Genomic DNA, 115343 nt, shown 5'->3' with positions numbered 1-115343 from the left:
TAGGACCCGACCTGACTCAGTTTCTTGCTTTTATCTTTTACGTAGTTTGGCAGACCTTCTGGCTCTTTCTTTACAAGTTTTATCGGAAAAGATGGGATAATAAGTGGGTCTTCTATCTGCACGTTTTCTTGGCAACTTTGCCCTTAACGATTGTGAAAGTCACACCAGCTATTCAAGATCACCATCAGTCCTTGCTAGGTTTTCTAGGGATCTCCTATCTGACCTTCCGCTCTGTTGGTATGATGATGGAGCTACGAGATGGGGCTCTGACAGACTTTAGTCTTTGGGAGTTTTTGCGCTTCATGCTCTTTATGCCCACCTTCTCTAGTGGGCCGATTGATCGCTTCAAACGTTTTAATGAAGATTATGTTCAGATTCCTGATCGAGAAGAACTTCTTAATATGCTTGAGAAAGCCGTGCACTATATCATGCTAGGTTTCTTGTATAAGTTTGTTCTAGCTCATATCTTTGGCCATTTGCTTTTGGGGCATGTCAAGACTTATGCACTTTACACTGGTGGTTTCTTTAATCTAGGAACTTTGGGTGTTATGTATGTCTTTGGTTTGGATCTCTTTTTCGACTTTGCAGGCTATTCTATGTTTGCGGTAGCCATTTCCTATCTGATGGGGATTAAGAGTCCGATTAACTTTGACAAACCATTTCTCTCTCGGGATTTAAAGGAATTTTGGAATCGTTGGCATATGAGTCTGTCCTTCTGGTTCCGTGACTTCGTCTTTATGCGAATAGTCATGGTCCTGATGCGCAATAAGGTCTTTAAAAACCGAAACGTTACCTCGGGAGTGGCTTATTTGATCAACATGACCATCATGGGCTTTTGGCATGGTGTAACCTGGTATTATGTGGCTTATGGAGTTTTCCATGGTTTTGGTCTGATTATTAATGATGCTTGGATTCGCAAGAAAAAGACCATCAATAAAGAACGAAAGGCCAAAGGCTTAGCACCTTTACCAGATAACAAATGGACTCAAGCACTTGGTATGGTAATTACCTTCCATGTTGTTATGCTGTCATTCTTAATCTTCTCAGGATTTTTGAATGATCTTTGGTTTAAAAAATAAAAATAAATGAGGAAAATACAATGGATGTAAAAGCAGAAGTAATCGAAATTATAGATGAATTATTTATGGAAGATGTCTCTGACATGATGGATGAAGATTTGTTCGATGCAGGTGTCCTAGATAGCATGGGAACAGTTGAATTGATTGTAGAATTGGAAAATCGTTTTGATATTCGTGTACCTGTTTCTGAATTTGGTCGCGATGACTGGAATACGGCCAATAAAATCGTTGAAGGTGTAACGGAGCTTCGTAATGCTTAAACGATTATGGCTGATTTTGGGGCCAGTTTTTTGCGCGCTACTGATGGTAGTTGCCTTGCTATTTTTCTATCCGATTAACTACAATCATAATTATGAGAGTGAAAAGCGTTCAGCCGTCACTTTAACGGCAGAAAATTTCAAAAATCGAACCCAAAAGAGTAAGGCTTTGACTGATGAAGAACATCGCTTTGTCCCTTTCTTTGGTTCGAGTGAATGGCTACGCTTTGACAGTCTGCACCCGGCTGTTTTAGCAGAAAAATATGACCGTTCTTACCGACCTTATTTCCTAGGTCAGCGTGGCGCGGCCTCTCTCAATCAGTACTTTGGTATGCAGCAGATTCTGCCACAACTGGAAAATAAAACAGCTGTCTATGTGGTATCCCCCCAGTGGTTTACCAAGAAGGGATATGATGCTTCGGCTTTCCAGCAATACTTTAATAGTGATCAGCTGACCAGCTTTTTGAGGCAACAGAGCGGGGATCGTGCCGCCCAATACGCAGCGCAGCGTCTACTGCAGCTTTATCCCAACATTGCTATGAAAGACAATGTTCAAAAATTGGCTAATCGGCAAAAATTGACGAGCTTTGATCGTTCTTTTATCCGTTTTATGGCACGGATCAATCGGCGAGAAGATGCTTTTTTCAGCAATTTTGTCGCAGCTAATAACGACAATTATGAAAAATTTGTATTGTCTAAGCTGAAGAATCTGCCAGACAAATTTTCTTATGATGCCTTGGAAGAGGTCGGAACAGAAGAAGCTAAGAAAAACACTAGTAGCAATGATCTTGGAATTGAAAACAAATTCTATAAGAATCGTCTAAAAAGAGCCTTGAAACGCCTCAAGGGTTCTCAGCGGAATCTATCCTATGTGCAATCTCCTGAATACAATGATTTGCAATTGGCTCTGGATCAGTTTGCTAAATCGAAGACTAATGTTCTCTTTGTTATTCCTCCGGTCAATGCCAAATGGATGGAATATACGGGGCTGAGTCAAGAAAAGTATCAGCAGGCTGTTGAGAAAATCAAATATCAGCTGACTGAACAAGGTTTTAATAACATTGCTGATTTTTCGAAGGATGGCGATAAGTCTTACTTTATGCAGGACACCATCCATATGGGTTGGCTAGGTTGGCTTGCTTTTGATAAGGTCGTGGATCCATTTGTGGCAAATCCACAGCCTGCGCCGACTTACAAGCTCAATGACCGTTTCTTTAGCCAGGAATGGGCCCAGTATACTGGTGAACCAGAAGAATTTAAATAGTATTCTTTCAAGATGGGGGCTGGGACAAGAATGTTTCAGCCTCCTTTCTTATAATGTAATGATTGGAAAGGATCAAGAAGCTAGCTATTATCCGGTAAAGGAGGAAAAGATGAAGGTACGTCTATCCAAAGAAGAAGATCTAAAAGCTATCATGGAGATCTATGCTCTGGCTCGTAAGTTTATGAGAGAGCAAGGAAATCCGACTCAGTGGGGAGAGGATTATCCTAGCAAACTTTTAATAGAAGCAGACATAAGCTCTCGTCAGTCCTTTGTTGTAGAGGAGGATGGAAAGATAGTCGGGACTTTCGCTTTTATCATAGGAGAGGATCCAACCTATCAAGTCATTGAAAAGGGAGCCTGGCGTTCGACAGAGCCTTATGGAACGATCCATCGTATCGCTTCAAACGGCCAAGTCAAAGGTCTGGCACGTCAGGTTTTTGATTTTTGCTATCAGGAGATTCCCCATCTACGGATCGATACTCATGCAGATAATAAGCCCATGCAAGCAGCTATCTTGTCTTATGGCTTTACTGAGTGTGGCATCATTTATGTTGCAGACGGAAGTCCTCGGTTAGCTTATGATTACTATCGGTAAATGAAGGCATCTGCTGAGGAGCAGATGTTTTTTTCAAGAAAAGGAATTGGTGATATTACTAGCCCTCTGTCTCTCAAATTTTTTCATACCGGTTTTTGGGTGCTCTTTCGTCTTACCTATTTAAAAAATTTGCCGACTTATTTGAAGATAGGGTGAGAAAATGATGTCATTTTAAGAAAGAAAATAGGAAAAAAGGTAGAAAAAATTCGGAAATAATACGGATGAAAAGTATATTTTCAAAAAAAATGTATAAAATTCACAGAAAAATGTTGCAACGAAATATTTCTTATGATAGAATATACAAAACAAATAAAAAGGAGAACGTTATGGCTCGGATTAAATTAACTCCAGAAGAATTGCGTGCTTCAGCGCAACGTTACACAGATGGTGCAGAAAATGTGAATCAAGTTCTTTCATCTCTTACGAATGAACAAGCGATCATTTCTGAAAACTGGGAAGGTTCAGCCTTCCAAAGCTTTGAAGAACAATTCAATGAACTGTCTCCAAAGATTAAAGAATTTGCACAATTGCTTCAAGACATTAACGCTCAGTTAGTGAAAGTTGCTGATATCGTGGAACAAACTGACCAAGATATTGCAGCACAAATTCATTAATTTTGAATAAGTGGCTTTAGTAGGAAGGCGAGGGCCTTCCTCTTTTTAGTATCAGAAAGAAAATTAAAAAGCGAAAGAATGAAGAATAAAAAAATCTTTAAATATATCGGCAATAGTCTCTTAGTGGTTTTGCTGTTTACAATCGTTACAATTTTAAATATATCTGTACAGAATAATACGACGAGCAGCGGTAAAACAAAACAAAAAACAAGTCAACAAACTAAATTAAACGTAGCCATTGTTAATGAAGACCAAGCTGTACGTGTGGATAAGAAAGAGTACAATCTTGGGGCTAGCTATGTAAAAAATATTGAGCGAGATAATTCCCAAAATTGGTTTGTCGTGACACGCGGGGCAGCTGATGCAGGTTTGGAAAAAGGGACTTATCAGCTAGTCTTGACCATTCCGAGCGATTTTTCAGAAAAAGTACTGGATGTGAACAGTATTAATGCGGATAAGACAACCGTGACCTACAAGGTTAATGCGGCTGGAAATCTGCAGGTGGAAAATGAGGCAAACAAGCTAGCGAAAGATATTGTGGCAGATTTGAACAGCCAGTTGGTTGATATGTATATGGCCAGCATTTTAAGTAACCTTTATACTGCCCAGAAAAATGTTCAAGCAAGTTCACAAGTTCAAGCGACCAATATTGGCAAGTATAAGACCAATCTATTGGATACAGCTATTAATTCAAAAAATATTTTTCCGACACTTTACAGCATGACCAGTTCATCAGTAGATGCTAATAACATGCTGAAATCAAATTTGGAGAATTTTACACAGTCATTTGATACTCTTGGAACGTCCCAGACAGCTTATGACAATAATTTTAGTAGCTTGCTCAAGCAAAGAGGTGAAGATCAGATTAGCTATGCGGCCTTTATGGACCAGCTGATGTCTATGAGCCGTGATTCATTGAGCTCAGAAACAAAGAAACTTTATGATGACTTGCAAAAGCAACAGGAAACACTTGGTAAGCAGATTGGCTCGTCAGAGAGCAAGGATGCAACAGATGCAAAAACTTATACAGGTCTGGCAACAAGTGTTTCTCAGAAAATTGAAGATTTAGAAAAAGATCTCAAAGCTGAACGTGATAAATTCAAAGAACACCAAGATAACATAAAGGACTTTATCACGAAAAAATTGGCGAGCTACTATGGGGTTGAATCTGGGGACAAAGTCACTCTAAATCAAGTCTTCGAAAAAGGGGGCTTAAAGGATTTAGAGAACTCTGAGAGCTCAATCAAGGCTGAACTAGCCAATGCTATCGCTGCTTTGCCAGCAGAAGATTTCAGTGGAAAGACATTTAATGCTTTTGGCTTGTCTATTACTGTGCCAAGTATTAACTATGCTGAGCTTAAGGAGTACGGGACTCCTAGTGACGGGACAAGTTCTGACACTCTCAACCAATTGGCAGCTAAGGCAGTGACAAGCACTGACGCAGTTGATGGCGCTGTAGCCAAGGCTAAGGTTTCTTGGCAAGCGCCAGATGGTGTGACAGTAGATTCAGTGTCCTACAATGGTAGCACTGTAACAGATGGCCAAGAAATTAATCTTGTAGAAAACGCTAAGTTTGATATTCGTTATAGCGTCAAAAGTGCATCATCTGATACAAGTGATAGCGATGCCACTTCTGCGACAAATACTCAGATCTCAATCACCCTCAATGGTGTACAGTCGGCTACTGCAGCAATTGATATTCAAGGAGTTCAGCAGGCGGCGGCTAGTTATGGTATGCAGTCTCAGAGAATTGCCTCAGCCTATCAGCAGGTAGATTCTCTTCTTAAGGTTTATTCTACAATAGAACAATTGAAAAAAGGGGACATGGCAGATGCCTTGACTCAACTTCTATCAGAAGCGATCAATGCTAACTTGAAAGATTACAACGATAGTCTTTCTCAAGCGAACAGTTCCTCAGATGACAAGGATCATAAAGAAACAGGTGTTCGTCAAAAATTAGACGAGACCTTGAAAGATTTGAAAGAAACAGCTCCTGAATTGAAGGAAAACCTAGAAAAAATTGCACTTAGCAATAAGGAATTAGGAACAGCCATCGATGGTCAGCTAAAACAATATGAAAAGCTAAGAGAAAGCTTGTCTGAAATTGCTACATCTCAGACTGCTAGTACAGCAGCTTTGGCCAAAACGGACTCTGAACTGTCTTCACTTAATTCTGAATTCAGATCTTTGTTAAGTACGACTTCAGGCGTTAAGGCTTCATCTCAAAGCAATGTTCAGGCGGCTGAATCTGCGAATCAGATTTTCAGTAATTTCCATCGGGAATTGGCGAATGCTCAGGGTAACACAGAAAAATTGTCTAGCGATGCAGAAACTTTGATGGCAGAGTTTAATGAAGAATTAGCAGCGAATGGGAACTTTGTAGAATCCTTTATCAAGGTACTCAATAACGCTTATGAAAATGGCGTGCCAAATGAGGTTCTTCTTAAATTCTTATCTAGTCCAGTAGCGCAACGTTCTTCATCAGTGAAAGCAACAGTCAATGTCTATCGTCCATTCACTTGGATATTGCTCCTAGAAATTGTGAGTCTCTTTACAGCTTATCTTTTTGCGACACAGAATATCGTTCGCAAAGTCAAAGACAAGTTCAAGCTAGACAAATTGCACGATACAGATATTACGACAGTTGGTGTCCTATCCAGCTTAGCCTTGACCATTGGTTTAGCAATTGGGATTATCTCAAGCATTCAGCTCTCAGTTGGTCGTGAATATGTGCCATCTTGGGTACTCTTGCTAGTATTTGCCAGTCAAATTCTTGTCCAAGGGCAGTATTTCTTATTGAAACATCTCCGTGTTGTCGGTATGGGTCTTGCCTTCTTTATGATGATTAGTTTTGTTTATCTATCCAATGCTATTGGAACAACGGCTAGTCTGACAGGCTTCCCAGCCTTCATCAAGGACTTGAATGCACTGTCTGTTTTGGAAAATCTACTCTCAGCTTACTTTGACGGGCAAGCAGCAGGCTTCTTTGTCTTCTTTGCTCTCTTAATTGTTTTGGGCTTATTAGCAGCAGCTAATATCTTTGTCAAACCCAGAAGTTTTCAAGGAACAATCAGTCAAACCCAGAAAGTATAATAGGATATGAAAAAATTAATTCTCTTGCTTTTTACCGTAGGGGTGTGTGCAGCAGTCTCAGTGGCTGCTGCGGACGACCTCCAAGATAATAGTTTGCAAATCGATAACTCCAGACTTGAGAGAGAAGAGGAGTTACATTTTGGTGCGCAGTCGGAACGGATTAAGGCGCTTTTTAATGCCGCAGATCAAAAGAAACTGCAGGAGATACAGCATGATCAGAATAAACAGTTGGCCACAGAAGGGGGACAACTGTTTTCTGCTATACAGGGGCCAGTTAAGGAAGCCAAAGAAAAGCAGTTATTTCAGTCAAATAGCCAAGCAGTTTCAAAGCTAGAAATTAGCCAGAGAGAAGATGGAACCACTAGCTGGGGAGATTTTTTGCCAGGAGTTTTCTATATTGGCTTAGTCGTCCTGTTAGTTGGGATTACAGCCTTTATCAGTTACAAGGTAGCTACGGACTGAGTTTCATAAGTGGATCTTTAAAAAGTAAAATTCATGACCAGATATGAAATTGTAAATTAGGAGAATTGAGAGAATGAAGCAACATATCAATATAACCCTACGCCTATCAGATAGGGATGTCGATATTCGAATTCCTCGACGAATTGAAGTACGTCGGCTGATTCGAGAAATAGATAGCATTTTTGGGCCAGAAGTAAAAAGGCCAAAATACCAGTTAAGAATTATTAATAAAGGCTTGCTACTTGATGAGGGCAAGTACCTATCAGATTATCCAATTACAACAGGAGATTTAGTAGAGATAGAGGAGGCATCAGGTGACTGAGGAAAAATTTGTATACGGAGAACAAACCTTTACCTATGAGAAAAGTGACAAGGAATGGAAATTAAGTTTACGCCGTTCAGATGTGGCTACGCAAGACTTACGAGAGTTACTGATTTTGGATTTACACCATCCGCTCTTTTTGGAGCAGACCATGGATGCGGATGAAGATGGCTTAACTTTTACCTACCAGCTAGAGCCACATAGTCTCAGCTATGAAGAGGTTAAATCTCGTCCAATCTCAGAAAGAATCCGCTTGGCTCTCAATGTCTTTGCTCTTGAAGCTGCTTTGGAGCTACCAGTGACTTTTCTTCTTCATCCGAGCAACCTCATGATTACCAAGGATGCTCAGGCTAAGATTGCCTATCGTGCGGTTCCAGGTATTATGACACCGGAGGCACTGACTGCTGAGGATTTCTTGCGCCAGGCCAAGTGTTTTGCTGCGACCTTGTTTGCGGATGTGGACTTTATGGAACTCTACAATGGTTCTTTGGAGTTGGAAACCTTACCAGACTTTTTGGTTGAACTCCGTGAAGCAGAAGACCAGGCCGCTGCAGTGGCTGTTCTAGAAAAGGCTTATCTAGATAAGACCAAGGAAGAAAAAGCGACTCTGATTCAGGTGTCTAGTCGATGGCATCGGGTTTTCAAGTTGGCATCTATCTGGCTGTCAGTAGCTGTTGTTCTTTTGATCATTCCCTTGATTTATCTCATTTTCCTGCAAAATCCTTTTAAAGAAAAGCTTCTGCAGGCGGATACTGCCTTTATCAAGGTCGATTATAGTGGTGTTATCAATGAGTTAGAAGGGATTACACCTTCTAGTCTTCCAACGACTCAAAAGTACGAATTGGCTTACTCTTATATTCAAGGGTTAGAATTCTCATCTGATCAAAAGAAGGTCATCTTGAATAATGTGAGCCTTAAATCAGATGAGCTCTACCTGATTTACTGGATCCAAATCGGGCGCAACACCTTTGAGGATGCATTGGATACAGCCAAGCGGATTAATGATAATGACCTCATCCTTTATGCTTTGGCACAGGAAATCAAACAAGTACGAGAAGATGACAAGCTATCAGGTAAGGATCGAGAAAGCAAGCTTAGCTCGCTGGAAGGTGAATACAAGAAGTACTGGGATAGTCGGAGCGAACTACTGACAAGTGATTCAAGCTCAAGCGACTCCAGTGAAAAGGAGGGTTCATCTACTGAAGCTTCAAGTTCAACTGAAACCAGTGCATCTAGCAGTCACTAAGCAGGTCAAGGAGTAAAAAATGACAAAACAAGTAATTTTCTATACCCAGGGCCTGCGTTATGAGGTTGAACCCACAGAAGGACGCCAGCTTCTTCTTGGGGCCAGCGAAAAGGCTCAGGTCTATCTGCCTCAGCAGGAGGAGGAAATTCGACTCAAGGCTGATGGAGACGAGATTTTCTACCAGTTTGGGGAGGAGACAGGCCTCTTGACAGATGGACTGGTACTGAATCAAATCCGTTTTTGCCTTAGAGATAAAACTCCGACAGTTTATGATCTTTTGGACCAACAAGAGCTACGGATCGGTGCTCAGAGTGGCTCTAGCCTTCAAGTCTCTGATGATTTAGAATTGCTCTTGCAGAAAAACGGAGAAAACTGGCATTTAACCAAGTTCAAAGGAACCTTTTATCGAAATAACATTTTAGAAAAACAAGACCAGTTGCAGCTTTCTTTTGGTGATGAACTAAGCTTTGGTGCTGTAACGATCAAAATCTATCCAGATGAAGTCTGGCTGAGTGGTCCCGTCCAAGCAGCCAAGGTTCTATCTCTGCGAGGGGCATCTCGCTACGGCTTTTATCCAGACTATCCAGACTATCATCGTTCGCCACGGATTATCTATCGTGGATCTGAGGATAAGATGGTCATAAATCCTCCAGGTAAAGAGCCTGGCAAACCAAACGATGAATTGCTTAAGCTCATTGTACCGCCCTTGCTGATGATTGGGGTTGTAATCCTGATTACCCTTATCCAGCCTCGGGGGATCTATATCCTGGCGACTATGGCCATGTCTGCAGCTAGTATCGTCTTTTCTGTCAGGACCTTCTTTAAAAATCGGAAGAAATACAAGGCAGACAAGAAAGAGCGCGTGGACCTTTACCGTCTCTATCTAAAAGACAAGGCTATTGAGCTGACTGACTTGGAACGCAAACAGCGTCAGGGCATGCTCTATCACTTCCCTAAGGTGGAAGAGCTGACTGAGTTAACTCAAGGTTACAGTCACCGTATCTATGAAAAAACACCGCTCCACTTTGACTTTTTGACTTATCGTCTAGGCTTGGGGCAGGTTCCGACTTCTTATCAGTTGACCTATGGACAGCAGGAGAGAAGTGGGAAGAAAGATGCGCTTGAAGAGGAGGGCTTTGCTCTTTATACCCAGCATAAAAAAATCCCTGATTTACCGATTGTAGCAAATCTTAGCCATGGGCCAGTTGGTTATGTCGGACCGCGCAATCTAGTCCTTGAACAGCTCCAGCTCTTGGTTATGCAGTTGAGTGTCTTTCACTCTTATCATGATGTGCAGTTTATCACCATCATGCCAGAGGAAGAGCGGGACCAATGGAATTGGATGCGTTGGTTACCACATGCAAGCCTGCAGGAAATGAATGTGCGAGGCTTCGTATACAATCAGCGTACTCGTGACCAAGTGCTTAACAGTCTCAATCAGATCTTGAAACTCCGTAAGACTCAAAGGGATGAGGCAAGTCGCCAAGAGACGACTCTCTTCAGCCCTCACTATGTGGTCTTAATCACTGATGAAAAGTTGATTTTGGATCATGTCATCATGGAGTTTTTCACAGAAGACCCGACAGAACTAGGCTGCTCCCTCCTCTTCGTCGAAGATGTGATGAGCTCCCTATCTGAAAATGTCAAAACCGTCATCAATATCAAGGACCGCAATATCGGACAGTTGGTTATGGAGGAAGGGATTCTCAAGGAGACCAACTTCCGCTTGGATCACTTCCCAGAAGGCTATGATAAGGAACAAATTGCACGGACCTTGGCACCGCTCAACCACTTGCAAAATCTCAAGTCTTCTATCCCTGATACAGTTACCTTTATGGAGATGTACGGAGCTGAAAGCTTTGCGGACTTGAAGGTCTTAGACAGATGGAAGAGCCATGCTCCTTACAAGAGCTTAGCTGTGCCAATCGGCCTTCGAGGCAAGGATGACCTAGTACAACTCAACCTCCACGAGAAGGCTCATGGACCGCACGGTTTGATTGCGGGGACGACTGGTTCTGGTAAGTCTGAAACTATCCAGTCTTATATCCTGAGTCTAGCCGTCAATTTCCACCCACATGATGTGGCTTTTCTGCTCATCGACTATAAGGGTGGGGGAATGGCCCATCTCTTTAAGAAACTGCCTCACCTGCTAGGAACTATTACCAACCTAGATGGGGCACAGTCTATGCGGGCCTTGGTTTCGATCAATGCGGAGCTAAAACGCAGACAGCGTCTCTTTAATCGCTATGAAGTAAACCACATTAACCAATACCAGAAAAAATTCAAAAATGGTGAAGCCAAAGAACCTCTGCCCCACCTTTTCCTTATCTCAGATGAATTTGCGGAGCTTAAGGTCAATCAGCCAGACTTTATGAAAGAGCTGGTTTCTACGGCTCGGGTCGGACGTTCCCTCGGTGTTCACTTGATCCTTGCCACTCAAAAACCATCTGGGGTCGTGGATGACCAGATCTGGTCCAACTCCCGCTTCAAGCTAGCTCTCAAGGTGGCAGACCGAAGTGACTCCATGGAAATGCTCCATACACCAGATGCAGCAGAAATCACACAGGCTGGTCGTGCTTACCTGCAAGTCGGCAACAACGAAGTCTATGAACTCTTCCAATCAGCCTGGTCAGGAGCAGATTACCAGCCGGACAAGGATGAACTGGGAATCGAAGATCACACAATCTATCGTATCAACGACCTAGGTCAGTATGAAGTCCTCAATCAAGACCTCTCTGGACTGGATCTGGCCGATGAAATCAAGGAAGTACCGACAGAGCTTGATGCTATCGTCGAAAATATCCAGCTCTTGGCAGAGAACCAAGAGATTGCTCCCCTACCACAGCCGTGGTTACCACCGCTCCGAGAGCGCATGACATTAAATGAGCTTGAAGCGGTTGATTTCCATAAGGAATGGAATAAAAAGCCAAGTGATCTCGAACTTCTCATCGGGATGGCAGATATCCCACAAGCACAAAAGCAAGAGCCGGTTACGATCAATCTATCTAAGGATGGAAACATCCTCTTGTATGGTAGTCCAGGGACAGGGAAGACGACCTTCCTGCAAAGTACAGCGATGGATCTGGCTAGAAAGTACAGTCCCAAAGATGTCACACTTTACTTAATGGACTTTGGTACGAATGGGCTGGCGCCTTTGAGCCATCTACCTCACGTAGCAGATACCCTACTTTTAGACCAGACGGAGAAAGTGGCTAAGTTTGTTCGGATCATGGAGCGAGAGCTCAATCGGAGGAAGAAACTCTTATCTGACTACGGTGTGGGGACCATAGACCTCTACCGTCAGGCTAGTGGCCAAGAAGAGCCGACAATTGTCATTCTCTTGGATAGCTATGAAGCGATGAAGGAAGAGCCATTTGAAGCAGAGCTCTTCAAGATCTTGATGCGGATATCTCGCGAAGGTCTCAGCATTGGTGTCCACCTAATCATGACAGCTGGTCGTCAGTCCAACCTGAGAGCTACGCTCTATGCCAACTTCAAGCATCAGATGACTCTTAAGCAAAATGATGTTGGTGAAGTCCGGACCATTCTAGGGAGCACACCGCTTGCGGCGACCATGGAAGATATCAAGGGACGTATCCTCATGAAACGGGATGAAGTTGATGTCGTCCAGCTTGCCTTGCCAGTCGCAGGTATCAGTGATGCACAAGTCATCAACAACCTACGTACAGAAGTTGCTCGAATCCAAGAAGCCTGGACAGGTGAAACACCACAAGCTATCCCAATGGTACCTGAGGAGTTGACAGAGAAAGATTTCTATAGACGAGAAAGTGTACAAGAACAATTAAAACAAGACAAAATACCGTTAGGACTTGATTTAGAAGAGGTGCTTCCTATAAGTTGGGATCCTAGCCTTTCAAACTTACTTTATTTAACTAATAAAGAGAGTAATATGATTGATTTACTTAAACAAGTCTCTTATGCATCTAAAAAACAAAATCAGAAATTGATTGTTTTTGCTCCGGAACAAAATCTTTTACCGACAATAGATGGTATTGAAGTTCTGAGTGAGAAAGAAGAAGTTATCAATATGATTGGAGGTTTAGCACTGAAAGTGTTTGAACGTCTCAATAAACGATTGACAAATCAGATTGTAAAGATTGTCTTCTTCGATTTCTCTCACTTTATAGAGAGTATAGAAGTTACAAGTCAATCTAAGCTAGCGAGTGTTCTAGAAAAAGGTTATCGTGTTGGCTATAGTAGCATGATTATTAGTGATCTAGGCATTACGACTCGTTACGATAATGTATCTAAAGAGGTGAAAAAATCTTCTCAAGTTTTGATGGGGTTACGTTATAGTGATCAAACGGTTATAACTGCAGTCAACAAGCCAATTAGAGAAGGCCAATTAGGTCTTCAGGAACATTATTACATTAAGCAAGGCAAATTAACAAAAGCTAAGGTATTAGTAGATTAGGAGGGGAAAATGAATAGAGCAGCAATTAATCAAAAAATAACGATAGTTGGTGAACAACTAACATTAGTTAATGGAAAGTTAGCTAAACTGCAGGCGGCGAAAGCACAGGTGGAAGGAGTAAAGGTTGATTTTAAATATCTCCCCCAAGATACAGAAAACATAAAGCAGACCTATCAATTATCTGGTAAACCTTACGAAACAATGACAACAGAGGAGGAAGGGATAGTTACTCAAGCTAAAACTAAGTTAGAAGAAAAAAAAGATATTGTTTTAAGTGATTTAGAATCAGCTATTCAAACAGAGTCAAGCAATGCTGGTAGCTTGAATTTACAGTTATATGGACTAACGTTGGATCTTGCAAGTGCAAAGGATTGAGGTATAGAATATGGCGAATATAAAAATCAAAAGTCGTTGGGATTTAGGCTCTTATGGAACAAATATCAAAAACTTTTCTGATGCCTATACGGTTGAAACAAATTCTTTGTATCGTAATTTTACAGATAAGGCGGGAAGTGATAGTAAGGGTGAGGCAGTAAATGCTTACTTTAAAAAGCTAAATGTCCTACAGGATCAGGTGTTCGCTCAGCTTCCATCAGCTATCAAAGATTATGGTAACGTAGTCATTACTTATGCAGAAACTATTGAAGATGCGGGTTTTCAAGATGAGTGTTTTAGTAGTGATAGTGGAGCAAGCTCTTTAGAGGAATTACTTAAAGGTGAACAAGTCAAGCAAATTTCTGATGTATCTGAAGCATTGAATCAAGCCTTTAAGCAAGCATCTGAGGCTATGGGAACTTCAGCTGAAGATACAAGTAAAATCTGTGAGACGGCTACTTCAGATCTAACTGATGCAGGTGCAAAACGAGTTAAGAAAGATAAGGAAGTTCAAGATGCTTATTCTACTTTTACAAGTAAACTAACAACAGCTACCACTAATATATCGAACTTTCAGAACGTATTAAATAATGCATTATATTTGGCAGAGATTCCTAGCTCAACAATCTTTCGAGCCATTGCAAACGGAAATCTTACAGCAGAGCAAATGTACTATTTAGACGTTCCTAGGACCAAGGAAGATGCTCAGGCACTGAAAGCTATTATCAGTGACAAACCTGGTGATGTGCTGAAAGTAGATCCAAATAAAATTTCTGAACAAATGTACGCGGTCATTGCTAGCGAACAAAATGACTGGACAATGACCAATAATAATAAAATGTGGCAACACTTTGTCAATGCTTTGGGAGAGTACTCAGTTGAACGAAATGGCATTTTCACAAATGGTATTTTAAAGGCAGAGGATGCTCTTGCACAAATATTAATGAGCCAAATGTATCAACTGTATGAGAATAAGCCAACTCCTGATCTAGAGGAATATGAAGAACTGATGAAGCAGTATCAAATGATGTATGATTCCTATCAATCGGAGTTGAATGCAATCAATAGTAATACAGGTTTGATGTACTCTCTACAAGTTTTAGAAATAGGCACTTCTAAAGTATCTAAAGTTATAGAAAGTGAAAGAACAATGGAGCAGTACCGCTATAAAAAGGTGGCCAGTGTTGAATTAAAAAATGGACAGTTTGAAATTAAAACAGATAAGGGAGAACATAAGTCAAAAGTAAATAGCGTGCAGTCTTATTATAAAGATAAAGACCTTAAATTGATAGATAAAGACTATAATTGGAACGAGCACAAAGAGTATACAGCAACTACAGAGTTTTCAGATTTTGGAATGCAAGCTTCAAAATATAGCGAACGTTTGAAGAAACTTCAGGAAGAAAGGCAGGAAGCGCACGATAAATTTAGCGAAAGTATCCTAAGTGCAATTGCTGAAACAGGAATATCCTTTATTCCGTTTGGCTCGACTGCTTTATCGGTCGTCAAGACTTTGGGTGCAGTGAGTGATGGATTTAAAGGTAATGAGTTTCAGTCTAACGGTACGTCTGCAATTAAGTCGGCAAGAGATGATTATAAGAGTTTCTATAAGAAAACTACAGGTCAGGATATCCCTGATACAAAATTTGATAAATACTGGGGGCATTGGAGTAAGTTGAGCTCAGGAATATCTGATGGAGTCAAAGCTCTAAACACATATAATTCTGCTATTAGTAGGATTGATAATGAAACTTCAGAAGCTAAAGATGACATGATGCAAAAAATTCTGGACCATGGGGGATGGGACTTGTCAGAAAATGGGAAATCTACTATAGCAAATGGAAGAGTTGGCCAGTACTATGATTTTAATGCAATCCTGAGAGTGGAGGAATTAAATAGTTCAGGTCTAAAGGGTTACATTAATAATGCGACAAACCTTACTGAGAATGATTTAGATGCTGCAATCAATAAGACATTTACAGAAGAAAAAGACAAACAAACCTATTCGGCTGTCATTGCCTATGTGAGAGGCGAAAAACCAGATTTGAAATTAGAAGATATGAAAGCAGACCAATTGGAAAAATTCACTACTATTGTTAAGAATCTCGGAAGAGATGGTATGTCTGGCTTAGGAGACTATTTTGATAAAGAATACCAAATGGAAGAGGTGAAGCCGTATGGTGCCAAATAGTAAAAACAATAATAGTATATTTACCTCTTCTCGATTATTATTAGGAACTATCTTTATTTTTCTTCTTTTTGGCTGTTCAAAACATTTGGAGGATGACCAAAAAAAATCTAGCAGTTCAGATAGAAATGAATATTTCAGTGTTTATAACCTCAATGCGGATATTCACAAATTTGAATTTATTCATGATAAAAACGGTATTATTGTTGAGTGGGATTTTGAAAATAACAAGGTGGCGAAAGCTATTAATTCCTCTGATTGGATTAGAGTAAATCCAAATTTTCTTGTTAGAGAACGCCAAAAATTAAGACGAGCGACTGCTAGTAAAGAAATGAAGTCAGATGAATTCGCGTATTTGGATATCTTTGATTTAACTAATAAAGAAGCCCCTAAAAAAGAAATAGATGTTTGGAAATTAATGGTAAATTATTTGAAAAATGATCAGATAGAGTTTCATGGGACCTTGCCAATTCTTAGAAAAATAGGTAACAATGATTATGTTGTCCTTTCGATAACCGAACAGAAAAAATATCGATACTTTTTACTAAATCTTAGAACTCTAAAAATAGACGCAGAGAAAACAGAGCAGGAGCTTAACGTGACAAATCAGATTGACATCAGGTTGTTCACAGATGAAAAAAACAGATCGGGTGTTGAGCCTTTTGATAACGGATTTTGGAAATCACAAAATTATAACGGAGACATCAATTTAAAACATTCCGATCCATCAGCATTTAATCTTTTTTCTAAAAAGAATAGCTTCGCTTATAAAGTAATTAATGAGGAAAATGGGACTATTAAAAATGGTAGGGAACTCATCAATCTTGAGACAGAATTCCTGAAAACTGGAGTATCTGCTTATGATGGTTTGTACTTGCCGGGTAAGTGGAGTACTGAAGGGCAGGATACAAAAATCACGAGTTACGAAGATATTCAAAAATATTATAATGGCAAGTTGGTGTCAGAGTAGTTCGTCGAGAATAGTAAATATGTATAATTATTAAATGAAAGGAATAAACTTATGGGAATGGATTCTACAATTAGTATTGATGCGGAGCATATTCATAATATTCAGGTTGCTGCAAAGGATCTTGGCGATAAGATTACAGATGGTGCGTCTGCAGTAGAGGATGAATCAGGAGAATTAATTACATCTGGGACGGACGCTATTAAATCTACAGTAGAAAATGTTGCACGAGTCGTAAGTAGTTTAAATAACTATTTGAATCAGGTTGCGACATCGTTTCACCATGCCGATGCTTCTATATCTGAATTAATCTCAAAAGGTAGAGTTGTTACATCGTATGGAAATCCAAATTACTCTGATCCAAATTCACCAGCACCAGCAACTGATGGAGAAAAGGAAGCAGCAAGTAACCTACCTGGTTAATCAAATACCCCAGTCACATTGGGGTGTTTCTACTTTAATTTTATATAAAATAATTATCTGACAAAAATAAATGATATAAAAGCTTTCGTAAATACTTTATTGAAAAATAATTCAGTAGAAGATGTTCAAAGTTATATGGATAAATTAATGGAAGCAGGAGATCGATTTGGCATATCATTAACAGCTGTTGGTGTAAGTAAGATGCCTGGTTTTCCTAAAAGAAAGGAGAACGAATCAGATGCCTCTTATCAAAAACGGATAGATGATTTTATAGCGACTCAGGAAAAAATGACGCCTGAATTAAGAAAAATACAAAAGGATGTTGAAAAAGCGAATGCTTTGACAAATCTGTATTCGGCAATCTATGTCAGAAAGATGGGACATGTTCCTCATAAGATGCCGCATGGGGGGACTTATGAAGAAAAAAGTTCCATTGATAATCTAAAAATGGGGAATGGAAATATCACTTTTGATGAAATTAAGAAAAGCCAAACAGAATGGAGAACATTTCCTGATAAGCGTGAAACAGTTACTGTAGGGGTCTTTGATACTTATGGAGAAGGTGAAGGACGTAAAATGGCTGCCGAATTGGAGAAAATAGAAGAGAAACGTCTAAAAGCCAATCTGAAATTTGTTAGTGATGTAATAAAGACAGGTGGATACTTAGGTGGACCTGAGACTGTAGCGGTTACTCAAGCTATAGGGGTAGTGTTAGATACCGCTGCAAACTCTGATGGCCCTTCTAATGCTAGAGATGCTGCAGCTGCTTCTACTGGTTTATTACCTAAAAAATATCAAGCTCCAGTTCGTTCTGGTGCAGGTCTTGTCAAGGCATTTGCTACCTATCATTCTGCTTTAGAACAAATTGACGAAGATAAGAAAAATTCCGAACAAAAAGCATTTAATTCGTTTAACGACGTTGGAGGAGGAAGTGTGTCAACTGGACTTGAAGGAAACCAAAAGGTAATCTCGACACGTTTTTCTTCAGCTTTTGATTTGCAGTCTGCTCTATCTTATGCAGACTATCAAGAAAATGGCTTGCGAAACATCGTTTATCAACAGGCTTTGGCTGAAACGGGTAATAAGAAACAAGCACTAGACAGTTTAAAAGCCTTTGATGAAAAGATGAAAGACGCCAAAATTTATAATAGTACAGTGACAAACTTTATTAAAGGAGAGAACATTATTACACCTAAGCCGTCTGAGCTTTTAAATGCGTTTAGTCAAATTCAAGATGAACAGATTATTCCTTCGAAAGAATATTGGAATGAGTATCAGGAATTAAATTTAAAGGGTAAAACTAATGATAAAATAAAGTACCGTACAGGAGAGGATATCCGAATCCAACATAATCAGCTGTTTGATCGTTTAGTTGGTTCAGGAGGACAATAAATGAATAAAAGAAAACAATTTATTTTAGTGATAGCTGTCTTATTAGTAGCTTTCTGTAGCTTTGTTTATCTAAAAAAACAATTCTTTTCTCCTTCCAAGCCAAAGGAAGAGTCCAGAAAGGAAACGCTTGTATTTGATTCTTCGCTGAAAGATATTACTCTAACAAAAGATGGGCGCTATGTCTTAGTTAGTCCTAATACTTCAAAGTGGCATTCTAATAATTTAAGAATTAGTCGGAACTACGTAGTCTCAACATTTATAACTTATGAGCACTTTTATGCAAAAAAGAATACTTTACCATCCGGTAAACTCAAAAAATTTGATATTATCACTTATGATTTACGTAAAAAAAATTTCGTTGAAAAGCGCATAGACCTCAAAAAGGCCGTAGAAGAATACGATTCAGATTACGGCTTGAGAGATAATGGGGCCATCCAAGAAGTTGGTTTTAGTTTCTATTTTGAGGGTAAAGATTATGTACGGATTTATGTATCAAAAAGAAAAAATTTGGAAGAAACAAAAGGCTTAGTGCTAAATCTGGAAAATGGGAAATTGACAGAGCTTAGTGAAGCGATGGAAGAGGTGATTCTCGCACAAAATAGTTTCCCTTCCCTATCCAGAACCAATCTCGATGATATTCTATATTTTAATGGATTTTCAGCTTCAAACAATTTAGGTTATATTAATGATAAAAAGGAGAACAAGATTGGGCAGGATATTAACTTTAGCCATGAGTTTCCTGACTTGGTCAAGCGTTTAAAGAAAAATAGAGTTACAAAAATTCTGTATCGAAGAGGCTTGGTTTCTCCTGCAGATTACTATGAAGATCTTCGCCATTGGTTTGCGCCAGTTGGTCAGGATAAGCTAGATATAGTCGCAAAGGATTATGAAACGAACGAAGAAACTCCTTTAAATAATTACCAAGAATTCATTGATTGGTCCAAAGCGGAAGCTAAAAAAGCACAGGAAAGGATAAAAGCAAATGGGAAAAAAGAGACAGATTAATACAGATCAAATTTACGAAACATCAGTTCGCTTAGATGCGGCAGTAGCGTCAGGAGGTCAAAATGATGCTTCAGAGTGGGTTGATGATGAGTCTACAGAATTATTTGCAGACTGCAATACCTTATTGGATGAGGCTTCAGCAGATATTCATACTACGGTAGAGAATCTTAATAACTATTTAAATTCTGTAGCAGCAGAATTTGAGAAAGCTGATTCAAAAATGGCAAAATTAATTTCTGCAAATAATGGATTGGAATCTATCCCAATGGAAGATAAAAATATTGCAGAAAAGAATAAAATTCGCTCGAATGATTATTATAATCAATTGAAAAAGAGCAAGTAATCGTTATATTTTTATCCTATTTTATCTTTCATATCGTAATAGGATACAGGAATGATTTCTCTTAGGCTGAGCGATTCTTCTCTAGCGCTTATTGGCTGTGCAGTCAGCCATTCTTCACGAGATGCATACAATGGAAAAAGATAGTCTATCGAAGAAATAGTATGCCTGGGGCTTTTTGTTCAGGCCTATTTCTATTTGAAGTTGCTATTCCACCTGAACATCAATTCAGGTGGTTTTCTTTTACCTACCATATCTCAGTCTCTATCTAGCACCTATTTTTCATATAGTATCATAAAGAAAGTTTTAGGTGATATACTAAATCTAAAACAAAAAACAAGCTAAAAGGACTTAGTCCTAGCCAATGTAGAACTAAATCCTTAATTCAAATTATTTTGCTGATTTTTAAGGTTGGGGTATCTGAGCCATTTCGCAAACTCATCCGAGGACATATTCTTTGATGGCTTCTGCGACTCCGTGCTCATTGTTGCTTTTAGTGACGGCATTGGCCTCAGTTTTGACTGTTTCAGGGGCATTGCCCATAGCGACGCCAAGTCCAGCCAGGCGGAGCATAGGAAGGTCATTGAAGTTGTCTCCGATTGTCATGACCTCTTCTAGTGGCACTTGGTAGTGCTGGGCAATTTCGTGTAAGGCTTGCTCCTTGGAGACATGCTTGGCCGTGACTTCCATGTAGTTGTCCTTAGAGAGATAGAAGGCTGTCTTGGAGAAGTCTAAGGTCTGTAGGTAGTCATGGAGTTTCTGGATGACAGGCGCTTCATCGATAAGAAGTAGCTTATGGATAGGGATTAGCACATCCAGCACTGGCAGAAGAATATTCTGAATCACTGGTTGCTCACCTGTAATAGCTGCCTCTATCTGCACCCACTTATCCAGACGATCAGCAATCCAATCCTTGCCAGAGTAGAGATTGATGGACACACTAGGAAATTCAGCTTTGACTAGTTCCAGAAAAGTGCGGATCTCTTTCTTGTCTAGAGGGTGCTCGATAATGGTCTCGTAAGCTTGCGGGTCACCCTTGATGACCAGAGCACCGTTGTAGCAGGCCAGCGGATTATCTCCCAGCCCCAGCTCACGGGCAATGGGCTCCATACCCAGAGGTGAGCGGGCAGAAGCCAGTACGAAAGGGATTTGTTCTTGGTTTAGCAGGGGAATGATGTCTTTGAGGTCAGGATCTACTTGGTGCTGGTTGTCTAAAATGGTACCGTCAATGTCGCTGATAATCAGGCGAATCGCTTGTTTTGTCATGGGGCGTCCTCCTATGTGTCTAATGGATCGATTTAATAAATTATTTTAACCTTGTCTCCTAGCTTTTCTTGGACTTCAGGGCTGGGCTCTTGGTCCGTGATCCAGTAGTCAAAGTCGCTGACAGGACCCAGGATGTACTTGGACTCTTTCTGCCACTTGTCTTGCTCAGCCAGCAGAATCTTAGTTTTGGCGTGTTTCAAAGCCAGTCTTTTCAGGTGAGCATCAGCCTCGTCTTCAAAGCTAACCAGACCATCAGAGACACTAGCTGCCCCGATAAAGGCAATGTCAAAGGAAACTTGCTCTAGCAGCTCTGCTTCATTGAGCGCGTAGTAGAAGCGGTTTTTGGGATAAAATTTGCCACCTAAGAGGTGAAAGTCCACTTTGTCCTGACTACTCAGCATGATTGCATTATCCAGCGAGTGGGAATAGATTGTCACAGGCTCCTTGATGCGCTGTGCCAGATGGAGAACGATGGTTGAGACATCAAAGAAAGCAATCTGCCCCGGCTTGAGAAAGTCGTGCGCTTTTCGAGCTATAGCCTTTTTTTCTTGGCTCAGCTGTTTGAGACGGTCGTTAAAGGAAGGGATTTGCCGGTTAGTGTCCAGGGGGATAATACCTCCGTGAGTGCGCTGCACAAGCTTACGCTCGCTCAAAATCGAAAAATCTCTTCGAATGGTATCTTTAGAAACCTGAAAATGCTCAATCATATCCTTGGCTGATAGCTGTTTTTTCTCAGCCAAGAGCTCTAAGATTTCAGCCAAGCGTTGTTCTTGGTACATACTAGTCCCTCCCTGTTTGTCTAAAAAGAGTATAGCACAGAGATTAAGTGTTTTCAAGTTTTTTTAATGCTTTGTAAGTATTTTGGCTCGGAGTATAAAATGAACAATCAAAAAAACCAAGCAGTGCTTGGCTTTTTTGATATTATAATGTTCGAAATAGCTTTATGATTATGGAGTTTGGACGTTAACTGTTCCGTCGCTTCCAACTTTAACATCGACACCGCCACCTTGTACATGAACGCCGTCTTCGTTTACGTTAACATTTCCATTGCTATTAGCATTTTCATTGCCAGCTTCAACAGTAGCTGAGCCATCGCCGTCAGCTTCTACTTTAGCGTCATCAGTTTCTACGTTAACGCTGCCACCGTTTTGGCCTCCGTTAACCTTAACTTTAGCTTTGCCGCTTTCAGAGGATGCTGAGCTTTCTTCTTTGCTTGAAGAGCTGGCCTTAGATGAAGAAGATACGCTTGAGCTTGAGCTTTCTTTTGTATCCTTGTCTGCAGAATTTCCGCAGGCAGCCAAAAAGAAGAGTGAAACTAGTGTAATTAGAGATAAATAAATTGTTGATTTTTTCATCATATCCCTCCTTCTACTTACATAGTATATGATTCAAGCTTTTGACGCAATAAAAAAATGGATATGACATTGAATTATCATACCCGCTTAATAGTTTCGTTACATAAAATACATAGGAAAAACAGAGAAAAGACATCGCTATCAAGGGTTTGGTTTGTTTGCTCTTTGTTTGTCTATGTAATGTTTTTGTAACAGATATAAATATTTATCAGGGTGCAAAAGAGTTGTTTGGAGCGTTGAGAGATAAGTGTTGGCTGGTAACTTAGTCTACAAATTGTAAAACCGCCTAGGTTAACTAAGCGGTTTTAGATGTTACAAAATCTTATCGAATTTCTCAATATAGAAAAGAGAAGCAGTCATAATCAACGTTAGAATCAAAAGACCGATAATGGCAGGTGTCCAAGATTGGAAGAGGTCAAAGCTGAAACCGAAAAGGCTAGGTCCTAATGCTGCAAGGATATAACCACCTGTTTGAGCCAAACCAGATAATTGAGCTGTTTGTTCAGGAGTGCTGGTCTTAAGAGAGAAGGTTACCATAAGGTAAGGGAATAGGGCGCTGACTGCAGCTCCAAGAAGGAGATTGAGGATCAACCAGTAAAAGAAATTGCTGGTCGGAATTAGCAACATAGAGACACCAATGAGTCCAGAAGCTGCAACGCAAGATATCATGATGAGGCGTCCACGAGCAGATAAACGAGCTGTGAGACTTGGAATTGTCATAGAAAATGGCAGGCTAATCAAAGAGAAGATCGAAGCGAGGATACCCGTTGCATCTTTTGATAGACCAGCTTGCAAGGCCAAAGTTGGTAACCAGGTCACTGCTGTGTAAAAGAGTAGGGACTGCAAGCCACAAAATACGATGAGGGCTAAGACCTTTTTATTTTTCAGCAGGGCGCCGATTGGATGATTTTTGCCTTTTCTTGCTAGGAAGTGATTGTGTTTAGTATTAGGGAGCCATACCAGGAGTGCCAAGAGACAAATGGCAGTTAAGGCCAAAATCAACCCTTGCCAAGAGGTGGCACTAACGATAGGAACAACCAGAGCAGAAGCTACTGTAATCGATAGGCTCATAGCGGAGATGTAAAAGGTCGTTAAAAGACCGATGCGTTCGGGCTGATTGGCTTGAATGATGCTAGGCAGCAGAACATTTAGTAAAGCAATGGCTGCCCCTAGGATAATAGTTCCTACATAAAGGAAGGGGAGATTAATGATCCGGATAAGAGATCCGATTGTCAAGATGATTAGGACCATTGTAAAGAGTTTTTCAAGCCCAAATTTTTGTGCCAAGCGAGGGGAGAAAGAGGAACAAAGGGCAAACATGACTAGAGGTAAACTGGTCAAGAGCCCGAGTGAGCTGAGTGAAACGTGGAGGCCATCAGCGATATCCGATAGGACAATCGGCAAAACGGCAAAAGGTGTCCGTAATACAAGCCCAACCATGATAATGCCTGGGACAAAAAATGCAGAATGTTTTTTCATAAAATTCTCCTCAAACGATAGTTTTCTAAGTGTTTAATACAAAGTTTTTACTTCATCAAGTCTAAAAAATATTGGCTGATGGTGGCCTCATCGATGGGATTTCTTTGTTGCAGCCACCAGGATACAGTTTCAACAAAGGTAGCTGTTACGTGATTTTTCAAAAAATCTTGTGGCAGACGGGCCTTGTTCATCAAGCCTTTTTCCTGAATTAGAGGGAAGAGGTAATGTTCCAGCTCAATTTTCAGACGATTGATAAAGTAGGTGTTTTTTGCTAAAAGCAGTGTAGCGATACGATCCTGATTTTTCCGAAAATGATAGAAAATATGGGCAGTCGCTTCAAATAGGTCCTTTCCATCAGGACGCTCAAGAAAGGTGTGCTGGAATAGCTCTTGACAGAGCTCCTCTAGCAGGGCTTCTTTGGTCTCAAAATGAGCATAAAAAGTCGACCGTCCCACATCGGCCAGGTCGATAATTTCTTGAACAGTGATGGCTTCATAGCTCTTACGATGCAAGAGGCTGAGAAAGGCTTGGTAAATGGCTGCGCGTGATTTTTTTACTCGTCTGTCCATAGTATTTCCGAACAAAATCAGTCTTTTGTCTCTTATCTGACAAAGCTAGTGATTTGCTTCTTGTTTCCTTTTCTAAAAAGATGGATAATAGAATCGAACAAAGTGTTTGCTTTTGAATACATTATACTATAAAAATGTCAGATGTAACAGGGGGTTGCCATGAAATCAAGTCAAAAAATGATGATTGCTTTTCTTTTGAATTCGTCCTTCGCCATTATTGAAGTTTTTTTCGGTTTGGCCTTCAATTCCAGTGCTGTCTTGGCTGACGCCGTCCATGATACAGGGGATGCATTGGCAATTGGCCTGTCAACGCTTTTAGAAAAGATTTCCAATAAAAAAGAAGACAGCCGTTATACATTGGGCTACAAGCGTTACAGTTTGCTGGGAGCCATTCTGACTTCCATTATTTTGATTACAGGTTCGCTCTTGGTCCTCTGGGAAAATGTTCCCAAGATCTTCGCCCCAGAACCTGTCGATTATAACGGGATGCTGGTCCTAGGAATTGTGGCTATTTTGGTTAACTTGGCAGCCAGCAAGGTGGTCAGCCACGGCCATAGTCACAATGAGTCTATTCTCAGTCTGCATTTTCTAGAGGATATTCTGGGTTGGCTAGCGGTTATTTTAGTGTCTATCGTCTTACGATTTACGGATTGGTATTTCCTAGATCCCTTGCTATCTCTTTTGATTGCTGTCTTTATCCTCAGTCAGGCCCTTCCTAAGTTTTGGGATAATATCAAGATCTTTCTGGACCATGTTCCAAGCGATATTGATCTGGGTCAGCTCTATCAAGAACTGGGGAGTCTAGACAATGTTCAAGCTGTTGCTCAACTCAACGTTTGGACGACGGACGGTATTGACAAATACGCCATGATTCATATTTGTCTAAAAGAAACCGAGAAAAGCCAAGAGACCAGACAGGCAGTTCACCAGCTGGTCAAGTCTTTTGGCATCGTTCGAGCCACTATTGAGTGCGATGAAAGCATGGATGAACATCAGAAACATGGAGATCTTTAGTCTGTCTTTGGCCGAATAAGAAATTCCTTATCCTAGCATTTTAAGAAGGAAGTCCGTCATTTGTTGCGGGCTTTCTTTTTTTCCTCTTGCAATCCACATTTGCACGACACCAAACAAGGCGTTGGTCAGATATACGGAATTGTATTCTTTTTCAATCTGACTGAATTCCTTATTGTTGAAGCGTTCTTGCAACTCTTGGTGAAGCATCATTTGAAACTTGTGTCTTAAAAAGGTTTGGATTTCCTTTGTTCCATTTTCCGACAGGAGGGCTGAGAAAAGAGGTTCGCTTTCCAGGAAGTCGAGGACCTTTAAGATGGCTTGCTGTCGGTCATTGTAGTATTCCTCAAAAATCGTTTCAAGTTTTTGAAAGAGCCCTTGCTGATAACGTTCGATCAAGTCGTACTTATCCTTATAATGAGTATAAAAACTGCTCCGGCTGATACCTGCAGTTTTGGCAAGCTCAACAGTTGAAATATATTCAAAGCTTTTTTCTTTCAGTAGTTGGACCATAGCTTGTTCAATGGTCATCTTGGTTTTCTTTCTTTTATTACTTTCCATTTTTTCATCCTTTCGAACAAATTTGTACAGTCTGTCTAATTTTCGAATTCTTTAGCTTGTAATAATTTTGGATTGGTGTATAATCTAGTATATCAAAATTTAGACAGTATGTATAATTTTTTGGAGGTAAATATGTTAAAAGAGTGGAAAGCTATTTTAAAAAAACCAAGCTTTATCATTGTAATGTTAGGTGTTTCTCTGATTCCAGCCTTGTACAATGTAATTTTCTTAAGCTCTATGTGGGATCCTTACGGACAGGTAGAGAACTTGCCAGTGGCAGTTGTTAATCAGGATAAGGCTGTGACAAGTTCAGGGAAGACCCTAGCGATTGGTGATGACCTTGTTTCCAGCCTCAAGGAGAATAAAAATCTGGACTTCCACTTTGTTAGTAAAGAGGATGCCCAAAATGGCTTGAAGAAGGGTAACTACTATATGGTGGTCACTCTGCCGAGTGATTTGTCAGAGCGGGCGGCCAGTGTCCTAAGTGGCGAACCTAAGCAAATGAAAATCGACTATCAGATCTCGAGTGGTCGGAGTTTCATTGCTGGTAAGATGAGTGACTCAGCCATGACTTCTTTAAAGCAGACGGTAGCGCAAAACGTGACCAATACTTATACAAGTGCTTTATTTAAAAATATGGGAGAGCTAAAGACGGGAATGAATAAGGCCTCAGATGGAGCCCAGCAATTAGCTTCGGGTAGCCAGCAGTTGGGTGCGGGTAGCCAGACCATTACGGATAACTTAAAAACTCTGAATCAGGCCACAAGCAGTTTGGCAGATGGAGCAGTTCAATTAAACTCAGGTTTAGAAACCTATACAGGAGCCGTTGCACAAGTATCAGCAGGACTGAATCGCTTCTCAGAAGGGTTAACAACTTATGCAAATGGGGTAGCCACTATTGCATCGGGTGCCAATCAGCTATCGGATCGTTCAGCTGATCTAGTAGGAGGTGTCCAACAACTCACTCAATCAAGTGCTGGTGTCCAAGCTTTGGCTAGCGGAGCGTCCAAGCTCAATACTGGTTTAACTGCTCTGAAGGAATCGGTAGATATGAGTCTTACTAGCAATCAGGAAAATGTCAGCAATTTGACAGCTGCTCTGAACCAGTTAAATGCAAGCATTCAGGCGTCTCTCTCAGGAACTTCAGCTTCAACAGAAAATATTGAGGCATCCTTGACGAATATAGCAGCGTCTGCTCAAAACATCATCAATGACAATCAAGCTGTTAAAATAGCTGCCCTAGCCAATGTCCAAGGAACAAGTGCATATCAGAGTCTTTCTGAAGAGGCCAAGGCGGAGATTGATGCGGCGGTTAGTGGTAGCCAAGCGGGTAGTGATCAATCTGCTCAGACCATTTTATCAGAAGTGATGACCATGAAGACCAGTCTGGAAGCAGGAAAGACTGCCAGCCAAACACAGTTGGCTCAGCTGGGGGCTGTCTCTAATCAGGTATTGCCACAAGCAGCCAACATGATCAATGGTCTCTATGGTGGCTTGTCAACGGTTAGCGCTGGGCTTGAAACAGCTAGTGGAGGAGCCGGTCAAATTGCTTCTGGTGTAGATAGCTTAAATGAAAAATTATCAAGTGGCGCCGGTCAATTAGCTCAAGGAGTGACGGATTATACAAATGCTGTCAATAAACTTTCGGAAGGAGCTAGTGGTTTAGCGGCTAATAATTCTAGCTTACTAACAAACTCAGCAACTCTATCAGCTGGAGCAAGCCAATTGGCCTCTAAATCACCTGAACTGACAGCTAATTTCGGGAAATTAGTAGATGGTGCAAGCCAATTGGCTAATGGATCAGGAAAACTGGTCGATGGTAGCAGTCTGTTGACGAATAAACTATCATCCTTAACCAGTGGGAGCGAGAGCTTGGCTAGTGGTCTGACAGAAGCAGGTGATAAGCTATCAACAGTCACAACTAAGGAGGATAATGCCAAGATCCTAGCAGATCCACTCAGCCTTCACAAGACAGACCGAGATAAGGTTGAGAAAAACGGAATAGGGATGGCTCCTTATATGATTTCTGTAGCCCTCTTTGTAGCTGCTATTTCAACCAATATCATCTTTAGCACACTTCCTTCAGGAAAAGAACCAAAGACCAAATGGGAATGGTTCAAAGCACGCCTAGAAGTAAATGGTGTAATTTCAGTTGTAGCTGGGGTGTTGGTTTACGCTGCTGTCCATTTGATAGGATTATCTGCCAACCATGAATTGGCAACTCTTGGTTTGATTATCTTAACCAGCATGACCTTCATGGCTCTTGTGACGGCCTTAGTAACATGGGATAGCAAACTCGGAGCCTTTGCTTCTCTGATTCTCTTGCTCTTGCAGCTGGCTTCTAGTGCAGGGACCTATCCGCTTGAGCTGACCAATAAGATCTTCCAAGCCATCAATCCTTGGCTACCGATGAGTTACTCGGTATCTGGTCTTCGTCAAACTATTTCTATGGGGGGACAGATTGGGGGACAAGTCGGCTTCCTGATGATAGTCTTAGTGCTATTTATGGTTGCTGGAGTCTTGGTCTATCAAACAGATAACAAAGAAAGAGTCTAGTCTTTTGACGGAATCTTAAGAGGAAAAGAGAGATCTATCTTTCTTTTCCTTTTTATCTAAGCAACATCTCCTGAAAAGGGAGATGTTTTGTTTTCTTTAAGTTTTTTTTAGATTTCTTTTAAGCTTTGCTACTTAAAATAACCAAGTAAATAATCAAGCAGCGAGAAAGGGAGATGTCCTATGGCTAAAAAAACATTTAAAGATAAATTCCAGCGATTTGAAACAAAATACGTTATTTCAAAGGAGGTTCTAGCAAATTTGCTGACGGAGTTTGAGGAACACATGGTAGAAGACGACCATGCATATTCAACCATCAGCAATCTTTACTACGATACTCCTACCTTCCAAATGATTCGTGAATCTCTAGAAAAACCTTATTTTAAAGAAAAATTGCGGGTACGGACTTACGATGAAACACCATCAGAAGACAGCCAGGTTTTCTTGGAAATCAAAAAGAAAGTGCGAAAAATCGTCTATAAGCGCCGGATTTCAACAGACTTGCTGGCGGCGGAGTCCTATCTAGCGGGTAATCGAGGTCAGACAGATGATTCACAGATCCGCGAGGAGATTGACTGGCTCATGGCTCGTTATCAAAAGGTTCAGCCCATGATGTATATCTACTATAATCGTTATTCCATGAAGGGGATAGAAGATCCAAATGTTCGGATTACCATTGACTATGATTTGACTTATCGATCAGAGGATTTAAGTTTATTAGATGGCAAGCATGGGGACAAGCTCTTACCAGAAGGCTATGTCATCATGGAAATCAAGGTTCCAGGAGCTTATCCACTCTGGCTGAGTGAGATTTTGGACCATCATCAGGTCTTTCCAAAATCCTTCTCTAAATATGGCGTAGCCTATAAAAAACCACAGACTACAAAGGAGTTGTAAACCATGCTAAATCAATTATTTAATGACGTTTTTACCAGTACGGCTGTAAAGCCATTGACCATGCTAGAAGCCATTGGAATTGCCTTAGTCTTGGGTTTGGTCGTGGCTAAGGTCTACCAGTATAAAACGGTCTACAGCAAGTCCTTTGTTATGAGCCTAGCCCTATTGCCGGCCTTGATTGCCGTTGTCATCTTCTTGGTAAATGGTAGTCTGGGTGCTGGGGTTGCCGTCATGGGGGCCTTCAGTTTGATTCGCTTCCGTTCGGCTCCAGGTGGTGCCAAGGAGTTGGTATCTATATTCCTAGCTATGACGATCGGGATTGCGATTGGTATGGGCTACCTGGTCTTTGCAGGAGCCTTTACCCTAATCATGTCTGTAGCGATTGTCCTTCTTGAAACCATCAACTTTGGACAAATGAAACACTCTATCCGCCAGCTGACCATCGTCATCCCTGAAAGTTTAGATTATGAGTCTATATTTGATGATATCTTTGACAAAGCAACCAATCATCTGGAATTGGCCTCAGTGAAAACATCAGACATGGGTAGCCTGTTTAAACTCAAGTATATCATCCAGCTCAATGGCAAAATGACAGAGAAAGAGTTGATGGATGCTCTGCGGACCCGCAATGGAAATCTAGAGATTGCTATCAGTCGATTCATCACAAAAGAAAATGAATTATAAAAGAAATAGAAAGAGGCCTATCATGAAAACAAGTAAAAAAACAATATTTCGAAAAGTAAAGCTGATGGTCCCACTGGTTCTGTTGACAGCCAGCTTGGGAGCCTGTAGCTTGATTAGTAAGTCCAGCGCTGCTAGCACTAGCACAACTACTAGTTCAACCACTAGTAAAACGTCCTCAAGCAAAGCCTCAACAGCTTCAACGAGTTATTTCACTGATCGGGACCAAGACGCCTCATATGACGAATCTAGTGCTACAAAGGTAAGTCTAAGTGGCTCAACAGCTAAGGTGTCTGGAGACGGTGCGAAAGTATCTGGGTCAACTGTAACAATCACAGCTGCTGGTACCTATGTCCTGTCTGGAAGTAGCGAAAATGTCCAAATCGTGGTGAAAGCAGGAGACCAAGACAAGGTCCAAATCGTCTTGAATGGTGTGACCATGAAAGGGACTGACGCAGCGATTGTTGTTGAAAGTGCGGATAAGACCTTTATCACCCTTGCGGAAGGAAGTAAGAATAGTATTGCCGACTCTGCCAACCACACCAATACAGACTATGATGCAGCCATATACAGTAAGGATGACCTGACTTTCAATGGTTCTGGTAGTTTGACGATTGAAGGAAATTATGGCAATGCAGTCGAGTCGAATGATGATTTGCGTATTACTGGCGGAACCTATACAGTCAAAGGCTATAAAAATGCTCTTTCTGCCAATGACGCGTTGAATATCAAGGATGCGACCTTGAATCTGACGGCAACCGAAGATGCTCTTCACGCTGACAATGATGAAGATACGACACTTGGAAATCTTTATATCCAGTCCGGTACGATTACCATTAATGCTGGTGACGACGGAATGCACGCTTCTAATGCAGCAGTGATTGACGGCGGTACGATTACAGTTGAGTCAAGTGTTGAAGCACTCGAAGGAACCAATGTGACTATTAATGGAGGGAAATTAGATCTTTCTGCCTCTGATGATGGTATCAATGCTTCTAGTAAGGTAACTGGAGCAGAGATCTTTATCAAGATTACGGGAGGTGACATCAAGGTAGAAGTGGGACAAGGTGACACTGATGCTCTTGACTCTAATGGTGATATCATTATGACAGGAGGGAATCTAGACATTACTTCTACAGTCTCTGCCTTTGACTTTGACGGAACAGCTACATACACTGGTGGAACCATTACAGTCAATGGTGAAACTCGATCTGAAATCACAGCTGATGGCCCTGGCGGAGGTGGTGCCCCAGGAGGTAATCAGGGAGGCGGACCTGGTGGACATTAAGGTCAACTATCAAAGTTTTCAATAGAAAGAGAGAACTCCTCATTCCAGCTGGAATGAGGAGTTCTTGCTATTCATCAATTCTGATAGATAATTTTTTCGTATCCACGGTCACTTGAGCGCCGATGGTAATGGTAAAGAGTGGCTGAGTATGGGCAAAGTCCAAGTCATAGAGGACGGGAATTTGTTTGAGAATCGGATGTTTGTCCAAGATATAAAGGAGTAGCTCCTCTGTCATCTGACATTCTTTTGGAAAGCGACCGATGAGAAGGGCCTGTGGGTTAGGATAGGCCTGAAGCAGGGCAGCTAGATTGCGTTCAAACTCCACATAATCATCTTCCTCCGCCTCTTCAACAAAGAGGACATAGTTTTCATCTGTTGGGGCATAGGGAGTGCCACGCAGGAGTGAGAAGGTGGAGAGATTGCCGCCGATAGCAGTGGCTTGGGCTTGCCCGTGGTGATAAACTTTCCACTCCGTCTCATGGAAGGTCAGTGGGGCATCAGGCAGATACCAAGCATTGTCGCCCCATTTTTCACTAGGAGTCAATTCATAAGAAGTCTGGCTGACGGCCTTGAGCCAGCTCTCGGTCTGATAGTCCTGCAGGGCATCCATTTTAAAGCTGGAGTAGGACGGTCCCATGTAGGTTTTCATGCCGGTCTTGCTATAGATAGCGCTGAGCAAGGCTGTTGTGTCTGAGTAGCCACAGAAAATCTTAGGATTTCTAGCAATCAACTCAAAGTCCAATAGGGCAGGAGCTCATTGCAGTTGAAACCGCCGATAGTAGCCAGAATGGCATCAACGGACTCATCTGCGAAGGCAGCATGGATGTCTGCCACTCGGCTTTCGATGGAGGCAGAGCCTAACATATCATTTTCCAGATAATGCTCCGAAAAAGACACGGTAAATCCTAGCTTTTCCAAGCGCTCCTTGGCGGCTAGATTGGCTTCAAAGCCACCGATGTGTTCGATTGAAGCCGAGGGGCTGACGACCCGAATGTGCATACCAGGTGTGAGTTTTTTCATAGAAAGACCTCCTGTTTAAAATGACTATATTATACAATAGAACGTTCCGAAAGACAAGGCCAGCTAGGACAAGAGGATGGGAAGTAAATCAGTCAGTTTTTCGACGGTCCAGTCCGCTCCTTCTTCAAGATTCTTGACTTGAGCTAAACTACCGAAGCCTTGTTTGATCCAGATGGTTTTCATCCCTATTCTTTTGGCAGGAACGATATCATTATCCAAGCGGTCACCAATCATAATAGCTTGATGAGGCAAGCAGTTAGTCTTTTGTAAGGCCAGCCTGAAAATAGCGGGGTCGGGCTTGGCCAGCCCAAATTCCGCAGAAGAAAAGATAGCGTCAAAGTAGTCTAAAATTCCAAAATCCTTCAAGCGCTGTTCTAGGCCAGGTAATTGATTAGCGATAATTCCCAATTTATACTCTTGCCCCAGCTGCTCTAATATTTCCTTGGTTTGCGGATAGAGAGTCTCTAAGTCCGTTCTCCAAGCTGGGCGCTCAAGTCCATAGAAGCTTAAGGCTTCTAAGTCGCCTTTTTTATTTTTTCTAAAATGGCTGAGCATCTTATCATAGAATTCCTGATAAGAAATATCTTTTCCAGTAATGGCAGTTTTTATTCTGGCTTCATAAGCTTTGTCTTCATCGACTAGAGTTGAACCTATATCAAAAAAGAGCCATTGAATCTCTTGGTAATCTTGTTTCATAGCCTTATTCTATCACAAAGCCTTTCTTTTCAAGCTAGGAGGCTGTGATTTTTTGAAAAAGAGGCTTTTCAAGGAGAATCAGGGTCATTTTAGAAGCTTTGGCGCATCATTTTTTAAAAGTTATTTATAATGAATGTATAGAAATCCGAAGGCAAGAAAATCTTTTTAGCATTACACAAACTTTTTTGAGAGTATGTCTGTCTCCTGAAAATGCAATCTCTAAACTTTATTCAGTTTCCCCTTTCGATAGCCTTCGGATTCTATTATTTTAGAAGAAATAGAGGGTTAATATGAAAAAGAAAGCAATTTATTTGTACGTGTGTTGGTTGATCTCTGTCTTTGGTGGACTGCTTAGTCTCTGGGACCTTCTTGCAGGAAAAAGACTAGAGAATCCCGCAGAAGTTATGCAGCTAAAAGGTGAGGTAGCCCAGCAGTATAATCGGTTTTATGATGCGGTTTTTGATTTGAATCATAGTATGAGTCAGGTTCTGATTCTATTTGTGGGTCTTCTTTTATTGGCGACAGTACTTGTATTGCTGATCAAGAAGAAGCTACTTCTAGCCAACATCCTATACTCCGCCTACTCGGTCTTTAGCATTCTTGTTATGGCTTATGATTATCTGTCTTCTCAGCCACTCTATCATTATTTTAGTGATCCAGCGATTCGTGAATCAGTCATGATGATCCCTAAGGCTGTAACCATAGTCGGACTCTTACTGAATATCCTCTTTTTAGCTATTGTCCTCTTTTATACCTGGCGTCAGCAGAAGGACTTGGAAGTGAAAAAGGAGCCTATTTAAAATTTGACAAATAACATTTATCGTCTTACAATTTTAAGAAAAGGATAGATGTTATTTTTAGTTTTAGGAGGATAGAATGGCAAAGGTTTCCTTAGTGTATATTAGTTTAAGTGGGAATACAGCAAGCTTTATCAAGCGTCTGACGGCCTATTTGCAAGAAGGCCACGCGGATCTTGAAGTAGAACAGGTCAATATTAAGGATTTGGTCAAAGAGGGCCAAGATTTCTTTGCTATGGACAATCAGTTTGTAGCCTTCTTGCCTACTTATTTAGAGGGTGGAAATGGAGTTGACTCTGGTGATGTTGAGATTTTAACCAATGATTTAGCGGCCTTTATTGAATTTGAAGAAAACTATAAAAAATGTTTCGGTATCGTAGGCAGTGGCAACCGTAATTTCAACAATCAGTATTGTTTAACGGCCAAGCAATATTCTCAACGTTTTGGCTTTCCTCTGCTAGATACTTTTGAGCTTCGTGGTCTGCAAAATGATATCAGCCGTGTTGGTGACAAGATCGCAGAACTCTATCAGCTTTAAACTAGCTCATATCAGAAAAGTCAAAGCACGTCTCTTATTGAACTGCACCCCAAAAGTTAGATTTTATCTGTCTAACTTTTTGGGGTCAGTACACTTACTAGAGGCGTGCTTTTTATTTATTTCAAGACCAAGACTTGCTTAGCAGGAATGACATAGTTGTCAGCCAAGGGAGCGATAGCCTTGTGGCTACTAATGGCTGGGTAGGATAGAAAGACTTCCTGACCTAGTTCGTTTTGGTAGGTCTGATCTTTTGAACCAAAGTTGATCAAGATGGTCATTTGTTCATCTTGCTGTGATATCTGATACTTGACCAGTGAATCATTGAGCCACTCAACTTGGCAAGCTTCCAAGATTTCTTCTCGACTTTCGAGACTGAGTAGAGGGTGTTCTTTTCGGAAGCTGATTAATTCACGAATGAAGTCAACATCTTCTTCGTAGTTGAGTAAGCTTTGCCAGTCCAGACGATTAATAGTATCTGGGATGTTGTAGCTATTATCTAGCAAGTCTTTGTGGCGGAAGAATTCTTGACCACTATGGAGGAAAGGGACCCCCTGAGCAAGCAAGACCAAGTGTAAGGCCAAGCGAGCACTAGCCAAGCGTTCTTTTAGACTGATGTTTGAATCTTCCATTTTAAAGTAGTCAAAGACAGTCGCATTGTCATGACACTCAGTGTAGTTAATGGCCTGTTGAGGACTTTGGAAATGGTTTGCTGTTTCTAAGCCGACATTAGCTGTTAGGATATTAGCCATGCTGGAAGTCCATTCGGATCCAGTCAGTCTTTGTTTGTTTAAGATGGTTTCTTTGATGGTATCACGGAAATTATCGCTGAAAAAGCCATAATCAGTCAATTCTGCCGCATTATACTGGTGGGCCAGGAGGTCTGATTCCAAACCAGTCGCCATTTTCCAGCCTTCTCCGTAGAGATAGACATTTGGGTAGCTCGCTTTTAGCTCTTCTGCTAGCTCATTCATAGTTTGGATATCTAAGATACCCATGAGGTCAAAACGGAAACCGTCAAAGCCATAGAGATTCACCCATTGCTTGACTGAATGCTTGATGAAGCGACGGACCATGACTCTCTCACTTGCAACATCGTTACCACAGAAAGTTCCGTCAGTTCGTTGTTTTTGCTCATCCAAGCGATAGAAATAACCAGGAACTATCTTTTCAAAAGCAAAGCTATCCGCATCATAAACGTGATTGTATACGACGTCCATAATCAAACTCATATCCGCCTCATGGTAGGCTGCGATAGTTTCCTGTAATTCTAGAATGCGTGCATAAGGGTCCTCAGGGTCACTGGCAAAGCTGCCTTCTGGAACGTTATACTGGACCGGATCATAGCCCCAATTGTAGACTTGTTCAGGGTGTTTCTCATCTACACTACCAAAATCATAAACAGGCATGAGCTGGATATGGGTGATTCCCAGATCTAGCAAGTGCTGCATACCAATTTTGCGTTTGCCTAGCTTGGGAGACTCTGTCAGCGCTCGGAATGTGCTAGGTTCTTTAAAACCAGCATCCTTTTGGCTAGAGAAGTCGCGAACACTCATCTCGTAAATGACGGCCTTGGTTGGGCTTAGCTGGGTCTTGGCCCGCTTGACTCCAGTTGTATTGAGTAGTTTCTTTGGATCAATAATAAAGCTAGCACCAGAATTGGCTTCAGAAGAGAGGGCATAAGGGTCATGTACTTCCAGCCACTGACCATTGACCTTATGAAGATAGGTGTAGCTAGCTCTCTCCCAATCACCGGGAATCATTGTTCTCCAAACGCCCTTTTCCTGACGAAGGAGAGGCCAGATAGTCTCTTTGCCATCTTTTTTCAACTTGATCAGGACTTGTTCGGAAATAGGAGCCCAAAAGGCAAAAGAAGTAGCCTTCGAGGTATAAGTTGCACCAAGATCATCTTGATCGTAGTCAAAAGTTTGATCAAAAATCGGTTCTTGGACAATATGTCGGAATGCTAGGACTGTTTTATTGCGGTCCTGGTCGTAGACGAGGTAATGCTGTTCCAAATCGATATCTTCTACCAAAGTCAGGCTGTAGAGGCAATGTTCAGTAGAAGATTTGCAAGTTTGAATAGTCAGAGGAATCACCTGGTCGTCAGATTCCAAAGTGAAGGACAGGTCCTTGGCATCATGAATGATGGGTAACTGAAGATTAATCAGTCGTGTGTTATCTAAATAAGCTTGAAAGGTTCTAAAAGACATAAATCTCCTTTATAAAAGATAAGCTAGCCCCAGAAGCGCGTGTACCATCAGAGGCTGCCAGTAAAAAATTAAATAGTAAGTCTAAATGATCGCCAAACATAAAAATGTAAGGCCAAAGAGAAGTACAACCGTAGTTTAACTTGAATGGAACTACGGTTGTCATTTTTTATTTGGGATTGAGGCCTTATTCTTGTGTTTTTAACATTTCGGTTTACGGTCCGATGAGAATACCAATTTATCGTTCGATAATCTTATGGGAAATCAACTGGCGATAGCAGATTTTCCGGTTTTCCTTGCTATCATTGATGATCTGAAGGATGGTTTGGAAGGACACTCTACCCAGTTCTAGGGTATTAATATCAACATAGGCAGCCAAGTCTAACTTTGGCTCCACCGAATCAAAAGAAAGGACTGGGATAGTTAAGTTTTGTGAAGAGAGAAAATCACAAACACCAGATGCCAGCAAGCTATCTGTAGTGATGATGGCATCAATATTTGGATTTTTTGCTAGCAAGCGCTTGGTAAACTGGTAACCTTTTTCTTCCAAAAATTCTGTGACAAAGGCAGTGCTCTGAGGATCTAATTCCAGCTGATGCTCTTTTAAGGCATTTTCGTAGCCGGTATAACGGTCTTGGGTTACAAAGAGCTTTTTAGTTCCTCCGATAAAAGCAATATGGCGGCAACCTTTTTTTATGAAATATTCAGTTGCATCGAACCCCGCTTGGATATTATCATTGTCGACCAAAGGAATAAAAGGAGAAAGAGATTTTCCTAGGATAAGGAAGGGGAATTGCTCTTCGTAGGCCATCCGAACCAGAGGGTCGTTTTCTTCAGCGTAAAGGAAAATAAGTCCGTCCACCCGACGGCCGTGTACCATTTGAGAAATGGCTGTCATCCGTTCTTTCTCATCTTTACCGGTAGCAATCTGAATAGCGTATTGGTGCTGAGAAGCTACTTGTGAGATCCCTCTCAGAACAGATGGAAAAAATGGATTTTGGTAGAAAGCATCTGAATCATCTGGTAAGACGAGGCCGATGACCTGAGTGTAACTGCTGACCAGACTGCGGGCATTTAGATTTGGATGGTAATTCAGTTCTTTCATAGCCTTGCGAACCCGTTTTTTTGTCTCATCACTAATCGTAGACTTGTTCTGGATAACACGGGTTACAGTTGAGGGCGAAACCTCAGCTAGTTTGGCAACATCTTTAATAGTAACAGGCATGATGACCTCCTAATTTTCATCACGGAAATGCGTACGATAAAAGGCGATAACAAGAAATAATACAAAGAGAATATTTTGAATCATAACCATAGTTGTCAAAGGCTGACCCAAGATGCCAAAAAAGACAGCAATGAGAGTAGGAAATCCTAGACAGTTTAAAGTGAAATGATAGCACTCTTTGAATTTTTTAAATGAAAAGAGTTTAGATTTTTTAGTTAGATAAAGGAAGAGACTGGCTCCAAAGGTCACAATGAAGAAGTTAAAGGTCAAGAGCAGGCCAGACACCAAAAGTAAAAATAGACTGATAATCAAACGGTTTTGCTGGAACCAATCTTTGGAGATGGCCTCGCTTAAGCTTTTCTTATCCTTCAAAGCTTCCTGATTGATAGCCTGGTAACGAATGGCAGCCAATTCTTTCTTGCTTTTACTGATTAGGAGATGATCCTTGTCAAAATAAAGAGTTAACTTGTCTCCTGGTCGGGTATCCTTGTGATGTCCGATAATAACCTGACCGTCTTTATTTTTTTGTACACCAAAGTGACTATCATAAGTTAGTTGGCCGTCTTTGATCTGAACATGATTGCTAAGCTCTTTCATAGCAGACTCATCTAAAGGCTGAAAAACTTGATCGATAAAGGTATCCAATGGATAGCTCTCTTTGGCAGCTGTTTGCAATGCCATAGGAATCAAGGTCAAAGAAATTAAGAAAAGACTAGTAAAAATCAGTTGGAACCAAGACAAAAGCTTGCGGTTAGCAAAAGCTTTTTTAAATTGAAAAATACTTGAAAAATAATTAAAAGGGTAGGGGTACATAGTAGCTCTTTCTAATTTTTATAGTCGTCCGACAAAAAACAGGGTGGGACAAGATTATCCCTTGTCACCACCGCTTGTTAAACCAGATACAAAGTTCTTTTGTAGGAAGAAGAATAAGATACAGATTGGAAGAGCAGTTAAGATAGCTCCTGCGGCAAAGAAGGCGATTTTCATATTTTTAACATCGCTGACAAATGTTCTCAGACCGACTGCAACTGTAAAGAATTCTTTATCCCGAAGGAGGAAACTAGATAAGATATAGTCTCCAAATGGTCCCATGAATGCCCAAAGTGCTTGTACAGCAACCATTGGACGAACCAGAGGAAGGACGATTTGCCAGAAGCGTCGGAAATGACCGGCACCATCTAGTTTAGCTGACTCATCAAGAGAGATTGGAACGGTATCAAAGTAACCTTTCATCAGCCAAGCATTCATTGGAATTCCTCCACCAACATAAAGGAAGATGAGGAACCAGTTTTGGTTCAAAGCATTCAACATCAAAGCCATGACGAAGAAGGCGGTGAGGGCAGCAATGGTTGGCACCATCTGGATAATCAAGAAGAAGACCAAACTTTGCTTGCGGGCGATGAAGTTATAGCGGCTGTATGCGTAACCAGCTAAAACTACTATACTGGTTTGCACAATCATTGTCAAGACGGCAATGATGACTGTATTGAGGTACCAGGTTCCGTAGAGTGTCTCAGAGAAGAGCCTGCTGAAGTTGTCAAAACTCCAATCGATATTAAAATCAAGTTTGAAGGCGACAATGTTACCAGTTTTAAAGGCTGATGTAATCGTAATTAATAGAGGATAAATAATGATTACTGACAGAACTACGAGATACAGGTAAGTCAGAAAATGATTAAAGTGACGTTTTAATTTTACAGAATTATTCATCTTAGACGTCCTCCATGTCAAATGCGTGTAGTTTCTTGAAAGCAATCATTGAAATACCGATAACGATAATTGAGATAATCAAGGTTACGGCTGCGGCCATTGAGTACTGAGGTGCAGTACCAGTAGTTAAACGATAAATCCAAGAAATCAAGATATCTGTTGAACCAGCGCCTCCACCGACACTACCAGGTCCACCCGCATTAAAGAGGTAGATGATAGAGAAGTTATTGAAGTTGAAGGTATACTGACTGATAAGAGTTGGCGCAGCAACAGCTAAAATCATTGGTAGCGTAATGTTGCGGAATTTTTGCCAAGCATTTGCTCCATCAATATAAGCTGCTTCATACAAATCATTTGGAATGGATTGCAGAATTCCCAAAGTCAAGACGTAGATGTATGGGAATCCTAGCCAACCTTGCATCATAATCAAGGCAACCTTGGTCCAAGTAGGATCTGTTTTCCAAGGGATGAGGGTATTGTTCAAGAAAGGCAATACCTTGCTAAGCAAAGGAATAACTTGGGTGTTGATGGCACCGATACTATCATTAAACATATTTGAGAAAGTCAAGATTGTAATGAAAGCTGGTACCGCCCAAGGAAGTAGGAAGATAACACCGAAGATGCGTTTTCCTTTGATGAAAGGCTGGTTAGCAATAATAGCTGTGAAAATACCGATAACAATTTGTAAAGTTGAAGCACATAAAGCCCAGATGATAGTCCAAGATAGGACAGAACCAAAGGCTGAACGGAAGGTGCTGAGACTCCAAATGTTGCTGAAGTTTGTCAAACCAACCCAGTCAAGCAATTTAGTTGGTGGCAAATGTTTGAAATCATAGTTTGTAAAAGCAATCAGAAGAGTTACCAATACAGGGAAAATGATAGCAAAAGTCATCGCCACATAAGAAGGAATGATGAGCAAGTATGGGAAACCATTCTCATAAATGCCGTGAACCATTTCTTTCAGAGTCGTATGAACCGGAATACCGTTATTCCAGCGTTTAGCTGTTGTGTGAGCGTCCTTTAAGTTAAAGGCATAAAATAGGAAATAAACCAGTACGATAATTAAGTGGAAGGCACCACGGATCAACATAAAGAGGGAGTTGTCGCGTCCGCGCATTTCACCAAGTGTGATAAGATTTCCTAGCTCACCAGAAGCGATCGCAAAGAAATAGATTAGAAAGGCCAGTGTCACACCTAAGAAGATGAACCCCTTGGCTTTCTGTTTGTTATAAATTTGTCCAAGTCCTGGAATCAGGGACAGCAACAAGGCTTTACTTGGGTTCTGTTGTCTAGTCATATTTGTCTCCTGAATAAGATTCAAAGAGGGGCTAAAAATTTTGAAAGCAGAGAATATAAAACTAAATGTTAGAAAATATTTCTCTTTTTTCAAAATTTTTAAGAAACCCGTAGTTGTTTTAATAGCTTTTTTAATAAAGAAGGGGTAGGGAAAATTCCCACCCCTAGAGTTCTTTATTATTTGTCAGCGTATTTTTGAGCGATAGTATCTTTGATTAATTTCACTGCATCGTCAGCAGCAGTTTTAACATCTTTTTTACCGCTTACAGCATCGAACAACATAGTTTTAGCTGGATCCCAAACTGTACTCATTTCAGAGATGTTTGGCATTGGTTGAGCTGATTGGAACTGTTTAACAACTGCGTCTGTCAGTTCATCTTTCTTGCTTACTGCATATTCGCGTGCTTCTGTGTTAGCAGGTACTTCGTTAGTAGCATCGTAAAATGCTTTTTGTTGATCAGTTGAAGTCAAGAAGTCAACGAATTTTTGAGCAACTTCTGGGTTTTTAGCACCAGTTGGGATAACCCAAGCTTTACCCCCACCGAAAGCAGCGTATTCTTTTCCATTTGGAAGAGTTGGGATAGTTGAAACACCATAGTTTACTTTAGCTTCTTTCAAAGCAGATGCTTTCCATGGTCCATCGATGATAGCAGCAGTTTTTCCACCTTGGAATTGTGATTGGATCAAGTTTCCAGCGCCTTCAGTATCTTGCATTCCTTTAGGCCATTTTGCATACCAAGTTTTAGCGTATTCGATACCTTTGATTGCGCCTTCGTTAGCAAGACCGATATCTTTAGGATCTTTACCGTTGTCACCAAATACGTAACCACCGTTACCAGCTAGAAGTCCGTATGCATAGTAGAAGTTAGTCCAGTCAGCAAGGAATGCAGATGTTTTACCATCTTCACCAGCAAACGCATATTTGCTATCTTTTGCAAGTTCTTCCAATTCAGCAAAAGTAGTTGGAGCTTTTGAAACTAAATCTTTGTTGTAGTACATTACAAGTGTTTCGATAACAGCAGGTGCTCCGTAGACTTTTCCACCAGTTGTAACAAGTGATTCAGTTGTTTTGTCAGTTTTGCTACCTTTGCTAAGTTTTACTTCGTTTAATTGTCCATCAGTACCGAGGCTACCTACACGGTCATATGGCGCCATCAAAACGTCAGGAGCTTTACCAGATTGGTTGTCAAGTGAAAGGTTGTCCAATCCACCCATTTGGTCACCAGTCTTAATAGTGACTTTTGAACCAGTTTCTTTTTCAAAAGCTGCAGCAGCTTTCTCCATGTAAGCCTTGTACTGCTCTTCAACATAAACTGTAACGTTTTTATCACCAGACTCAGATGATTTAGTTGAAGAAGCCTTGCTACCACAAGCAGCTAAAATAAAGCTAGCTACAGCAACAGTACCCAATACAGCAGCACTTTTAAGAGCTTTGTTTTTCATGTTTATTCCTCCTAAGAATAAAAAAAGTAATAATTTACATTTAAGTTTACGCAAACGTTTTCTTAAACTAAAAAAATTATATCACAAAAAGTAACCGTTTGCAAGATATTTTTCCAAAAAATCAAAAAAATATTTTTTATCCGACAAATTATTTGTCAATATTATAGAAGAAAAAAAGGAAAGTTGGATGATTCTCTTGAAGAATTTAAAAAAATTTTATAAAATGGTTGCATAGAAAACTAAAAACAGATATAATCGAACTACGCAAACGTTTTCGTTGAACAAAATGTAGATTTTAACTAAGAAAAATATTGAGGTGACAAGATGAAAGAACGTCAAAGTGGTGTTCTCATGCATATTTCTTCTTTGCCAGGGAAATACGGAATTGGATCTTTTGGGAAAAGTGCGTATGATTTTGTAGATTTCTTGGTGAGAACTAAGCAACGCTACTGGCAGATTTTGCCACTAGGCACGACTAGCTATGGAGACTCTCCTTACCAATCTTTTTCTGCTTTCGCAGGGAATACTCACTTTATTGACTTAGATCTTCTTATAAAAGAAGGTTTGCTTCAAGAAAGTGATTTAGATGGTGTGGATTTTGGAAGTGATCCTAAGGCTGTTGACTATGCTAAGATATTCGAAGCACGTCGTCCACTATTGGAAAAAGCTGTTAAAAATTTCCTTCAAAGTTCTGATTTGAAGGCTTATAAAAAATTTATTGCAGACAATGCCAACTGGTTAGACCTGTACGTTGATTATATGGCCATCAAAGAGTACTTTGATTTGGCGGCGTGGACTGAATGGTCTGATGAAGACATTCGCCTGCGTAAGCCAGAGGCCTTGGCTGCTTACCGTGAGCGTCTGAGCGAACAGATGGAATACCATCGAGTTACGCAATACTTCTTCTTCCAACAATGGCTGGCTTTAAAAGATTATGCGAATAAGCATCATATTGAGATTGTCGGAGATATGCCAATCTATGTAGCGGCAGACAGTGCTGATGTTTGGGCACAACCACATTTCTTTAAAACAGACGCTGTTGGTAAACCAACTTGTGTGGCAGGATGTCCGCCTGATGAATTCTCAGAAACAGGACAGCTTTGGGGGAACCCAATCTATGACTGGAAAGCTATGGATAAAGATGGCTATTCTTGGTGGGTTGAGCGTCTGCGTGAAAGCTTTAAGATTTATGACATCGTTCGTATTGACCATTTCCGCGGATTTGAATCTTATTGGGAAATCCCAGCGGATTCAGAAACAGCTGCAACTGGTAAGTGGGTAAAAGGGCCTGGCTATGCTCTCTTTAAAGCTGTGAAAGAAGCTTTGGGAGAACTGAATATCATTGCGGAAGACCTAGGCTTTATGACTGATGAAGTCATTGAGCTTCGCGAGAAGACTGGTTTTCCAGGAATGAAGATTTTGCAGTTTGCCTTCAATCCAGATGACGAAAGCATTGATAGCCCACACTTGGCACCTCATAACTCAGTAATGTATACAGGAACTCATGATAATAATACTGTTCTTGGCTGGTATAAGGATGAGATTGACGATCCGACACGGGAATACTTAGCTGTTTATACTAACCGTAAAGAATATGAAACAGTTCCTCATGCTATGCTTCGTACAATCTTTGCTTCTGTTAGCTATATGGCGATTGCAACCATGCAAGATTTACTGGAATTAGATGGTTCTGCAAGGATGAACTTGCCATCTACTATTGGTGGCAACTGGCAATGGCGTATGACAGAAGACGAACTGTCTAAAGAAGTAGAGGCAGAGTTGCTCTCTCTAACAACTATTTATCGCCGAATTAATACAAAACTTAAACCCAAAAACAATGTAAATCAGAATTCTAAAGGAGAAAAAAATGTCTAAATTACAGCAATACGTGCAAAACGCGTATCAAAAAAACATTGCTGATTGTACCAATGAAGAACTCTATACTGCTCTTTTGAACTATACAAAAGAATACAGTGCAACTAAACCTGTCAATGATTCAAAGAAGAAATTGTACTATATTTCTGCTGAGTTCCTGATTGGTAAACTCTTGTCAAACAACTTGATCAACCTCGGCCTTTATGATGATGTCAAAAAAGAATTGGCTGATGCAGGTAAAGATTTGATTGAAGTAGAAGAAGTTGAATTAGAACCATCTCTTGGTAATGGTGGTTTAGGCCGTTTGGCTGCCTGCTTCCTTGATTCAATCGCAACTCTTGGTTTAAATGGAGACGGAGTAGGTCTGAACTATCACTTTGGTCTCTTCCAACAAGTGTTGAAAAATAATGAGCAAACAACAATCCCTAACTTCTGGTTGAGTGATCAAAATTGGTTGGTAAAATCAACTCGTAGCTACCAAGTGCCTTTTGCAAACTTTACTTTAACTTCTACACTCTATGACATTGATGTACCAGGTTATAAGACAGAAAAGAAAAACCGTTTGCGTCTCTTCGATCTAGATTCTGTGGACTCTAGCTTGATTGAAAAAGGAATTGATTTCGACAAGACAGATATTGCTCGTAACTTGACTCTCTTCCTTTATCCAGACGATAGTGACAAACAAGGTGAACTTCTTCGTATCTTCCAACAATACTTCATGGTTTCAAATGGTGCGCAATTGATCATTGATGAAGCAATCGAAAAAGGAAGCAACTTGCACGACCTTGCGGACTACGCAGTTGTACAGATCAATGATACTCACCCTTCAATGGTTATCCCTGAGTTGATCCGTCTCTTGACAGAACGTGGGTTGGAATTTGACGAAGCTGTAAACATTGTCAAGTCAATGACTGCTTATACAAACCACACTATTCTTGCAGAGGCTCTTGAAAAATGGCCGCTAGAATTCTTGGAAGAAGTTGTTCCTCATCTTGTTCCGATTATCAAGGAACTTGACAAACGTGTCAAGGAAGTTTACAAAGATCCTGCTGTCCAAATCATTGACGAACATGACCGTGTTCATATGGCTCATATGGACATCCACTATGGATACAGTGTAAATGGTGTGGCAGCCCTTCATACAGAAATCTTGAAAAATTCCGAGTTGAAAGCTTTCTATGACATCTACCCTGAAAAATTCAACAACAAAACAAACGGTATTACTTTCCGTCGTTGGCTTATGCATGCTAACCCACGCCTTTCTCACTATTTAGATGAGATTCTTGGTCATGGTTGGCACCATAAAGCAGAAGAACTTGAAAATCTTTTGTCTTATGAAGATAAAGCTGCTGTCAAGGAAAAATTGGAAAGCATCAAAGCTCACAACAAACGTAAATTGGCTCGTCACTTGAAAGAGCACCAAGGTGTGGAAATCAATCCAAATTCTATCTTTGACATCCAAATCAAGCGTCTTCACGAGTACAAACGTCAACAAATGAACGCTTTGTACGTGATCCACAAGTACCTTGACATCAAAGCTGGTAACATTCCTGCTCGTCCAATCACAGTCCTCTTTGGTGGTAAAGCGGCTCCTGCCTACACAATTGCTCAAGACATTATTCACTTGATTCTTTGCTTGTCAGAAGTCATTGCGAATGACCCAGAAGTAGCACCACACTTGCAAGTAGTTATGGTTGAAAACTACAACGTAACTGCAGCAAGCTTCCTTATCCCAGCATGTGACATCTCAGAACAAATCTCACTTGCTTCTAAAGAAGCTTCAGGTACTGGTAACATGAAATTCATGTTGAACGGAGCCTTGACTCTTGGTACTATGGATGGTGCAAACGTAGAAATCGCTGAGTTGGTTGGAGATGAAAATATCTACATCTTTGGTGAAGATTCAGAAACTGTTATTGATCTTTATGCGAAATCTGCATACAAATCAAGTGAATTCTACGCTCGTCAAGCTATCAAACCGTTAGTTGACTTCATCGTAAGTGATGCAGTTCTTGCAATTGGGAACAAGGAACGTTTGGAACGTCTATACAAGGAGTTGATCAACAAAGACTGGTTCATGACTCTCCTTGACTTAGAAGACTATATCAAAGTCAAAGAGCAAATGCTTGCTGACTATGAAAACCGCGACGCATGGTTGGATAAAGTTATTGTAAACATTGCTAAAGCTGGTTTCTTCTCAGCTGACCGCACGATTCAACAATACAATGATGAAGTGTGGCATTTAGATAAATAAAAAATTCTCTTGGATAGCCCCATCAGTTAGGCCTTGATTCTGACTGATGGGGTTTTTGTTTTTCGAAGGATAAGGATATGAGCTTCCTGGTTAAAGGGAGTAGGCATATAGAAAAAGAGGAAGAAATGTCGCATTTTTCTGCTGTTTTATGACTTTATATTTGACTTTATGTATAAAATCTATTTGTCGTGTTTATTATGTATAGATTGCATAAAAATTAGATGAAATATCCTTGACAGTGTTATAGAAGAATATATAATATAAAGTAAGGGATTGGGCCCAAATATAAAGGAGGAAAATGTTGTGAAAAAGATGAATAAAAAGCTCTTTCATGCATTTATGACGCTGTTGTTAATAGTATCGGTATTCATACCTCTACTAAAAACAAGTTACACAGTTAAAGCGGAAGAATTGCCGTCAAACAGCTATACGATGACAACCTCTCCAACCATTAATAATAATCGGTTGGTTGATGGTGCCAAGTATGGTGAAGGAAAGTTCTATCTGAATCCGACCTACAAGTTTGATAATTCTGCAACTTTGAAAAACGGGGACTTTATGGTTTATAAAGTGCCAAAAGAGTTTAAAGTTGAGCGTGACATCACGACAGATATCTATGCCAAGGATGGAGCCACTAAAATTGCAGAACTGCAGACAAATGCTGCAACTAATTCTGCTACAGTGACCATCACTAATGAAGAATACTTCAAAAATCTGACAGAAGATCGTGAATTGACTGCTTTATTCACTGTAGTTTGGGCGGATGATGTCGAGTTAAATAAGGAATACAGCATTGATATTCCTGGTGCCGGGACATACAGATTGACTCGTATCGTACCAGATGATGATCCTACTGGTTATACCAAGTGGGGTGTCCAAGATGCTGATGATCCTAATTATGTTAACTGGCGTATTCGTATCAATCGTTACGTAAAACCTGTTACAGGAGTTAAGATTGAGGATACAATCCCTGAAGGTCAAGTCTTAGCAAGTGAAATTACTGGATATTACTTTACTGAATGGAATAAGGCTGAGGCTCGTCCAAGACTGGATGCTTCACATGTAAATGTTACGGGTACAAATTCTTTCACTATTACTCCAAATGGTAATGGTGACTTGAGTACACAAGGTCTGTATGTTTTGTACCGTACTCGTTTGACTGCTCCAGTTGACAATACCACCAAGAAAGCTTTCAACAATGTGAAAGTGACAACATCAGATGGTGTATATGATGTAGATGGCTTTGCTCCTCTAACAACTACTGAAGGAATTGGATCAGGTGCTCGCCCTTCTGAAGTTGAATTTGAAGTTACAAAGCAACTGAATGGTGGAACATTGAAAGGTGATGAATTCATCTTCCAATTGATTGATCCAGATGGCAAAGTGGTTGAAACTGCCAAAAACAACAAAGACGGACAAGTTAAATTTAAAGCAATTAAATTCTCAAAGGCTGGTACTTTCAAATACCAAATCAAAGAAGTAGATGAGAAAGAACCAGGCTATGTTTATGATAACAAGACCATTAATGCTGAAGTTACAGTAACAGATGTCTATGGAGAAAAGATTGCAAGTGTTAAATACGACAACAAAGTATTTGTAAATTCTTACTCTGCTAAACCAACTACAGCAACTATTGAAGCAATTAAAGTTTTGAAAGGCAGAGCCCTTGAAGCTGACAAGTATGAGTTCGAGCTCAAAGAAGGCGATACAGTCGTTGGTACAGCTAAAAATAAAGCAGATGGTTCAGTAGTTTTCCCAGCAATTGAGTATACTGCTGCAGGCCCTCATACATATACAATTACTGAAAAAGCAGGTAATGAACCAGGTGTGACTTACGACACAGCTTCACACACAGTAACTGTAGATGTTGCGGACAATGGACGCGGTCAGCTTGAAGCAACTGTTCCAGCTGACAAGCCAGTCTTCACCAATACTTATGCTGCAAAACCAGGAAAAACAGTAATTGAAGCTAAGAAAGTTCTGAATGGTAAAGAACTTGAGGCTGACAAATATGAGTTTGAGCTCAAAGAAAACGACAAAGTAGTTGGTACAGCTAAGAATACTGCAGATGGTTCGATTAGTTTCCCAGAAATTGAATACACTAAGGCAGGAACTTATACTTACACTATGTCAGAAAAAGCTGGTAATGAACCAGGTGTAACTTATGACAAAACTTCACACAAAGTAACTGTAGAGGTTGTGGACAATGGTCAAGGTCAGCTTGAAGCGACTGTTACAAGTGAAAAACCAGTCTTTGTAAACGATTATGTTGCAAAACCAGGTAAAAAAGCAATTGAAGCTAAAAAAGTTTTAAACGGTAAAGCCCTTGAAGCAGATAAGTATGAGTTTGAACTGAAAGACTCTGAAGGAAATCTTGTTGACACCGCTAAGAACAAAGCAGATGGTAGCATTACTTTCAAAGAAATTGAGTATAAAGGACCAGGCCTTCATACTTATCTCGTCTCAGAAAAAGCTGGCAAGGAAGAAAACGTTACCTACGATACAAATACTCACGAAGTAACTGTAGAGGTTGCGGATAACGGCCAAGGTCAATTGGTAGCAACTATCACTAGTGAACAACCAGTTTTCACTAACACTTATACAAAACCAGCTCCAGCTGCTGATACCATTACAATTGAAGCAACAAAAACTTTAGTTGGAAAGGAATTAGAAGCAGGTAAATATGAATTTGAATTGAAGGAAGGCGACAAAGTCATCGGCACGGCAACAAATGCTGCAGATGGAAAAGTTGTATTCCCATCAATCACATATACAGAAGCAGGTACACATACCTACACTGTTGCTGAAAAAGCTGGCAATGAAGAGAATGTTACTTACGATACGACAGTCCACACAGTAACCGTAGAGGTTGCAGACAATGGCCAAGGTAAGTTGGTATCTACAATTACTGGTAATAAACCAGCATTTGTGAATAAATACACTGCACCAACTCCACCGCCAACTCCAAATCCGCAACAACCAACTCCAGCCACTGCAACTATTCAAGCAAACAAGGTCTTGACTGGTAAAGAGCTGAAAGATGGTCAGTTTGAATTTGAGTTGACTTATCAAGGTAACGTAGTGGATACTGCTAAGAATAAAGCGGATGGTTCGGTAACCTTTAAATCACAAAGCTTCACTTCACCAGGTAAGTATGAATACACTATTACTGAAAAAGCTGGTAATGAAGCAGGTGTGACTTATGATAAGACAGTTCACAAAGTGACTGTAGAAGTTGCTTATGATACGAATGGTAAACTTGTAGCGACCGTTACTGGTAACGGACCAACCTTTACCAATACGTATGCTGCCAAAACACCTCCAACATCATCTGAAGAAAAACCAAAACCATCAGGTGATAAGCATGAAGATCCTAAGAAGGAAGAACCTAAAAAAGAAGTGAAGAAAGAATTGCCTAAGACAGGAACAGCTGAGTCCTCAGCCTTCTCTGTTCTTGTTGGCTTCCTGCTTCTTGCAGCTTCAGTCTTCTTATATCGTACTAAAAAGGTTGATTAATCTTTGGGTTTAAAAAGAAAGAGAGCGATGGAAAACCTTCATTAAAAAGGTTTCTCGCTCTCTTTTTTATTTAAAATAGTCCTAAACTATGATATTTTGATATAATGGTGACATGAGTAGAATTTTAGATAATGAACAAATGATGGATGAAGAAATGGTGGAGCGCACGCTTCGACCACAATATCTGCAGGAGTATATTGGCCAAGATAAGGTCAAGAATCAGTTGAAGATTTTTATTGAAGCAGCAAAACTAAGGGATGAGGCTTTAGATCATGCTCTTTTATTTGGTCCTCCTGGACTGGGGAAGACGACCATGGCTTTTGTGATTGCCAATGAGCTGGGTGTGAATATCAAGCAGACTTCGGGACCAGTTATTGAAAAAGCAGGAGATTTGGTTGCTATTTTAAATGATTTAGAGCCTGGTGACGTTCTTTTTATCGATGAAATACACCGTCTGCCAATGGCAGTAGAAGAAGTCCTCTACAGTGCTATGGAAGATTTTTACATCGATATCATGATTGGTTCAGGGGATGCTAATCGTAGTGTCCATCTTGATTTACCACCGTTTACCCTCATAGGTGCCACCACGCGTGCAGGAATGTTGTCCAATCCTCTGAGAGCTCGCTTTGGTATCACAGGGCACATGGAGTACTATGAAGAAGCTGATTTGACTGAGATTGTTGAGCGAACGGCAGAAATTTTTGAGATGGATATCACTCATGAAGCAGCTAAAGAACTGGCTTTGCGTAGTCGTGGCACCCCTCGAATTGCCAACCGTCTATTGAAGCGAGTTCGAGATTATGCTCAGATTATGGGCAATGGTTTGATTGATGAGACAATCACGGATCAAGCTCTTTCCATGTTAGATGTGGATCATGAAGGTTTGGACTATGTCGATCAAAAAATTCTGAGAACTATGATTGAGATGTATGGTGGTGGTCCAGTCGGTCTAGGTACCTTGTCAGTAAATATTGCTGAGGAGCGTGAAACGGTTGAAGATATGTATGAACCTTATTTGATTCAAAAAGGCTTTATCATGAGGACGAGAACTGGTCGTGTTGCGACTAGAAAAGCCTATGAACATTTAGGTTATGAATATATGGAGAAATAGGCTTATGGAAATAGAAGAGAAAAATCTTCTAGACCTTTTCTATGATGATCAGCATCTAATGACTATTGTAAAGATTATTCGAGAGTTGAATTTACAGGATAGCTGGCTGGCAGCTGGAAGTGTTAGAAATTTCATCTGGAATCATTTGTCAGGTCGGGAAAAATTTGATTTTGAAACAGATATAGATGTGATATTCTTTGATCCGACAGTTTCTTATGAGGAGACGTTACAAATTGAGAAGCGCTTGAGAGAAGCTTATCCACTCTATAGCTGGGAAGTAAAGAATCAAGTTTATATGCATATTCATAGTCCTAATACTAAGCCTTATACTAGTTCACAGGACGCTATGAGTAAATATCCAGAAACCTGTACAGCTCTTGGTTTACGTTTATTAAAAAATGATGATCTTGAGTTATTCATAGCTTATGGCTTGACTGATCTTGTTAACTTTCAAGTCAAACCCACACCGCATTTTTTAGCGGATGAGGAAAGGATCAAACTTTATAGAGAACGTTTGGAAAAGAAAAAATGGCAATCTAAGTGGCCTAGGTTGGACATTTATTTGCCAGAAAAAGAAACTTAAAATTGCTTTAAGATAATTTTAAGTTGGCTCGAGTATACTGTAGTCATAAGTTAAGAATACTTAGCTTGAACTCCTAAAACTTTTCTTTTTCATAATAATCTCCCTAAAAGACCACCCAATCAGGTGGTCTTTTCCTGCTTATTGGAAGGAAGAAAAATGCTAAATTGGCAGAAAAGCGTCCAGTTTTTTTGGAGGTCAGCAACCTATTTAATGTCATTTTCTGATATAATTAAGAAGAGGTATTTCTATGAAGAAAATTGTATTTGTTTGCTTGGGCAACATCTGTCGGAGTCCGATGGCTGAGTTTGTTATGAAAAGCTTGACTGATAAATTTCATATTGAAAGTCGGGCAACTTCTAATTGGGAACATGGAAATCCAATTCACCAAGGAACTCAAGCAGCTTTGAATGAGCATGCGATTATATTTGATGTTGAAAAAACTTCTCTGCAGATGTCTGAAAAGGACTTTGCCTTCTTTGATTATATCGTTGGTATGGATGCTTCCAATGTGGCCGATTTAAAAAAGATGGCCCCTCGGAAATATCAGGATAAGATATATCAGTTTATGGATAAAAGTGTACCAGATCCTTGGTATACTAATGATTTTGATGAAACTTACCGGTTGGTTCAAGCGGGATGTGAGCGCTGGCTGGAACGTTTGGATGGATAAAAATGGATAAATTAAAAGAATTTTATAATCGCTACCAGCATTATTTGACAAGAACAAATTTTGAGATAGCTGCTGTTACACTAATTGCTTTGTCTGCGATTTTAGTTTTTACTTCTAATATTCCAGATAAAGGAGTGCTTACTCTTGATAAGGGAGCGATTAAGTATGATGGCAGTCTGGTTCATGGAAAGATGGATGGTCAAGGAACTTTGACTTTCAAAAATGGCGATAAGTACGAAGGAGATTTCAAAAATGGAATCTTTGATGGCAAGGGGAAATTTACCTCTAAGAGCGGTTGGAAGTACGAAGGTGAGTTTAGTAAAGGCCAAGCGGACGGCCAAGGCACTCTAACAACCGAGCAAAAGGTCGTTTACAAAGGAAAGTTTAAACAAGGAATTTATCAAAATGCGCATTAAATGGTTTTCATTAGTAAGGATAGCAGGTTTGCTTCTCGTTCTACTCTATCATTTCTTCCAGGGAGTGTTTCCTGGAGGCTTTATTGGGGTGGACGTTTTCTACGCATTTTCTGGATTTTTGATCACCTCACTCCTGATTGATGAATTTGCTAAACGTCAAGAAATTGATATTTTAGGGTTTCTAAGACGACGTTTCTATAGGATTTTTCCGCCTTTGGTCTTTATGATTTTGATCACTCTGCCGTTTACCCTCCTCATTCGCAAAGATTTTGTGGCTGGTATTGGAACGCAGATAGCGGGTGCCCTAGGTTTTGTAACAAATTTCTATGAAATTTTATCGGGCGGTAGCTACGAAAGTCAGTTTGTTCCTCATTTATTTGTACATACTTGGAGTCTGGCACTTGAGGTGCATTATTATATTTTGTGGGGATTGGCAGTCTGGTTCTTGGCTAAGAAAAGTCGAAGCCTCGGCCAATTTCGAGGGATGATTTTTCTGATTTCGACAGGGATTTTCTTGTTTAGTTTTCTGTCCATGTTTGTAAGTAGCTTTTTCACTAAGAATTTTTCTTCTCTTTATTTTTCAAGCTGGACACATATCTTCCCCTTCTTTGCTGGGACAGCTTTAGCTACAGTTTCGGGTGTTCAAAGTGTAGGTGCAAATTTCAAGAAACTAGAACAATCTTGGAGCATGAAGCAGACGATAGCCACTATTGGTGGTGGTTTTGCTGTCTTAATTCTTCTAACCTTCCTGCTTCGTTTTGACAATATTTTCACTTATTTAGTCGGCTTTCTCCTAGCAACGATAGCTGCCTTGGCTATGATTTTGGGAGCTCGTGTTCTCCATGAAAAGACGCCGAAGCTGGCTGAGCCAATCTGGGTCACATTTATTGCTGATACGAGTTACGGTGTTTATCTCTTCCATTGGCCTTTTTACATTATTTTCAGTCAGCTGATGGGAAATGCAGGAGCAGTAGTATTAACTACTCTTCTATCCTTTGCCTTTGCAGCAGTCTCTTTCTATATTTTGGAACCTGTTTTAGCGGGAAGAAAACCAGATTTGTTTGGTATTAAGCTCGATGTAAAATCAATTGCGAGACCGATTTTTTATAGTCTGATCCCTTTGGGGCTCATCTGCTTCTTTATCATCTTTACTTCACCTAAGGTTGGAGCTTTTGAAGAAGACTTAATGATTAATGCCTTAAATCAAGCGGATAGTAAGATGCAATTAACCCGTAGCCAAGCGGATCAAACAACAGCTACTGATTACAATGTGGCGCCTGGAACGACCTTGATAGGTGATTCTGTAGCTTTGCGAGCTAATGACTGGTTACAAGAAGCTATTCCTGGTGTGCAATTGGATGCAGCTGTCAGCCGAAATTTAGAAACAGGCTTAGAGGTTTATCAAACAGATATTAGCAACAAGGTTCTTCTGCAAAATGTAGTCCTTGCTTTAGGCGCTAATACAGTTCCTAATTACGAAGAAGTGCTTAATAAACTGGTTGAAAAACTTCCAAAAGGACACCGTTTAATCTTAGTGACTCCATATGATGGACGAGTTGCTGGAGATGAAAATAGTGATCTAGTAAAAACTCGGCAGTACCAATTGGAATTGGCGAAGAAATATGATTATGTCTACGTAGCAGATTGGTATCAAGCAGCTATTGATAATCCTGCTATCTGGTATGGAACGGATTATGTTCACTTTGGCACTGAGTCACAAAGCATTGCTGCAGGTGGTCAATTATATGCTCAAACAATCAAGGCTACGCTTGATGAAGCTAATAAAGGTCCTGTCAAACCTTAATTTAATGATGAATATAAAGGCCCGATATTCGGGTTCTTTATATATAATATATGAAAGCGCTTACCTAATTTTTACAAGCTTCTGTGAAAATATGTAAACAAATCTATGTGAAATTAAATTATTACAAAATTTGATTTCACAAAAAAATAGAGGTAGTCGCAGCAATAAATGGAGATTGAAATATATTTCACAAACAATAATAAAAAAGTTTGTGAAATGTAAGCGAAAGTGTTTACAAAGGAAAGCAAATGGGTTATAATGAAATTGTGAAAAAATTAACAAAGGATAAATTCCTTGAAAGCTATGGAGGAAAATATGGCTGATAAAAAAACTGTGACACCTGAGGAAAAGAAACTCGCAGCTGAAAAGCATGTAGATGAGTTAGTACAAAAAGCCTTGGTTGCTCTTGATGAAATGCGCAAATTGGACCAAGAACAAGTCGACTACATCGTAGCTAAAGCTTCTGTTGCAGCACTTGATGCCCATGGAGAATTGGCGCTTCATGCTTATGAAGAAACAGGTCGTGGGGTCTTTGAAGATAAGGCAACAAAAAACCTATTCGCCTGTGAACATGTGGTAAACAATATGCGTCACACGAAGACTGTTGGTGTTATCGAAGAAGATGATGTAACAGGTTTAACTTTGATTGCTGAGCCGGTTGGTGTTGTCTGCGGAATTACTCCTACAACAAACCCAACTTCGACTGCAATCTTTAAGTCTTTGATTTCATTGAAGACTCGTAATCCAATCGTCTTTGCCTTCCACCCATCTGCTCAAGAATCATCTGCTCATGCAGCTCAAATCGTTCGTGATGCAGCAATCGCAGCGGGTGCTCCTGAAAACTGTATTCAATGGATTACCCAACCATCTATGGAAGCAACTAGTGCTCTTATGAACCATGAAGGAGTAGCAACGATCCTTGCAACTGGTGGTAATGCAATGGTGAAGGCAGCTTACTCATGTGGCAAGCCAGCTCTTGGGGTTGGTGCCGGAAACGTACCAGCTTATGTGGAAAAATCCGCTAATATCCGTCAAGCAGCGCACGATATCGTTATGTCTAAGTCCTTTGACAATGGTATGGTCTGTGCCTCTGAGCAAGCCGTTATCATTGATAAGGAAGTTTATGACGAATTTGTAGAAGAGTTCAAATCTTATCATACTTACTTTGTAAATAAGAAAGAAAAAGCTCTGTTGGAAGAATTCTGCTTCGGTGCTAAGGCAAACAGTAAGAACTGTGCTGGTGCGAAGCTCAATGCAGATATCGTAGGTAAGCCAGCAGCTTGGATTGCAGAACAAGCAGGATTTACAGTTCCAGAAGGAACCAATATCCTTGCTGCAGAATGTAAAGAAGTTGGCGAAAAAGAGCCATTAACTCGTGAAAAATTATCTCCAGTTATCGCAGTTTTGAAATCCGATAGCCGTGAAGACGGAATTAACAAGGCTCGCCAAATGGTTGAATTTAACGGTCTTGGTCACTCAGCTGCTATCCATACTGCAGATGAAGAATTAACTAAAGAATTTGGTAAAGCAGTTAAAGCTATTCGTGTTATCTGTAACTCACCTTCTACTTTCGGTGGTATCGGGGACGTTTATAATGCCTTCTTGCCATCATTGACACTTGGATGTGGTTCTTACGGACGCAACTCAGTTGGAGATAATGTCAGCGCCATCAATCTCTTGAACATCAAAAAAGTCGGAAGACGGAGAAATAACATGCAATGGATGAAACTTCCTTCAAAAACATACTTTGAACGTGACTCAATTCAATACCTTCAAAAATGTCGTGACGTAGAGCGTGTCATGATCGTTACAGACCATGCTATGGTAGAGCTTGGTTTCCTAGATCGTATCATCGAGCAACTCGATCTTCGTCGTAATAAGGTTGTTTATCAAATCTTTGCTGACGTAGAACCAGATCCAGATATCACAACAGTTGAACGTGGTACAGAGATCATGCGTTCCTTCAAACCTGATACAATCATCGCACTTGGTGGTGGTTCACCAATGGACGCAGCTAAAGTAATGTGGCTCTTCTATGAGCAACCAGAAGTTGACTTCCGTGACCTTGTTCAAAAATTCATGGATATTCGTAAACGTGCCTTCAAGTTCCCATTGCTTGGTAAGAAGACTAAGTTTATCGCAATCCCAACAACATCTGGTACAGGATCTGAAGTAACACCGTTTGCCGTTATCTCTGATAAGGCTAACAACCGTAAATACCCAATCGCTGACTACTCATTGACTCCTACTGTAGCCATCGTAGACCCTGCTTTGGTATTAACGGTTCCAGGATTTGTTGCTGCTGATACTGGTATGGACGTATTGACTCACGCAACAGAAGCATACGTATCTCAAATGGCTAGCGACTACACTGATGGTCTTGCTCTTCAAGCAATCAAACTTGTCTTTGAAAATCTTGAAAGCTCTGTGAAGAATGCAGATTTCCATTCACGTGAAAAGATGCATAACGCTTCAACTATTGCTGGTATGGCCTTCGCCAATGCATTCTTGGGTATTTCTCACTCAATGGCTCATAAGATTGGTGCGCAATTCCACACAATCCACGGTCGTACCAATGCTATCTTGCTGCCATACGTAATCCGTTACAATGGTACACGTCCAGCTAAGACAGCGACATGGCCTAAGTACAACTACTACCGTGCGGATGAAAAATACCAAGATATCGCTCGTATGCTTGGTTTACCAGCTTCTACTCCAGAAGAAGGTGTGGAATCTTACGCAAAAGCTGTCTACGAACTTGGTGAGCGCGTTGGTATCCAAATGAACTTCAAGGCTCAAGGAATTGATGAAAAAGAATGGAAGAAACATTCTCGTGAATTGGCCTTCCTTGCTTATGAAGATCAATGTTCGCCTGCTAACCCACGTCTTCCAATGGTTGACCATATGCAAGAAATCATCGAAGATTCTTACTACGGTTACAAAGAACGTCCAGGACGTCGTAAATAAGTACATGGCTGAAGGAGTGAAAAACTCCTGTAAAGATCATAAAAAAATCCCTCGCTCGCATGAGTGAGGGATTTTTGTATATTGATCAACAAAATGTAGTGATTAGTGGCGATGGACTGAAATTTAGTCTAGGAGGAGCAATAGCGAACACCGATTTCTTGATTCTATTGATGTTGTTAGGCTATCGTTTTTCTCCTCACTAGGAGCTCATTATGTTGGGATTAATGAGCTGCCTTCTCCGTGCTAAACATAAACTGAATGGCGATTAGGTGGAATCAAAGAGTGGTCTACTAGCTATCTTTCAGGCGTAGAGTTGTCAAAGAGGCAAAGGTTCTGAAGTGTGTGTTGGCTGAAGGATTAGAAAAAAGCCTAAGATACAGGCTTTTTCTTATGTTCGCTATTTCGTCTGATTTCGTATTTTAAGCATAAAAATAGAATAGTTGGCACTAATAGATTAGGAAGGTTGCCAATTTTCAGAACATGCATATCGTTTAATACATAAAAAATGACATAGACAAGATACAAGACAGTTATAACTATTTCTTTTTTAGATAACATAATGGTCTATTTTTTTCGTCTAGCTAAGTCACTACCAATAACATATGCAGCAGCGAAAATTCCGACTAAAACTCCTAAATCACCACCTTGGATTTCTGCCAAGTTTGTCTCAGTTAGTGTTTCATATTTATCAATGCTATTGAAATTACTCATGTTATTCTCCTTTTATATAAGTATAGGGTTTTAGCGGTTAATTAAATAACCTAGGCTTAGTCCAGATAGAGCTGCTACTCCAATTTTCCATACAGCAATACCCGCAATAGTAGCAGTGAAGAATTCTCCCCCTTCAACATTCATTAATTCGTCTTCAGTTAGGGTGAGGTAGTGGTTTTCAATTGTTGTCATATTTTCCATTGTATTATCTCCTTTATTATATAGGCTACCAACTGTTAAGTTGGTAGAAGTGAAGCTAGCTTTAGGACTAGCGGTTGAGCCTTATCTCATCTATGGTCTAGAGAATGAGAAGTGAAAATCTAGAGGACCGTCGATTTCCTGAAGGTGCTTGGCGTCTAAAAAACCATAAGGCAGGCATGGCAACTCCGCCACTTGTTTCTTCTAACTCTTGTTTGGTTAGTTCTTTGAATTCTTTCATTATTATCTCCAATCTTTTAGATTTTGAAAAATAGAGGCCAGAAAAGTGGTAATAAAAACATCTTGTTACTCCTTTACAGTTTGTTAAGCGATTTTGCTTACACTTAACTATTCGCAGGAAGATGAGAAAAATGAAAAAGAAAGTAAAAAAATCTTTGTTTTTTATTTTATGGAAATGGACTAAAGTCTGAAACTACTTTCAGACTTTTATGAGAAATGCCAAAAATAGGAAACTAAAATCTAAATGCCAGAAAATATTGAAAGCGCTTTAATAATTGTATATAATGACATTACAAAATAAACGGAATATCAAAAGAAAAAGGAGATTGTCTATGGCACAAATTTCCAAAGAAGCATTAATTGAACAAATTAGGGATGGCATCATCGTATCTTGCCAAGCCTTACCTCATGAACCGCTTTATACAGAAAAAGGGGGAGTGATTCCGCTTTTAGTTAAGGCTGCTGAGCAGGGGGGAGCAATTGGTATTCGAGCAAATAGTGTTCGGGATATCAAGGAAATTAAAGAGATATCCTCTCTTCCTATTATCGGAATTATTAAGAGGGATTATCCACCGCAAGAACCTTTTATCACTGCAACAATGAAAGAAGTGGATGAGTTGGCGGAGTTAGATATTGAAGTGATTGCAATGGATTGTACTAAAAGGGATCGCTTTGATGGTTTAACGATTGAGGAATTTATTAAGGAAGTCAAGAGAAAGTACCCTAAACAGTTGCTAATGGCAGATATTAGCACTCTTGAAGAGGGTGTAGACGCGGCAGAGGCGGGAGTAGATTTTGTAGGGACAACCTTATCGGGTTATACTTCTTACAGTCCTAAAGTAGATGGGCCTGATTTCGAACTTATCAAAAATCTTTGTAATGCAGGTTTGGATGTCATTGCGGAAGGGAAGATTCATTACCCCGCAGATGCTAAAGTGATTCATGATTTAGGTGTTCGTGGTATTGTGGTTGGAGGGGCAATTACTCGTCCCAAAGAAATAACAGAACGCTTTGTGGCTGCTGTAAAAAAATAGGAATAATTTTACTTAACGAAAAAAGAGGAGGATGGAGGATGATTATTACCAAAATCAATCGTTTAGCAACCTATGCAGGTGTGAATCCGCATTTTGAAAAGTTAATTTCCTTTCTAAAATCAACTGATTTAGATGATCTTCAAGAGGGTTTGCTGGAGATTGATGGAGATAGTATATTTGGGAATTGCTTTACTTATTTAGCTGATGGTGAAGCGGGCACATTTTTTGAAACACACCAAAAATATTTAGATATCCACTTGGTTTTAGAAAATGAGGAAGCAATGGCAGTTACTTCACCAGAAAGCGTAAGCGTAACCCAAGAATACGATGAAAATAAAGATATTGCGTTATACAAAGGAAAAGTAGAGCAATTAGTGCATCTAAGAGCTGGAGAATGTTTAATTACTTTTCCAGAAGATCTCCATCAACCTAAGGTTCGTGTAAATGATGATCCTGTAAAAAAAGTCGTTTTTAAAGTTGCAATTTCGTAATAAAGGAAGGAAATAACAATGAAAAAATTTAAAAAAATGTTATGTCTTGCAGGTCTTGCTCTGACAGGTCTTGCCTTGGTTGCTTGTTCTGGCAAGACGGAAAAGACAGCTGACAAAGGCTCATCAACAGAATTATCTGGTGAGATTACTATGTGGCACTCCTTTACACAGGGTCCTCGTCTAGAAAGCATCCAAAAATCAGCAGATGAATTTATGAAAAAACATCCAAAAACAAAAATTAAAATCGAAACGTTTTCTTGGAATGACTTTTATACAAAATGGACAACTGGTTTAGCGAATGGCAATGTTCCAGATATTAGCACGGCTTTGCCAAACCAAGTTATGGAAATGGTCAATTCAGATGCTTTGATTCCATTGAATGATACTGTTAAGAAAATCGGGGAAGATAAGTTTACAAAAACAGCACTAGATGAAGCAAAAGTTGATGGCAATTTTTATTCTGTTCCATTGTACTCCCATGCTCAAGTCATGTGGGTTCGCACTGATTTATTGAAACAATATAATATTGAAGTTCCAAAAACATGGGACCAGTTGTATGAAGCTTCTAAAAAATTAAAAGAAAATGGAGTTTATGGATTGTCTGTTCCTTTTGGGACAAATGATCTGATGGGGACACGCTTCTTGAATTTCTATGTACGAAGTGGCGGTGGAAGTCTGTTGACAAAGGATATGAAAGCCAACTTGACAAGCAAATTGGCTCAAGATGGAATTAAATATTGGGTGAAAATGTACAAGGAATTTTCTCCAAAAGATTCACTGAACTTTAATGTCTTGCAACAAGCTACTTTGTTCTATCAAGGAAAGACAGCTTTTGACTTTAACTCAGGATTCCATATTGGTGGTATCCAAGCAAATAGCCCTCAATTAATTGATGCGATTGATGCTTATCCGATTCCAAAAGTAAAAGAATCAGATAAAGATTATGGTATTGAAACTTCTAATATTCCATTGGTAGTTTGGAAGAATTCAAAACATCCAGAAGTAGCGAAAGCATTCTTAGAATCTTTGTATGAAAAGAAAGACTATATTCATTTCTTGGATTCAACTCCTGTCGGAATGTTGCCTGCCATCAAAGGCATTAGCGATGATCCAGCCTATAAAGATAATGACGTCCGTAAGAAATTCCAACATGCAGAAGAAGTTATTACAAAAGCGGCAGAAAAAGGTACAGCTATTGGATATGAAAATGGTCCAAGTGTTCAAGCTGGAATGTTAACAAACCAACATATCATTGAACAAATGTTCCAAGATATTATTACAAATGGTAAAGATCCAATGGAGGCTGCTAAGGATGCAGAAAAACAATTGAATGATTTATTTGAAACTGTAGCAGTTGATGTTAAATAATAATAGCAGAGGCTACAATTATGTGGCCTCTGTTTTTAGAGAGGAATAAGCATATGGTCAAAAATAGAAATTTGACTCGATGGGTGTTTGTATTACCTGCTATTATCATTGTTGGACTATTATTTGTTTATCCATTTTTCTCCAGCATCTATTTTAGCTTTACCAACAAACATTTAATCATGCCAAACTATCGATTTGTTGGATTAGCGAATTACAAGGCTGTGCTATCAGATCCCAACTTCTTTAATGCGTTCTTTAACTCCATTAAGTGGACGGTTTTCTCGCTGGTTGGGCAAGTTTTAGTAGGTTTTGTATTAGCTTTAGCCCTGCATCGAGTACGACGATTTAAGAAACTCTATCGCACTCTTTTGATTGTTCCTTGGGCTTTCCCGACTATCGTTATAGCTTTTTCATGGCAATGGATTTTGAACGGAGTTTATGGTTATTTACCAAACTTGATTGTTAAATTAGGTCTCATGAATCATGTTCCTGCATTTTTAACAGACAGCACATGGGCCTTCATCTGCTTGGTATTTATCAATATCTGGTTTGGTGCTCCAATGATTATGGTCAACGTTTTGTCTGCTCTTCAAACAGTTCCAGAAGAGCAATTTGAAGCAGCTACAATTGATGGGGCGTCTAGTTGGCAAGTATTTAAGTTTATTGTGTTCCCTCATATTAAAGTCGTAGTAGGGCTTCTAGTTGTTTTAAGAACAGTATGGATATTTAATAATTTTGATATCATCTATCTGATTACAGGTGGAGGACCTTCAAATGCAACAATGACTCTCCCAATTTTTGCCTATAATCTTGGATGGGGAACTAAATTGGTGGGTCGTGCCTCAGCTGTAACTGTTTTACTCTTTATCTTCTTAATGGCAGTTTGCTTTATTTATTTTGGCATTATAAGCAAGTGGGAAAAGGAGGGTAGAAAATAATGAAAAAGAAATCAGGAATTTATTTAGATATTCTTTCACATATACTCTTGGTAGGTGCAACAATAGTTGCTATTTTCCCCTTGATTTGGATCATTATTTCATCAGTAAAGGGTAAGGGAGAACTGACTCAGTTTCCTACTAGATTTTGGCCTGAGCAATTTACTTTTGACTATTTTGTTCATGTTATTAATGATTTACACTTTATTGATAATATCAAAAATAGTTTACTCATTGCCCTTACGACTACAGTCATTGCAATTATTATCTCGGCAATGGCTGCTTATGGGATTGTTCGATTCTTTCCAAAGCTAGGAGCAATCATGTCTAGATTGCTTGTAATTACCTATATTTTCCCGCCAATTTTGTTGGCGATTCCTTACTCAATAGCAATTGCAAAAGTTGGCTTGACAAATAGTTTATTTGGTTTAATGATGGTTTATCTATCTTTTAGTGTTCCTTATGCGGTTTGGCTTCTGGTAGGTTTCTTCCAGACTGTCCCAATCGGTATTGAAGAAGCAGCTAGAATTGACGGTGCAAATAAATTTGTGACATTCTATAAGATTGTATTACCTATTGTAGCACCAGGGATTGTGGCAACAGCAATTTATACTTTTATCAATGCTTGGAATGAATTTTTATATGCCTTAATCTTAATTAATGATACCAGTAAGATGACAGTGGCAGTAGCACTTCGTTCATTAAATGGTTCAGAAATTCTGGATTGGGGAGATATGATGGCAGCTTCTGTTATCGTCGTCCTTCCTTCAATTATCTTCTTCTCTATTATTCAAAATAAGATAGCAAAAGGATTGTCTGAGGGCTCTGTGAAATAGAAAAAATAAAAATGTTATACACAATAACAAAGGAGAAACAAATGGTTAAATATGGCGTCGTAGGAACAGGATATTTTGGAGCTGAATTGGCTCGATATATGCAAAAAAACGATGGTGCAGAGATTACGGTTGTTTATGATCCAGAAAATGCGGAATCAGTAGCTGAAGAGCTAGGAGCAAAAGTTGCGGCATCGTTAGATGAATTAGTCGCTAGCGATGAAGTTGATTGTGTTATTGTAGCTTCTCCAAATAATCTGCACAAAGAGCCTGTTATCAAAGCAGCTCAACATGGAAAAAATGTTTTTTGTGAAAAACCAATTGCCCTTTCCTATGAGGATTGCCGCGAAATGGTAGATGCTTGTAAAGAAAATAATGTGACCTTTATGGCAGGGCATATCATGAACTTCTTTAATGGTGTTCATCATGCCAAAGAATTAATCAATCAAGGTGTGATTGGGGACGTTCTATATTGTCATACAGCTCGTAATGGATGGGAGGAACAACAACCATCAGTATCTTGGAAAAAAATTCGAGAAAAATCTGGTGGTCACTTATATCACCATATCCATGAATTGGACTGTGTTCAATTTCTCATGGGTGGGATGCCTGAAACTGTTACAATGACTGGCGGTAATGTAGCCCATGAGGGAGAAAACTTTGGTGATGAAGATGACATGATTTTTGTTAATATGGAATTTTCAAACAAACGTTTTGCTCTGCTAGAATGGGGTTCTGCTTATCGCTGGGGTGAACACTATGTCTTGATTCAAGGGACAAAAGGTGCGATTCGTCTGGACTTGTTCAACTGTAAAGGAACTCTCAAATTAGATGGCCAAGAAAGTTATTTCCTAATCCATGAGTCACAGGAAGAAGATGATGATCGTACTCGTATTTACCATAGTACCGAAATGGATGGAGCGATTGCTTACGGAAAACCTGGTAAACGTACCCCATTGTGGTTATCATCTGTTATTGACAAGGAAATGCGTTACCTTCATGAAATCATGCAGGGAGCACCGGTAACAGAAGAATTCAAAAAATTATTGACAGGAGAAGCAGCTCTGGAGGCTATTGCAACAGCAGATGCATGTACTCAGTCTATGTTTGAAGATCGTAAAGTTAAATTATCGGAAATTGTAAAATAAAAGATGTGGGGATGAAACAATGATTTTCGTCCCTCTCATTTCTAAAACATTAGGAGAAAACTATGTCAGATTTAAAAAAATACCAAGGTGTCATTCCTGCTTTCTACGCTTGCTATGACGAGGAAGGTGAAATCAGCCCGGAGCGGACTCGCGCTTTAGTGGAATACTTCATCGCCAAGGGCGTGCAAGGTCTTTATGTCAACGGTTCTTCGGGCGAGTGTATCTATCTGAGCGTGGAAGACCGAAAACGGGTTCTAGAAGAAGTGATGAAAGTTGCTAAGGGGCGTCTGACAATCATTGCCCATGTGGCTTGCAACAATACTAAAGACAGCATGGAGCTGGCTCGTCATGCGGAAAGTTTGGGTGTGGATGCTATTGCAGCTATTCCGCCGATTTATTTCCGTTTGCCAGAGTATTCGGTTGCCCAGTATTGGAATGACATCAGTGCGGCGGCGCCTAATACTGATTTCGTGATTTACAATATCCCTCAGTTGGCTGGTGTAGCCTTAACTCCTGGCCTTTACAAGGAAATGCTCCAGAATGAGCGCGTGATTGGTGTGAAGAACTCTTCAATGCCAGTGCAAGATATTCAGACCTTTGTAGCTCTTGGGGGAGAAGATCATGTAGTCTTTAATGGTCCAGATGAGCAATTCTTAGGTGGTCGACTCATGGGTGCTGCAGCTGGTATCGGTGGTACATATGGGGCTATGCCAGAGCTCTTCCTCAAACTCAATCAACTGATTGCTGATAAGGAATTGGAACGTGCTAAAGAATTGCAGTATGCGATTAATGCTATCATCGGAAAATTAACGAGTGCGCATGGTAATATGTATGGTGTGATTAAAGAAGTCTTGAAAATCAATGAAGGACTCAATATTGGATCTGTTCGTTCACCTCTGACGCCTGTGACTGAAGAAGACCGGCCGATCGTGGAAGAGGCTGCTCAGTTGATTCGTCATACTAAGGAGCAGTTCTTATAAGTCAAAGAACAGATACTAGAGAGAAGGTGTGCTATGAAACAATATGTTGCCATTGATATTGGCGGTACCAATATCAAGTATGGCTTGATCAACGAGGCTGAGACCTTGGTGGAAGCACATGAAATGCCGACAGAGGCCCACAAAGGTGGTCCGGGAATTATGCAAAAGGTTGAAGCGATTGTTGCAGCCTATTTAGAAAAAGGACCTCTCGCTGGGATTTGTATTTCTTCTGCTGGTATGGTGGATCCAGACAGGGGTGAAATTTTCTATGCTGGGCCGCAGATTCCTAATTACGCTGGAACCCAGTTCAAAAAAGTTCTGGAAGAAAAATTTTCCTTACCATGTGAGATTGAAAATGATGTCAACTGTGCTGGTCTAGCAGAGGCTAAATCGGGCAGTGGCAAGGGAGCGAAGATCGCCCTTTGTTTGACGATCGGTACAGGTATTGGAGGTTGTCTAGTCGTAGATGGCCAGGTCTTCCATGGCTTTAGTAACTCTGCCTGTGAGGTTGGTTACCTGCATCTACCGGACGGAGCTTTCCAAGATGTGGCATCGACAACTGCTCTGGTCAACTATGTGGCTGAGCTACACGGAGAAGAAGCAGAGCATTGGAATGGTCGACGGATTTTCAAAGAAGCAACCGAGGGCAATAAGCTCTGTATCGAGGGCATTGATCGTATGGTTGGTTATCTGGGTCAGGGAATTGCCAATATCTGCTATGTCGTTAATCCAGAAGTTGTCATCCTAGGAGGTGGCATCATGGGACAAGAAGCTATTCTTAGACCGCGTATTCAGGTGGCTTTGCAGGATGCTTTGGTTCCAAGCATTGCCGATAAAACGAAACTCGCTTTTGCTCATCATCAAAATACTGCTGGTATGTTTGGAGCCTACTATCATTTCAAAAATAGACAAGTTTAACCTGAGATTTTTCTCAGGTTCCTTGTCTTTCAGGAGGAAAATCAAATGACAGAAAAAAGTTTCATTCAGGAAGCCACCCAGCTTCTAGGTTCCTTGATGGAAGATTTTCAAAAGAAGGAAATTCAGTCGAGAGATGAAATCCGCTTTTACGAGTGCTTAGCAGAAGTTTTGAGGAGTTTGGAGAAAACCAAAGACCTGGATAACCGTCTCCTCATTGCTCTTGAAAGATTTCATAAAAGTGCTAGTTTTTTAATTGGTCTTAGTAGCCTCAAACTGGATCAGCCTACTTATCAAAAGTGGCGTGCCTATGATACCTTTCATATGGAAAAAGTTCAGCCCCAATTGGAAATCTACGGTCCAATCCTTCCCTTGTGAAAAAAGACGAAAAAGCGAGAACTGAAAAAGAAAAACGAGTCAGAAAATCCTGATTCGTTTTTATCTTTTGTGAGTATTTCGACGGTGATAGCCATTTAGTTTCTGATTTTCCCAAAAGCTATTGAAGATTTTTTCTTTTTTTTCACGATTAATCTCAAGAAAAAAGGCGTAAATGAGGTCGATCATAAGAAGCATGGGAAATTGGGCTGATATGCGCAGGATGAATTCAGGTTTGCTTTGCAGAGCTACAGCAAGGATTTCTGTAAAATCTTGTTGGACTTTTTGGGGCTGTCCAGTCACCAAAACTGTTTTTGCCCCCATATTTTTAGCATCAATTAGACTGTCAATAATAGATTGAGTCTGTCCTGACAGGGAGAATCCGATGACAAGACAGTTTTTGTCTAAAATACTGGTTGTCCAAGCGAAACCATCTTGGTCAGTCAGGGCTTCACAAACGACTCCTAGACGCATAAAGCGTAGCTTCATATCACGAGCTACTAAACCAGAACTTCCAATACCGAAGAAATAAACCCGATCAGCGTCTTCAATCAAAGTAGCTATTCGCTGTAGCTTATCTTCGTCTATGACTTCTTCCGTCTGCATTCGAAGTTGTGTATAATTTCGCAAGACACGACGTGATAAGTCATGCCCGAGAGAAGGCACTTCGGGCTCACTCGATGTAGTTTGCTGTTGGTATTGAAATTTGAATTCTCTATAACCTTTAAAACCACACTTCTTGGCAAATCGAGTCAAGGCTGCCTGGGAAATATGCAGTTGCTTAGTCACTTGAAGCGAAGATAGATCGTCCTGAATATTTGTAGAGTTCAAGAAGTAGTGGGCAATCTCTCTTTCTAGTCCGGTCATACTGTCTAAACTGTTTTCAATGATTTCTATAATATGCAGCTGATTTCCCATCAATATCTCCTTGAAATTTTAGTAAGCGTTTTTATATGTTTATATTATAACATAATCTGTAAAAACATAAGCGAACTTGTTTTTGAAAAGAGAATCTGAGAAAGATATTTCTATATGACAGAATATAAGTCTGTATAGTAATCGAACAGAAGCAACTACTTGTAGCTTATGACGGATAAAGCATAAATGTGTTATAATTTACACATGAAAGAATATGCAACCCAAAGGAGATAGTGGGGATATGACAAATACGACCTTAGAGAAGATGCAAGAAATTGAACAAGCTGCAGAGGATGTTCTAGCTAGCTATAAGGATCAGATAAAGTTACTGCGGGATGAGCAGACGGCTAGACTGGAAGAGCTGAGTCTGGTTTATGACAAGGAGACGGAAATCGCTGTTCAGAGTTTGGCGAAGAAAAAAGAAGAGGAAATTAAGAAGCTTGAGCAGGATCTGGAGCTGACGGTTCAAAAAAATCAAACAAAGGTTGAGGCTGCGCTGACGGACAAAAAAGCAGACTTGGCGCGAGCCATTGTAGAGAAGGTGGTAGAAGCCTATGGCCATTAGTCAAATGCGGCAACTGTCTCTGCTCCTGCCCAAGGAACTGCTAGACCAGCTTCTCTTTTACCTACAGGGTTTGGAGTCGGTTCAGATTCATGATTTGCGGCAGGAAGAGGACTGGCAGGTAGCCTTTGAGCAGGATTTAGTCGGCCGACCGGATCAGCATTTATCTCAGCAGGATTTGCTCAGCCGTCAGGAAAAACTGGAGAGACTGATTGCAGATCTGGAGCCCTTTATGCCCAAAAAGAAACTGCTGGAAGCCTTAAAAGAAGAGCCTTTGGAGCTGTCCTTTGCTGCTTTAGAGCAGGCAGGGGAGTCTCGCGATGAGGGGGCGTTGCTGGAAGGAATCAGTAAGCAACTCAAGGTCTTGCAAGAGGCCAAAGATCAGATAGGAGCTGACCGCTTGGAAGTGGCTGCGCTGGAGAAGTGGGAGCCACTGGAGCTAACACCACAAGCAGCTGCGACTTTCAGCCATCTGGGAGCGTTGATTGGGACGATTCCCAATACCGATGACGACGCTCTGCGTCTGACTCTGGGAGCACATCCTGACCTGAAGTTTCAGGAAGTCTTTACCGATGATACGGAGCATGGTGTTCTTATTTTTTATAAGACAGGCTCTCTGGAAGAAGTTCACAAAGTCTTGAAAGAGTACGGTTTTAAGCCTTTTGAGTACGACCATGCGGAACTGCCTGCTGAGCGAGTAGCTCAGCTCAAGGCTAATATTCGACAGCAAGAGGCAGTGGCAGATGCTATGACCAAGAGTCTGGCAGCTTCCAAGAATGAGTTGGACCAGCTCAAAGTTCAGCTGGACTATCTCTGCAATCTCTCCTCCCGTCAAGAAAGTAAAAATCAGTTAGCCAGTACGCAAAATCTGGCAGCCTTGGAAGGCTGGATCGAAAGCAATCAAGTTCAAGCTCTTGAGGCTTGCTTGACAGAGCAGTTTGGTCAGAGCATTCTCATCCAGACCAGAGAGGTTCGACAGGATGAGGAAGATAAGGTTCCGACCAAGCTTAAAAACAATGCCTTGGTGGAGCCCTTCGAGCTAGTGACGGAGATGTATTCCCTACCTAAGTATGGTGATAAGGATCCAACCCCTGTCGTTTCCCTCTTCTATTTTGTATTCTTTGGCATGATGGTCGCTGACATCGGCTACGGCTTTTTACTCTTTGTAGGTACCAGTCTGGCGCTGCACTTCTTGCATGTCAAGCCGGGATTGGCTAAGAATCTGCGATTCTTCCGCCTGCTGGGTGTGGCAGTCATCATCTGGGGACTGGTTTATGGTTCTTTCTTTGGCTTTGAACTGCCCTTCGCTCTGATTAGCACCAGCTCTGACGCCATGACGATTCTGGTTATTTCGGTTGTCTTTGGTTTTGTTACGGTGCTGGCGGGCCTCTTCCTCAGCGGCCTGAAAAATGTCCGCCTCAAGGATTATGCAGAAGCTTATAATGCAGGCTTTGCTTGGGTGCTGATTTTGCTGGGACTGCTACTCTTGGCCTTGGGAAATTTCTTCCCATCCTTGGCCTTTGCAGCAACGATTGGTCAGTGGTTGGCCATCATCAATGCTCTGGGCATACTGGCAGTATCCATTGTCAGTGCTAAGAGCTTGGCAGGATTGGGGTCAGGTCTCTTTAATCTTTACAATGTCAGTGGTTATGTAGGAGATCTTGTCAGCTTTACGCGGCTGATGGCTCTGGGGCTTTCAGGAGCCAGCATTGGCTCGGCCTTTAACTTGATTGTCAGCCTCTTTCCACCTGTCGCTCGCTTTAGCATTGGTATTCTGCTCTTTATTGCCCTTCATTTGGTCAATATGTTTCTATCTTTTCTGTCCGGTTATGTGCACGGAGCACGTTTGATTTTCGTGGAATTTTTCGGGAAATTTTACGATGGTGGCGGCAAGCCTTTCACTCCGCTCAAGCCTAGTGAGAAATACGTTCAGCAAAGCAAGAAATAAAGATTAGGAACTATGATAAAAGATGAGAAACTCATCTTTAGAAAAACACTTTCTACAACATCAAAACAAGCATTATTCATTCAACTAGCTGTTGATTTTACGACGATTACAGCATTTTCATAGGAGTAAATCATGGAACATTTAGCATCATATTTTGGAACTTACGGTGGCGCCTTTTTTGCAGGTTTGGGAGTAGCTTTGGCGGTCTTTCTCAGCGGAATGGGCTCAGCTCTGGGTGTCGGAAGCACAGGTCAGGCAGCGGCAGCCCTCTTGAAAGAGCAGCCAGAAAAATTCGCTCAAGCTCTGATTCTGCAGCTTTTGCCAGGTACCCAAGGTCTCTACGGCTTTGTTATCGGGATTACCGTCTTCTTTAATATCAAGCCAGAATTGGCTCTGCAATCAGGCGTGGCTTATTTCCTAGCTGCTTTGCCAGTTGCCATTGTTGGTTACTTTTCAGCCAAGCATCAAGGACGAGTGGCGACCGCTGGTATTCAGATTTTGGCCAAGCGTCCAGAAGAGGTCATGAAAGGGGTAATACTCGCGGCCATGGTTGAGACCTACGCCATCTTGGCCTTCGTTGTTTCCTTCATCATGGTTCTGAATGTGAAGTAAGGAGGCTTTTATGTCTGATATATCAGATCTCAAAGCTTCTGTCTTGGAGCAGGCTCACGAGAAGGGGCGTCTGCTTTTGGCCGAGGCTACTGAGAAAATAGAACAGGAAGCCAAGGAACGTGAGGCCCAGCTGGTTCGGCAAAAGCTTGGACAGCGGGAGCAGCAGCTGAAAGAAATCAGCCGGCGTAGTCAGCGCGATATTCAGCAGCTGGAAAATCAAAAGCGCCAGTCTACTCTGGTCATCAAGCAGCGGGTTCTCAGAGAGCTTTTTGAGGAAGCCTATGCTCAGATGTCGGCTTGGTCACTAGCTGAAGAAGAGCATTTTCTAAAGAGTGTCCTGGCCAAATATCCAGAGGAAGAATTGACACTGACTTTCGGTGCTCTATCAGCTGAGAAATTTAACTCCAGCCAGTTGGAAGGCTTGAAAAAGGTCTTTCCGCAAGTGCATTTTTCAGACCAGTTTATAGCCGATCAAGCAGGCTTTGTGCTGAGCCAAGGACGGGTGGATGATAGTTATCTCTATCGTGACTTGTTGGACTCAGTCTGGCAGGAGGAAAGCTACCGTCTGGCTCAGGATATTTTCAAAGACCAGGCAGAATAGGAGGCGGACCATGAGTGAAACAAGCTTCTCTCAAGTCAATACAGCCATTAGTGTGCAGGAGGCTTCCTTTTTGACGCCCCAGCAATATGAACAGTTGCTGCAGACTGACGATGCTGACAGCAGTTCAGCTCTTCTGCAGGGAACGGTCTATGCCATGGATGCTGAAGCGATTAAGGATCTCAATGCCATTGAGCAAGTACTGATGAAGCATTTGTATTCCGTTTATAATTGGGCGCTTGAGATTAGTCCAAGTAAGGAGTTAGTGGAGATTTTCACGCTCCGCTATACTTACCACAACCTCAAAGTTTTTCTCAAGGGTCGGGCGACAGGTCAGTCCCTGGAGCATTTGCTGATGCCGGTGGGGACCTATTCTCTGGAGGTTTTAGAGCACCTAGTTATGGCTTTTTCGGCTGAGTATTGTCCAGATTTCATGCTGGATGAGGTGCTTGCGACCTGGCAGGAATACCAGGATTATCAGGATGTGCGCGTGCTGGAGATTGGCATGGACATGGCTTATTTCCAGCATCTCAAGCGCCTGACACAGGAATTGGAAGATGACTATCTGCTGCAGCTGGTGAATCTGACCATTGATTTTTACAATGCCATCACCGTTAAGCGGGCTGTTGGCTTGGAGAAACCGCGCAGCTTTATGAGGCAGCTCCTGTCTGATGAAGGGAGCCTCTCTGCTGCCAACTGGATTGCCATGGCAGAGCAGGGGGATTTCTTGACTTGGTTTAGCCAGGTCAATCCCTGCGGTTACGATCTGGAACTTCGCGCCTATGAGGAAAAAATGCGGAACCAGACCTTGACGACAGTAGAGTTAGAATATCTAACGGACCTCTTGCAGGCTAAGTTGCTGGCGGCTGGTCAGTTTGAGACAGATGGTCCGCTCCCTTTGGCCCGCTATTTGCTGGGTAAGGAGCTGGAAGTCAAGAATCTGCGGTTGATTTTGACCGGAATGGATAATCAGCTGCCAGTAGAGCTTATCAGAGAAAGGATGCGACCGATTTATGGACAAGACTAGCTACAAGATTGCTGTCGTGGGAAATCGCGATACTATTCTCCCATTTAAGCTGATTGGTTTTCAGACCTTTCCAGTAAAAGAAGCTCAGGAGACGGTCAATACCCTGCGTCGGCTCGCTCGCGAAGATTTCGGTATTATCTATCTGACGGAGGATATGGCTGCGGATATTCCAGAAACCCTGGCCTACTATGACCAGCTGGAGATTCCTGCTCTTGTGCTTATTCCTACCCATAAGGGGAGCACGGGACTGGCTCTTTCGCGGATTCATGAAAATGTCGAAAAGGCTGTCGGACAAGATATATTGTGAGGTTTTTATGCGAATGAATGAACTAGGCCAACCCATTGGGGATGCTCTACTGGATTTTCAGCCGGGGGACTTGCCCAATCTGGAGCGAATCGAAGGCCAGTATGTTATTATCGAGCGTTTGTCCAAGGATAAGCATGGGACGGATTTGTATGAAGTGTATGGTCCGGATTCTCCTGTGGATATGTGGACCTATCTCTTTCAAACTCCTGCCCAAAGTCAGGCAGAATGGTCACAGAAGCTAGATCTGATGCTGGCAGCACAGGACCGTTTTCACTATGCGATTGTGGACAAGGAGAGCGGTAAAGCTCTAGGAACTTTTGCCTTGATGAGGATTGACAGAAATAACCGTGTCATTGAAGTGGGAGCTGTGACCTATTCGCCTAAGCTGAAGCGCACCAGACTGGCTACAGAAGCCCAGTACTTACTGGCACGCTATGTCTTTGAAGAGCTGGAGTATCGTCGCTATGAATGGAAATGCGACTCCCTCAATCAGCCTTCAAGGCGAGCAGCAGAGCGGCTTGGTTTCACTTATGAAGGTAGGTTTCGTCAGGCTATTGTCTATAAGGGGCGCAACCGAGATACGGACTGGCTGTCTATGATTGACACGGATTGGCCGGCCGTCAAGAGTCGTCTAGAAAAATGGCTTAGCCCAGACAATTTTGACGTAAACGGTCAGCAAATAAAAGACTTATCTGATTTTTAAAATAAAAAGAAACAATACTTGCCCTAGAGTTAGCTAAGAAAGATTTTAAATTCGCGGCAAGAATCAAATAATACTCTTTGAAAATGAAATTCAAACTAGGTCCGTATCTAACTTAGTTTAAGCTTCGATTTTTATTGAGAAGCAAGAAAAATCTCCCAAGAATGGAGGAAGATTGTGAGTCAAGGAAAGATTATCAAAGTTTCTGGTCCTCTGGTGCTGGCATCAGGGATGCAGGAAGCGAATATTCAGGATATCTGCCGAGTTGGCGATTTGGGGCTGATCGGTGAAATTATTGAAATGCGGCGGGACCAAGCCTCTATACAGGTTTATGAGGAAACTTCTGGCTTGGGTCCGGGAGAGCCGGTCATCACGACTGGAAGTCCTCTGTCCGTTGAGCTGGGACCAGGTCTGATTTCTCAGATGTTTGACGGGATTCAGCGGCCTTTGGAGCGTTTCCAAACCATCACGAAGAGTGACTTCCTCGTCCGCGGTGTCCAACTGCCAAATCTAGACCGAGAGACTAAATGGGACTTTGTTCCAAGTCTGTCTGTCGGAGATACAGTTGAGGCTGGCGATATTCTGGGAACAGTGCAGGAGACCAATCTGGTGGAGCACCGCATCATGGTGCCGGTCGGCGTCAGTGGACGCTTGGCTAATATCTCAGCTGGCAGTTTCACTGTTGAAGAAACTGTTTACGAGATTGAGCAGGCGGATGGGTCTGTCTTTAAAGGGACTCTCATGCAAAAATGGCCGGTCCGTCGTGGGCGACCTTTTGCTCAGAAGCTGATTCCAGTTGAGCCTTTGGTGACGGGTCAGCGGGTCATTGATACCTTCTTCCCAGTGACCAAAGGCGGAGCAGCAGCCGTACCAGGACCATTCGGGGCTGGTAAGACTGTGGTTCAGCACCAGGTGGCGAAGTTTGCCAATGTTGACATCGTTATCTATGTCGGCTGCGGTGAGCGTGGCAATGAGATGACCGATGTACTCAATGAATTTCCAGAACTGATTGACCCATCAACTGGCCAATCCATCATGCAGCGGACGGTGCTGATTGCAAACACCTCCAATATGCCAGTAGCGGCTCGGGAGGCATCGATTTACACAGGGATTACGATCGCAGAATACTTCCGTGACATGGGCTATTCCGTGGCCATCATGGCGGACTCCACCTCTCGCTGGGCAGAAGCCCTGCGGGAAATGTCCGGCCGTCTGGAAGAAATGCCAGGTGACGAAGGCTATCCAGCCTATCTTGGCAGCCGGATTGCTGAGTATTACGAGCGGGCTGGCCGGGTCAAGACGCTCGGTTCAACTGCGCGCGAAGGCTCTATAACCGCTATCGGAGCCGTATCACCTCCAGGTGGAGATATTTCTGAGCCAGTAACGCAAAATACCCTGCGGATTGTCAAGGTCTTCTGGGGCTTGGATGCACAGCTGGCTCAACGCCGGCATTTCCCAGCTATCAACTGGTTGAGCTCTTACTCGCTCTATCTAGACGAAGTGGGAGCATATATCGACCAGCATGAGAAGATTGCTTGGGCAGAAAAGGTGACCAAGGCCATGAATATCCTGCAAAAGGAAAGTGAACTGCAGGAAATCGTGCGTTTGGTGGGCTTGGATTCCTTGTCTGAAAAGGACCGGCTGACCATGAATGCAGCCAAGATGATCCGCGAGGACTACCTGCAGCAGAATGCCTTTGATGATGTGGACACCTATACTTCTTTCAAAAAGCAGGTGGCTTTATTGAGCAATATCCTGACCTTCGATGCGGAGGCCAATCGTGCCTTGGAGCTGGGAGCTTATTTCCGGGAAATCATGGAAGGAACGGTGGAGCTGCGTGACCGAATTGCCCGCAGCAAGTTTATACATGAAGACCAGCTAGAAAAAATCCAAGCCCTCAGTCAGACTATCGAGGAAACCCTGCACCAGATTCTTGCCCAAGGAGGACTAGACAATGAGCGTCATTAAAGAATACCGCACCGTCAGTGAAGTTGTCGGCCCTCTGATGATTGTCGACCAAGTCGCTGGCGTGCATTTCAATGAATTGGTAGAAATCCAGCTACATGACGGTAGCAAGCGTCAGGGCCAGGTCCTGGAAGTCCAGGAAGACAAGGCTATGGTCCAGCTTTTTGAGGGATCTAGCGGTATCAATCTGGAAAAAGCCAAGGTCCGCTTTACTGGCCGTCCGCTAGAGCTGCCAGTGTCAGAAGACATGGTGGGCCGGATTTTCAATGGGATGGGCAAGCCGATTGATGGTGGCCCAGCTATCCTGCCAGAAAAATATCTGGATATTGACGGTCAAGCCATCAATCCAGTAGCTCGCGATTATCCAGATGAGTTTATTCAGACTGGGATTTCAGCTATCGACCACCTCAATACCTTGGTTCGGGGGCAAAAACTGCCAGTATTTTCTGGCTCTGGTCTGCCCCACAAGGAATTAGCTGCTCAAATCGCCCGTCAGGCGACCGTGCTTAACTCTGATGAAAACTTCGCCGTGGTCTTTGCGGCCATGGGGATTACCTTTGAAGAAGCCGAATTCTTCATGAATGACCTCCGGGAGACAGGAGCCATTGACCGCTCGGTGCTCTTTATCAATCTGGCTAATGACCCAGCTATCGAGCGGATTGCGACGCCACGGATTGCCCTGACAGCAGCTGAGTACCTGGCTTATAAAAAGGACATGCACGTTCTGGTTATCATGACTGACATGACCAACTACTGTGAAGCCCTGCGGGAAGTTTCCGCAGCTCGTCGTGAAGTGCCGGGCCGTCGTGGGTATCCGGGTTACCTCTATACTAACCTGTCCACCCTCTATGAGCGGGCTGGACGTCTGGTCGGCAAGAAAGGCTCTGTGACGCAGATTCCGATCCTGTCCATGCCAGAGGATGACATTACCCATCCGATTCCAGACTTGACGGGTTATATTACGGAAGGTCAGATTATCCTTTCACGCGACCTTTACAACAGTGGCTATCGTCCGCCCATCAATGTCCTGCCATCTCTGTCTCGTCTCAAGGACAAGGGTTCTGGTGAGGGTAAGACCAGAGGAGACCATGCCGCGACTATGAACCAGCTATTTGCCGCCTATGCGCAAGGAAAGCAGGCCAAGGAGCTGGCTGTCGTTCTAGGGGAATCCGCCCTGTCCGAAACGGACAAGCTCTATGTGCGCTTTACCGATCGCTTCGAGCAGGAATACATCAATCAAGGTTTCCAGACCAACCGAACCATCGAGGAAAGCTTGGATTTGGGCTGGGAACTCCTATCTATCTTACCAAGAACGGAGCTTAAGCGGATCAAGGACGATATGATTGACCAATACCTGCCGCAGACCAAGGAGGAAGAAAGATGACACGACTCAATGTCAAGCCGACTCGGATGGAGCTGAATAACTTAAAAGCCCGTCTCAAAACGGCTGTCCGTGGGCATAAACTGCTCAAGGATAAGCGGGATGAGCTGATGCGGCGCTTCATTGAGTCTGTCCGTGAGAACAATCAGCTTCGCCAAAAGGTCGAATCCGCTCTGGTCGGTCATCTGCAGGACTTTGTCATGGCAAAGGCGCTGGAGAGCGATCTCATGGTCGAGGAGATTTTCGCTGTGCCCATGCGGGAAGTCAATCTACATGTGGAGACTGAGAATATCATGAGTGTGCGCGTGCCCAAGATGCACGCCCATATTGACAATCCCTATGGTGATGACGAGGGAGACGTGGTTTATAGCTATGTGGCGTCTAACAGCCAGATGGATGAAACCATTGAAAGTATGAGCGATCTGCTTCCGGACCTGCTGCGACTGGCTGAAATTGAGAAAAGCTGCCAGCTTATGGCGGATGAAATCGAGAAAACCCGCCGCCGAGTCAACGGACTAGAGTATGCTACCATCCCTGATCTCAAAGAAACCATCTACTACATCGAGATGAAGCTAGAAGAAGCCGAACGGGCTAGCCTCGTCCGAATGATGAAGGTGAAGTAAGATACCAAGACCGTTAAGAGCTCACAGCAAAAATAGGAAAATAGACGGAGAAGCGATAGCTTCTAGGAGATTTTATCTTTTTTGCCAAGAGCTTAGGTCGGGGTCAGTTTCGCAGGATACAAAAAAATAAAGAAAACTGAATAAAAAAATAGGAACTGGACGATGGATTCGATGAATTCAAGCCCAGTTCTCTTTTTTCCTAGTTTTTAGGCTTATTTTAGCCTTTCTTTGACTATGTGAAAATCTGAAATAAAAAGCTATTAATCATTTTTAATGCTTTGATATACCAATGTATAATCGCCTTTTATTAAGAAGTAAAGCTGTCCTATTTTTTGTATATTTATTACTAACTATTGAGGATATGTTACAAGTGCGTCTCTATATTACAAAGGTCAGACAGTTCGATTAAATCGGATGAAAAAGGGTTTATTCTTGGGGAAATTATGTTAAGATGAGATTTGTAGTATGAATGAAGAAAGGTGTACTTTACATATGAAAATCAATAAAAAAATGCTATTCGCTTCAACAGTAGCTTTGTCGGTGTTCCCATTGATAACAGCCAATGCTGAAGAGGAATCACAAAATTGGACAGCTAGGACAGTTGATCAAATCAAAGCTGACATTACTAGTAGTGAAAATCAACAGACTTATACAGTCCAATATGGCGATACTCTTGGAACAATTGCGGAAGCATTTGACTTGGATGTAAATGTTCTGGCTCATATTAACGCGATTGCTAATATTGATCTAATCTATCCAAATACGGTTTTAAATATTACGACAAATGATAAAAACGAAATAACTGGTGTAGAAATTACAAGTCCACAAGCAACAAGAGCTGTAACAGGACCGGTTTCTGAGCCAGCTCCAGCAACTCCAGTTCAGCCTGAGGTAGCTACGGCAGAAACTACGGCTCCTTCAACTGAAGCAAATGCTGAAGTTCCAGCAGCCCCAGTGGCTCCAGCCCCTGTAGAAGAACAAGCGTCATCTGAGGCTCCAGCAGTTCCTGCAGAAGCTCAATCAGCTCCAGAAGTTGCTTCAAGTCAAGTGGCAGCTGCTGCGGAAGTGAGTGAACCGCAGTCTACTGAGACTATCACTGAACCAGCTGCTCCGGCAACCCCAGCTCAGCCTGAGGCTACTCAACCAGAAGCTACAACTCCAGCGGCCGCCCCTCAATTAGACCAAGAGCAGGTTAACCAAGATGTAACTAATATTGAATCTCCAACCTACACTGCCCCAGCTGTAGCAACTCAAACAAGCAATAACGCTGCTAATGAAGGTTTGAGACCACAGACTGCTGCTTTGAAAGAAGAAATAGCAGCTAAATATGGAATTACAGAATTCAGTCTTTATCGTCCAGGTGATAGCGGAGATCATGGTAAGGGCTTGGCAGCTGACTTTATCGTTGGCAACAATACTGAGTTAGGAAATCAGGTTGCAGCTGATGTTACTTCTAACATGACCGGAAGAGGAATCTCTTATGTTATCTGGCAACAGAAATTCTATGCACCATTTGATAGCATTTACGGTCCAGCCAATACTTGGAACCAAATGCCAGACCGTGGTAGTGTGACTGAAAACCATTACGACCACGTGCACGTATCTATGAATGAATAAATAAGACAATTAAAAGCCCAGAAATGGGCTTTTTCTTATATTCTTTGTGAAAAAGCGAGAATTTTCTGATAAATTTTGGTATAATAAAACGAATTACAGATAAAGGAAAAGAAAGAATGACTTTAGTTTATCAATCAACACGTGACGAAAAGAATAGAGTAACAGCTAGCCAGGCGATTCTGCAAGGTTTGGCAACAGACGGAGGCCTTTTTACACCTATTACTTATCCGCAGGTCGATTTGGACTTTGCCAAGCTCAAAGACGCTTCTTATCAGGAAGTAGCCAAGTTGATTTTATCTGCTTTTTTAGATGATTTTTCTGAAGCGGAGCTGGACCACTGTATCAACCATGCCTACGACAGCAAGTTTGATGACGCGGCGATTGCTCCCTTGGTCAAGCTGGATGGTCAGTACAATCTAGAGCTTTTCCACGGAGCGACTATTGCCTTTAAGGACATGGCTTTATCTATCCTGCCTCACCTGATGACAACCGCAGCCAAAAAGCACGGCTTGGAAAACAAAATTGTCATTTTGACGGCAACTTCTGGTGACACAGGCAAGGCGGCTATGGCAGGCTTTGCGGACGTTCCAGGGACTGAAATTATTGTCTTTTATCCCAAAGACGGTGTCAGCAAGGTTCAAGAGCTGCAAATGACAACGCAGACAGGTGCCAATACGCATGTGGTGGCCATTGACGGCAACTTTGACGATGCCCAGACCAATGTCAAGCATATGTTCAATGACACAGACCTACGAGCTCGTCTCTTGGAGCACAAACTCCAGTTTTCATCAGCTAACTCTATGAATATCGGCCGTTTGGTGCCTCAGATTGTTTACTATGTCTATGCTTATGCTCAGCTAGTGAAGACGGGAGAAATCACATCGAGCGACCAGGTTAACTTTACAGTTCCGACAGGGAACTTTGGTAATATCTTGGCGGCCTACTATGCCAAGCAAATCGGTCTGCCAGTTGGCAAGCTAATCTGTGCTTCGAATGAGAACAATGTCCTGACGGACTTCTTCAAGACTCAGGTTTATGACAAGAAACGGAGCTTCAAGGTGACGTCTAGTCCGTCCATGGATATTCTGGTTTCCTCTAACTTGGAGCGTTTGATTTTCCATCTGTCTGGTAATAGCGCTGAGAAAACAGCTGCCCTGATGGCTGCCCTAAATGAGCATGGACAGTATGAACTGACAGACTTTGACGCTGAGATTTTAGAGCTCTTTGCGGCTGATTATGCGACAGAGCAAGAAACAGCTGCTGAAATCAAGCGGGTCTATCAAGCATCTGATTACATCGAAGACCCACATACTGCCGTTGCATCCGCTGTCTATCAAAAATACTTGGCAGAGACAGGTGATCAGCGCAAGACTGTTATCGCGTCTACCGCTAGTCCTTACAAGTTCCCAGTTGTAGCCGTTGAAGCTGTGACTGATCAAACAGGACTTAGTGACTTCGAGGCTTTGGGCCAACTGCACGAACTTTCTGGCGTAGCCCTTCCACCAGCAGTGGATGGCTTAGAAACAGCACCGGTTCGCCACAAAACGACGGTTGCTGCAGACCAAATGCAGGCAGCGGTTGAGGATTACTTAGGATTATAAATATTGCTTAGAAAGCCTAAAATCAGCTAGATATCTGGCTGATTTTTTCTTGAGATGTCCTATGGAAAGGTGAAGTAGCTTATGCTTAAAAGGAAGAATTTTCTTTATGACGACTTATAAAAAAATCATGAATATCGCCCTGCCGGCAATGGCGGAGAACTTTTTGCAAATGCTCATGGGTATGGTAGACAACTATCTGGTAGCCAGTCTTGGGCTAATTGCAATCTCTGGTGTCTCGGTGGCCAGCAATATTATTACTATTTATCAAGCAATTTTTATCGCTTTAGGGGCTGCTATTTCAAGTCTCATTTCCAAGACTCTGGCTCAGGGAGACAAGGAAAATCTAGCTTATCATACAGCTGAAGCTATCAAGCTGACCTTGCTTTTGAGCCTTCTGTTGGGGCTGATTTCTCTACTCTTTGGCAGGCAGATGCTGGATCTTTTAGGGACAGAAAAGGCGGTGGCTGAAGCTGGGGGTCTTTATCTGGCTCTGGTTGGTGGGACTATTGTTCTGCTAGGCTTGATGACTAGTTTTGGAGCTTTAGTGCGGGTCACGCGCAATCCAAGATTTCCCATGTATGTCAGTCTTCTGACAAATGTGCTCAATGCTCTCTTGTCCGGTCTAGGGATCTACGTCTTTCAGCTTGGTATTGTCGGTGTAGCACTGGGAACCGTGCTGGCTCGATTGGTCGGTGTAGTCATTCTTTGGCGAGAGCTGGATTTTTTCACGATTCGCTGGAGCTGGGGCTTAGATGGAGAACTTTTGCGCCTGTCTCTGCCGGCTGCAGGAGAGCGTCTCATGATGCGGGCGGGTGACGTGGTGATTATCGCTATTGTGGTCGCCTTTGGTACGGAAGCAGTAGCGGGAAATGCTATCGGTGAAGTTCTGACTCAGTTTAACTATATGCCAATCTTCGGGGTCGCAACAGCAACAGTCATGCTGGTCGCCCATGCGGTTGGTGAGGGAGATCTGCAAGCGCTCAGTCTGATTCGCAAGCGGACCTTCTGGCTATCTTTTGCTTGTATGCTACCCGTGGCTCTAGGGATTTTTGCTTTTGGTCGGCCGTTGACCTCGCTCTATACGAACAATAGCGGAGCTATCACAGCCAGTCTGTTAGTCATCCTCTTCTCCCTACTGGGGACTCCCATGGCAGTGGGGACCGTGATTTACACAGCTCTCTGGCAGGGGCTGGGCAACGCTAGACTGCCCTTTTATGCTACGACTATTGGCATGTGGCTGATTCGCATCATATCAGGCTATTTGTTGGGTGTGACCTTTGGCTTGGGCCTTCCGGGGGTCTGGGCTGGGACACTCTTGGACAATGGCTTCCGCTGGCTATTTTTAAAGGTTTTATTTGAAAGAAAAATGAGGGAAATCACATGACAAAAGCATTTATTTGGGATTTGGACGGCACCTTGCTGGACTCCTATGATGCTATTTTGGCAGGGATTGAGGAAACCTATGCTCACTATGGTCTGGACTTTGACAGAGAAGGTATCCACAGCTATATCCTAAAGCACTCTGTACAGAAGCTCTTGGAAAAAGTAGCGTCTGAGAAAGGTCTGGACGCTGCCGAGATGAATGTCTTCCGTGGAGCAAGTCTAAAGGAGAAAAATGCTCAGGTTCATCTGATGGAAGGAGCGGCGGAGATACTGGCTTGGGCTGAAGAGCAGGGCATTGCCCAGTTTGTCTATACTCACAAGGGACTCAATGCCCATCAAATCTTGGAAGACTTGGGCATTCATGATTATTTTACAGAAATCATCACAACAGCCAACGGCTTTGAGCGCAAGCCCCACCCAGAGGGTGTCGACTATCTGCTCGAGAAATATGACCTGGACAAGCAGGAAACCTACTATATCGGCGATCGGACATTGGATGTGGATGTCGCAGTCAACAGTGGCATCCAGAGCATTAACTTCTGTGACTACCGACCAGAAATCAATCAAAAAATCGAGAAATTGGTGGATATAAAGCAATTATTTACAAGATAAAAAGCAGACTAAAACTGATCTACTGTCAGCCTAGCCTGCTTTTTATTTTACATATTTTCAATGTGAAGTTCTAACAAGAACTCAAGAGCTTCGGGAGTGCAGTTCTTGTTTTCAATTGCAAAACCAGTGTTCTCCCCTATCAAGATATAAAAATCTCGCTTTGTCCTAATGACTTTGACAATATCATCATAGGTATAGTGAAATTCTCCACGTTTATTCTGAGCTACAAAAGCCTCTCTGTCAAATATCAGAGTGACCTCCATGTTCTGAAATAAAGGATTTTTTTGATAGGCTCTCTTTATCTGATAATTCATGCCAAAATAGTACATAGAGGCGCAAATAGGGGGAGCCAATATGATAGATATTATCTTTTTCTCTAACGGACTGAACATTACGTAGGTGAACAGTCCGATTATCAGTATGATTATGTATAATACAAATCCTTTTCGTCGCACGAGAATAGCCCAAGAAAATCTTTTATAAACTTCTTCAGTCATAAGAGTTGTAATACGGATTGGAAACATCTCTTACCTCCTAGTTTTTATTATTATAACACAGAGGAGTAGTTAAAATCACTTTCTATTTTCCACACCGCCTTTTCTGTCTTTGTCCGCCTTTCGTGTTATAATAAACCTATGGAAAAAAAGAACAAATTATTATTAATCGACGGTTCGTCCGTTGCTTTTCGCGCTTTTTTTGCGCTTTACAATCAAATTGACCGTTTCAAGAGTCCATCGGGCCTGCATACCAATGCCATTTATGGCTTCCACCTTATGCTCAATCATCTCTTGGAGCGCGTGCAGCCGACCCATGTCCTAGTAGCTTTTGATGCTGGCAAGACGACCTTCCGGACCGAGATGTACGCCGATTATAAGGCTGGTCGGGCCAAGACACCGGATGAATTTCGTGAGCAGCTGCCCTTTATCCGAGAAATGCTGAAGCATCTAGGCATTCACTACTACGACTTGGCTCAGTACGAGGCGGATGACATCATCGGAACCTTGGACAAGATGGCTGAAAAGACAGCTGTGCCTTACGATGTGACCATTGTCAGCGGTGATAAAGACTTGATTCAGCTGACGGATGATAATACTGTGGTGGAGATTTCCAAGAAAGGCGTAGCTGAGTTTGAGGAGTTTACCCCAGCCTACCTCATGGAAAAGATGGGTATCACGCCTGAGCAGTTCATTGACCTCAAGGCGCTGATGGGCGATCAGTCGGATAATATCCCCGGCGTGACCAAGATTGGTGAGAAGACTGGTCTCAAGCTCCTCTTGGAGTATGGTTCTTTGGAAAATCTCTATGAAAACATTGACCAGCTCAAGGCTTCCAAGATGAAGGAAAATCTCATCAATGACAAGGACAAGGCCTTCTTATCTAAAACTCTAGCTACCATCAATACTCAGGCTCCGATTGAAATCGGGCTGGATGATTTGGTTTATAAGGGTCCGCAGATAGAGACCCTGAGCAAGTTCTATGACGAGATGGGCTTCAAGCAGCTCAAGGCTCAGCTGGGAACTGCTCAGGAACCAGTAGAAGTCAAACCAATTGAATTTACCAAAGTGACTGAGGTGACAGCGGATATGCTGGCACCAGAGCAATTCTTCTATTTTGAAATCTTGGGTGACAACTACCATAAGGAAGAGATTGTTGGTCTTGCCTGGGGCGATAGCCGTCAGATTTATGTCGGATCCAGCGATTTACTGCAGCAGCCTCTCTTTCAGGAATTTTTGACAAAAACAGCTCTGAAAACCTACGACCTCAAGCGGACCAAGGTACTGCTCAGTCATTACGGCATTGAACTACCAGCAGCCTCCTTTGATGCGCGCCTAGCCAAGTATTTGCTTTCGACGGTCGAGGATAATGAGCTGGCGACTATTGCTCGCCTCTACGGCCAAACAATTCTGCCGACTGATGACGAGGTGTATGGCAAGGGAGCCAAGCGAGCTTTGCCGGAGCAAGAGCAGCTCTTTGAGCATCTAGCTCGTAAGGTTCAAGTGTTGTTGGAAACAGAAGAGCCAATGAAAGACCAGCTCCGTTCCCACGATCAGCTGGATTTGTTGCTTGAAATGGAGCAACCGCTGGCCTTTGTCCTAGCCAAGATGGAGATTGCGGGGATCAAGGTTGAGCGGGAAACCCTGCAGGGCATGCAAGCGGAAAATGAAAAGACGCTGGAAAGCCTGACCCAAGAAATTTATGATCTAGCTGGTCAGGAGTTTAATATCAACTCGCCGAAACAGCTGGGAACCATTCTCTTTGAGGATATGGGGTTGCCGCTGGAGTACACCAAAAAGACCAAGACAGGCTACTCAACAGCGGTTGATGTGCTGGAGCGCCTAGCTCCCATTGCACCGATTGTGTCTAAGATTCTGGAATATCGTCAAATTAGTAAGCTCCAGTCCACTTATATCATCGGACTGCAGGAGGCGATTGCGGCTGACGGCAAGATTCACACTCGCTATGTTCAGGATTTGACCCAGACGGGTCGCCTGTCCTCGGTTGACCCGAACCTTCAGAATATCCCTGTTCGTTTGGAGCAGGGGCGACTCATTCGTAAGGCCTTTGTGCCAGAGTGGGCAGACAGCGTACTACTCAGCTCGGATTATTCCCAGATTGAGTTGCGGGTGCTGGCTCACATTTCTCAGGACGAGCATCTGATTGCTGCCTTTCAGCATGGAGAAGATATTCATACGGCTACCGCCATGCGGGTCTTTGGTATTAAACAGGCAGAGGATGTGACACCTAATGACCGCCGTAATGCCAAGGCTGTCAATTTTGGAGTGGTCTATGGCATTTCCGACTTTGGCCTAGCCAATAATCTGGGCATTTCCCGTAATGCTGCTAAAGACTATATTCAGACTTATTTTGAGCGTTTCCCTGGTATCAAGAATTATATGGAAACCATCGTTCGCGAAGCGCGTGATAAGGGCTATGTAGAGACCATTTATCATCGCCGTCGTTCTTTGCCAGATATCAATTCCCGCAACTTTAACATCCGAAATTTTGCGGAGCGCACAGCCATTAACAGCCCAATCCAAGGATCGGCCGCAGATATTCTCAAAGTCGCTATGATTAATCTGGATCGAGCTCTGACAGAGAAGAATTTCAAGTCGCGCATGCTCTTGCAGGTGCACGATGAAATTGTGTTAGAAGTGCCAAATGACGAGCTAACAGCCGTCCGCCAGCTAGTCAAAGAAACCATGGAAGCCGCGATTGAACTGGCAGTTCCACTAGTAGCAGATGAAAACGCCGGCCAAACTTGGTACGAGGCAAAATAAGATATCAAGGGCGTAAAACACAAAGTGAAAATAGAAAGCTGACATAGCATTCGATGAATGCAAGGAAGCTTGTTTTTTTCACACGGTGTTTAGCCCGGATTCAGTTAAGACGCAAATACTGCAAAACTATCTAGCTTTATTATGAATGAGGAGGAAGTCTATGACTTATCATTTTCAAAATCCCAGTGATGCCATTGTCAAGTATTATCTGGAAAACAGCAAGGTGATTGCTGTTGTTGGTCTGTCAGACCGTGAGGAAACGACCAGCAACCGCGTGTCCAAGGAGATGCAGGAGCGAGGTTATCGCATTATCCCAGTCAATCCGCGGGCAGCAGGCAGTCAGATTTTTGGTGAAACTGTTTATGCCAGTCTCAAAGACATTCCTTTCCCAGTGGATATTGTCGATGTATACCGTCGCAGTGAGTTTTTGCCAGATGTAGCGCGTGATTTTCTGGAAGCAGATGCCAAGATTTTCTGGGCTCAGTTGGGCTTGGAGAGTGAGGAAGCTGAGCAGATTTTGCGGACAGCTGGTCGGGATGATATTGTCATGGACCGCTGCATTAAACGCGAACATACCCGCTTGATTTTGGGCGAATAAGATGGCCAAGTTAGTTATCATTCGTGGCAATTCAGGCTCTGGCAAGTCTAGTCTGGCTGGGAAACTGCAGACTCACTATGGTCGAGGAACTCTCCTGATATCGCAGGATACGGTTAGACGGGACATGCTCAAGGAAAAGGTTGAGCCGGGAAATTTGTCTATTGACCTGACGGAGACACTGGCACGCTTCGGTTATGAACATGATCTGCTGGTTCTAGTAGAAGGGTTTTATGAGACAGACATTTATGGACAGATGCTAGAGCGTTTGCGGAATTTATTTGGTTCTCAGACTCTAGTGTATTACTATGATTTGACTTTTGAAGAAACGGTCCGCCGTCATCAGACCAGAGCGAAACAAGAAGAATTTACCCCAGCCGACATGAAGCGCTGGTGGAAAGACCGAGACTTCTTAGGCTGGGAAGAGGAAGTTTTTTTCACAGATGAGGATTCGCTTGAGGCAGCTTTTCAGCGAATTTGTCAAGATTTAGACAGATTTTAATCTTTACCCAATTTTAAAAGTGACATTTCGGTTTAAGTGTCACTTTTTTTGTAGCCTCCTATTTAAATTTAAAATATAATCAAAAAACTATTGACATAAATATTACAAAAGATTACAATTAAATTACAAAATATTTCTTTTGTTACAAAAAGGAGAATAAGTGATGAAAACTATAAAATTTACTCTTTTAGTTGTTATTTCTTTAACTACTTGCTTCATTCTCAATGCTTGTGGGAATGGGAATAAGCAAGAAAGTGCAACCAGTAGCTCAAGCAAGGTTACTCAGACTACCAAATCCAGCGAAAAATCAGCAACATCATCCACAAAGGAAAAGGCTACGGCCAACTCAAGTAGCCAGGATTCCAAAGCTAGTCAAAAAGATACGGGCAGCTCAAGCAACCAAGATGCCAATACTAATCAAAAAGAAGATACTACAACTCAGATGGCTACAGCAAGCATGGATATTCAGGCTATTGCTGGTGGTGATTTCTCCAGTGTAGCAGGAACTTGGGCCAACGATTTGGGTGATCAGTTGACTTTTAAGGCAGATGGCACTAGTATCTTTAAGAAAAACGATGGTAAGGAAATTGCAAATAATACATTGTATGACGGGAAGATCCAAGATGGGAAATATGTAGTTGGTTTTGGCTATGCGAGCGCGGGCAGTAGTGATCCCTTATTCTTTATTCCTAAAGGTGCACCTATGCCTGTCACAGGAAATGAATGTCCGAAAGAACAGCTACAATTAGGTAGTGATTCTACCTATGCAGCCCAACATCCATATTACCGAGTGGCAAATTAGTAAATGATATGTATCTGTGAAAACAACTAATTGCCTGCAAAATGATCCTATTCACAGATTCAAAGACAAAGAAGGTTGAACATTGTTTTAGCCTTCTTTTTTCTAGTTCAGGTTTTAAAGTCCTCTTGTAAATGAGTCTTTTAGAAAAAGAGTTTTTTGCTAAAAGCATCAAATATCATAGTGACATCCATGTCCTGTTTTGAGCAAGGAGAAGTAGGTATAATCTCAGCAGAAGTAGGGAAAAACAATGCTTCCAAAAAAACTAGAAGAAACACCACTAGGTCTTACAACGATCGCTTTATATGAACCTCATGACCAGTTATTAGCGCGTTTTCAATGTTTGATCTCAGAAGGGCAGGAAGGTATTTTTATTGAAAATATGACAGAGGGCATGATTTTTTATCGTGTTTGCAAAAATGGAAAACTGATTATGATCCCACTTTTTTATGCAGGAGAAAAAAAGATTCTCTATTTTCAAGATTACCATCATGTCAAGCAAGAGGATGAGATAACCCTACTACCTCATACGGAAGAGTATATTTTTGATAGCAGTGAATATGATGGATAAGCAAATCTAGAATCATTTTTGCTAAAATAATCTGTTTAATTTACTAAAAAATTGGTAGAATAAAAGAAAGCGTTTTAAAAATAAACTAATGAGGCAGTAGTAATGATAATTAGCTTAGAAGAAATCAAAAAAGTTGCCAATCAAGGGCCTTTCTATCCAGACTGGGATTCTCTTGCGACCTATCAGGTGCCCAACTGGTTCAAAGGAGCTAAGTTTGGGATTTTTATCCATTGGGGGCTTTATAGTCTACCGGCTTTTGGAAGTGAATGGTATTCTCGTAATATGTACATCCAAGGTACAGCAGAGTTTGAACATCACGTCAAAACCTATGGGTCCCACAAGGATTTTGGTTATAAGGATTTCATTCCTCTATTTACTGCCGAAAAATTTCAGGCGGAGGAGTGGGTACAGATTTTTAAAATGGCTGGGGCGCGCTACATTTTTCCAGTAGCTGAGCATCATGATGGTTTCCAGCTTTATGAAAGTCAGCTATCACCTTTTAATAGTGTGGAAATGGGACCAAAGCGGGATATCTTACAGGAGTTAAAGCAGGCAACAGATCAAGCCCATCTTCATTTCTGTACTTCTTCCCATCGGGCTGAGCATCATTTTTTCTTCTCACATGGGAAAGAATTCGATAGTGACATCGCTAAGGAAGTCAGCAGAGATGAACTTTATTGGCCAGCTATGCCAGAGCCAGATCACCATGATTTATTTGGTCAGCCCTATCCTGATCAAGAATTTTTAGATGATTGGCTCTTGCGGACCTGTGAGCTTGTCCGAGACTATCAGCCAGAGATTTTGTACTTTGACTGGTGGATTCAACATACAGCCTTTAAAGAATATTTGAAACTTTTTGCGGCCTATTATTATAATTTGGGAGCTGCGACCGGTAAGCCAGCTAGTATTTGTTACAAGCACGATGCCCTGGCTTTTGGCTCTGGGATTGTCGAGATGGAACGCGGTGGCTTTGCGGAGATACAGCCTTTCACTTGGCAGACAGATACAGCTATCGCACGTAATTCCTGGGGTTACACAGAGCAGCTGGATTATAAATCTGCTAAAGAAATCATCCAAACTTTGATCGATGTAGTTTCTAAAAATGGGAATCTCCTACTCAATATCGGACCAAAAGGAGACGGTTCGATTCCTGAGAGAGATCAGGCTATCTTAAAGGAAATAGGGACTTGGCTTGAGGTGAATGGCCCAGCGATATATGACTCCTATGCTTGGAGACAATTTGGAGAAGGGCCGACACAGCCGGCTAGTGGACCATTTTCTGATGGTGATACTGTAACCTATACTCATCAAGATTTCCGCTTTACAGCCAAGGGAGGCTCTGTTTATGTATTTGCAATGGAGCCGGCTACGGATCAATGGCTGACAGTAGAAGCCTTGGCAGATGAAAGGGAAAATCCTGTCTCTCGTTTTCACGGTATTATAAAAAGTGTCTCCTTGATGGGCTATGAAAAAGCATTGAAATGGGAGCAAACTTCTCAAGGTTTACGGATATTCTTGTCTGAAGTTGAGACTAACCTGCCACTGGTCTTTAAAGTCGAGCTGACTTAAAATAGCGTACAAACAAAAAGCACTTCTGCCTGATGAACTATCCCTAATCGGTTAGATTTACTGTCTAACTTTTTGGGGTCAGTACACTCAAGCAGAGTTGCTTTTATTTTTTTAGGGCTTTTAATTGCTCATAAAAGAGGACGGAGCTGGTATGGATATAGGGGATAACATAGATTCCAGCAAGACCAAGGGTTAGAAACATTAAAACCTGCCAGCCGATAAAGCTCACATCTAGCATAAAGCGTTTGTCTTTATATCCCTTCATCATAAGCCGACTTTGACGAAGGACTTGAAGCGGACCTTGGTAAGTTCCTTTTTTAAGTTGATCGTAAAGAATAAACTCAGCTTGCGAATAAGCATAACGCTGAGGAAGGGATATAATCAAGCCTAGAGTAACGAGAAGCAAGCCCAGAAACAGAGAAGGCGAGTAGTTGCTAATCTGCTGAATAGCTTGATCAGACAGTTGATTATTAGGAGCTTGATTGTAGATATAGAGGATGCGGTAGCTCGTAAATATAGAAATGACAGAGCCAACCCAAAGTAAAATACTCCAACAAAACAAAATCAGACGCTTGCAAAACAAAGTAAGTACAAGTGGAGTAAAAATTTGATTGGAAAAAGCACGCAGAGAGTCCGAAAACTTCAACTGTTCAGTTTGTCTGCGCAACAAATCAATTAAAGCATAGGACGCTGAAATGATAAAAAGAGAGATGATAAAATTGATAACTTGAGAGAAAAGACCGCGACTGACTTCAAGATAGAAAGCCTGTTTTAGATCTATCGACGCGAAATATTCCATCAAATCCTCTTGCGAATCACCCAAAAAGTTGCTCAGCAACAAGATCATAATCGGGATGAAAAAGAGAAGTAGGAGTCCTGGTATTTTCCTCTGTAGGAGACGGGCTTCAGCCCTCAGTTGACGTAAATTCATAAAAACCTCCAGTAATGCTATCTATTATATCATACCCCGTGACAGACAGGGCTTTTTTTGATAAAATCATACAGTATCTTGTGGAATTTTCCACAGAAAATAAGATCTGGGACTGTCTTTCCCAGCATCGGAGGTAAAAATGTCAGATTCACCGATTCAATATCGATTGATCAAAAAAGAAAAGCACACAGGTGCCCGTCTGGGAGAGATTATTACACCTCACGGGACCTTTCCGACGCCTATGTTTATGCCGGTTGGCACTCAGGCGACAGTCAAGACTCAGTCCCCTGAAGAGCTCAAGCAAATGGGGTCGGGTATTATCTTGGCCAATACTTACCATCTCTGGCTACGGCCGGGCGATGAACTGATTGCCCGTGCAGGTGGTCTGCACAAGTTCATGAACTGGGACCAGCCTATTCTGACCGATAGCGGTGGTTTCCAGGTCTATTCTCTAGCTGATAGTCGCAATATCACAGAAGAAGGGGTAACCTTCAAAAACCACCTCAACGGTTCCAAGATGTTTCTCTCACCAGAAAAGGCTATCTCTATTCAGAATAATCTAGGCAGTGACATTATGATGTCCTTTGACGAATGCCCGCAGTTCTACCAGCCTTATGACTATGTCAAAAAGTCTATTGAGCGGACCAGCCGTTGGGCTGAGCGTGGACTCAAGGCCCACAGCCGTCCTCATGATCAGGGTCTTTTTGGTATTGTTCAAGGAGCTGGCTTTGAAGATTTGCGCCGCCAATCTGCTCAAGACTTGGTCAGCATGGATTTCCCAGGCTACTCTATCGGAGGACTGGCTGTTGGTGAGTCTCACGAAGAGATGAATGCGGTGCTGGACTTCACAACACCTATGTTGCCTGAAAATAAGCCTCGTTATCTCATGGGAGTGGGAGCGCCAGATAGCTTGATTGATGGTGTTATCCGTGGTGTGGATATGTTTGACTGTGTTTTGCCGACTCGCATTGCCCGAAATGGTACCTGTATGACTAGCGAAGGACGATTAGTCGTCAAAAATGCCCAGTTTGAAGAAGATTTCACGCCATTGGATCATAACTGTGATTGCTACACTTGTACCAATTACACGCGGGCCTATATCCGCCATCTGCTCAAGGCTGACGAAACCTTTGGTCTTCGCTTGACCAGTTACCACAATCTTTACTTCTTGGTAAACCTTATGAAGAAAGTTCGCCAAGCTATTATGGATGATAACTTGTTAGAATTCCGTGAAGATTTTATGGAGCGCTACGGCTATAATCGATCCAATCGGAATTTCTAAAATCTCCATTTGAAAGGAGAGGTCATGTCAGATGAAGAAAAATTGCTGGAAAGCTTGACAGCGTATCTGATAGCAGATCAAAAACATACTATACGTATATATGGTCATGGTGCTTCAGGAAAGTCAACTTTTGCTCGAAAACTCCAACTAGCCTTGGGTGAGGAACGAGCCAATCTGCTGGAAACTGATCCTTATGTAATTACTGGAGCGTATCGAGATTTGCTCAGTTCCAAAGATTTTCCTCATCAAAAAGTAACAGCTTGTATCCCTGCTGTTCATGAACTGAGTAGTCTGGAGCGAGATATTTGCGCCTTGCGGTCTGGTCTGGATATTCTGACCATTGACACAACTTGGTCACCTAGTTTACGTTTATCAGCTCAAAAGCCAATTCTAATTGTAGAAGGTATGTCGGCTGCCTTTTTGCCAAAGAATCTGTTTGATTTATCTATTTGCTTTTATACGGATGATCAGACTGAGTTAGAGCGTCGTTTGGCTCGGGATGTGGCTGTGCGAGAGCGCAAATCAGAGTGGATAAAGCAGACGCACCTAGCTCGGAGAGAGCAATATAGGCGCTTTTATCAGATCTATGAAAAAGATGCGGATTTACTTATTAATCAATCCGGTGATCATTTTCTAGTAGAAAAACAAAGAAATATAGAAACGACTGCTTTTGATCATTTCTAAAAAACTTTAAGTTTTCTTTAAGTAAGAGAGTTTATGATATACCTATCCTAAAATTTTTCATAATCTCCTAAAAAGCCCCCAAGATTCTTGGTGGCTTTTTTTGGTTCTAAACATTATAATAGAGCAAAAGAGAATTTGAAAGATAAGAAAAAACTTATGAACTATAGTAAAGAGGAAAAAGAATATTTTATGCTAGAGGCCTTAAAAGAGGCTAGAATTGCTTTGGAAAATGATGAAATTCCAATCGGTTGTGTCGTCGTGAAAGACGGTCAGATTATTGGTCGAGGGCACAATGCGCGTGAGGAATTGCAACGAGCTGTTATGCATGCGGAAATCATGGCTATTGAAGAGGCAAACCAGCATGAAAATAGCTGGCGCTTGTTGGATACAACACTTTTTGTGACCATTGAGCCCTGTGTCATGTGTAGCGGAGCAATCGGTTTAGCGCGCATACCCCATGTTGTCTACGGAGCAGCAAATCAAAAGTTTGGTGCAGCTGGTAGCCTTTATGATATTTTAACGGATGAACGACTAAACCACCGAGTGGAGGTGGAGACAGGTGTTCTCCAAGAAGAGTGCGCTCAAATCATGCAAGATTTTTTCAGAAATCGTCGCCAAAAGTAAAAAAATATGATATACTAGTCATGGAGCAACAGTTTTGCGTGAAGCGGGTCAGGGGAGGAATCCAGCAGCCCTAAGCGAAGTGAACTGTGTGCTCTTTTCTATTGCTCTTGATGAGTCAAGTCCAAGGGACGCAGAAGAATCCTAGAGCAATGGATGCAGTTTTTCCCGCTAGGGAAAAAGCTGTAAACCTATGATAGCCCTTAGTGAATCAAGTCCAACGGACGCAGATGAACTTAGGTACATTGATGCAGTTCGAGCTAAGCGAGAACTACGTTCCGAAGTTGAATGAATCAAGCCTGTAAGGCGCAGATGAACTTAGGTGCTCGAGCTAAGCGAGAACTACCTTCTGATTAGAAAGCCTTATTTGTGAATTTTTCAGATGAGAAAATATATAAGAAATGTTCTGGTCTAGGAGAGGATCCTAGGCTTTTTTCTAGGAAGAGGGATTCTAAGTGGAGCAGGAGAAATTCGGCAATTTACGCAAACGATTGCCTTGAAGTGCCTATTAGCTTTTGCCAACTTGTAAAAAAATAAATTGGAAGCGTTTTAAAGTGAGGTTTTGCTTGCTAAAAAAGTCGTAAAGCGTTATCATATTAAAGAAAAGAAAATGGAGGAATATCATGCCACATATTAAATTTGATTATTCAAAAGTTTTAGACAAATTTGTTGCCCCACATGAAGTGGAGTACATGCAATCACAAGTAACAGCTGCAGACGAATTGATCCGCAAAGGAACTGGTGCTGGAAGCGACTTTTTGGGTTGGTTGGACCTTCCTGAAAATTATGACCGAGAAGAATTTGACCGCATCTTGAAAGCTGCTGAGCAAATCAAATCAGATAGCGATGTCTTGGTTGTTATCGGTATCGGTGGATCTTACCTTGGTGCTAAAGCAGCTATCGACTTCTTGAACCACCACTTTGCTAACTTGCAAACAAAAGAAGAACGCAAAGCTCCACAAATCCTTTATGCTGGAAACTCAATCTCATCTACTTACCTTGCTGACTTGGTAGAGTACGTAGCTGATAAAGACTTCTCAGTAAACGTGATTTCTAAATCAGGTACAACAACAGAACCAGCTATCGCTTTCCGTGTCTTCAAAGAACTCTTGGTTAAGAAATACGGTCAAGAAGAAGCTAACAAACGTATCTATGCAACAACTGACCGCCAAAAAGGTGCTGTTAAGGTTGAAGCAGATGCCAACGGTTGGGAAACATTTGTAGTTCCAGATGACATCGGTGGACGCTTCTCAGTATTGACAGCAGTTGGTTTGCTTCCAATCGCTGCATCAGGTGCAGACATCAAAGCTCTTATGGAAGGTGCTAACGCAGCTCGTAAAGACTACACTTCAGACAAACTTTCAGAAAATGAAGCTTACCAATACGCAGCCGTTCGTAACATCCTTTACCGCAAAGGCTATGCAACTGAAATCTTGGTAAACTACGAGCCATCACTTCAATACTTCTCAGAATGGTGGAAACAATTGGCTGGTGAGTCAGAAGGAAAAGACCAAAAAGGTATTTACCCAACTTCAGCTAACTTCTCAACTGACTTGCACTCATTGGGTCAATTTATCCAAGAAGGAACTCGCATCATGTTTGAAACAGTTGTCCGTGTTGACAAACCACGCAAGAACGTGATTATCCCGAGCTTGGAAGAAGACCTTGACGGACTTGGTTACCTTCAAGGAAAAGACGTTGACTTTGTAAACAAAAAAGCGACTGACGGTGTTCTTCTTGCCCACACTGACGGTGATGTACCAAACATGTACGTGACTCTTCCTGAGCAAGATGCCTTCACTCTTGGTTACACTATCTACTTCTTCGAATTGGCAATTGCCCTTTCAGGTTACTTGAATGCTATCAACCCATTTGACCAACCAGGTGTTGAAGCCTACAAACGTAACATGTTTGCCCTTCTTGGTAAACCAGGATTTGAAGAATTGAGCAAAGAATTGAACGCTCGCCTTTAATAGACAAACGTAAGGACCTCGAAAGAGGTCTTTTTTGTATAGGGCTCTTTATCTATTGGGGCATTGGCCAATCTTGTGAATTTATGATATATTAGAACTATTACATTTAAATTTTGCGCGTCAGACTTTATTCACGAAGAGTGAGGAGAGTAATGGGTGAAAGTTGCTAGTAAAGGAGATGTTATGACAACAGAAGATAAAAAGCCTTTTAAATCGCAAGAAGGACAAACCAATCAAGAGCCTGATCAGAAAGAAAACAATTTAGTTTCTCAAGAGGAAAGTCATCAAGAACTTCAATCGGAAGCTAAACGCGGTTGGATTAAGTTGATCACTTTCTCAGTCCTTGCTGCTTTTGTTGCTGGTCTGATTGGTGGAGGTGTTGGCTATCTTTGGGGACAATCATTCAAGTCCGAAGCTGATACTCGACGATATAAACGTCTAGAACGAGCCAAGGCTGAAGCTAAAGATACAGAAACTGGCTTTATCACAGAGAAAGACAGGGTTGTCTTTACTTTTTCTCTTAAAGATCTTGGCTTGTTGAAGTATAACAATAAGGATGGTCATGGATTAACTGCAGATCAAATTGTTAATACCTATGGATTGGCTTCTGGTGTGGATTATGACAAGAAGGGGATTAAACTTTCTTGGGATAGATCGAAGTCTTCAAAAAGTCAAAGCGTCACTATGTATTTTGAAAAATCAGGTGACAATTATTATTTAAAGCATGTCCAAGCATATGCGCTAGGCGAATTCCAAGACAAGCAGAAACTAGAAGATGAAGACGAAGATGAAAAGGATACTGACAATTCAAAAGATTATAAATTGACAAATGAAGAGTTTAAAAGTCTGAAAAAAGGAGATTCAAAAACAGGCAAGGGAGGGACTCCTTTATCAGAATTATTGAAAAAACATGGACAATCTATCCAAATTGAAACGGAAAACGATATTACTGCTAATGGAGAAAAGTATATCTCTAATCGAGTGATTGCAAGGGTATTCTATGAAGTTGATGATGATTATAAGACATTACGATTCCTAGCACAACCGAATGGGGAATTCTTATACATTGGCACAGAACGAGATTAAGATAGAGGAGATAGATGAAAGATGAATATGAATCAATCACAGATACCATTTGACGTGCCTGAAAATCGTGATCAAGAGAAAGCAGGAAAAAGGCGAATGCTTATTTGTATCACAGGTTTTGCTGTTTTGGGGCTGATAGTTGGTCTAATTTTTGGTTATTCTACAGGGGATATGAATCTGACCAAGCGCCTCTATCCAATCATCAATTTAAAAGCTGATACGGGTAAATCAAAAAGAGATGTGGCAGCTGAATACATCAACCCCAAAGAGTCAGACTTTAGTTGGGATATCAATAATCTCACTACTCTTAAGTTTGGTTATTACGATAAGCCAGATTTAGGAACTCCCATAGAAGATATTCTTGATGAGTATGGTAAGGCTATAAAAGGTTCGTTTCGAGGAGATAGAATTGATTTAGAGTGGGGCGAGTTAGATGATTATGACCAGGATGAAGATAGTTTCTACTATCGCTCAATTCGTGAAATGGAGCTTGCTTTTAAGAAGGAAGGCGATCGCTACTACTTACAAAATATTTCTTATTCAGGTGATTACAGAAAGGCTAAAGCCGCTTATATGCCCTCTGATTATTATGATAAGCTGAAAGTGGGAGATCCAAAAACAGGTAAAGGCGGAGTTTCTTATAAGGAAGTCATCGGGGATAATGCAGTCTCATCTCTGACGGTGTCTGCAGGAGAAGATATTGAAACAGATGAAGTAATTACCAAAATGAGGATTCAATTCAACTCATCGGGTTCGGATGAGTACAAGTTGACCTTTGTTAAACAGGCAGATGGAGATTTCCTTTTAGCTAAAAAAGGAGCCGATTGAGAAGCAACTTAGTCTCGTTTACTTGGAGGTTCCTGATAAGGTATGAAGAGCGAGCAGCTTAAAGTTTGAATAAAATTTTTTGAAAGATCTGGAATGGAAATTCCAGGTCTTTATCTGTTTAGTCGAAATGGATTCACTAACCTACCCAGTAAATCTAAGAAGTGGAAGTTTTCCTTTCCTTGATTATATGTTACAATCAGGAGAGATGTAGCAATATTGAGATAGATTTTTATATATGTTGATAACGAAGCGACATTTACTTGGAGCATCTGAGAAGGACTAGAATATATATGGAGATAGAGAACTAGATAGAAGGATATTGATTTCGTTTAAGGGAGAAAAAGGATAAGGGAATGGAAAAAAGAGACTTAGACAAACTACGAAAAGAACATAAGGAACGATTTGGCAAGACAAAAGAATCTTCGAGAAGAAATTCTAATGAAATGTCTGGCTCGGTACCTCCATCAAAGCGCAATGAGGAAGCCAAACCAACAAATGAAGCCATTTCGGAGAACCCAGCTACACCAATATCGGAATTGAATTCCAAGGACGTAAAAAAACCGAGACTGAAACAAAATTTAGGTTCTAGTAGATCAGTTCATCAATCAAAGGCTAAAGAAGCAAGAATACAAAGGATTAAACCGACTTCTCGTTTCTCTTCAAAGTTAATTGCTGTAGCAGTATTAACGCTTGTTATAGGACTCTTTATCTTAATTGGGAAGGGACTCAATTCTCATAAAGATGATCAAGCAATGGGAGCAGAGTCAAAGTATAGTTCTCCAAATGCTAAGGCTTTGGATTGGGAGAGGATTGACTTTGTAAAGTATAAGATTGAAAATGATGGGACTAGAAACCTTCACGTCTCTGATTTTGTTCGTCAATATGGTTTAGCCCAAACTAGCAACGAAATGAAAGTGGGCAAAAAGGACAAATTGCTATCACTGACTTATAATTTAAAAGGCGGAGGCGTGGCTGTTATTCAATTCTGGAACAGAGGTTCTGGTCCACATCTTGTCAGTGTTTCTTATGATACTACTCAAAAAGAATATCTGACGGATGAGAGGCTTGCCTTTCTTAGAGGGATTAGCCCAGATGAAGAAAAAGGCATCACGGATATAGAGATAGTTGATCAAGTGGGAGTTCCCAAAAGGTATTATAAATCAAACATTGAAGGCTACTCTATTTTGAACATGGCCTACCAAACAAAGGATAAAACCTTCGTCCTTTTGGAATTTGCAAAGGACAAGGATGGAAAGTTTCATTTAAAAAAGGTCCAAGAATCCAAAAACGATTTCGATGTCTAGTAAAGTTCAAACTGACTAACCGAATTATGTTATAATAGAAAACATTAGATAGCTAGGAGAGACTTGCCTCTTTCCTAGTTCAAAAAATAGAAAGAACAAAGAGGTGCTATTATGTCTGCTACCAAAATGAATGCTCAAGAAATCATCAAATTTATCGCTGACGCCAAGAAAAAGACTCCTGTCAAGGTAACTTTTAACGGAGAATTGCACGGTACCATTCCTTGGTCTGTTGTGAAGTTAGGCAATGTTCTTTTTGGAGACTGGGAAGAAATTAAGCCCCTCCTAGTGAACTTAGAAGAAAATAAGACCTATGTCGTTGAGCAAGATGCTCGTAACTCGGCTGTGCCACTTTTGGACAAGCGCGACATCAATGCCCGTATCGAGCCAGGTGCTATTATCCGTGATCAAGTCGAAATTGGTGACAATGCTGTTATCATGATGGGGGCAGTCATCAATATTGGTGCAGAGATTGGCGCTGGGACCATGATTGATATGGGTGCTATCCTGGGTGGCCGAGCTATTGTCGGAAAAAATAGCCACGTCGGTGCAGGTGCAGTTCTAGCGGGAGTCATTGAGCCAGCTAGCGCTGAGCCGGTTCGGGTCGGAGACAATGTGCTGATTGGTGCCAATGCGGTTGTGATTGAAGGTGTACAAATTGGCAGTGGCTCCGTTGTTGCGGCTGGTGCGATTGTGACTCAGGATGTTCCTGAAAATGTAGTGGTTGCTGGTGTTCCAGCTCGAATTATCAAGACCATTGATGAGAAGACCCAGCAGAAGACAGCTCTAGAAGACGCTCTTCGCACACTTTAATATTGCATAAATAACAGTGCCGCGCCCGAAGTTGATTGGGTGCGGTCAGATTTTATCTGGTTTGACAAGACAATAAAGGAAAGAAACAATGCTTGATTATCTAAAAATTCGCCGAGATTTACACCAAATACCAGAGATCGGTCTGGAAGAATACAAGACTCATGCTTACCTGATGCAGGTCATTGATGGACTGACAGCAGGTCTAGACTTTGTGGAAATCCGAACTTGGCGAACTGGTATTTTGGTCTTTATCAAGGGCAGTTCACCGGATAAGACGATTGGCTGGCGAACAGATATCGATGGTCTTCCGATTGTGGAGGATACAGGACTGGACTTTGCCAGTACCCATGAAGGTCGTATGCATGCCTGCGGACACGATATGCATATGACGGTCGCTCTAGGCCTGCTGGAACAAGCTGTGAGCGCTCAGCCTACCCATAATCTACTCTTTCTCTTTCAGCCTGCAGAGGAAAATGAAGCTGGTGGAATGCTCATGTACGAAGACGGTGCTTTTGGTGACTGGCTGCCAGATGAGTTTTACGGACTTCATGTGCGACCGGACCTCAAGGTCGGCGATATTGCCACTAACAGAGAAACCCTTTTTGCTGGTACCTGTGAAGTCAAGCTGACCTTTAAGGGGAAGGGGGGCCATGCAGCTTTTCCCCATGAAGCCAATGATGCTTTGGTGGCGGCTAGCTACTTTATCACTCAGGTGCAGACCATTGTCAGCCGCAATGTCGATCCTATCGAGGGAGCGGTTGTGACCTTTGGTTCGCTCCATGCTGGCACGACCAACAATGTCATTGCAGAAACGGCCTTTTTGCATGGCACTATTCGGACCCTAACTCAGGAGATGAACCTCTTGACCCAGAAACGCTTACGGGAAATAGCAGAGGGCATAGCCCAAAGTTTCGGTCTGGAATTGGACTTGGAACTCAAGCAAGGCGGTTATCTGCCTGTAGAAAATCATCCTGATCTGGCAGGTGAACTGATGGACTTTTTCCAGAAGGAAGACGGAGTGGAGCTGATTGATATTGCTCCGGCGATGACAGGTGAGGATTTTGGCTATCTACTCAGCAAGGTCAAGGGCGTCATGTTCTGGCTGGGAGTGGACAGTCCCTATGCCCTTCATCATCCAAAGATGACACCGGATGAGGCGGCACTGCCCTTTGCTATTGAAAAGATTGGGAAATTCCTAGATTATAAAGTCAATGACAGATAAGAAAAGAGGGACGGGTTGCATGAAAAAAGAGCTGAGACAAACTGTACTGAACCAGATGAAGAAACTGTCGGGTAAAGAAAAAGAGCAAGCAGATGGCTGGCTGACCCAACACATGCTCCAGTCAAGAGCTTATCAAGAAGCTAAAGTCATCGCAACTTATCTTTCTATGCCACATGAGGTCTCTACCGCAGCCTTTATCAAGCAGGCTCAGTTGGACGGCAAGCGGGTTTTAGTGCCCAAAACCTATGGCCAGGGGCGGATGATATTTGTTGATTATGATGAAAGTCGCCTACAAAAAAGCTCCTTTGGTCTTATGGAGCCGATAAGTGAAGAGGCTGTGGATAAGACAGAAATTGATCTGATTCATGTGCCAGGTGTGGTCTTCAATTCTCAAGGATTTCGAATTGGTTACGGTGGCGGCTACTATGACCGTTATCTGGCTGATTTTTCTGGTGCTAGTGTCAGTACGCTTTATCAAATTCAGCTAGCGAATTTTAAACCGGATCTGCATGATGTCTCGGTAAAGGAGTTAATCATATATGAAACAAATCTACGATAGAAACTACCCAGTGACAAGTATTTTATTGATCATAACGAGCCTTGTATTTGCTTTAATGTTTCTTTTCTACGGTTTCCAATATAGTAGTACGGAAGCCTTGTATCGCTTTGGGGCAGTACATGGCTATACAATCCAAGAGATGCCTATAGAATTTTGGCGAGTTTTTGCTGCTATTTTTGTCCATATTGGTTTAGAGCATTTTGTGGTCAATATGCTTACTCTGTATTTCCTTGGCCGTCAGATAGAAGATATTTTCGGACCATGGAAATTCTTAATGCTCTATCTCATGTCTGGGGTGATGGGGAATCTATTCGTCGTATATTTTTCACCAAACAGTCTGGCTGCAGGAGCCTCTACATCGCTTTTCGGTCTCTTTGCGTCAGTCGTCGTTCTGCGCTATGCCACACGAAACCACTATCTTCAGCAGTTGGGGCAATCCTATATGAGCCTACTGGCTGTCAATCTAATCATGAGTTTCTTACCAGGAATCAGTCTTTCTGGTCACTTAGGTGGTCTTGTTGGTGGAGCTTTAGGTGCGGTGATTCTACCAGTTTCAGGCGAACGCAATGCATTTAGTAAGCCACAAAGATTTTTAGCCCTAATAGTCTATTTGGGATTAGCAGCCATTTTGATTTTTATGACTTTTCAAAGACCAATTTTTTAAGAAAATTAAGCTAAGTACCGCTTTAAATAGCGGTGTTTTTTTATAATTATAACTTTTGATGAAACAAGGAATTTCAATAATTTGATGTATCAATATTTTATAAAATGGACTCTTAATTAGTTTTAGCAGAAATAAATTAGTAAACTTCTAAAATGTCTAAATTTATAGGTGTATGTTTTCCCTGTTTTATATCTGTAAAACGTATAAATAAACAATTTTGAAAGCGCTTGCAAATACGAAGTTAAAGGAGTATACTATGGTTGTAAATATAGGGAGTCTAGGACTTCCAAAAAAATAAAAAGGAGTTAGCGATGAAGAAGTTAACATTCAAAGTTGTCATTGCTGTGATGGCAATCCTCATGTTGCCTATCCAAGCGGTTCAAGCTTGTTGTGGTTTTATTTTTGGTCGCCAGTTGACAGCTGACGGTTCAACCATGTTTGGCCGTACGGAAGACTATCCTTACTATCCCAATGGTGGGAAACACAATAAAAACTATGTTGTTGTGGAAGGAAAAAACTATAAGGAAGGAGACCAGATTGTAGATGAATCTAATGGTTTCACTTATCCACACGCAGCCAACGAAATGAAGTATACTGCAACTTATGATTCTGCTCGTGGCGATGGTAGTAACGGTGCTTTCGGGGAACATGGCTTTAATGAAGCAGGTGTTTCAATGACATCTACAGTTACAGCAATTCCAAATAAAAAAGTACTTGCAAAAGACCCTCTTAAAGCAGATGGTCTTCCAGAAGCTGCGATGCTGGATGTTATTTTGCCTCGTGCAAAATCAGCTCGTGAAGCAATTGAGTTGCTTGCAAAAGTCATCGAAGAAAAGGGATCTGCTGAAGGAAATACAGTTGTAGTTGCAGACCAAAAAGAAACTTGGTACATGGAAATCTTATCTGGCCACCAATATGTAGCAGTGAAGGTGCCAGAAGATAAATATGCAGTTTTTGCTAATACCTATTACCTTGGTCATGTTGATTTGAATGACAAAGAAAATGTTATTGCTTCTAAAGATGTAGAAAAAGTAGCCCAAGAAGCAGGAAACTACAAGACAGATAAAGATGGTAATTTCCACATTGCTAAATCATATGGACCTGAAAAATACGCAGAAGGGGATCGTTCTCGTACATATGCAGGGATTACACTTCTTGATCCTAAATCTAAAATTACTTATGAAGATGATGAGTATGAACTCTTCCGCTCTCCAACTGATCCAAACAAGAAATTTACTCTTGAAGATGCCTTTGCTTTGCAACGGAACCGCTTTGAACACTTGAATGGTCGTTTTATACCTGATGATCAAATTGGGGTCAAGAAGCAAGGCGACAATGGGGCAAATGATGCTGTTCGGAAAGATCAATACAAATATGCTCTTGGTAATGAAAATGTTATCGATGCCCATGTTTATCAAATTGATCCGAAGTTGCCAAAATCTTTTGGTGGTAAAGTATGGCTCGGTTTAGGACCATCACGTAACACACCATATGTACCTTTCTATGGTAACGTTCAAGATACTTATCAAGCCTTTAAACCTCAAACTGCTACTTATGATCCAAACTCATGGTACTGGACAGTATGGCATATTGACCAAATGGCTATTAAGAACCAAGATATTTTCGGCAAGACTGTTCAAGACCATTGGAAGATGCTTGAAAAACAATTTATCATTGATCAAGAGAAGAAGGATATTGAGTACTATTCACTAAAAGATCAACCAGAAGCTGCTAAATCTGCTGAACACAAAGTTACAAAAGATGCACTTGATTTATCAGATCGTCTTTTCCAACACTTCAAGGACTATGAAAAGTTGATGGAAAAACAATTAGAAGCTGCTGGACGTAAGTCTGATCCTTATCGCGCTTCACAACCAGATGATAAACAAGACCCATCAACACCTGAAAAACCAGATACTCCAAAAACTCCAGAAAAACCAAAAGCAACTGAAGAAGTAAATAAAAATGTACTTCCTGCTGAATACTATGTTGCAGCACCTCCGACTCATGATATTCCTGCTAATGCAGAAGGGAATCCAAACAATCGTTTTGGCTATGCAGCTACAGCAAATGTGCAAGTATTCGGACAAACATCTACTCGCGCTGAAGCTCCTCAGGTACAAAGCCAAGCTTCTCAAGAGCCAAGTCAAGCTCCACAAACAACAGTTGCCAATGCAGAAGGCAATCCAAACAACCGCTTTGGTTTTGCAGGAAATTATGAAGGCGGAAAAGATTTCAAGAATATTGGGACATTCTCTAACGGAAACTAATTTTTCTGTTGAGAAAGCCAGTCATTGGATATAAGAAAACACCTAGTTAAATCTAGGTGTTTTTGTGTTTTGAGTAATAGACCCATCGGTCGTATTTCATCCTTAGTTTTATTTTTTAGTTTTCTCTTCTAGCTTTTTACCAAGTTCAATAATATATTGTTCCAAATCATCTTTGACCTGCGGATGTTTGAGAGCGTAATCGATAGATGTTTTCATGAAGCCAAACTTGTCGCCAACATCGTAGCGGTCACCCTTGAATTCACGGGCAAATACGCGCTGGGTCTTGTTAAGAGTATCAATGGCATCTGTCAGTTGGATTTCATTTCCAGCACCAGGAGCTTGATTTTCCAAGATTTTAAAAATTTCTGGAGTCAGCAGATAGCGACCAATGATTGCCAAATCACTTGGAGCTTCCTCCGGACTTGGTTTTTCAACAAATTTTTCGACACTATAAAGTCCATTAAGACCTTCGCCTTGCGGAGCGATGACACCATATGAAGAAACTTCTTCATGAGGGACCTGCATAACAGCAATTGTAGAAGCATGAGTTGCTTCATAGTCGTTCATCAGCTGTTTAGTAAGTGGCATAGCTTTATCATTAGTGATATCCATAAGGTCATCACCTAACATGACAACAAAAGGTTCGTTGCCGACAAAAGCCTTAGCTTGAAGCACAGCATCTCCCAGCCCACGCGGATGACTTTGTCGAATGAAGTGTAGGCCAATACCAGTGGTTTCATCAACTAATTTCAAAAGGTCGTCTTTGCCTTTTTCTTTGAGATTGTATTCAAGTTCAAAGTTGGAATCGAAATGGTCCTCAATCGAACGTTTTGACTTACCAGTTACGACTAAAATATCTTCAATTCCAGACTTGAGAGCTTCTTCGACAATAAATTGAATGGTAGGCTTGTCCACGATAGGTAACATTTCTTTAGCAAGCGCCTTAGTAGCAGGTAGGAAACGAGTTCCAAGGCCAGCTGCTGGAATGACAGCTTTCTTAACTTTTGACATTAGTAAATCCCTTCTAGATGCAGATTTGGTTATGACCATTCGTTCTCGGCCTTGAATTCATTGTTCATGATTTCGAAGATAGCCTCTTTTATGTCATGGTCTTGATAAATGACTTTATAAATGGCTTGGGTAATAGGCATATAGACATCCAATTCCTGAGCAAGTTCATAAGCAGCCTTGGTGGTGGAAATTCCTTCAATCACCATGCCCATGTTAGCTTCAATATCCGCTAATTTTTCTCCACGTCCAAGAGCATCCCCAGCCCGCCAGTTGCGAGAGTGGATAGAAGTCCCAGTAACAATAAGGTCACCGACTCCAGATAAACCGCTATAGGTCAAAGGACTAGCGCCAAGTTTTACTCCTAAGCGAGTGATTTCAGCCAGTCCACGCGTGATAATGGCAGCCTTGGCATTGTCGCCATAGCCTAGGCCGTGTAGAGCCCCAGCTCCGACAGCGATAATATTTTTAAGGGCACCTGCTGTCTCGACTCCAACCACATCTGTATTGGTATAGAGGCGGAAATAGTGGTTGCTGAAAAGCTTCTGTACATATTTGGCAGCTTCTAGGTCCTTAGAAGCCGCTGTAATGAGAGTGATATCGCGAACAATGGTTTCCTCAGCATGGCTAGGACCTGAAACAACGACAATTTCACTACGCAATTCACTCGGGATTTCCTCTTCTAAGATTGTAGAAATGCGTTCATGGCTGTCGGGTTCCAAACCTTTGGAAGCATGCATAACCTTAACCTTGTGGTCTAGGATTTGAGCGACTTGTTTTGCGACCAGTCTTGTGACCTTGGTTGGCACCACAAATAGAACCGCATCAGCACCATCCAAGGCTTCTGCTAGACTATGGTAGGCTTTGATTTTTTCATCGAGGACAGTATCTTTAAAATAACGTGTGTTTGTATGCGCTTGGTTGATTTCATCGATCTGTTCAGCAATGTTACCCCAAATACGTACTTCGTGACCATTATCATTTAGCACTTGTGACAAAGCTGTACCCCAAGAGCCAGGACCGATTACAGCAACTCGTTGTTTATCCATCTTTCTTATTTCCATTTCTAACTAGAGTATTCTACTCTATTCTATCATATTAAAAGAAAAAAATCGTTTTCAAGCTTAAATGTTCTCATTTTCTTATAGTCATTTTAAAGCTAAGTTAAATAAGCTTGACATTGATTTTTTCTGTGATATAGTAAGAAAACAAAGGAAAAAGAGAAAACTAGTAGAGGGAAGATGATGTTTGTAAAAACCTTATTAAAGTACAAATGGTTTGTTGTGTGTTCGATTGTAATGACTGGCTTGATGATTGCTAGTTCGCTGTTGCAACCGTGGCTCCTTAAGCAGGTCCTGGATGCTTTGCAGATGAGTGATAGTAAAGCTATTTATCAAGCCGGGGCTTGGCTGATTGGTATGGGGATTGTTGGCTTGCTTGCTGGTGGTATTAATGTAACGACAGCAGCTTATATCGCCCAAGCGGTGTCATCTGATTTGCGGGAGAAGACTTTTCGAAAGATCCAGACATTCTCCTATGCCAATATTGAGCAGTTCAATGCCGGAAATCTGGTTGTTCGGATGACCAATGATATTAATCAAATTCAAAATCTGGTTATGATGATGTTTCAAATCTTGCTTCGCCTGCCAATCCTATTCATTGGTTCGGTTGTCTTGGCCATCGTGACTGTTCCAGAACTCTGGTGGATTATTGCCCTTCTAATTTTACTTGTAGCTGGACTGACAGCTATGATGATGGGGCTTATGGGGCCGCGCTTTCAAAAATTTCAAATCTTATTAGAGCGCATGAACGCCATTGCCAAAGAAAATCTTCGAGGAGTTCGGGTGGTGAAGTCCTTTGTGCAAGAAAGGGCACAATTTGATAAGTTCAGTCAGGTTTCTGATGAGCTCTTGGATCAAAATCTATTTATCGGTTACGCTTTTTCAATTGTTGAACCAATGATGATGTTTGTCGGTTACGGGGCTATTTATCTGGCTATTTGGACCTTGTCAGGCATGGTTGCTACAGACGCGGGAGTAGTCAGTTCAATTGCTTCTTTCATTGGCTACCTGAATCAAATCATCTTTACTATTATCATGGTTGGTTTTTTAGGAAATGGTGTGACGCGGGCCATTATATCAATGAGACGTCTCAATGAGGTTTTAGATACAGAGCCTGCCATGACCTTCCCAGATATAGCAGATGAAGACTTAGAAGGTAGTATTCGTTTTGATCATGTGACCTTTACCTATCCAACAGATGAAAGCCCAATTCTAAAAGATATTAGTTTTGAAGTTGCTCCGGGGCAAATGGTTGGTGTTGTCGGTGCAACGGGTGCGGGTAAGTCTACCTTGGCTCAGCTGATTCCTCGCCTCTTTGATCCCCAAGAAGGCTCTATTTCAATTGGTGGTAAGGATCTACGAGAAGTCAGTCAGGGAAGTCTTCGTAAGAATGTCTCTATTGTCTTGCAGCGGGCTATTCTCTTTAGCGGAACCATCGCTGACAATCTTCGTCAAGGGAAACTCGATGCTTCCTTGTCCGAGATGGAATGGGCGGCAGGAATCGCCCAAGCCAGTGAGTTTATCGGTCGTATGGCGGACAGCTTTGATAGTCAGGTAGAAGAACGGGGGAATAACTTCTCCGGTGGCCAGAAGCAAAGGATGTCCATTGCGCGTGGAGTCGTCAACCATCCCAAAATCCTAATTTTAGATGATTCGACCTCAGCTTTAGATGCCAAATCAGAAAAATTGGTTCAAGAAGCCTTAAACAAAGATTTGAAGGGCACAACCACCATTGTCATTGCCCAAAAGATTAGTTCGGTTGTCCATGCAGATAAGATTTTAGTCTTAGACCAAGGCCGTTTAATCGGACAAGGAACACATAAAGAGCTAGTCGCAACAAATGAAGTCTATCGTGAGATATACGAGACACAGAAAGGAAAGGAGGATTAAGATGCGGACCGTAAAATTTTTCTGGAAATATTTTAAAGACTATACCTTATCTTTTCTTATTGTAATCGTGATGATGATTGCTTCTACTATTTTACAAGTGCTCTTTCCGATTTATGTTGGTCAGGCTGTTCAACATCTAGTTGAATTAGGCAATGCCTTGGCTAATGGCGGAGAAAAAAATCAGCTTTTAGTTGCCTTTACGTCCCTTATGACCAAGCTGTTTCTAACCTTTCTCTGTCTATCAATTTCTAGCTTGATTTATATGGTTTTGATGAGCCGAGTTATTTCGCATTCGACCAATGAGATGCGAAAGGGCTTGTTTGGAAAACTAGCTAAATTAACCGTATCCTTCTTTGATCGTCATCAGGACGGGGATATCCTGTCGCGCTTTACCAGTGATTTGGACAATATACTTCAGGCCTTGAACGAAAGTATGATTCAAGTCTTAAGTAATATTCTTCTCTACCTTGGTCTTGTGATCATCATGTTCCGGCAGAATGCTCGCCTGGCTTGGATTACTGTTGCAAGCACTCCCCTGGCTATTCTGGTTTTAGTCGTGATTGTTAGACTAGCTAGAAAGTACACCAATCTCCAGCAAAAAGAAGTTGGTCGCCTCAATGCTTATATGGATGAGACCATTTCCGGTCAGAAGGCTGTTATTGTTCAGGGCATGCAAGAAGAAGTTATCAAAGGTTTTCTTGAGCAAAATGATCGAGTCCGTTCAGCTACTTTTAAGGGCAGAGCTTTCTCAGGTCTTCTCTTCCCCATCATGAATGGAATGAGTCTGATTAATACAGCCATCGTTATTTTTGTTGGATCGGCTGTATTGCTGAGCGATCCCAATGTTGAAGTAGCTGTTGCAGTTGGCTTGATTACGACCTATGCTCAATTTTCTCAGCAATATTATCAGCCTATTATTCAGATTGCAGCTAGTTGGGGCAGTCTACAGTTGGCCTTTACAGGGGCTGACCGGATTCAGGAGATGTTTGACGCGCCCGAGGAAGTCCGGCCAGAGAATGCGCCTGCTTTCACAGAGCTCACAGACTCAGTAGAGATCAAGCATGTGGACTTCTCTTATGTAGAAGGAAAGCCCATACTCAAAGACGTGTCTATCTTTGCTCCTAAGGGTAAGATGACGGCTGTTGTTGGCCCGACTGGATCAGGTAAGACGACCATTATGAACCTGCTCAATCGCTTTTACGATGTGGATAGTGGCAGTATTGAGTTTGACGGTCGCGACATTCGAGATTATGAGTTGGACAGTCTACGGAGCCATGTGGGGATTGTTCTGCAGGATTCGGTGCTCTTTAGTGGCACGATTCGGGACAATATCCGCTTCGGTGTGCCGGATGCTAGTCAGGAGATGGTCGAAACGGCTGCGCGTGCGACCCATATTCATGACTATATTGAAAGTCTACCAGACAAATATGATACCTTGGTAGATGATGACCAGAATATTTTCTCAACTGGGCAGAAACAGTTGATTTCCATTGCTAGAACTTTGCTGACGGACCCGCAAGTCTTGATTTTGGACGAGGCGACGTCTAATGTCGATACGGTAACAGAGAGCAAGATTCAGCAGGCTATGGAAGCCATCGTGGCTGGTCGAACTAGCTTTGTCATTGCCCATCGCCTCAAGACAATCCTCAATGCAGACCAGATTATCGTCCTAAAAGATGGAGAGGTAATTGAGCAAGGGGACCACCATCAACTTCTTCAACTCGGAGGATTCTATTCAGAACTTTATCATAATCAATTTGTCTTTGAGTAAAGAGTCAATTCACATCTTCCAACTCTCGTTTGAATTTTAAATTCATTCGGGAGTTTTTCTTTAAAACTTTCTAGCAAGTACTTGATAAAAAATTTTTATAAGTTGCTTTAAAAAAATTTATTGGACGATAAGTGCTAGTCGTGGTAAGATAAAGTATATCTTGAGAAAGGAGTCTCCTATGTGCAGAACAATTGTTGGAATTTCGGCCAATCTTTGCCCGGTTGATGAAGACGGAAAAAATATTCACACCTCTGTTTCACGAAAGTTTGTGGACGGCGTACGAATGGCTGGTGGTCTGCCAATGGTGATTCCTATTGGCGATAGAAGCCTGGTCGAGGATTATGTAGAAACCATAGACAAGCTGATTTTATCAGGTGGGCAGAATGTCCATCCAAAATTCTATGGGGAAGAAAAAACTATTGATAGTGACGATTATAATATCGCCCGTGATGAATTTGAATTAGCACTTTTAAAAGAAGCCTTACGCCAGAACAAACCTGTTATGGCAATTTGTCGTGGTCTGCAACTGGTAAATGTTGCTTTTGGTGGTACTTTAAACCAGCAGATTGATAATCATTGGCAGGGTCAGCCTTTTGGGACTTCGCATTCGATTCGTACTGAAAAGGGGAGTGTTGTAGAGCGTTTATTTGGTCAAGCTAGTCGGATTAATTCCGTTCACCGCCAAAGCATCAAGGATTTGGCTCCTAATTTTCGCGCGACAGCCTTTGATCCCAGAGATAACACAATTGAAGCTATCGAGTCCATTGATAACCATCGGATTATTGGTCTTCAATGGCATCCAGAGTTTTTGATCAATGAAGAAAAGGGTAATTTAGAGCTGTTTCACTATCTTTTACAGGAATTATAAAAATTTTTAAACCTTTCAGTTTGCTTTTAGGAAAGTTTAAGGTAAGAGATTTATACTAAAATCATAAACAAAGACCTCCTAACTTTGTTTAGAAATCCTAAAACTTTTCTTTTTCATAATAATCTCCCTATAAGAACCGCCCAATTGGCGGTTTTTTTGCTGGAAAGGCTGAGAAATCTGGATTTTCAGCAACTTGATGTCTTTTATGTTATAATGAGTCACAAGTAGGCCAAGCGAATTGGTCAGTAGATGGAGGAACAGAGATGTCAAGAGCGGAGCGAGTTATTTTAACAAATATGTGTATGGTTTACGATGGAGACCGCATTTTAGTGCAAAATAAAGTAAATGATGATTGGACCGGCCTTTGCTTTCCAGGTGGCCATGTTGAAAATCGTGAATCCTTTGTCAAATCAGTGATACGGGAAATCAAGGAAGAAACGGGTTTGACTATCTATGAGCCTCGCTTGTGTGGTGTCAAGCAGTTTTATACTGAAAAAGATGAGCGCTACATCGTTTTTCTTTACAAGACCAATCGTTTTGAAGGAGAGCTAGTTTCATCCGACGAAGGCGAGGTGTTCTGGATTAACCGTGAAGATTTTGACAGCTACTCGCTGGCTGTGAGCTTTAAGGAAATGTATCAAGTTTTCACATCAGATTTGACGGAGCAGTTTACCTATCTGGATAATGGAGAGATCATCAGAGATCTATACTAGTGATTACCGCCCAATTGGCGGTTTTTTTGCTTGTTTTTAGCGAATTTAGTATAATAGGAGCAGAAAAAATAGAAAAGAGAAATACATGAAAATTCGCGGATTCGAGCTGGTTTCCAGCTTTACAAATGAAGATTTGCTACCCAAGAGAGAGACGGCTCACGCAGCTGGCTACGACTTGAAAGTGGCAGAGCGTACCGTCATAGCACCAGGAGATATTAAGCTGGTTCCGACTGGTATCAAGGCCTATATGCAAGCCGGAGAGGTACTTTATCTTTACGACCGCTCGTCCAATCCTCGCAAAAAAGGCTTGGTTTTGATTAACTCCGTTGGAGTTATTGATGGCGACTATTATGGCAATCCTGGAAACGAAGGGCATATCTTTGCTCAGATGAAAAACATCACAGATCAGGAAGTCGTCCTTGAAGTTGGAGACCGTATCGTGCAGGCTGTCTTTGCACCCTTTTTAATTGCGGATGGAGATGAAGCAGATGGCGTGCGGACTGGTGGGTTTGGGTCAACAGGTCATTGATGTAACCGATAAGAAAAGATATGATTAGAGAGTAGGAAATTACCATCGCTAAGAAAAAAACGACCTTTGTCTGTCAAAATTGTGAATATCATTCGCCCAAGTATCTAGGCCGCTGTCCTAATTGTGGAGCGTGGTCTTCTTTTGTTGAGGAAGTAGAGGCTGCAGAAGTCAAGCATGCTCGTGTTTCCTTGACAGGTGAAAAGACTCGGCCCATGAAGCTGGCTGAGGTCACTTCGATTGATGTCAATCGGACCAAGACGGAAATGGACGAGTTTAATCGTGTGCTGGGTGGTGGAGTCGTGCCTGGCAGTCTGGTTCTGATTGGTGGGGATCCTGGTATCGGGAAGTCTACCCTGCTTCTGCAAGTATCAACCCAGCTTTCTCATCAGGGCACCGTCCTTTATGTCAGCGGGGAGGAATCAGCTGAGCAGATTAAGTTGCGGGCGGAACGCCTCGGTGATATTGACAGTGAATTTTACCTCTACGCTGAGACCAATATGCAAAATATCCGCACAGAGATTGAGAAAATCAAGCCAGATTTTCTGATTATCGACTCTATACAGACGGTGATGTCGCCGGAAATTTCCAGTGTCCAAGGCTCTGTCTCTCAAGTCCGAGAGGTGACAGCCGAGCTCATGCAGCTGGCCAAGACCAATAATATCGCGACCTTTATCGTTGGTCACATGACCAAGGAAGGAACCTTAGCAGGTCCTCGAACTTTGGAGCATATGGTGGATACCGTGCTTTATTTTGAGGGCGAACGCCAGCATACTTTCCGTATCTTGAGAGCAGTCAAGAACCGTTTTGGCTCGACCAATGAGATTGGCATTTTTGAGATGCAATCGGGGGGGCTAGTTGAGGTTGTCAATCCCAGTGAAGTCTTTCTAGAAGAGCGTCTGGACGGCGCGACAGGCTCTTCTATCGTCGTGACTATGGAAGGAACGCGGCCGATTTTGGCAGAGGTGCAGGCTTTGGTGACACCGACCATGTTTGGCAATGCCAAGCGAACCACGACTGGGCTGGACTTTAACCGAGCCAGCCTTATCATGGCAGTTTTGGAAAAAAGGGCGGGGCTCCTCCTGCAAAATCAAGATGCCTACCTCAAATCAGCTGGTGGTGTCAAGCTAGATGAGCCAGCCATTGATTTGGCGGTAGCGGTAGCCATTGCTTCTAGCTACAAGGATTTGCCTACCAATCCTCAAGAGTGCTTTATCGGTGAAATTGGCCTGACTGGTGAAATCCGTCGAGTCAATCGCATCGAGCAGCGCATCAACGAAGCAGCAAAACTGGGCTTCACCAAAGTCTACGCTCCTAAAAACTCTCTGAACGGCCTCAAAGTTCCAGATAATATCCAAGTCATTGGTGTGACAACAATTGGGGAAGTCTTAAAGAAAGTATTTTCTTAGAACCTTGCTTTATAGGTAAATAAAACTGTCAATGTAATGATCTTGGTAGATAAATAAAACAGGTGCAAGGATTAGTTCTCTTTGCTCAAAACAAGATAAAAGGAGAAATCTGATGTCAGATAATCGCATGAATTTTACTATTGAAAATAATAGCCAATTTCCTTTTGTAGAAATTGTACTAGATAAAGGAGAAAAAGCTTATATTCAGCGCGGAAGTATGGTTTATCATTCTTCTAGTGTTAAATTAAGAACCAAACTGAATGCAAAAGGATCTGGTCTTGGTAAATTAGTTAAAGCAGTTGGACGTTCGATGGTGTCTGGTGAAAGCACCTTTATTACGGAAGCTTTATCTGATGCAGATGGTGGCCTCTTAGCTCTAGCTCCTAATGTTCCGGGTCAGGTAATGCCCTTGTATTTGGGAGAGCATCAATATCGATTGAACGATGGAGCTTTCCTTGCTTTGGATGGTTCAGCATTTTATACGATGGAACGCCAGTCTATTGGCCGTGCGCTGTTTGGCGGTCAAGGAGGTTTCTTTGTCATGACCACTCAAGGAGAAGGAACACTCTTAGTCAATGCCTTTGGAGCTATCAAGAAAATTGAACTGAAAGACCAAGAAATGACGATTGATAATGCCCATGTTGTTGCCTGGAGCAAAGACTTGCATTATGACATTCACTTGGAAAATGGTTTTCTCCAATCTGTCGGTACAGGAGAAGGTGTTGTTAATACCTTCCGAGGTACAGGAGAAATCTATGTCCAAAGTCTAAATGTTGAAACTTTCGCTAAAATTTTGGGTGGATATATTCCTACAAAAGAGTAGGCTTGACTATTCCTGGGCACCATCGGATGCGGACTCGTTCGTAGCATTTTTTGCGGATTAAAGAGACGTTAGGAGAAAAAAGTGACAATTACTATAAAACCTTATCGGAAATCGGATAAAGAGGCTGTTTTAGAATTGTCAATACAGGCTTGGTCTCCAGTTTTTCCAAAAATGGAAAAAGGAGTTCCTAAGTTTGTTTATGACAATTTTTATCCTCAAGGGTGGGAAACAAGACAAATCAATGATCTAACAGCGGTCTTAGATGAAGAGGGTCAGTTTGCCTGGCTAGCTTTTCTGGAGGAAGAGTTGGTCGGCTGGATTCACATTCGCTTGCACCCTGAGGATAAAATGGGAGAGATTTATATACTAGCTGTTTCTCCAAGCTATCAGCGCCAAGGTGTCGGAAAAGCGCTCATGACCTATGCTTGTAATCAGATTAAACAAAAAGGGATGGAAATGGCCATGGTTGAGACGGGTGGTGATCCAGGTCATGCACCAGCCCGTAAAACCTATGAGAACTTTGGTTTTGAACAATGGCCTGTTGCTCGCTACTTTAAAAAGTTATAACTAATAGCTCTTTATCAACTATAGTGGGTGATAAAAGCTAGCATATAGAGCCGTTTATATAGGTTTCTTTTTTTGAAATTGGGGAAGTTCTAAGTTCAAAACTTGGTCGTTTGACGTCCTTCATAGAACCATTAGTTGCTTCCAGCTTGGCATCAGTGAAGGTGTTGTTAATACTTTCCGAGGTACAGGAGAAATCTATGTTCAAAGTCTAAATGTTGAAACTTTCGCTAAA

103 protein-coding genes, 1 other RNA gene and 2 pseudogenes (1 of these 106 running past the window's edge) are annotated in these 115343 nt (G+C 41.7%); 84 read left to right on the top strand and 22 right to left on the bottom strand.

Annotated features, from left to right (window positions below; genetic code table 11):
- The 17 genes from dltB to HMPREF3108_RS09805 form a co-directional block, all read left to right on the top strand.
- Nucleotides 1-1079, top strand: the 3' portion of a protein-coding gene (dltB, locus tag HMPREF3108_RS09885) for a D-alanyl-lipoteichoic acid biosynthesis protein DltB (RefSeq protein WP_070494429.1). 169 nt of this gene lie to the left of the window's left edge; 1079 of the gene's 1248 nt are visible here — the last part of the coding sequence; the start codon falls outside the window, past its left edge; it ends in the stop codon at nt 1077-1079.
- A gap of 20 nt (nt 1080-1099) precedes the next feature.
- Nucleotides 1100-1339, top strand: coding sequence for a D-alanine--poly(phosphoribitol) ligase subunit DltC (gene dltC / locus HMPREF3108_RS09880; RefSeq protein ID WP_005591431.1), 240 nt, complete (start codon nt 1100-1102; stop codon nt 1337-1339).
- Complete coding sequence (dltD, locus tag HMPREF3108_RS09875; protein WP_045634520.1) at nt 1332-2600, top strand: D-alanyl-lipoteichoic acid biosynthesis protein DltD; 1269 nt, start codon at nt 1332-1334, stop codon at nt 2598-2600. The genes dltC and dltD overlap by 8 nt, the downstream gene beginning before the upstream one ends.
- 109 nt (nt 2601-2709) lie before the next feature.
- Nucleotides 2710-3195, top strand: a complete 486-nt coding sequence (locus HMPREF3108_RS09870; RefSeq protein WP_045634519.1) for a GNAT family N-acetyltransferase — start codon at nt 2710-2712, stop codon at nt 3193-3195.
- 326 nt (nt 3196-3521) lie between these two features.
- A complete protein-coding gene (locus HMPREF3108_RS09865) occupies nt 3522-3809 on the top strand; it encodes a WXG100 family type VII secretion target (protein ID WP_011999608.1) in 288 nt (95 codons plus the stop codon).
- A gap of 78 nt (nt 3810-3887) precedes the next feature.
- Entirely contained in the window at nt 3888-6902 is a 3015-nt protein-coding gene (gene esaA, locus HMPREF3108_RS09860) for a type VII secretion protein EsaA (RefSeq protein WP_070494427.1), read from the top strand.
- 6 nt (nt 6903-6908) lie between these two features.
- Complete coding sequence (gene essA / locus HMPREF3108_RS09855; RefSeq protein ID WP_046164807.1) at nt 6909-7364, top strand: type VII secretion protein EssA; 456 nt, start codon at nt 6909-6911, stop codon at nt 7362-7364.
- A gap of 73 nt (nt 7365-7437) precedes the next feature.
- Entirely contained in the window at nt 7438-7686 is a 249-nt protein-coding gene (locus HMPREF3108_RS09850) for an EsaB/YukD family protein (RefSeq protein ID WP_011999611.1), read from the top strand.
- Nucleotides 7679-8932, top strand: coding sequence for a type VII secretion protein EssB (gene essB, locus HMPREF3108_RS09845; protein ID WP_070494425.1), 1254 nt, complete (start codon nt 7679-7681; stop codon nt 8930-8932). Before HMPREF3108_RS09850 ends, essB begins: the two co-directional genes overlap by 8 nt.
- A gap of 19 nt (nt 8933-8951) precedes the next feature.
- Nucleotides 8952-13367 (top strand): type VII secretion protein EssC, encoded by a 4416-nt coding sequence (gene essC / locus HMPREF3108_RS09840; protein WP_070494423.1) that lies wholly within the window; start codon nt 8952-8954, stop codon nt 13365-13367.
- A gap of 9 nt (nt 13368-13376) precedes the next feature.
- Nucleotides 13377-13742: a hypothetical protein gene (locus HMPREF3108_RS09835; protein WP_061584768.1), complete on the top strand. Its 366-nt coding sequence runs from the start codon at nt 13377-13379 to the stop codon at nt 13740-13742.
- A gap of 10 nt (nt 13743-13752) precedes the next feature.
- On the top strand, nt 13753-15933 hold the full coding sequence (locus tag HMPREF3108_RS09830) for a hypothetical protein (RefSeq protein ID WP_070494421.1): 2181 nt from the start codon (nt 13753-13755) through the stop codon (nt 15931-15933).
- Nucleotides 15920-16900 carry a hypothetical protein gene (locus tag HMPREF3108_RS09825; protein WP_070494419.1) on the top strand — a complete coding sequence of 327 codons (981 nt, stop codon included), beginning with the start codon at nt 15920-15922 and terminating at the stop codon, nt 16898-16900. Before HMPREF3108_RS09830 ends, HMPREF3108_RS09825 begins: the two co-directional genes overlap by 14 nt.
- Before the next feature lie 57 nt (nt 16901-16957).
- Nucleotides 16958-17320, top strand: coding sequence for a hypothetical protein (locus HMPREF3108_RS09820; protein ID WP_256262238.1), 363 nt, complete (start codon nt 16958-16960; stop codon nt 17318-17320).
- A 135-nt stretch (nt 17321-17455) separates the two neighbouring features.
- On the top strand, nt 17456-18712 hold the full coding sequence (locus tag HMPREF3108_RS09815) for a hypothetical protein (protein WP_070494415.1): 1257 nt from the start codon (nt 17456-17458) through the stop codon (nt 18710-18712).
- A complete protein-coding gene (locus HMPREF3108_RS09810) occupies nt 18713-19717 on the top strand; it encodes a hypothetical protein (protein ID WP_070494413.1) in 1005 nt (334 codons plus the stop codon).
- Nucleotides 19695-20060 carry a hypothetical protein gene (locus tag HMPREF3108_RS09805; protein ID WP_045505100.1) on the top strand — a complete coding sequence of 122 codons (366 nt, stop codon included), beginning with the start codon at nt 19695-19697 and terminating at the stop codon, nt 20058-20060. The genes HMPREF3108_RS09810 and HMPREF3108_RS09805 overlap by 23 nt, the downstream gene beginning before the upstream one ends.
- 435 nt (nt 20061-20495) lie before the next feature.
- Here HMPREF3108_RS09805 and HMPREF3108_RS09800 read toward each other — a convergent pair whose 3' ends face one another.
- The 5 genes from HMPREF3108_RS09800 to HMPREF3108_RS09780 form a co-directional block, all read right to left on the bottom strand.
- A complete protein-coding gene (locus tag HMPREF3108_RS09800) occupies nt 20496-21323 on the bottom strand; it encodes a Cof-type HAD-IIB family hydrolase (protein ID WP_048779218.1) in 828 nt (275 codons plus the stop codon).
- A 32-nt stretch (nt 21324-21355) separates the two neighbouring features.
- Nucleotides 21356-22102, bottom strand: coding sequence for a DeoR/GlpR family DNA-binding transcription regulator (locus tag HMPREF3108_RS09795; RefSeq protein WP_045505104.1), 747 nt, complete (start codon nt 22100-22102; stop codon nt 21356-21358).
- 168 nt (nt 22103-22270) lie between these two features.
- Nucleotides 22271-22681 (bottom strand): hypothetical protein, encoded by a 411-nt coding sequence (locus tag HMPREF3108_RS09790; protein WP_045505106.1) that lies wholly within the window; start codon nt 22679-22681, stop codon nt 22271-22273.
- Between the two features lie 309 nt (nt 22682-22990).
- Nucleotides 22991-24157 carry an MFS transporter gene (locus tag HMPREF3108_RS09785; protein ID WP_048779214.1) on the bottom strand — a complete coding sequence of 389 codons (1167 nt, stop codon included), beginning with the start codon at nt 24155-24157 and terminating at the stop codon, nt 22991-22993.
- 47 nt (nt 24158-24204) lie between these two features.
- Entirely contained in the window at nt 24205-24726 is a 522-nt protein-coding gene (locus HMPREF3108_RS09780; RefSeq protein ID WP_011999637.1) for a TetR/AcrR family transcriptional regulator, read from the bottom strand.
- Between the two features lie 159 nt (nt 24727-24885).
- Here HMPREF3108_RS09780 and HMPREF3108_RS09775 point away from each other — a divergent pair, with 159 nt between their 5' ends.
- Nucleotides 24886-25740: a cation diffusion facilitator family transporter gene (locus tag HMPREF3108_RS09775; protein ID WP_048779212.1), complete on the top strand. Its 855-nt coding sequence runs from the start codon at nt 24886-24888 to the stop codon at nt 25738-25740.
- Nucleotides 25741-25767: 27 nt separating this feature from the next.
- Here HMPREF3108_RS09775 and HMPREF3108_RS09770 read toward each other — a convergent pair whose 3' ends face one another.
- On the bottom strand, nt 25768-26298 hold the full coding sequence (locus HMPREF3108_RS09770; RefSeq protein ID WP_045772633.1) for a TetR/AcrR family transcriptional regulator: 531 nt from the start codon (nt 26296-26298) through the stop codon (nt 25768-25770).
- A gap of 132 nt (nt 26299-26430) precedes the next feature.
- Here HMPREF3108_RS09770 and HMPREF3108_RS09765 point away from each other — a divergent pair, with 132 nt between their 5' ends.
- The 4 genes from HMPREF3108_RS09765 (at nt 26431) to HMPREF3108_RS09750 (ending at nt 31717) form a co-directional block, all read left to right on the top strand.
- Complete coding sequence (locus tag HMPREF3108_RS09765) at nt 26431-28854, top strand: YhgE/Pip domain-containing protein (protein WP_070494410.1); 2424 nt, start codon at nt 26431-26433, stop codon at nt 28852-28854.
- Nucleotides 28855-29034: 180 nt separating this feature from the next.
- A complete protein-coding gene (locus tag HMPREF3108_RS09760; protein WP_141639679.1) occupies nt 29035-29748 on the top strand; it encodes a polyphosphate polymerase domain-containing protein in 714 nt (237 codons plus the stop codon).
- A 3-nt stretch (nt 29749-29751) separates the two neighbouring features.
- Nucleotides 29752-30432 (top strand): DUF4956 domain-containing protein, encoded by a 681-nt coding sequence (locus HMPREF3108_RS09755; protein ID WP_048779206.1) that lies wholly within the window; start codon nt 29752-29754, stop codon nt 30430-30432.
- A gap of 22 nt (nt 30433-30454) precedes the next feature.
- The gene (locus HMPREF3108_RS09750; RefSeq protein ID WP_048779203.1) at nt 30455-31717 is read left to right on the top strand and encodes a carbohydrate-binding domain-containing protein; all 1263 of its coding nucleotides are present in this window, start codon (nt 30455-30457) and stop codon (nt 31715-31717) included.
- Nucleotides 31718-31784: 67 nt separating this feature from the next.
- Here HMPREF3108_RS09750 and HMPREF3108_RS09745 read toward each other — a convergent pair.
- Together HMPREF3108_RS09745 and HMPREF3108_RS09740 are read right to left on the bottom strand one after the other, a co-directional pair.
- Nucleotides 31785-32737, bottom strand: a pseudogene (locus HMPREF3108_RS09745) (S66 peptidase family protein).
- Nucleotides 32738-32800: 63 nt separating this feature from the next.
- Entirely contained in the window at nt 32801-33433 is a 633-nt protein-coding gene (locus HMPREF3108_RS09740; protein ID WP_048779198.1) for an HAD family hydrolase, read from the bottom strand.
- Nucleotides 33434-33723: 290 nt separating this feature from the next.
- Between HMPREF3108_RS09740 and HMPREF3108_RS09735 the strand changes: the two genes are divergently transcribed.
- Nucleotides 33724-34233 carry an ABC transporter permease gene (locus HMPREF3108_RS09735; protein WP_048779195.1) on the top strand — a complete coding sequence of 170 codons (510 nt, stop codon included), beginning with the start codon at nt 33724-33726 and terminating at the stop codon, nt 34231-34233.
- A gap of 76 nt (nt 34234-34309) precedes the next feature.
- On the top strand, nt 34310-34768 hold the full coding sequence (gene nrdI, locus HMPREF3108_RS09730) for a class Ib ribonucleoside-diphosphate reductase assembly flavoprotein NrdI (RefSeq protein WP_048779193.1): 459 nt from the start codon (nt 34310-34312) through the stop codon (nt 34766-34768).
- A gap of 116 nt (nt 34769-34884) precedes the next feature.
- Here nrdI and pulA read toward each other — a convergent pair whose 3' ends face one another.
- From pulA to HMPREF3108_RS09700, 6 genes are all read right to left on the bottom strand, one after another.
- On the bottom strand, nt 34885-36978 hold the full coding sequence (gene pulA, locus HMPREF3108_RS09725) for a type I pullulanase (RefSeq protein ID WP_070494408.1): 2094 nt from the start codon (nt 36976-36978) through the stop codon (nt 34885-34887).
- A 235-nt stretch (nt 36979-37213) separates the two neighbouring features.
- On the bottom strand, nt 37214-38200 hold the full coding sequence (locus tag HMPREF3108_RS09720; RefSeq protein ID WP_008808130.1) for a LacI family DNA-binding transcriptional regulator: 987 nt from the start codon (nt 38198-38200) through the stop codon (nt 37214-37216).
- Nucleotides 38201-38209: 9 nt separating this feature from the next.
- On the bottom strand, nt 38210-39013 hold the full coding sequence (locus HMPREF3108_RS09715) for a DUF1189 family protein (protein ID WP_061597087.1): 804 nt from the start codon (nt 39011-39013) through the stop codon (nt 38210-38212).
- 54 nt (nt 39014-39067) lie between these two features.
- Nucleotides 39068-39910: a sugar ABC transporter permease gene (locus HMPREF3108_RS09710; protein WP_011999651.1), complete on the bottom strand. Its 843-nt coding sequence runs from the start codon at nt 39908-39910 to the stop codon at nt 39068-39070.
- A 1-nt stretch (nt 39911) separates the two neighbouring features.
- On the bottom strand, nt 39912-41207 hold the full coding sequence (locus HMPREF3108_RS09705) for a sugar ABC transporter permease (protein WP_061597088.1): 1296 nt from the start codon (nt 41205-41207) through the stop codon (nt 39912-39914).
- A gap of 176 nt (nt 41208-41383) precedes the next feature.
- On the bottom strand, nt 41384-42649 hold the full coding sequence (locus HMPREF3108_RS09700) for an extracellular solute-binding protein (protein ID WP_060553245.1): 1266 nt from the start codon (nt 42647-42649) through the stop codon (nt 41384-41386).
- 324 nt (nt 42650-42973) lie between these two features.
- On the opposite strand from HMPREF3108_RS09700, the gene malQ reads away from it, so the two are divergent.
- The 9 genes from malQ to adhE all read left to right on the top strand — a co-directional run bounded on the left by malQ (nt 42974) and on the right by adhE (nt 57845).
- Nucleotides 42974-44524, top strand: coding sequence for a 4-alpha-glucanotransferase (gene malQ / locus HMPREF3108_RS09695; protein ID WP_061597089.1), 1551 nt, complete (start codon nt 42974-42976; stop codon nt 44522-44524).
- Nucleotides 44517-46778 (top strand): glycogen/starch/alpha-glucan family phosphorylase, encoded by a 2262-nt coding sequence (gene glgP, locus HMPREF3108_RS09690; RefSeq protein WP_061597090.1) that lies wholly within the window; start codon nt 44517-44519, stop codon nt 46776-46778. The genes malQ and glgP overlap by 8 nt, the downstream gene beginning before the upstream one ends.
- A 303-nt stretch (nt 46779-47081) precedes the next feature.
- Nucleotides 47082-50294: an SGO_0107 family LPXTG-anchored pilin-like protein gene (locus HMPREF3108_RS09685; RefSeq protein ID WP_061596305.1), complete on the top strand. Its 3213-nt coding sequence runs from the start codon at nt 47082-47084 to the stop codon at nt 50292-50294.
- Between the two features lie 112 nt (nt 50295-50406).
- On the top strand, nt 50407-51405 hold the full coding sequence (gene ruvB, locus HMPREF3108_RS09680) for a Holliday junction branch migration DNA helicase RuvB (protein ID WP_008808138.1): 999 nt from the start codon (nt 50407-50409) through the stop codon (nt 51403-51405).
- Nucleotides 51406-51409: 4 nt separating this feature from the next.
- A complete protein-coding gene (locus HMPREF3108_RS09675; RefSeq protein ID WP_061596304.1) occupies nt 51410-51988 on the top strand; it encodes a nucleotidyltransferase family protein in 579 nt (192 codons plus the stop codon).
- 247 nt (nt 51989-52235) lie between these two features.
- Nucleotides 52236-52658, top strand: coding sequence for a low molecular weight protein-tyrosine-phosphatase (locus HMPREF3108_RS09670; protein WP_008808140.1), 423 nt, complete (start codon nt 52236-52238; stop codon nt 52656-52658).
- A 2-nt stretch (nt 52659-52660) separates the two neighbouring features.
- On the top strand, nt 52661-53074 hold the full coding sequence (locus tag HMPREF3108_RS09665) for an MORN repeat-containing protein (RefSeq protein WP_008808141.1): 414 nt from the start codon (nt 52661-52663) through the stop codon (nt 53072-53074).
- Nucleotides 53064-54878, top strand: a complete 1815-nt coding sequence (locus tag HMPREF3108_RS09660; RefSeq protein WP_060553240.1) for an acyltransferase family protein — start codon at nt 53064-53066, stop codon at nt 54876-54878. The genes HMPREF3108_RS09665 and HMPREF3108_RS09660 overlap by 11 nt, the downstream gene beginning before the upstream one ends.
- 315 nt (nt 54879-55193) lie before the next feature.
- Nucleotides 55194-57845: a bifunctional acetaldehyde-CoA/alcohol dehydrogenase gene (adhE, locus tag HMPREF3108_RS09655; RefSeq protein WP_061597350.1), complete on the top strand. Its 2652-nt coding sequence runs from the start codon at nt 55194-55196 to the stop codon at nt 57843-57845.
- Nucleotides 57846-58409: 564 nt separating this feature from the next.
- Here adhE and HMPREF3108_RS10760 read toward each other — a convergent pair.
- From HMPREF3108_RS10760 to HMPREF3108_RS10750, 3 genes are all read right to left on the bottom strand, one after another.
- Nucleotides 58410-58556 (bottom strand): bacteriocin, encoded by a 147-nt coding sequence (locus tag HMPREF3108_RS10760; RefSeq protein WP_125365923.1) that lies wholly within the window; start codon nt 58554-58556, stop codon nt 58410-58412.
- Nucleotides 58557-58586: 30 nt separating this feature from the next.
- Nucleotides 58587-58757 (bottom strand): bacteriocin, encoded by a 171-nt coding sequence (locus tag HMPREF3108_RS10755; protein ID WP_118105409.1) that lies wholly within the window; start codon nt 58755-58757, stop codon nt 58587-58589.
- Between the two features lie 97 nt (nt 58758-58854).
- Nucleotides 58855-58995, bottom strand: a complete 141-nt coding sequence (locus tag HMPREF3108_RS10750) for a class IIb bacteriocin, lactobin A/cerein 7B family (RefSeq protein WP_125392588.1) — start codon at nt 58993-58995, stop codon at nt 58855-58857.
- 331 nt (nt 58996-59326) lie between these two features.
- On the opposite strand from HMPREF3108_RS10750, the gene HMPREF3108_RS09650 reads away from it, so the two are divergent.
- The 9 genes from HMPREF3108_RS09650 to HMPREF3108_RS09610 all read left to right on the top strand — a co-directional run bounded on the left by HMPREF3108_RS09650 (nt 59327) and on the right by HMPREF3108_RS09610 (nt 67076).
- Nucleotides 59327-60028: an N-acetylmannosamine-6-phosphate 2-epimerase gene (locus HMPREF3108_RS09650; protein ID WP_045634491.1), complete on the top strand. Its 702-nt coding sequence runs from the start codon at nt 59327-59329 to the stop codon at nt 60026-60028.
- Between the two features lie 38 nt (nt 60029-60066).
- Nucleotides 60067-60519 carry a YhcH/YjgK/YiaL family protein gene (locus tag HMPREF3108_RS09645; protein WP_045505155.1) on the top strand — a complete coding sequence of 151 codons (453 nt, stop codon included), beginning with the start codon at nt 60067-60069 and terminating at the stop codon, nt 60517-60519.
- Nucleotides 60520-60537: 18 nt separating this feature from the next.
- Nucleotides 60538-61887 (top strand): ABC transporter substrate-binding protein, encoded by a 1350-nt coding sequence (locus HMPREF3108_RS09640; RefSeq protein ID WP_045634489.1) that lies wholly within the window; start codon nt 60538-60540, stop codon nt 61885-61887.
- A gap of 53 nt (nt 61888-61940) precedes the next feature.
- Nucleotides 61941-62825 (top strand): carbohydrate ABC transporter permease, encoded by an 885-nt coding sequence (locus HMPREF3108_RS09635; protein WP_070494406.1) that lies wholly within the window; start codon nt 61941-61943, stop codon nt 62823-62825.
- The gene (locus HMPREF3108_RS09630) at nt 62825-63658 is read left to right on the top strand and encodes a carbohydrate ABC transporter permease (RefSeq protein WP_011999670.1); all 834 of its coding nucleotides are present in this window, start codon (nt 62825-62827) and stop codon (nt 63656-63658) included. Before HMPREF3108_RS09635 ends, HMPREF3108_RS09630 begins: the two co-directional genes overlap by 1 nt.
- Nucleotides 63659-63699: 41 nt before the next feature.
- On the top strand, nt 63700-64803 hold the full coding sequence (locus HMPREF3108_RS09625; RefSeq protein ID WP_011999671.1) for a Gfo/Idh/MocA family protein: 1104 nt from the start codon (nt 63700-63702) through the stop codon (nt 64801-64803).
- Nucleotides 64804-64865: 62 nt separating this feature from the next.
- Complete coding sequence (locus HMPREF3108_RS09620; protein WP_061597093.1) at nt 64866-65783, top strand: N-acetylneuraminate lyase; 918 nt, start codon at nt 64866-64868, stop codon at nt 65781-65783.
- Nucleotides 65784-65816: 33 nt separating this feature from the next.
- On the top strand, nt 65817-66701 hold the full coding sequence (locus HMPREF3108_RS09615; RefSeq protein ID WP_061597094.1) for an ROK family protein: 885 nt from the start codon (nt 65817-65819) through the stop codon (nt 66699-66701).
- Between the two features lie 45 nt (nt 66702-66746).
- Entirely contained in the window at nt 66747-67076 is a 330-nt protein-coding gene (locus HMPREF3108_RS09610) for a hypothetical protein (RefSeq protein ID WP_061597095.1), read from the top strand.
- Nucleotides 67077-67136: 60 nt separating this feature from the next.
- On the opposite strand, the gene HMPREF3108_RS09605 is transcribed toward HMPREF3108_RS09610, so the two are convergent.
- On the bottom strand, nt 67137-67991 hold the full coding sequence (locus HMPREF3108_RS09605; RefSeq protein ID WP_061584738.1) for a MurR/RpiR family transcriptional regulator: 855 nt from the start codon (nt 67989-67991) through the stop codon (nt 67137-67139).
- 241 nt (nt 67992-68232) lie between these two features.
- Between HMPREF3108_RS09605 and HMPREF3108_RS09600 the strand changes: the two genes are divergently transcribed.
- From HMPREF3108_RS09600 to HMPREF3108_RS09535, 14 genes are all read left to right on the top strand, one after another.
- Nucleotides 68233-68556, top strand: a complete 324-nt coding sequence (locus tag HMPREF3108_RS09600) for a hypothetical protein (RefSeq protein ID WP_045505170.1) — start codon at nt 68233-68235, stop codon at nt 68554-68556.
- Nucleotides 68546-70501 (top strand): V-type ATP synthase subunit I, encoded by a 1956-nt coding sequence (locus HMPREF3108_RS09595; protein ID WP_070494404.1) that lies wholly within the window; start codon nt 68546-68548, stop codon nt 70499-70501. Before HMPREF3108_RS09600 ends, HMPREF3108_RS09595 begins: the two co-directional genes overlap by 11 nt.
- Nucleotides 70502-70633: 132 nt before the next feature.
- Nucleotides 70634-71113, top strand: a complete 480-nt coding sequence (locus tag HMPREF3108_RS09590) for a V-type ATP synthase subunit K (protein ID WP_002898768.1) — start codon at nt 70634-70636, stop codon at nt 71111-71113.
- A gap of 10 nt (nt 71114-71123) precedes the next feature.
- Nucleotides 71124-71714, top strand: coding sequence for a hypothetical protein (locus HMPREF3108_RS09585; protein WP_008808155.1), 591 nt, complete (start codon nt 71124-71126; stop codon nt 71712-71714).
- A gap of 10 nt (nt 71715-71724) precedes the next feature.
- Nucleotides 71725-72738, top strand: a complete 1014-nt coding sequence (locus tag HMPREF3108_RS09580) for a V-type ATPase subunit (RefSeq protein WP_070494402.1) — start codon at nt 71725-71727, stop codon at nt 72736-72738.
- Nucleotides 72725-73045, top strand: a complete 321-nt coding sequence (locus HMPREF3108_RS09575) for a V-type ATP synthase subunit F (RefSeq protein ID WP_002894448.1) — start codon at nt 72725-72727, stop codon at nt 73043-73045. The genes HMPREF3108_RS09580 and HMPREF3108_RS09575 overlap by 14 nt, the downstream gene beginning before the upstream one ends.
- A 7-nt stretch (nt 73046-73052) precedes the next feature.
- Nucleotides 73053-73748, top strand: coding sequence for a GNAT family N-acetyltransferase (locus HMPREF3108_RS09570; RefSeq protein WP_070494400.1), 696 nt, complete (start codon nt 73053-73055; stop codon nt 73746-73748).
- A 174-nt stretch (nt 73749-73922) separates the two neighbouring features.
- Nucleotides 73923-75713, top strand: a complete 1791-nt coding sequence (locus HMPREF3108_RS09565) for a V-type ATP synthase subunit A (protein ID WP_008808158.1) — start codon at nt 73923-73925, stop codon at nt 75711-75713.
- Nucleotides 75700-77094 (top strand): V-type ATP synthase subunit B, encoded by a 1395-nt coding sequence (locus HMPREF3108_RS09560; RefSeq protein WP_048779140.1) that lies wholly within the window; start codon nt 75700-75702, stop codon nt 77092-77094. The genes HMPREF3108_RS09565 and HMPREF3108_RS09560 overlap by 14 nt, the downstream gene beginning before the upstream one ends.
- Nucleotides 77091-77714, top strand: coding sequence for a V-type ATP synthase subunit D (locus tag HMPREF3108_RS09555; RefSeq protein ID WP_004192619.1), 624 nt, complete (start codon nt 77091-77093; stop codon nt 77712-77714). The genes HMPREF3108_RS09560 and HMPREF3108_RS09555 overlap by 4 nt, the downstream gene beginning before the upstream one ends.
- Before the next feature lie 492 nt (nt 77715-78206).
- On the top strand, nt 78207-79331 hold the full coding sequence (locus HMPREF3108_RS09550) for a LysM peptidoglycan-binding domain-containing protein (RefSeq protein ID WP_070494398.1): 1125 nt from the start codon (nt 78207-78209) through the stop codon (nt 79329-79331).
- Nucleotides 79332-79447: 116 nt separating this feature from the next.
- Nucleotides 79448-80932, top strand: coding sequence for a threonine synthase (gene thrC / locus HMPREF3108_RS09545; RefSeq protein WP_070494396.1), 1485 nt, complete (start codon nt 79448-79450; stop codon nt 80930-80932).
- A 106-nt stretch (nt 80933-81038) separates the two neighbouring features.
- Nucleotides 81039-82316, top strand: a complete 1278-nt coding sequence (locus HMPREF3108_RS09540; RefSeq protein WP_048779133.1) for an MATE family efflux transporter — start codon at nt 81039-81041, stop codon at nt 82314-82316.
- Complete coding sequence (locus HMPREF3108_RS09535) at nt 82313-82927, top strand: HAD-IA family hydrolase (protein ID WP_048779131.1); 615 nt, start codon at nt 82313-82315, stop codon at nt 82925-82927. Before HMPREF3108_RS09540 ends, HMPREF3108_RS09535 begins: the two co-directional genes overlap by 4 nt.
- Nucleotides 82928-82974: 47 nt before the next feature.
- Here HMPREF3108_RS09535 and HMPREF3108_RS09530 read toward each other — a convergent pair whose 3' ends face one another.
- Nucleotides 82975-83451, bottom strand: a complete 477-nt coding sequence (locus HMPREF3108_RS09530; RefSeq protein WP_048779127.1) for a YcxB family protein — start codon at nt 83449-83451, stop codon at nt 82975-82977.
- A 111-nt stretch (nt 83452-83562) separates the two neighbouring features.
- On the opposite strand from HMPREF3108_RS09530, the gene polA reads away from it, so the two are divergent.
- The 6 genes from polA to HMPREF3108_RS09500 all read left to right on the top strand — a co-directional run bounded on the left by polA (nt 83563) and on the right by HMPREF3108_RS09500 (nt 90241).
- Nucleotides 83563-86205, top strand: a complete 2643-nt coding sequence (gene polA / locus HMPREF3108_RS09525) for a DNA polymerase I (protein WP_048779124.1) — start codon at nt 83563-83565, stop codon at nt 86203-86205.
- Nucleotides 86206-86365: 160 nt separating this feature from the next.
- On the top strand, nt 86366-86803 hold the full coding sequence (locus HMPREF3108_RS09520) for a CoA-binding protein (protein ID WP_048779121.1): 438 nt from the start codon (nt 86366-86368) through the stop codon (nt 86801-86803).
- Nucleotide 86804: 1 nt separating this feature from the next.
- Nucleotides 86805-87302: a kinase gene (locus tag HMPREF3108_RS09515; RefSeq protein WP_048779119.1), complete on the top strand. Its 498-nt coding sequence runs from the start codon at nt 86805-86807 to the stop codon at nt 87300-87302.
- Nucleotides 87303-87465: 163 nt separating this feature from the next.
- The gene (locus HMPREF3108_RS09510) at nt 87466-88104 is read left to right on the top strand and encodes a DUF6287 domain-containing protein (RefSeq protein ID WP_048779117.1); all 639 of its coding nucleotides are present in this window, start codon (nt 87466-87468) and stop codon (nt 88102-88104) included.
- A gap of 247 nt (nt 88105-88351) precedes the next feature.
- Nucleotides 88352-88672, top strand: coding sequence for a hypothetical protein (locus HMPREF3108_RS09505; RefSeq protein ID WP_011999692.1), 321 nt, complete (start codon nt 88352-88354; stop codon nt 88670-88672).
- A 102-nt stretch (nt 88673-88774) separates the two neighbouring features.
- A complete protein-coding gene (locus tag HMPREF3108_RS09500; RefSeq protein WP_048779114.1) occupies nt 88775-90241 on the top strand; it encodes an alpha-L-fucosidase in 1467 nt (488 codons plus the stop codon).
- A gap of 103 nt (nt 90242-90344) precedes the next feature.
- On the opposite strand, the gene HMPREF3108_RS09495 is transcribed toward HMPREF3108_RS09500, so the two are convergent.
- Entirely contained in the window at nt 90345-91172 is an 828-nt protein-coding gene (locus HMPREF3108_RS09495; RefSeq protein ID WP_070494394.1) for a DUF975 family protein, read from the bottom strand.
- 139 nt (nt 91173-91311) lie between these two features.
- On the opposite strand from HMPREF3108_RS09495, the gene tgt reads away from it, so the two are divergent.
- The 13 genes from tgt to abpB all read left to right on the top strand — a co-directional run bounded on the left by tgt (nt 91312) and on the right by abpB (nt 104475).
- Complete coding sequence (tgt, locus tag HMPREF3108_RS09490) at nt 91312-92454, top strand: tRNA guanosine(34) transglycosylase Tgt (RefSeq protein ID WP_045505222.1); 1143 nt, start codon at nt 91312-91314, stop codon at nt 92452-92454.
- A gap of 24 nt (nt 92455-92478) precedes the next feature.
- Nucleotides 92479-93138, top strand: coding sequence for a uridine kinase family protein (locus HMPREF3108_RS09485; RefSeq protein WP_070494393.1), 660 nt, complete (start codon nt 92479-92481; stop codon nt 93136-93138).
- 156 nt (nt 93139-93294) lie between these two features.
- Nucleotides 93295-93762, top strand: a complete 468-nt coding sequence (tadA, locus tag HMPREF3108_RS09480) for a tRNA adenosine(34) deaminase TadA (protein ID WP_070494391.1) — start codon at nt 93295-93297, stop codon at nt 93760-93762.
- A 12-nt stretch (nt 93763-93774) separates the two neighbouring features.
- Nucleotides 93775-93872, top strand: an RNA gene (gene ffs, locus HMPREF3108_RS09475) — signal recognition particle sRNA small type.
- A 510-nt stretch (nt 93873-94382) separates the two neighbouring features.
- Entirely contained in the window at nt 94383-95732 is a 1350-nt protein-coding gene (locus HMPREF3108_RS09470) for a glucose-6-phosphate isomerase (protein ID WP_061599854.1), read from the top strand.
- Nucleotides 95733-95915: 183 nt separating this feature from the next.
- Nucleotides 95916-96818 carry a flagellar basal body-associated FliL family protein gene (locus HMPREF3108_RS09465; protein WP_070494463.1) on the top strand — a complete coding sequence of 301 codons (903 nt, stop codon included), beginning with the start codon at nt 95916-95918 and terminating at the stop codon, nt 96816-96818.
- Nucleotides 96819-96839: 21 nt separating this feature from the next.
- Nucleotides 96840-97646: a hypothetical protein gene (locus HMPREF3108_RS09460; RefSeq protein WP_070494388.1), complete on the top strand. Its 807-nt coding sequence runs from the start codon at nt 96840-96842 to the stop codon at nt 97644-97646.
- A gap of 353 nt (nt 97647-97999) precedes the next feature.
- Nucleotides 98000-98950 carry a hypothetical protein gene (locus tag HMPREF3108_RS09455; RefSeq protein ID WP_070494387.1) on the top strand — a complete coding sequence of 317 codons (951 nt, stop codon included), beginning with the start codon at nt 98000-98002 and terminating at the stop codon, nt 98948-98950.
- Nucleotides 98951-99061: 111 nt separating this feature from the next.
- On the top strand, nt 99062-99760 hold the full coding sequence (gene dapD / locus HMPREF3108_RS09450; protein ID WP_011999700.1) for a 2,3,4,5-tetrahydropyridine-2,6-dicarboxylate N-acetyltransferase: 699 nt from the start codon (nt 99062-99064) through the stop codon (nt 99758-99760).
- Nucleotides 99761-99848: 88 nt separating this feature from the next.
- Nucleotides 99849-100982 carry an N-acetyldiaminopimelate deacetylase gene (locus tag HMPREF3108_RS09445; protein WP_070494385.1) on the top strand — a complete coding sequence of 378 codons (1134 nt, stop codon included), beginning with the start codon at nt 99849-99851 and terminating at the stop codon, nt 100980-100982.
- Nucleotides 100983-101001: 19 nt separating this feature from the next.
- Nucleotides 101002-101541, top strand: a complete 540-nt coding sequence (locus HMPREF3108_RS09440; protein WP_045634464.1) for a 5-formyltetrahydrofolate cyclo-ligase — start codon at nt 101002-101004, stop codon at nt 101539-101541.
- A complete protein-coding gene (locus HMPREF3108_RS09435) occupies nt 101522-102205 on the top strand; it encodes a rhomboid family intramembrane serine protease (protein WP_045772683.1) in 684 nt (227 codons plus the stop codon). The genes HMPREF3108_RS09440 and HMPREF3108_RS09435 overlap by 20 nt, the downstream gene beginning before the upstream one ends.
- A 311-nt stretch (nt 102206-102516) precedes the next feature.
- On the top strand, nt 102517-104475 hold the full coding sequence (gene abpB / locus HMPREF3108_RS09430; protein ID WP_070494383.1) for a C69 family dipeptidase AbpB: 1959 nt from the start codon (nt 102517-102519) through the stop codon (nt 104473-104475).
- A gap of 108 nt (nt 104476-104583) precedes the next feature.
- Here the strand turns inward: abpB and galU are convergent, their stop codons facing one another.
- Both galU and HMPREF3108_RS09420 read right to left on the bottom strand, forming a co-directional pair.
- On the bottom strand, nt 104584-105486 hold the full coding sequence (galU, locus tag HMPREF3108_RS09425; RefSeq protein ID WP_023916458.1) for a UTP--glucose-1-phosphate uridylyltransferase GalU: 903 nt from the start codon (nt 105484-105486) through the stop codon (nt 104584-104586).
- Between the two features lie 29 nt (nt 105487-105515).
- Nucleotides 105516-106532 carry an NAD(P)H-dependent glycerol-3-phosphate dehydrogenase gene (locus HMPREF3108_RS09420; protein WP_045505249.1) on the bottom strand — a complete coding sequence of 339 codons (1017 nt, stop codon included), beginning with the start codon at nt 106530-106532 and terminating at the stop codon, nt 105516-105518.
- A gap of 195 nt (nt 106533-106727) precedes the next feature.
- Between HMPREF3108_RS09420 and HMPREF3108_RS09415 the strand changes: the two genes are divergently transcribed.
- The 9 genes and pseudogenes from HMPREF3108_RS09415 to HMPREF3108_RS10740 all read left to right on the top strand — a co-directional run.
- The gene (locus HMPREF3108_RS09415) at nt 106728-108434 is read left to right on the top strand and encodes an ABC transporter ATP-binding protein (RefSeq protein WP_070494381.1); all 1707 of its coding nucleotides are present in this window, start codon (nt 106728-106730) and stop codon (nt 108432-108434) included.
- 1 nt (nt 108435) lies between these two features.
- Nucleotides 108436-110205, top strand: coding sequence for an ABC transporter ATP-binding protein (locus tag HMPREF3108_RS09410; RefSeq protein ID WP_070494379.1), 1770 nt, complete (start codon nt 108436-108438; stop codon nt 110203-110205).
- Nucleotides 110206-110383: 178 nt separating this feature from the next.
- Nucleotides 110384-111073, top strand: a complete 690-nt coding sequence (locus tag HMPREF3108_RS09405) for a gamma-glutamyl-gamma-aminobutyrate hydrolase family protein (protein WP_061592960.1) — start codon at nt 110384-110386, stop codon at nt 111071-111073.
- A 263-nt stretch (nt 111074-111336) separates the two neighbouring features.
- Complete coding sequence (locus HMPREF3108_RS09400; protein ID WP_048777328.1) at nt 111337-111786, top strand: 8-oxo-dGTP diphosphatase; 450 nt, start codon at nt 111337-111339, stop codon at nt 111784-111786.
- 85 nt (nt 111787-111871) lie between these two features.
- Nucleotides 111872-112315, top strand: coding sequence for a dUTP diphosphatase (locus tag HMPREF3108_RS09395; RefSeq protein ID WP_061596264.1), 444 nt, complete (start codon nt 111872-111874; stop codon nt 112313-112315).
- Between the two features lie 38 nt (nt 112316-112353).
- The gene (gene radA, locus HMPREF3108_RS09390) at nt 112354-113721 is read left to right on the top strand and encodes a DNA repair protein RadA (RefSeq protein WP_081105896.1); all 1368 of its coding nucleotides are present in this window, start codon (nt 112354-112356) and stop codon (nt 113719-113721) included.
- A gap of 112 nt (nt 113722-113833) precedes the next feature.
- A complete protein-coding gene (locus HMPREF3108_RS09385; protein WP_008808197.1) occupies nt 113834-114544 on the top strand; it encodes a TIGR00266 family protein in 711 nt (236 codons plus the stop codon).
- A gap of 81 nt (nt 114545-114625) precedes the next feature.
- Complete coding sequence (locus HMPREF3108_RS09380; RefSeq protein ID WP_048777864.1) at nt 114626-115111, top strand: GNAT family N-acetyltransferase; 486 nt, start codon at nt 114626-114628, stop codon at nt 115109-115111.
- Nucleotides 115112-115256: 145 nt separating this feature from the next.
- Nucleotides 115257-115343: pseudogene (locus HMPREF3108_RS10740) on the top strand (TIGR00266 family protein); the annotation flags it as partial.

Source organism: Streptococcus sp. HMSC10A01 (assembly GCF_001807785.1).
GTDB lineage: Bacteria > Bacillota > Bacilli > Lactobacillales > Streptococcaceae > Streptococcus > Streptococcus gordonii.
The sequence above is the reverse complement of the archived record's forward strand: the minus strand, read 5'-3'. Positions and strand labels throughout refer to the sequence as shown.

Excerpts from the sequence above, each read along its gene's own strand:
- HMPREF3108_RS09640 (WP_045634489.1), top strand. The coding sequence starts at position 60,538 with ATGAAAAAATTTAAAAAAATGTTATGTCTTGCAGGTCTTGCTCTGACA.
- HMPREF3108_RS09720 (WP_008808130.1), bottom strand. The coding sequence starts at position 38,200 with ATGCCTGTTACTATTAAAGATGTTGCCAAACTAGCTGAGGTTTCGCCC.
- HMPREF3108_RS09470 (WP_061599854.1), top strand. The coding sequence starts at position 94,383 with ATGCCACATATTAAATTTGATTATTCAAAAGTTTTAGACAAATTTGTT.
- dapD (WP_011999700.1), top strand. The coding sequence starts at position 99,062 with ATGTCTGCTACCAAAATGAATGCTCAAGAAATCATCAAATTTATCGCT.
- HMPREF3108_RS09405 (WP_061592960.1), top strand. The coding sequence starts at position 110,384 with ATGTGCAGAACAATTGTTGGAATTTCGGCCAATCTTTGCCCGGTTGAT.
- nrdI (WP_048779193.1), top strand. The coding sequence starts at position 34,310 with ATGGCAAAGGTTTCCTTAGTGTATATTAGTTTAAGTGGGAATACAGCA.
- HMPREF3108_RS09865 (WP_011999608.1), top strand. The coding sequence starts at position 3,522 with ATGGCTCGGATTAAATTAACTCCAGAAGAATTGCGTGCTTCAGCGCAA.
- HMPREF3108_RS09790 (WP_045505106.1), bottom strand. The coding sequence starts at position 22,681 with ATGATGAAAAAATCAACAATTTATTTATCTCTAATTACACTAGTTTCA.
- HMPREF3108_RS09660 (WP_060553240.1), top strand. The coding sequence starts at position 53,064 with ATGCGCATTAAATGGTTTTCATTAGTAAGGATAGCAGGTTTGCTTCTC.
- HMPREF3108_RS09535 (WP_048779131.1), top strand. The coding sequence starts at position 82,313 with ATGACAAAAGCATTTATTTGGGATTTGGACGGCACCTTGCTGGACTCC.
- HMPREF3108_RS09435 (WP_045772683.1), top strand. The coding sequence starts at position 101,522 with ATGAAACAAATCTACGATAGAAACTACCCAGTGACAAGTATTTTATTG.
- HMPREF3108_RS09735 (WP_048779195.1), top strand. The coding sequence starts at position 33,724 with ATGAAAAAGAAAGCAATTTATTTGTACGTGTGTTGGTTGATCTCTGTC.
- HMPREF3108_RS09755 (WP_048779206.1), top strand. The coding sequence starts at position 29,752 with ATGCTAAATCAATTATTTAATGACGTTTTTACCAGTACGGCTGTAAAG.
- HMPREF3108_RS10750 (WP_125392588.1), bottom strand. The coding sequence starts at position 58,995 with ATGAAAGAATTCAAAGAACTAACCAAACAAGAGTTAGAAGAAACAAGT.
- essC (WP_070494423.1), top strand. The coding sequence starts at position 8,952 with ATGACAAAACAAGTAATTTTCTATACCCAGGGCCTGCGTTATGAGGTT.
- HMPREF3108_RS09780 (WP_011999637.1), bottom strand. The coding sequence starts at position 24,726 with ATGGACAGACGAGTAAAAAAATCACGCGCAGCCATTTACCAAGCCTTT.
- HMPREF3108_RS09775 (WP_048779212.1), top strand. The coding sequence starts at position 24,886 with ATGAAATCAAGTCAAAAAATGATGATTGCTTTTCTTTTGAATTCGTCC.
- HMPREF3108_RS09795 (WP_045505104.1), bottom strand. The coding sequence starts at position 22,102 with ATGTACCAAGAACAACGCTTGGCTGAAATCTTAGAGCTCTTGGCTGAG.
- HMPREF3108_RS09635 (WP_070494406.1), top strand. The coding sequence starts at position 61,941 with ATGGTCAAAAATAGAAATTTGACTCGATGGGTGTTTGTATTACCTGCT.
- HMPREF3108_RS09715 (WP_061597087.1), bottom strand. The coding sequence starts at position 39,013 with ATGTACCCCTACCCTTTTAATTATTTTTCAAGTATTTTTCAATTTAAA.
- HMPREF3108_RS09410 (WP_070494379.1), top strand. The coding sequence starts at position 108,436 with ATGCGGACCGTAAAATTTTTCTGGAAATATTTTAAAGACTATACCTTA.
- HMPREF3108_RS09495 (WP_070494394.1), bottom strand. The coding sequence starts at position 91,172 with ATGAATTTACGTCAACTGAGGGCTGAAGCCCGTCTCCTACAGAGGAAA.
- HMPREF3108_RS09510 (WP_048779117.1), top strand. The coding sequence starts at position 87,466 with ATGAAAACTATAAAATTTACTCTTTTAGTTGTTATTTCTTTAACTACT.
- HMPREF3108_RS09445 (WP_070494385.1), top strand. The coding sequence starts at position 99,849 with ATGCTTGATTATCTAAAAATTCGCCGAGATTTACACCAAATACCAGAG.
- HMPREF3108_RS09485 (WP_070494393.1), top strand. The coding sequence starts at position 92,479 with ATGTCAGATGAAGAAAAATTGCTGGAAAGCTTGACAGCGTATCTGATA.
- HMPREF3108_RS09420 (WP_045505249.1), bottom strand. The coding sequence starts at position 106,532 with ATGGATAAACAACGAGTTGCTGTAATCGGTCCTGGCTCTTGGGGTACA.
- tadA (WP_070494391.1), top strand. The coding sequence starts at position 93,295 with ATGAACTATAGTAAAGAGGAAAAAGAATATTTTATGCTAGAGGCCTTA.
- HMPREF3108_RS09815 (WP_070494415.1), top strand. The coding sequence starts at position 17,456 with ATGGATAAATTAATGGAAGCAGGAGATCGATTTGGCATATCATTAACA.
- HMPREF3108_RS09540 (WP_048779133.1), top strand. The coding sequence starts at position 81,039 with ATGACGACTTATAAAAAAATCATGAATATCGCCCTGCCGGCAATGGCG.
- HMPREF3108_RS09850 (WP_011999611.1), top strand. The coding sequence starts at position 7,438 with ATGAAGCAACATATCAATATAACCCTACGCCTATCAGATAGGGATGTC.
- glgP (WP_061597090.1), top strand. The coding sequence starts at position 44,517 with ATGTCTAAATTACAGCAATACGTGCAAAACGCGTATCAAAAAAACATT.
- HMPREF3108_RS09830 (WP_070494421.1), top strand. The coding sequence starts at position 13,753 with ATGGCGAATATAAAAATCAAAAGTCGTTGGGATTTAGGCTCTTATGGA.
- HMPREF3108_RS09515 (WP_048779119.1), top strand. The coding sequence starts at position 86,805 with ATGGCCAAGTTAGTTATCATTCGTGGCAATTCAGGCTCTGGCAAGTCT.
- HMPREF3108_RS09465 (WP_070494463.1), top strand. The coding sequence starts at position 95,916 with ATGACAACAGAAGATAAAAAGCCTTTTAAATCGCAAGAAGGACAAACC.
- HMPREF3108_RS09770 (WP_045772633.1), bottom strand. The coding sequence starts at position 26,298 with ATGGAAAGTAATAAAAGAAAGAAAACCAAGATGACCATTGAACAAGCT.
- HMPREF3108_RS09570 (WP_070494400.1), top strand. The coding sequence starts at position 73,053 with ATGCGAATGAATGAACTAGGCCAACCCATTGGGGATGCTCTACTGGAT.
- HMPREF3108_RS09575 (WP_002894448.1), top strand. The coding sequence starts at position 72,725 with ATGGACAAGACTAGCTACAAGATTGCTGTCGTGGGAAATCGCGATACT.
- HMPREF3108_RS09765 (WP_070494410.1), top strand. The coding sequence starts at position 26,431 with ATGTTAAAAGAGTGGAAAGCTATTTTAAAAAAACCAAGCTTTATCATT.
- HMPREF3108_RS09610 (WP_061597095.1), top strand. The coding sequence starts at position 66,747 with ATGACAGAAAAAAGTTTCATTCAGGAAGCCACCCAGCTTCTAGGTTCC.
- HMPREF3108_RS09500 (WP_048779114.1), top strand. The coding sequence starts at position 88,775 with ATGATAATTAGCTTAGAAGAAATCAAAAAAGTTGCCAATCAAGGGCCT.
- HMPREF3108_RS09605 (WP_061584738.1), bottom strand. The coding sequence starts at position 67,991 with ATGGGAAATCAGCTGCATATTATAGAAATCATTGAAAACAGTTTAGAC.
- HMPREF3108_RS09650 (WP_045634491.1), top strand. The coding sequence starts at position 59,327 with ATGGCACAAATTTCCAAAGAAGCATTAATTGAACAAATTAGGGATGGC.
- esaA (WP_070494427.1), top strand. The coding sequence starts at position 3,888 with ATGAAGAATAAAAAAATCTTTAAATATATCGGCAATAGTCTCTTAGTG.
- HMPREF3108_RS09675 (WP_061596304.1), top strand. The coding sequence starts at position 51,410 with ATGGAAATAGAAGAGAAAAATCTTCTAGACCTTTTCTATGATGATCAG.
- HMPREF3108_RS10755 (WP_118105409.1), bottom strand. The coding sequence starts at position 58,757 with ATGGAAAATATGACAACAATTGAAAACCACTACCTCACCCTAACTGAA.
- HMPREF3108_RS09385 (WP_008808197.1), top strand. The coding sequence starts at position 113,834 with ATGTCAGATAATCGCATGAATTTTACTATTGAAAATAATAGCCAATTT.
- HMPREF3108_RS09710 (WP_011999651.1), bottom strand. The coding sequence starts at position 39,910 with ATGAATAATTCTGTAAAATTAAAACGTCACTTTAATCATTTTCTGACT.
- HMPREF3108_RS09835 (WP_061584768.1), top strand. The coding sequence starts at position 13,377 with ATGAATAGAGCAGCAATTAATCAAAAAATAACGATAGTTGGTGAACAA.
- HMPREF3108_RS09505 (WP_011999692.1), top strand. The coding sequence starts at position 88,352 with ATGCTTCCAAAAAAACTAGAAGAAACACCACTAGGTCTTACAACGATC.
- dltC (WP_005591431.1), top strand. The coding sequence starts at position 1,100 with ATGGATGTAAAAGCAGAAGTAATCGAAATTATAGATGAATTATTTATG.
- dltD (WP_045634520.1), top strand. The coding sequence starts at position 1,332 with ATGCTTAAACGATTATGGCTGATTTTGGGGCCAGTTTTTTGCGCGCTA.
- HMPREF3108_RS09700 (WP_060553245.1), bottom strand. The coding sequence starts at position 42,649 with ATGAAAAACAAAGCTCTTAAAAGTGCTGCTGTATTGGGTACTGTTGCT.
- HMPREF3108_RS09740 (WP_048779198.1), bottom strand. The coding sequence starts at position 33,433 with ATGAAACAAGATTACCAAGAGATTCAATGGCTCTTTTTTGATATAGGT.
- HMPREF3108_RS09625 (WP_011999671.1), top strand. The coding sequence starts at position 63,700 with ATGGTTAAATATGGCGTCGTAGGAACAGGATATTTTGGAGCTGAATTG.
- HMPREF3108_RS09460 (WP_070494388.1), top strand. The coding sequence starts at position 96,840 with ATGAATATGAATCAATCACAGATACCATTTGACGTGCCTGAAAATCGT.
- HMPREF3108_RS09750 (WP_048779203.1), top strand. The coding sequence starts at position 30,455 with ATGAAAACAAGTAAAAAAACAATATTTCGAAAAGTAAAGCTGATGGTC.
- tgt (WP_045505222.1), top strand. The coding sequence starts at position 91,312 with ATGTCAGATTCACCGATTCAATATCGATTGATCAAAAAAGAAAAGCAC.
- HMPREF3108_RS09670 (WP_008808140.1), top strand. The coding sequence starts at position 52,236 with ATGAAGAAAATTGTATTTGTTTGCTTGGGCAACATCTGTCGGAGTCCG.
- pulA (WP_070494408.1), bottom strand. The coding sequence starts at position 36,978 with ATGTCTTTTAGAACCTTTCAAGCTTATTTAGATAACACACGACTGATT.
- HMPREF3108_RS09400 (WP_048777328.1), top strand. The coding sequence starts at position 111,337 with ATGTCAAGAGCGGAGCGAGTTATTTTAACAAATATGTGTATGGTTTAC.
- HMPREF3108_RS09395 (WP_061596264.1), top strand. The coding sequence starts at position 111,872 with ATGAAAATTCGCGGATTCGAGCTGGTTTCCAGCTTTACAAATGAAGAT.
- adhE (WP_061597350.1), top strand. The coding sequence starts at position 55,194 with ATGGCTGATAAAAAAACTGTGACACCTGAGGAAAAGAAACTCGCAGCT.
- HMPREF3108_RS09560 (WP_048779140.1), top strand. The coding sequence starts at position 75,700 with ATGAGCGTCATTAAAGAATACCGCACCGTCAGTGAAGTTGTCGGCCCT.
- HMPREF3108_RS09870 (WP_045634519.1), top strand. The coding sequence starts at position 2,710 with ATGAAGGTACGTCTATCCAAAGAAGAAGATCTAAAAGCTATCATGGAG.
- HMPREF3108_RS09810 (WP_070494413.1), top strand. The coding sequence starts at position 18,713 with ATGAATAAAAGAAAACAATTTATTTTAGTGATAGCTGTCTTATTAGTA.
- HMPREF3108_RS09615 (WP_061597094.1), top strand. The coding sequence starts at position 65,817 with ATGAAACAATATGTTGCCATTGATATTGGCGGTACCAATATCAAGTAT.
- HMPREF3108_RS09550 (WP_070494398.1), top strand. The coding sequence starts at position 78,207 with ATGAAAATCAATAAAAAAATGCTATTCGCTTCAACAGTAGCTTTGTCG.
- HMPREF3108_RS09620 (WP_061597093.1), top strand. The coding sequence starts at position 64,866 with ATGTCAGATTTAAAAAAATACCAAGGTGTCATTCCTGCTTTCTACGCT.
- HMPREF3108_RS09595 (WP_070494404.1), top strand. The coding sequence starts at position 68,546 with ATGGCCATTAGTCAAATGCGGCAACTGTCTCTGCTCCTGCCCAAGGAA.
- HMPREF3108_RS09805 (WP_045505100.1), top strand. The coding sequence starts at position 19,695 with ATGGGAAAAAAGAGACAGATTAATACAGATCAAATTTACGAAACATCA.
- HMPREF3108_RS09825 (WP_070494419.1), top strand. The coding sequence starts at position 15,920 with ATGGTGCCAAATAGTAAAAACAATAATAGTATATTTACCTCTTCTCGA.
- HMPREF3108_RS09665 (WP_008808141.1), top strand. The coding sequence starts at position 52,661 with ATGGATAAATTAAAAGAATTTTATAATCGCTACCAGCATTATTTGACA.
- HMPREF3108_RS09820 (WP_256262238.1), top strand. The coding sequence starts at position 16,958 with ATGGATTCTACAATTAGTATTGATGCGGAGCATATTCATAATATTCAG.
- ruvB (WP_008808138.1), top strand. The coding sequence starts at position 50,407 with ATGAGTAGAATTTTAGATAATGAACAAATGATGGATGAAGAAATGGTG.
- HMPREF3108_RS09520 (WP_048779121.1), top strand. The coding sequence starts at position 86,366 with ATGACTTATCATTTTCAAAATCCCAGTGATGCCATTGTCAAGTATTAT.
- HMPREF3108_RS09645 (WP_045505155.1), top strand. The coding sequence starts at position 60,067 with ATGATTATTACCAAAATCAATCGTTTAGCAACCTATGCAGGTGTGAAT.
- HMPREF3108_RS09455 (WP_070494387.1), top strand. The coding sequence starts at position 98,000 with ATGGAAAAAAGAGACTTAGACAAACTACGAAAAGAACATAAGGAACGA.
- malQ (WP_061597089.1), top strand. The coding sequence starts at position 42,974 with ATGAAAGAACGTCAAAGTGGTGTTCTCATGCATATTTCTTCTTTGCCA.
- abpB (WP_070494383.1), top strand. The coding sequence starts at position 102,517 with ATGAAGAAGTTAACATTCAAAGTTGTCATTGCTGTGATGGCAATCCTC.
- HMPREF3108_RS09415 (WP_070494381.1), top strand. The coding sequence starts at position 106,728 with ATGTTTGTAAAAACCTTATTAAAGTACAAATGGTTTGTTGTGTGTTCG.
- HMPREF3108_RS09555 (WP_004192619.1), top strand. The coding sequence starts at position 77,091 with ATGACACGACTCAATGTCAAGCCGACTCGGATGGAGCTGAATAACTTA.
- thrC (WP_070494396.1), top strand. The coding sequence starts at position 79,448 with ATGACTTTAGTTTATCAATCAACACGTGACGAAAAGAATAGAGTAACA.
- HMPREF3108_RS10760 (WP_125365923.1), bottom strand. The coding sequence starts at position 58,556 with ATGAGTAATTTCAATAGCATTGATAAATATGAAACACTAACTGAGACA.
- HMPREF3108_RS09530 (WP_048779127.1), bottom strand. The coding sequence starts at position 83,451 with ATGTTTCCAATCCGTATTACAACTCTTATGACTGAAGAAGTTTATAAA.
- HMPREF3108_RS09705 (WP_061597088.1), bottom strand. The coding sequence starts at position 41,207 with ATGACTAGACAACAGAACCCAAGTAAAGCCTTGTTGCTGTCCCTGATT.
- essA (WP_046164807.1), top strand. The coding sequence starts at position 6,909 with ATGAAAAAATTAATTCTCTTGCTTTTTACCGTAGGGGTGTGTGCAGCA.
- HMPREF3108_RS09785 (WP_048779214.1), bottom strand. The coding sequence starts at position 24,157 with ATGAAAAAACATTCTGCATTTTTTGTCCCAGGCATTATCATGGTTGGG.
- HMPREF3108_RS09590 (WP_002898768.1), top strand. The coding sequence starts at position 70,634 with ATGGAACATTTAGCATCATATTTTGGAACTTACGGTGGCGCCTTTTTT.
- HMPREF3108_RS09630 (WP_011999670.1), top strand. The coding sequence starts at position 62,825 with ATGAAAAAGAAATCAGGAATTTATTTAGATATTCTTTCACATATACTC.
- HMPREF3108_RS09585 (WP_008808155.1), top strand. The coding sequence starts at position 71,124 with ATGTCTGATATATCAGATCTCAAAGCTTCTGTCTTGGAGCAGGCTCAC.
- HMPREF3108_RS09760 (WP_141639679.1), top strand. The coding sequence starts at position 29,035 with ATGGCTAAAAAAACATTTAAAGATAAATTCCAGCGATTTGAAACAAAA.
- HMPREF3108_RS09580 (WP_070494402.1), top strand. The coding sequence starts at position 71,725 with ATGAGTGAAACAAGCTTCTCTCAAGTCAATACAGCCATTAGTGTGCAG.
- galU (WP_023916458.1), bottom strand. The coding sequence starts at position 105,486 with ATGTCAAAAGTTAAGAAAGCTGTCATTCCAGCAGCTGGCCTTGGAACT.
- polA (WP_048779124.1), top strand. The coding sequence starts at position 83,563 with ATGGAAAAAAAGAACAAATTATTATTAATCGACGGTTCGTCCGTTGCT.
- HMPREF3108_RS09800 (WP_048779218.1), bottom strand. The coding sequence starts at position 21,323 with ATGACAAAACAAGCGATTCGCCTGATTATCAGCGACATTGACGGTACC.
- HMPREF3108_RS09440 (WP_045634464.1), top strand. The coding sequence starts at position 101,002 with ATGAAAAAAGAGCTGAGACAAACTGTACTGAACCAGATGAAGAAACTG.
- HMPREF3108_RS09600 (WP_045505170.1), top strand. The coding sequence starts at position 68,233 with ATGACAAATACGACCTTAGAGAAGATGCAAGAAATTGAACAAGCTGCA.